Annotated in this window: 122 protein-coding genes, 1 tRNA gene and 2 riboswitches (2 of these 125 cut by a window edge); of the genes, 68 read left to right on the forward strand and 55 right to left on the reverse strand. The window is 66.4% G+C overall.

Annotation, left to right across the window (positions count from 1 at the left end):
* Positions 1 to 660 carry the 3' portion of a histidine--tRNA ligase gene (locus FM104_RS06230; RefSeq protein ID WP_218778562.1) on the forward strand. It extends 606 nt beyond the left edge of the window, so only the last 660 of its 1266 coding nucleotides appear in the window; its start codon lies off the left edge, out of view; its stop codon occupies positions 658 to 660.
* Positions 661 to 810: 150 nt separating this feature from the next.
* Here FM104_RS06230 and FM104_RS06235 read toward each other — a convergent pair whose 3' ends face one another.
* Positions 811 to 2046 (reverse strand): APC family permease, encoded by a 1236-nt coding sequence (locus tag FM104_RS06235; RefSeq protein WP_087130586.1) that lies wholly within the window; start codon positions 2044 to 2046, stop codon positions 811 to 813.
* Positions 2047 to 2196: 150 nt separating this feature from the next.
* Here FM104_RS06235 and FM104_RS06240 point away from each other — a divergent pair, with 150 nt between their 5' ends.
* From FM104_RS06240 to FM104_RS06280, 9 genes are all read left to right on the forward strand, one after another.
* On the forward strand, positions 2197 to 2550 hold the full coding sequence (locus tag FM104_RS06240) for a GntR family transcriptional regulator (RefSeq protein WP_087130587.1): 354 nt from the start codon (positions 2197 to 2199) through the stop codon (positions 2548 to 2550).
* The gene (locus tag FM104_RS06245; protein ID WP_087130588.1) at positions 2543 to 3598 is read left to right on the forward strand and encodes a DUF1648 domain-containing protein; all 1056 of its coding nucleotides are present in this window, start codon (positions 2543 to 2545) and stop codon (positions 3596 to 3598) included. Before FM104_RS06240 ends, FM104_RS06245 begins: the two co-directional genes overlap by 8 nt.
* Entirely contained in the window at positions 3598 to 4533 is a 936-nt protein-coding gene (locus FM104_RS06250) for a CPBP family intramembrane glutamic endopeptidase (RefSeq protein WP_087130589.1), read from the forward strand. The genes FM104_RS06245 and FM104_RS06250 overlap by 1 nt, the downstream gene beginning before the upstream one ends.
* Positions 4534 to 4564: 31 nt before the next feature.
* Complete coding sequence (locus FM104_RS06255) at positions 4565 to 5227, forward strand: O-methyltransferase (RefSeq protein ID WP_087130590.1); 663 nt, start codon at positions 4565 to 4567, stop codon at positions 5225 to 5227.
* 212 nt (positions 5228 to 5439) lie between these two features.
* Positions 5440 to 6720 (forward strand): phosphopyruvate hydratase, encoded by a 1281-nt coding sequence (eno, locus tag FM104_RS06260; RefSeq protein ID WP_087130591.1) that lies wholly within the window; start codon positions 5440 to 5442, stop codon positions 6718 to 6720.
* 39 nt (positions 6721 to 6759) lie between these two features.
* A complete protein-coding gene (locus FM104_RS06265) occupies positions 6760 to 7281 on the forward strand; it encodes an FtsB family cell division protein (protein WP_087130592.1) in 522 nt (173 codons plus the stop codon).
* 55 nt (positions 7282 to 7336) lie between these two features.
* Positions 7337 to 7870, forward strand: a complete 534-nt coding sequence (locus FM104_RS06270; protein WP_087130593.1) for a DUF501 domain-containing protein — start codon at positions 7337 to 7339, stop codon at positions 7868 to 7870.
* Positions 7867 to 9252 (forward strand): S8 family serine peptidase, encoded by a 1386-nt coding sequence (locus tag FM104_RS06275; RefSeq protein ID WP_256971542.1) that lies wholly within the window; start codon positions 7867 to 7869, stop codon positions 9250 to 9252. The genes FM104_RS06270 and FM104_RS06275 overlap by 4 nt, the downstream gene beginning before the upstream one ends.
* A gap of 20 nt (positions 9253 to 9272) precedes the next feature.
* The gene (locus FM104_RS06280) at positions 9273 to 10838 is read left to right on the forward strand and encodes an NAD(P)/FAD-dependent oxidoreductase (protein WP_087130594.1); all 1566 of its coding nucleotides are present in this window, start codon (positions 9273 to 9275) and stop codon (positions 10836 to 10838) included.
* A gap of 68 nt (positions 10839 to 10906) precedes the next feature.
* On the opposite strand, the gene FM104_RS06285 is transcribed toward FM104_RS06280, so the two are convergent.
* A tRNA-Leu gene (locus FM104_RS06285) sits at positions 10907 to 10979 on the reverse strand.
* An 88-nt stretch (positions 10980 to 11067) separates the two neighbouring features.
* Here FM104_RS06285 and FM104_RS06290 point away from each other — a divergent pair.
* From FM104_RS06290 to FM104_RS06300, 3 genes are all read left to right on the forward strand, one after another.
* The gene (locus FM104_RS06290) at positions 11068 to 12309 is read left to right on the forward strand and encodes an alanine racemase (RefSeq protein ID WP_087130595.1); all 1242 of its coding nucleotides are present in this window, start codon (positions 11068 to 11070) and stop codon (positions 12307 to 12309) included.
* A complete protein-coding gene (locus FM104_RS06295; RefSeq protein ID WP_087130596.1) occupies positions 12306 to 13619 on the forward strand; it encodes a D-arabinono-1,4-lactone oxidase in 1314 nt (437 codons plus the stop codon). Before FM104_RS06290 ends, FM104_RS06295 begins: the two co-directional genes overlap by 4 nt.
* A gap of 74 nt (positions 13620 to 13693) precedes the next feature.
* Entirely contained in the window at positions 13694 to 14260 is a 567-nt protein-coding gene (locus FM104_RS06300; RefSeq protein ID WP_087130597.1) for a LemA family protein, read from the forward strand.
* 42 nt (positions 14261 to 14302) lie between these two features.
* Here FM104_RS06300 and FM104_RS06305 read toward each other — a convergent pair whose 3' ends face one another.
* Positions 14303 to 15586: a winged helix-turn-helix domain-containing protein gene (locus tag FM104_RS06305; protein ID WP_087130598.1), complete on the reverse strand. Its 1284-nt coding sequence runs from the start codon at positions 15584 to 15586 to the stop codon at positions 14303 to 14305.
* A gap of 68 nt (positions 15587 to 15654) precedes the next feature.
* On the opposite strand from FM104_RS06305, the gene FM104_RS06310 reads away from it, so the two are divergent.
* Together FM104_RS06310 and ilvA are read left to right on the forward strand one after the other, a co-directional pair.
* On the forward strand, positions 15655 to 16851 hold the full coding sequence (locus tag FM104_RS06310; RefSeq protein WP_179206697.1) for an AI-2E family transporter: 1197 nt from the start codon (positions 15655 to 15657) through the stop codon (positions 16849 to 16851).
* Positions 16848 to 18077: a threonine ammonia-lyase gene (gene ilvA, locus FM104_RS06315; protein WP_087130600.1), complete on the forward strand. Its 1230-nt coding sequence runs from the start codon at positions 16848 to 16850 to the stop codon at positions 18075 to 18077. The genes FM104_RS06310 and ilvA overlap by 4 nt, the downstream gene beginning before the upstream one ends.
* Positions 18078 to 18176: 99 nt before the next feature.
* On the opposite strand, the gene greA is transcribed toward ilvA, so the two are convergent.
* Positions 18177 to 18665: a transcription elongation factor GreA gene (greA, locus tag FM104_RS06320; protein ID WP_087130601.1), complete on the reverse strand. Its 489-nt coding sequence runs from the start codon at positions 18663 to 18665 to the stop codon at positions 18177 to 18179.
* 125 nt (positions 18666 to 18790) lie between these two features.
* The gene (locus FM104_RS06325) at positions 18791 to 19177 is read right to left on the reverse strand and encodes a DUF4307 domain-containing protein (protein ID WP_087130602.1); all 387 of its coding nucleotides are present in this window, start codon (positions 19175 to 19177) and stop codon (positions 18791 to 18793) included.
* A gap of 74 nt (positions 19178 to 19251) precedes the next feature.
* On the opposite strand from FM104_RS06325, the gene FM104_RS06330 reads away from it, so the two are divergent.
* On the forward strand, positions 19252 to 19518 hold the full coding sequence (locus FM104_RS06330) for a hypothetical protein (RefSeq protein ID WP_087130603.1): 267 nt from the start codon (positions 19252 to 19254) through the stop codon (positions 19516 to 19518).
* A gap of 27 nt (positions 19519 to 19545) precedes the next feature.
* Here the strand turns inward: FM104_RS06330 and trhA are convergent, their stop codons facing one another.
* Positions 19546 to 20259, reverse strand: a complete 714-nt coding sequence (gene trhA, locus FM104_RS06335; protein WP_087131149.1) for a PAQR family membrane homeostasis protein TrhA — start codon at positions 20257 to 20259, stop codon at positions 19546 to 19548.
* 110 nt (positions 20260 to 20369) lie between these two features.
* Between trhA and FM104_RS06340 the strand changes: the two genes are divergently transcribed.
* Entirely contained in the window at positions 20370 to 21152 is a 783-nt protein-coding gene (locus tag FM104_RS06340) for an isoprenyl transferase (protein WP_087130604.1), read from the forward strand.
* A 244-nt stretch (positions 21153 to 21396) separates the two neighbouring features.
* On the forward strand, positions 21397 to 22704 hold the full coding sequence (locus tag FM104_RS06345; protein WP_087131150.1) for a PhoH family protein: 1308 nt from the start codon (positions 21397 to 21399) through the stop codon (positions 22702 to 22704).
* 358 nt (positions 22705 to 23062) lie between these two features.
* On the opposite strand, the gene FM104_RS06350 is transcribed toward FM104_RS06345, so the two are convergent.
* From FM104_RS06350 to xseA, 8 genes are all read right to left on the reverse strand, one after another.
* Positions 23063 to 23758 carry a hypothetical protein gene (locus FM104_RS06350; RefSeq protein ID WP_087130605.1) on the reverse strand — a complete coding sequence of 232 codons (696 nt, stop codon included), beginning with the start codon at positions 23756 to 23758 and terminating at the stop codon, positions 23063 to 23065.
* A gap of 125 nt (positions 23759 to 23883) precedes the next feature.
* Positions 23884 to 24432: a hypothetical protein gene (locus FM104_RS06355; RefSeq protein WP_087130606.1), complete on the reverse strand. Its 549-nt coding sequence runs from the start codon at positions 24430 to 24432 to the stop codon at positions 23884 to 23886.
* A gap of 61 nt (positions 24433 to 24493) precedes the next feature.
* Complete coding sequence (locus FM104_RS06360) at positions 24494 to 25333, reverse strand: endonuclease domain-containing protein (protein ID WP_087130607.1); 840 nt, start codon at positions 25331 to 25333, stop codon at positions 24494 to 24496.
* Between the two features lie 240 nt (positions 25334 to 25573).
* Positions 25574 to 26968 carry a class II fumarate hydratase gene (locus FM104_RS06365; protein ID WP_087130608.1) on the reverse strand — a complete coding sequence of 465 codons (1395 nt, stop codon included), beginning with the start codon at positions 26966 to 26968 and terminating at the stop codon, positions 25574 to 25576.
* Positions 26959 to 27624 (reverse strand): carbonic anhydrase, encoded by a 666-nt coding sequence (locus FM104_RS06370; protein WP_087130609.1) that lies wholly within the window; start codon positions 27622 to 27624, stop codon positions 26959 to 26961. The genes FM104_RS06365 and FM104_RS06370 overlap by 10 nt, the downstream gene beginning before the upstream one ends.
* On the reverse strand, positions 27621 to 28262 hold the full coding sequence (locus FM104_RS06375; protein WP_087130610.1) for a DUF4245 family protein: 642 nt from the start codon (positions 28260 to 28262) through the stop codon (positions 27621 to 27623). The genes FM104_RS06370 and FM104_RS06375 overlap by 4 nt, the downstream gene beginning before the upstream one ends.
* On the reverse strand, positions 28259 to 28498 hold the full coding sequence (locus tag FM104_RS06380; RefSeq protein WP_087130611.1) for an exodeoxyribonuclease VII small subunit: 240 nt from the start codon (positions 28496 to 28498) through the stop codon (positions 28259 to 28261). Before FM104_RS06380 ends, FM104_RS06375 begins: the two co-directional genes overlap by 4 nt.
* A 1-nt stretch (position 28499) precedes the next feature.
* A complete protein-coding gene (gene xseA, locus FM104_RS06385) occupies positions 28500 to 29777 on the reverse strand; it encodes an exodeoxyribonuclease VII large subunit (protein ID WP_087130612.1) in 1278 nt (425 codons plus the stop codon).
* A gap of 63 nt (positions 29778 to 29840) precedes the next feature.
* Here xseA and FM104_RS06390 point away from each other — a divergent pair, with 63 nt between their 5' ends.
* The 3 genes from FM104_RS06390 to FM104_RS06400 are packed head-to-tail and all read left to right on the forward strand — an operon-like array spanning position 29841 to position 32803.
* On the forward strand, positions 29841 to 30917 hold the full coding sequence (locus FM104_RS06390) for a 4-hydroxy-3-methylbut-2-enyl diphosphate reductase (RefSeq protein WP_179206698.1): 1077 nt from the start codon (positions 29841 to 29843) through the stop codon (positions 30915 to 30917).
* Between the two features lie 59 nt (positions 30918 to 30976).
* Complete coding sequence (locus FM104_RS06395; RefSeq protein ID WP_087130613.1) at positions 30977 to 31540, forward strand: DUF6264 family protein; 564 nt, start codon at positions 30977 to 30979, stop codon at positions 31538 to 31540.
* Between the two features lie 9 nt (positions 31541 to 31549).
* Positions 31550 to 32803 carry a hypothetical protein gene (locus FM104_RS06400; RefSeq protein WP_087130614.1) on the forward strand — a complete coding sequence of 418 codons (1254 nt, stop codon included), beginning with the start codon at positions 31550 to 31552 and terminating at the stop codon, positions 32801 to 32803.
* Positions 32804 to 32881: 78 nt separating this feature from the next.
* Here the strand turns inward: FM104_RS06400 and ehuA are convergent, their stop codons facing one another.
* The 4 genes from ehuA to ehuB are packed head-to-tail and all read right to left on the reverse strand — an operon-like array spanning position 32882 to position 35968.
* The gene (gene ehuA, locus FM104_RS06405; RefSeq protein WP_087131155.1) at positions 32882 to 33664 is read right to left on the reverse strand and encodes an ectoine/hydroxyectoine ABC transporter ATP-binding protein EhuA; all 783 of its coding nucleotides are present in this window, start codon (positions 33662 to 33664) and stop codon (positions 32882 to 32884) included.
* Between the two features lie 16 nt (positions 33665 to 33680).
* Entirely contained in the window at positions 33681 to 34343 is a 663-nt protein-coding gene (gene ehuD / locus FM104_RS06410; protein ID WP_087130615.1) for an ectoine/hydroxyectoine ABC transporter permease subunit EhuD, read from the reverse strand.
* A complete protein-coding gene (gene ehuC / locus FM104_RS06415) occupies positions 34336 to 35064 on the reverse strand; it encodes an ectoine/hydroxyectoine ABC transporter permease subunit EhuC (RefSeq protein WP_087130616.1) in 729 nt (242 codons plus the stop codon). Before ehuC ends, ehuD begins: the two co-directional genes overlap by 8 nt.
* Before the next feature lie 13 nt (positions 35065 to 35077).
* Complete coding sequence (ehuB, locus tag FM104_RS06420) at positions 35078 to 35968, reverse strand: ectoine/hydroxyectoine ABC transporter substrate-binding protein EhuB (protein WP_087130617.1); 891 nt, start codon at positions 35966 to 35968, stop codon at positions 35078 to 35080.
* A 203-nt stretch (positions 35969 to 36171) separates the two neighbouring features.
* Here ehuB and FM104_RS06425 point away from each other — a divergent pair, with 203 nt between their 5' ends.
* The gene (locus tag FM104_RS06425; protein WP_087130618.1) at positions 36172 to 36942 is read left to right on the forward strand and encodes a GntR family transcriptional regulator; all 771 of its coding nucleotides are present in this window, start codon (positions 36172 to 36174) and stop codon (positions 36940 to 36942) included.
* A gap of 87 nt (positions 36943 to 37029) precedes the next feature.
* On the opposite strand, the gene fbaA is transcribed toward FM104_RS06425, so the two are convergent.
* A complete protein-coding gene (gene fbaA, locus FM104_RS06430; protein ID WP_087130619.1) occupies positions 37030 to 38058 on the reverse strand; it encodes a class II fructose-bisphosphate aldolase in 1029 nt (342 codons plus the stop codon).
* 182 nt (positions 38059 to 38240) lie between these two features.
* On the opposite strand from fbaA, the gene glpX reads away from it, so the two are divergent.
* Together glpX and FM104_RS06440 are read left to right on the forward strand one after the other, a co-directional pair.
* Positions 38241 to 39227, forward strand: coding sequence for a class II fructose-bisphosphatase (glpX, locus tag FM104_RS06435; protein WP_087130620.1), 987 nt, complete (start codon positions 38241 to 38243; stop codon positions 39225 to 39227).
* 118 nt (positions 39228 to 39345) lie between these two features.
* The gene (locus tag FM104_RS06440) at positions 39346 to 39627 is read left to right on the forward strand and encodes a hypothetical protein (RefSeq protein ID WP_179206699.1); all 282 of its coding nucleotides are present in this window, start codon (positions 39346 to 39348) and stop codon (positions 39625 to 39627) included.
* A gap of 38 nt (positions 39628 to 39665) precedes the next feature.
* Here FM104_RS06440 and FM104_RS06445 read toward each other — a convergent pair whose 3' ends face one another.
* Genes FM104_RS06445 through FM104_RS06470 form a run of 6 tightly spaced genes read right to left on the reverse strand, consistent with a single transcriptional unit; the run spans position 39666 to position 43863 of the window.
* Positions 39666 to 40049 (reverse strand): ankyrin repeat domain-containing protein, encoded by a 384-nt coding sequence (locus FM104_RS06445; protein ID WP_087130621.1) that lies wholly within the window; start codon positions 40047 to 40049, stop codon positions 39666 to 39668.
* Positions 40050 to 40076: 27 nt separating this feature from the next.
* Positions 40077 to 40670, reverse strand: coding sequence for a 3'-5' exonuclease (locus FM104_RS06450; protein WP_087130622.1), 594 nt, complete (start codon positions 40668 to 40670; stop codon positions 40077 to 40079).
* Positions 40671 to 40725: 55 nt separating this feature from the next.
* A complete protein-coding gene (locus FM104_RS06455; RefSeq protein WP_143738266.1) occupies positions 40726 to 41277 on the reverse strand; it encodes a hypothetical protein in 552 nt (183 codons plus the stop codon).
* Positions 41274 to 43046 (reverse strand): alpha/beta hydrolase, encoded by a 1773-nt coding sequence (locus tag FM104_RS06460; RefSeq protein WP_087130624.1) that lies wholly within the window; start codon positions 43044 to 43046, stop codon positions 41274 to 41276. The genes FM104_RS06455 and FM104_RS06460 overlap by 4 nt, the downstream gene beginning before the upstream one ends.
* A complete protein-coding gene (locus tag FM104_RS06465) occupies positions 43043 to 43345 on the reverse strand; it encodes a hypothetical protein (protein ID WP_087130625.1) in 303 nt (100 codons plus the stop codon). The genes FM104_RS06460 and FM104_RS06465 overlap by 4 nt, the downstream gene beginning before the upstream one ends.
* Positions 43342 to 43863: a hypothetical protein gene (locus tag FM104_RS06470; protein ID WP_087130626.1), complete on the reverse strand. Its 522-nt coding sequence runs from the start codon at positions 43861 to 43863 to the stop codon at positions 43342 to 43344. The genes FM104_RS06465 and FM104_RS06470 overlap by 4 nt, the downstream gene beginning before the upstream one ends.
* A gap of 150 nt (positions 43864 to 44013) precedes the next feature.
* Between FM104_RS06470 and ychF the strand changes: the two genes are divergently transcribed.
* The 7 genes from ychF (at position 44014) to FM104_RS06505 (ending at position 47492) form a co-directional block, all read left to right on the forward strand.
* Complete coding sequence (ychF, locus tag FM104_RS06475) at positions 44014 to 45087, forward strand: redox-regulated ATPase YchF (RefSeq protein WP_087130627.1); 1074 nt, start codon at positions 44014 to 44016, stop codon at positions 45085 to 45087.
* A gap of 33 nt (positions 45088 to 45120) precedes the next feature.
* On the forward strand, positions 45121 to 45402 hold the full coding sequence (locus FM104_RS06480) for a type II toxin-antitoxin system RelE/ParE family toxin (protein WP_087130628.1): 282 nt from the start codon (positions 45121 to 45123) through the stop codon (positions 45400 to 45402).
* A complete protein-coding gene (locus FM104_RS06485) occupies positions 45377 to 45697 on the forward strand; it encodes a HigA family addiction module antitoxin (RefSeq protein ID WP_087130629.1) in 321 nt (106 codons plus the stop codon). The genes FM104_RS06480 and FM104_RS06485 overlap by 26 nt, the downstream gene beginning before the upstream one ends.
* A gap of 110 nt (positions 45698 to 45807) precedes the next feature.
* Positions 45808 to 46239: a kinase gene (locus FM104_RS06490; RefSeq protein ID WP_087130630.1), complete on the forward strand. Its 432-nt coding sequence runs from the start codon at positions 45808 to 45810 to the stop codon at positions 46237 to 46239.
* Positions 46240 to 46373: 134 nt separating this feature from the next.
* Positions 46374 to 46655 (forward strand): type II toxin-antitoxin system RelE/ParE family toxin, encoded by a 282-nt coding sequence (locus FM104_RS06495; RefSeq protein WP_087130628.1) that lies wholly within the window; start codon positions 46374 to 46376, stop codon positions 46653 to 46655.
* A complete protein-coding gene (locus FM104_RS06500) occupies positions 46630 to 46950 on the forward strand; it encodes a HigA family addiction module antitoxin (protein ID WP_087130629.1) in 321 nt (106 codons plus the stop codon). The genes FM104_RS06495 and FM104_RS06500 overlap by 26 nt, the downstream gene beginning before the upstream one ends.
* Before the next feature lie 110 nt (positions 46951 to 47060).
* Positions 47061 to 47492, forward strand: a complete 432-nt coding sequence (locus FM104_RS06505) for a kinase (RefSeq protein WP_087130630.1) — start codon at positions 47061 to 47063, stop codon at positions 47490 to 47492.
* 281 nt (positions 47493 to 47773) lie between these two features.
* Here the strand turns inward: FM104_RS06505 and FM104_RS06515 are convergent, their stop codons facing one another.
* Positions 47774 to 48271, reverse strand: coding sequence for a tetratricopeptide repeat protein (locus tag FM104_RS06515; RefSeq protein ID WP_087130631.1), 498 nt, complete (start codon positions 48269 to 48271; stop codon positions 47774 to 47776).
* 92 nt (positions 48272 to 48363) lie between these two features.
* Between FM104_RS06515 and FM104_RS06520 the strand changes: the two genes are divergently transcribed.
* Positions 48364 to 48912: a HEAT repeat domain-containing protein gene (locus FM104_RS06520; RefSeq protein WP_256971543.1), complete on the forward strand. Its 549-nt coding sequence runs from the start codon at positions 48364 to 48366 to the stop codon at positions 48910 to 48912.
* Between the two features lie 7 nt (positions 48913 to 48919).
* Here the strand turns inward: FM104_RS06520 and FM104_RS06525 are convergent, their stop codons facing one another.
* Positions 48920 to 49264: a hypothetical protein gene (locus tag FM104_RS06525; RefSeq protein ID WP_143738268.1), complete on the reverse strand. Its 345-nt coding sequence runs from the start codon at positions 49262 to 49264 to the stop codon at positions 48920 to 48922.
* Positions 49265 to 49378: 114 nt separating this feature from the next.
* Here FM104_RS06525 and FM104_RS06530 point away from each other — a divergent pair, with 114 nt between their 5' ends.
* Complete coding sequence (locus tag FM104_RS06530) at positions 49379 to 49825, forward strand: hypothetical protein (RefSeq protein ID WP_087130634.1); 447 nt, start codon at positions 49379 to 49381, stop codon at positions 49823 to 49825.
* 9 nt (positions 49826 to 49834) lie between these two features.
* Here FM104_RS06530 and FM104_RS06535 read toward each other — a convergent pair whose 3' ends face one another.
* From FM104_RS06535 to FM104_RS06545, 3 genes are all read right to left on the reverse strand, one after another.
* Entirely contained in the window at positions 49835 to 51013 is a 1179-nt protein-coding gene (locus FM104_RS06535) for a N(5)-(carboxyethyl)ornithine synthase (protein ID WP_179206700.1), read from the reverse strand.
* Between the two features lie 138 nt (positions 51014 to 51151).
* Positions 51152 to 51595 carry an alternative ribosome rescue aminoacyl-tRNA hydrolase ArfB gene (arfB, locus tag FM104_RS06540; protein ID WP_087130636.1) on the reverse strand — a complete coding sequence of 148 codons (444 nt, stop codon included), beginning with the start codon at positions 51593 to 51595 and terminating at the stop codon, positions 51152 to 51154.
* A 50-nt stretch (positions 51596 to 51645) separates the two neighbouring features.
* Positions 51646 to 52965, reverse strand: a complete 1320-nt coding sequence (locus FM104_RS06545; RefSeq protein ID WP_087130637.1) for a DUF2254 domain-containing protein — start codon at positions 52963 to 52965, stop codon at positions 51646 to 51648.
* A 106-nt stretch (positions 52966 to 53071) separates the two neighbouring features.
* Between FM104_RS06545 and cmtR the strand changes: the two genes are divergently transcribed.
* From cmtR to FM104_RS06565, 4 genes are all read left to right on the forward strand, one after another.
* The gene (gene cmtR, locus FM104_RS06550; RefSeq protein ID WP_087130638.1) at positions 53072 to 53431 is read left to right on the forward strand and encodes a Cd(II)/Pb(II)-sensing metalloregulatory transcriptional regulator CmtR; all 360 of its coding nucleotides are present in this window, start codon (positions 53072 to 53074) and stop codon (positions 53429 to 53431) included.
* Positions 53404 to 54114: a cation transporter gene (locus tag FM104_RS06555; protein ID WP_179206701.1), complete on the forward strand. Its 711-nt coding sequence runs from the start codon at positions 53404 to 53406 to the stop codon at positions 54112 to 54114. Before cmtR ends, FM104_RS06555 begins: the two co-directional genes overlap by 28 nt.
* A 66-nt stretch (positions 54115 to 54180) precedes the next feature.
* On the forward strand, positions 54181 to 54780 hold the full coding sequence (locus FM104_RS06560) for an alpha/beta fold hydrolase (RefSeq protein WP_256971545.1): 600 nt from the start codon (positions 54181 to 54183) through the stop codon (positions 54778 to 54780).
* A 23-nt stretch (positions 54781 to 54803) separates the two neighbouring features.
* On the forward strand, positions 54804 to 55892 hold the full coding sequence (locus tag FM104_RS06565; protein ID WP_256971546.1) for a tellurite resistance/C4-dicarboxylate transporter family protein: 1089 nt from the start codon (positions 54804 to 54806) through the stop codon (positions 55890 to 55892).
* A 7-nt stretch (positions 55893 to 55899) separates the two neighbouring features.
* Here FM104_RS06565 and FM104_RS06570 read toward each other — a convergent pair whose 3' ends face one another.
* The 4 genes from FM104_RS06570 to FM104_RS06585 all read right to left on the reverse strand — a co-directional run bounded on the left by FM104_RS06570 (position 55900) and on the right by FM104_RS06585 (position 58052).
* Positions 55900 to 56475 (reverse strand): 1-acyl-sn-glycerol-3-phosphate acyltransferase, encoded by a 576-nt coding sequence (locus FM104_RS06570; RefSeq protein WP_087130640.1) that lies wholly within the window; start codon positions 56473 to 56475, stop codon positions 55900 to 55902.
* 120 nt (positions 56476 to 56595) lie between these two features.
* Positions 56596 to 56886 (reverse strand): Fe-S cluster assembly protein HesB, encoded by a 291-nt coding sequence (locus FM104_RS06575; protein WP_087130641.1) that lies wholly within the window; start codon positions 56884 to 56886, stop codon positions 56596 to 56598.
* A 158-nt stretch (positions 56887 to 57044) separates the two neighbouring features.
* The gene (locus FM104_RS06580) at positions 57045 to 57479 is read right to left on the reverse strand and encodes a hypothetical protein (RefSeq protein WP_087130642.1); all 435 of its coding nucleotides are present in this window, start codon (positions 57477 to 57479) and stop codon (positions 57045 to 57047) included.
* 66 nt (positions 57480 to 57545) lie between these two features.
* Positions 57546 to 58052, reverse strand: coding sequence for a DUF6328 family protein (locus FM104_RS06585; protein WP_087130643.1), 507 nt, complete (start codon positions 58050 to 58052; stop codon positions 57546 to 57548).
* Positions 58053 to 58126: 74 nt separating this feature from the next.
* Between FM104_RS06585 and FM104_RS16475 the strand changes: the two genes are divergently transcribed.
* Positions 58127 to 58285, forward strand: coding sequence for a hypothetical protein (locus FM104_RS16475; RefSeq protein WP_179206702.1), 159 nt, complete (start codon positions 58127 to 58129; stop codon positions 58283 to 58285).
* A 5-nt stretch (positions 58286 to 58290) separates the two neighbouring features.
* On the opposite strand, the gene FM104_RS06590 is transcribed toward FM104_RS16475, so the two are convergent.
* Positions 58291 to 59763 carry a DHA2 family efflux MFS transporter permease subunit gene (locus FM104_RS06590; protein WP_087130644.1) on the reverse strand — a complete coding sequence of 491 codons (1473 nt, stop codon included), beginning with the start codon at positions 59761 to 59763 and terminating at the stop codon, positions 58291 to 58293.
* Between the two features lie 202 nt (positions 59764 to 59965).
* On the opposite strand from FM104_RS06590, the gene FM104_RS06595 reads away from it, so the two are divergent.
* The gene (locus tag FM104_RS06595; protein WP_087130645.1) at positions 59966 to 61855 is read left to right on the forward strand and encodes an ABC transporter ATP-binding protein; all 1890 of its coding nucleotides are present in this window, start codon (positions 59966 to 59968) and stop codon (positions 61853 to 61855) included.
* Between the two features lie 13 nt (positions 61856 to 61868).
* On the opposite strand, the gene FM104_RS06600 is transcribed toward FM104_RS06595, so the two are convergent.
* The 5 genes from FM104_RS06600 to FM104_RS06620 all read right to left on the reverse strand — a co-directional run bounded on the left by FM104_RS06600 (position 61869) and on the right by FM104_RS06620 (position 67587).
* Positions 61869 to 63026: a cysteine desulfurase family protein gene (locus FM104_RS06600; RefSeq protein ID WP_087130646.1), complete on the reverse strand. Its 1158-nt coding sequence runs from the start codon at positions 63024 to 63026 to the stop codon at positions 61869 to 61871.
* Position 63027: 1 nt separating this feature from the next.
* Positions 63028 to 63879 (reverse strand): carboxylating nicotinate-nucleotide diphosphorylase, encoded by an 852-nt coding sequence (gene nadC, locus FM104_RS06605; protein ID WP_087130647.1) that lies wholly within the window; start codon positions 63877 to 63879, stop codon positions 63028 to 63030.
* The gene (gene nadB, locus FM104_RS06610; RefSeq protein WP_087131166.1) at positions 63876 to 65375 is read right to left on the reverse strand and encodes an L-aspartate oxidase; all 1500 of its coding nucleotides are present in this window, start codon (positions 65373 to 65375) and stop codon (positions 63876 to 63878) included. Before nadB ends, nadC begins: the two co-directional genes overlap by 4 nt.
* Positions 65376 to 65386: 11 nt before the next feature.
* The gene (gene nadA, locus FM104_RS06615) at positions 65387 to 66703 is read right to left on the reverse strand and encodes a quinolinate synthase NadA (RefSeq protein ID WP_087130648.1); all 1317 of its coding nucleotides are present in this window, start codon (positions 66701 to 66703) and stop codon (positions 65387 to 65389) included.
* Between the two features lie 218 nt (positions 66704 to 66921).
* A complete protein-coding gene (locus FM104_RS06620; protein WP_256971547.1) occupies positions 66922 to 67587 on the reverse strand; it encodes an NUDIX hydrolase in 666 nt (221 codons plus the stop codon).
* A 73-nt stretch (positions 67588 to 67660) separates the two neighbouring features.
* A riboswitch (glycine riboswitch) is annotated at positions 67661 to 67754 on the forward strand.
* Between the two features lies 1 nt (position 67755).
* Positions 67756 to 67863: riboswitch (glycine riboswitch) on the forward strand.
* Between the two features lie 52 nt (positions 67864 to 67915).
* Here FM104_RS06620 and gcvT point away from each other — a divergent pair.
* The 8 genes from gcvT to FM104_RS06660 all read left to right on the forward strand — a co-directional run bounded on the left by gcvT (position 67916) and on the right by FM104_RS06660 (position 78283).
* The gene (gene gcvT, locus FM104_RS06625) at positions 67916 to 69088 is read left to right on the forward strand and encodes a glycine cleavage system aminomethyltransferase GcvT (protein ID WP_256971548.1); all 1173 of its coding nucleotides are present in this window, start codon (positions 67916 to 67918) and stop codon (positions 69086 to 69088) included.
* Entirely contained in the window at positions 69085 to 69462 is a 378-nt protein-coding gene (gene gcvH, locus FM104_RS06630) for a glycine cleavage system protein GcvH (RefSeq protein ID WP_087130651.1), read from the forward strand. The genes gcvT and gcvH overlap by 4 nt, the downstream gene beginning before the upstream one ends.
* A gap of 56 nt (positions 69463 to 69518) precedes the next feature.
* Positions 69519 to 72368, forward strand: a complete 2850-nt coding sequence (gene gcvP, locus FM104_RS06635; protein ID WP_373407841.1) for an aminomethyl-transferring glycine dehydrogenase — start codon at positions 69519 to 69521, stop codon at positions 72366 to 72368.
* Between the two features lie 157 nt (positions 72369 to 72525).
* Entirely contained in the window at positions 72526 to 74151 is a 1626-nt protein-coding gene (locus FM104_RS06640) for a peptide ABC transporter substrate-binding protein (protein ID WP_087130653.1), read from the forward strand.
* A 77-nt stretch (positions 74152 to 74228) separates the two neighbouring features.
* On the forward strand, positions 74229 to 75161 hold the full coding sequence (locus FM104_RS06645) for an ABC transporter permease (RefSeq protein ID WP_087130654.1): 933 nt from the start codon (positions 74229 to 74231) through the stop codon (positions 75159 to 75161).
* Positions 75148 to 76092, forward strand: a complete 945-nt coding sequence (locus FM104_RS06650) for an ABC transporter permease (RefSeq protein ID WP_087130655.1) — start codon at positions 75148 to 75150, stop codon at positions 76090 to 76092. The genes FM104_RS06645 and FM104_RS06650 overlap by 14 nt, the downstream gene beginning before the upstream one ends.
* Positions 76089 to 77738, forward strand: a complete 1650-nt coding sequence (locus FM104_RS06655; RefSeq protein ID WP_087130656.1) for an ABC transporter ATP-binding protein — start codon at positions 76089 to 76091, stop codon at positions 77736 to 77738. Before FM104_RS06650 ends, FM104_RS06655 begins: the two co-directional genes overlap by 4 nt.
* A complete protein-coding gene (locus tag FM104_RS06660; protein WP_087130657.1) occupies positions 77738 to 78283 on the forward strand; it encodes a PH domain-containing protein in 546 nt (181 codons plus the stop codon). Before FM104_RS06655 ends, FM104_RS06660 begins: the two co-directional genes overlap by 1 nt.
* A gap of 43 nt (positions 78284 to 78326) precedes the next feature.
* Here the strand turns inward: FM104_RS06660 and FM104_RS06665 are convergent, their stop codons facing one another.
* Positions 78327 to 79127, reverse strand: a complete 801-nt coding sequence (locus FM104_RS06665) for a CPBP family intramembrane glutamic endopeptidase (RefSeq protein ID WP_087130658.1) — start codon at positions 79125 to 79127, stop codon at positions 78327 to 78329.
* A gap of 149 nt (positions 79128 to 79276) precedes the next feature.
* On the opposite strand from FM104_RS06665, the gene typA reads away from it, so the two are divergent.
* Entirely contained in the window at positions 79277 to 81187 is a 1911-nt protein-coding gene (typA, locus tag FM104_RS06670; protein ID WP_087130659.1) for a translational GTPase TypA, read from the forward strand.
* A gap of 266 nt (positions 81188 to 81453) precedes the next feature.
* Positions 81454 to 82323 (forward strand): hypothetical protein, encoded by an 870-nt coding sequence (locus FM104_RS06675; RefSeq protein ID WP_087130660.1) that lies wholly within the window; start codon positions 81454 to 81456, stop codon positions 82321 to 82323.
* A gap of 36 nt (positions 82324 to 82359) precedes the next feature.
* On the opposite strand, the gene FM104_RS06680 is transcribed toward FM104_RS06675, so the two are convergent.
* Positions 82360 to 82905, reverse strand: coding sequence for a helix-turn-helix domain-containing protein (locus FM104_RS06680; RefSeq protein ID WP_087130661.1), 546 nt, complete (start codon positions 82903 to 82905; stop codon positions 82360 to 82362).
* Between the two features lie 66 nt (positions 82906 to 82971).
* On the opposite strand from FM104_RS06680, the gene FM104_RS06685 reads away from it, so the two are divergent.
* The 7 genes from FM104_RS06685 to FM104_RS06715 all read left to right on the forward strand — a co-directional run bounded on the left by FM104_RS06685 (position 82972) and on the right by FM104_RS06715 (position 87915).
* Complete coding sequence (locus FM104_RS06685; protein WP_087130662.1) at positions 82972 to 83736, forward strand: AzlC family ABC transporter permease; 765 nt, start codon at positions 82972 to 82974, stop codon at positions 83734 to 83736.
* Positions 83733 to 84047, forward strand: a complete 315-nt coding sequence (locus tag FM104_RS06690; protein WP_087130663.1) for an AzlD domain-containing protein — start codon at positions 83733 to 83735, stop codon at positions 84045 to 84047. The genes FM104_RS06685 and FM104_RS06690 overlap by 4 nt, the downstream gene beginning before the upstream one ends.
* Before the next feature lie 56 nt (positions 84048 to 84103).
* Positions 84104 to 84520, forward strand: coding sequence for a histidinol dehydrogenase (locus tag FM104_RS06695; RefSeq protein ID WP_179206703.1), 417 nt, complete (start codon positions 84104 to 84106; stop codon positions 84518 to 84520).
* Positions 84521 to 84524: 4 nt separating this feature from the next.
* Entirely contained in the window at positions 84525 to 84845 is a 321-nt protein-coding gene (gene fdxA, locus FM104_RS06700; protein WP_087130664.1) for a ferredoxin, read from the forward strand.
* Positions 84846 to 85970, forward strand: coding sequence for a succinyldiaminopimelate transaminase (gene dapC, locus FM104_RS06705; protein WP_087130665.1), 1125 nt, complete (start codon positions 84846 to 84848; stop codon positions 85968 to 85970).
* A 150-nt stretch (positions 85971 to 86120) separates the two neighbouring features.
* The gene (locus FM104_RS06710) at positions 86121 to 87410 is read left to right on the forward strand and encodes a citrate synthase (protein WP_087130666.1); all 1290 of its coding nucleotides are present in this window, start codon (positions 86121 to 86123) and stop codon (positions 87408 to 87410) included.
* A 7-nt stretch (positions 87411 to 87417) separates the two neighbouring features.
* Complete coding sequence (locus FM104_RS06715) at positions 87418 to 87915, forward strand: SRPBCC family protein (RefSeq protein ID WP_087130667.1); 498 nt, start codon at positions 87418 to 87420, stop codon at positions 87913 to 87915.
* A gap of 34 nt (positions 87916 to 87949) precedes the next feature.
* Here the strand turns inward: FM104_RS06715 and FM104_RS06720 are convergent, their stop codons facing one another.
* Together FM104_RS06720 and dapD are read right to left on the reverse strand one after the other, a co-directional pair.
* Positions 87950 to 89437: a DEAD/DEAH box helicase gene (locus tag FM104_RS06720; protein WP_087130668.1), complete on the reverse strand. Its 1488-nt coding sequence runs from the start codon at positions 89435 to 89437 to the stop codon at positions 87950 to 87952.
* Positions 89438 to 89670: 233 nt separating this feature from the next.
* The gene (gene dapD, locus FM104_RS06725; RefSeq protein ID WP_087130669.1) at positions 89671 to 90627 is read right to left on the reverse strand and encodes a 2,3,4,5-tetrahydropyridine-2,6-dicarboxylate N-succinyltransferase; all 957 of its coding nucleotides are present in this window, start codon (positions 90625 to 90627) and stop codon (positions 89671 to 89673) included.
* A 65-nt stretch (positions 90628 to 90692) separates the two neighbouring features.
* On the opposite strand from dapD, the gene dapE reads away from it, so the two are divergent.
* The 3 genes from dapE (at position 90693) to FM104_RS06740 (ending at position 93249) form a co-directional block, all read left to right on the forward strand.
* Positions 90693 to 91766 carry a succinyl-diaminopimelate desuccinylase gene (dapE, locus tag FM104_RS06730; protein WP_087130670.1) on the forward strand — a complete coding sequence of 358 codons (1074 nt, stop codon included), beginning with the start codon at positions 90693 to 90695 and terminating at the stop codon, positions 91764 to 91766.
* A complete protein-coding gene (locus tag FM104_RS06735) occupies positions 91748 to 92962 on the forward strand; it encodes a hypothetical protein (protein ID WP_256971549.1) in 1215 nt (404 codons plus the stop codon). Before dapE ends, FM104_RS06735 begins: the two co-directional genes overlap by 19 nt.
* A 113-nt stretch (positions 92963 to 93075) precedes the next feature.
* Positions 93076 to 93249, forward strand: a complete 174-nt coding sequence (locus tag FM104_RS06740; RefSeq protein ID WP_087130671.1) for a DUF3117 domain-containing protein — start codon at positions 93076 to 93078, stop codon at positions 93247 to 93249.
* Positions 93250 to 93327: 78 nt separating this feature from the next.
* On the opposite strand, the gene FM104_RS06745 is transcribed toward FM104_RS06740, so the two are convergent.
* Positions 93328 to 93960, reverse strand: coding sequence for an O-methyltransferase (locus tag FM104_RS06745; RefSeq protein WP_087130672.1), 633 nt, complete (start codon positions 93958 to 93960; stop codon positions 93328 to 93330).
* An 85-nt stretch (positions 93961 to 94045) separates the two neighbouring features.
* Between FM104_RS06745 and FM104_RS06750 the strand changes: the two genes are divergently transcribed.
* Entirely contained in the window at positions 94046 to 94429 is a 384-nt protein-coding gene (locus FM104_RS06750; RefSeq protein WP_087130673.1) for a twin-arginine translocase TatA/TatE family subunit, read from the forward strand.
* A gap of 69 nt (positions 94430 to 94498) precedes the next feature.
* Here FM104_RS06750 and FM104_RS06755 read toward each other — a convergent pair whose 3' ends face one another.
* Genes FM104_RS06755 through FM104_RS06765 form a run of 3 tightly spaced genes read right to left on the reverse strand, consistent with a single transcriptional unit; the run spans position 94499 to position 97384 of the window.
* Positions 94499 to 95620: an Mrp/NBP35 family ATP-binding protein gene (locus FM104_RS06755; RefSeq protein ID WP_087131171.1), complete on the reverse strand. Its 1122-nt coding sequence runs from the start codon at positions 95618 to 95620 to the stop codon at positions 94499 to 94501.
* The gene (locus tag FM104_RS06760) at positions 95607 to 96125 is read right to left on the reverse strand and encodes a DUF1003 domain-containing protein (RefSeq protein WP_087130674.1); all 519 of its coding nucleotides are present in this window, start codon (positions 96123 to 96125) and stop codon (positions 95607 to 95609) included. The genes FM104_RS06755 and FM104_RS06760 overlap by 14 nt, the downstream gene beginning before the upstream one ends.
* A complete protein-coding gene (locus FM104_RS06765) occupies positions 96125 to 97384 on the reverse strand; it encodes a magnesium transporter MgtE N-terminal domain-containing protein (RefSeq protein ID WP_087130675.1) in 1260 nt (419 codons plus the stop codon). Before FM104_RS06765 ends, FM104_RS06760 begins: the two co-directional genes overlap by 1 nt.
* 77 nt (positions 97385 to 97461) lie before the next feature.
* Here FM104_RS06765 and FM104_RS06770 point away from each other — a divergent pair, with 77 nt between their 5' ends.
* The 3 genes from FM104_RS06770 to FM104_RS06780 are packed head-to-tail and all read left to right on the forward strand — an operon-like array spanning position 97462 to position 99316.
* Entirely contained in the window at positions 97462 to 98229 is a 768-nt protein-coding gene (locus FM104_RS06770) for a general stress protein (RefSeq protein ID WP_087130676.1), read from the forward strand.
* Positions 98226 to 98639 (forward strand): hypothetical protein, encoded by a 414-nt coding sequence (locus tag FM104_RS06775; RefSeq protein ID WP_087130677.1) that lies wholly within the window; start codon positions 98226 to 98228, stop codon positions 98637 to 98639. The genes FM104_RS06770 and FM104_RS06775 overlap by 4 nt, the downstream gene beginning before the upstream one ends.
* Positions 98636 to 99316 (forward strand): alpha/beta hydrolase family protein, encoded by a 681-nt coding sequence (locus FM104_RS06780; RefSeq protein ID WP_179206704.1) that lies wholly within the window; start codon positions 98636 to 98638, stop codon positions 99314 to 99316. The genes FM104_RS06775 and FM104_RS06780 overlap by 4 nt, the downstream gene beginning before the upstream one ends.
* 134 nt (positions 99317 to 99450) lie before the next feature.
* Here the strand turns inward: FM104_RS06780 and FM104_RS06785 are convergent, their stop codons facing one another.
* On the reverse strand, positions 99451 to 100932 hold the full coding sequence (locus FM104_RS06785) for an HNH endonuclease signature motif containing protein (RefSeq protein WP_087130678.1): 1482 nt from the start codon (positions 100930 to 100932) through the stop codon (positions 99451 to 99453).
* Positions 100933 to 101059: 127 nt separating this feature from the next.
* Between FM104_RS06785 and FM104_RS06790 the strand changes: the two genes are divergently transcribed.
* Complete coding sequence (locus tag FM104_RS06790; RefSeq protein ID WP_087130679.1) at positions 101060 to 101656, forward strand: HAD family hydrolase; 597 nt, start codon at positions 101060 to 101062, stop codon at positions 101654 to 101656.
* A 51-nt stretch (positions 101657 to 101707) separates the two neighbouring features.
* Positions 101708 to 102511, forward strand: a complete 804-nt coding sequence (locus FM104_RS06795; protein WP_087130680.1) for a MerR family transcriptional regulator — start codon at positions 101708 to 101710, stop codon at positions 102509 to 102511.
* A 63-nt stretch (positions 102512 to 102574) separates the two neighbouring features.
* On the opposite strand, the gene FM104_RS16480 is transcribed toward FM104_RS06795, so the two are convergent.
* From FM104_RS16480 to FM104_RS06805, 3 genes are all read right to left on the reverse strand, one after another.
* Entirely contained in the window at positions 102575 to 102736 is a 162-nt protein-coding gene (locus tag FM104_RS16480; RefSeq protein ID WP_179206705.1) for a hypothetical protein, read from the reverse strand.
* A gap of 1 nt (position 102737) precedes the next feature.
* Positions 102738 to 104156: an aminopeptidase P family protein gene (locus FM104_RS06800; RefSeq protein WP_087130681.1), complete on the reverse strand. Its 1419-nt coding sequence runs from the start codon at positions 104154 to 104156 to the stop codon at positions 102738 to 102740.
* 132 nt (positions 104157 to 104288) lie between these two features.
* A complete protein-coding gene (locus tag FM104_RS06805) occupies positions 104289 to 105314 on the reverse strand; it encodes an endonuclease/exonuclease/phosphatase family protein (RefSeq protein WP_087130682.1) in 1026 nt (341 codons plus the stop codon).
* Between the two features lie 71 nt (positions 105315 to 105385).
* On the opposite strand from FM104_RS06805, the gene FM104_RS06810 reads away from it, so the two are divergent.
* On the forward strand, positions 105386 to 106288 hold the full coding sequence (locus FM104_RS06810; RefSeq protein WP_087130683.1) for a PHP domain-containing protein: 903 nt from the start codon (positions 105386 to 105388) through the stop codon (positions 106286 to 106288).
* 79 nt (positions 106289 to 106367) lie between these two features.
* On the opposite strand, the gene FM104_RS06815 is transcribed toward FM104_RS06810, so the two are convergent.
* Positions 106368 to 107888, reverse strand: coding sequence for a DEAD/DEAH box helicase (locus FM104_RS06815; RefSeq protein ID WP_087130684.1), 1521 nt, complete (start codon positions 107886 to 107888; stop codon positions 106368 to 106370).
* A 179-nt stretch (positions 107889 to 108067) separates the two neighbouring features.
* Between FM104_RS06815 and FM104_RS06820 the strand changes: the two genes are divergently transcribed.
* Entirely contained in the window at positions 108068 to 108778 is a 711-nt protein-coding gene (locus FM104_RS06820) for a ferritin-like fold-containing protein (protein ID WP_087130685.1), read from the forward strand.
* A 31-nt stretch (positions 108779 to 108809) separates the two neighbouring features.
* On the opposite strand, the gene FM104_RS06825 is transcribed toward FM104_RS06820, so the two are convergent.
* Together FM104_RS06825 and FM104_RS06830 are read right to left on the reverse strand one after the other, a co-directional pair.
* Positions 108810 to 109097, reverse strand: coding sequence for a hypothetical protein (locus tag FM104_RS06825; RefSeq protein ID WP_087130686.1), 288 nt, complete (start codon positions 109095 to 109097; stop codon positions 108810 to 108812).
* A 1-nt stretch (position 109098) separates the two neighbouring features.
* A complete protein-coding gene (locus FM104_RS06830; RefSeq protein WP_087130687.1) occupies positions 109099 to 109323 on the reverse strand; it encodes a DUF3107 domain-containing protein in 225 nt (74 codons plus the stop codon).
* Positions 109324 to 109481: 158 nt separating this feature from the next.
* Between FM104_RS06830 and FM104_RS06835 the strand changes: the two genes are divergently transcribed.
* Positions 109482 to 110428: the 5' end (the start) of an ATP-dependent DNA helicase gene (locus FM104_RS06835; RefSeq protein ID WP_179206706.1), read on the forward strand. It continues 2362 nt past the right edge of the window; 947 of the gene's 3309 nt are visible here — the first part of the coding sequence; it begins with the start codon at positions 109482 to 109484; its stop codon lies off the right edge, out of view.

The following is a 110428-nucleotide window of genomic DNA, read 5'->3' on the forward strand; positions in this document are numbered from 1 at the left end:
GGCGTCGCGGCCGAACTGCGCGGGCGCGGCGTCACACCCGGTGCGGTTGATGCATTCGACGCGTTCTTGAAGCGCCCGCAGACCCGTGAGTACAATCCGTACGGTGAGCGCCAGATCCGCAAGGCGCTGCCGGAGGGCGCACCCGAGGAACTGATCGCCCACCTCGTCGGGCTGGGAGACGCGGTCGCTGCGGCGAGGCCTGATGCGGGCGAACCGCCCCTGGTCTACGACCCCTTCCTCGTGCGCGGCATGGGGTATTACACCGGCACGATCTTCGAACTCGCACACCCCTCGGTGGACTATTCCCTCGGCGGCGGTGGCCGTTACGACGGCATGATCGGACGCTTCCTCGGTCAAGAGGTGGCGGCGGTCGGCTTCTCGATCGGCTTCGAGCGCATCGTGGACCTGGTGACAGCTGTCGAGGTCGAGGCCGCCCAGGCGGTCGTGCTCGTGCACGATGCCGATGTGCCGACGACGGAACTGCTGGCGCACAAGACCGCGCTGCTGCGATCGGGCGATGCCGCACGCGTGCGCCTGGAGCGTCGCCCGAAGAATCTCAAGGCGCTCCTGGAGCGCTCGGCGGCAGACGGATACACGGCGTTCGCTGCTGTGCGCGCCGGCGACGCCGTCGGCGAGCTGCAGATCAAGCCGCTGGGCTGAATTCCGCAGCGTGGAGGGTGCGCAGCATCCGCCGAGATCAGGCGATTCGCCGAGATCAGGCGATTTCCTGAGAAATCGTCCTGATCTCAGCAGATCTCCTGATTCCGGAACCACGGCGGGAGCGGATGCTGCCAGCCGCGCCGCGCGATGTCAGCCGCGCCGCGTGGTTACCCGCAGGCGCAGCATCCGGTAGCCGACGCCGACGAGCACGACGATCAGCCCGACGGCCGACGCGATCACGGGCAGCGTGTTCACCAGGATGAGGCACCCCAGCGCGCCGATGACCTGCAGCGCACGGGGATAACGCCGCGCTGACCCGTGCTGCCGGTAAGCGGCGGCATTCGCGATCAGGTAGTACAGCAGCACGCCGAAGGACGAGAATCCGATCGCACCCCGTAGATCGGCGATCAGCACCACGCCGATCACGATCAGGCCGACCAGGATCTCGGCCCGTCGGGGAACCTGCCAGCGCGAGTCGACGGCCGACAGGAAGCGCGGCACATCGCTCTCCCGCGCCATCGCCAGGGTCGTGCGGCCAATCCCGGTGAGCAGGGCGAGCAGTGCTCCGAGGGATGCCGCGGCAGCCGCGATCCGCACGATCGGCTCGAACCCGGTCCATCCCGCGACGGAGACCACGTCTGCTAGGGGGTGTGCGCTGGTGGCCGCGCCCGCACCGAGGGTGAGGGTGACGGCGAGTGCGACGAGGACGTATACGACCACCGCCCCCGAGAGCGCGATCACGATCGCACGCGGGATGTTGCGCGCCGGAGCGATGACCTCCTCGCCCATCGTGGCGATGCGGGCGTACCCGGCGAACGCGAAGAACAGCAGCCCGGCCCCCTGCAGCACGCCGTACGCGGTCGCGTCCGGAAGCGGAGCCGGAGAGGCCGCGGATGCTGCCGAGAAGCCGGCCACCATCACGATCGCGAGTCCGAGCAGAGAGATCATCACGAGCAGACGAGTGACCTGGGCTGTGCGCGTCACGCCGAAGCAGTTGATGGCGACGAGAGCTGCCACCGCCAGCACGGCGACGGGCGTGCGCCACTGCTCGGGGGCGGCGTACGCCGCGAAGGTCATCGCCATGGCGGCACAGCTGGCGATCTTGCCGATCACGAAGCACCAGCCGGCGATGAAACCCGACCAGGGGCCGATCTCAGCGCGCGCGTAGGAGTAAGTGCCGCCGGCGACGGGGTGCACGGCTGCCAGCTGGGCCGATGATGTGGCATTGCAGAACGCCACGACTGCGGCGATACCCAGTGCGATCAGAAACCCGGACCCTGCGACGTCGAGCGCTGGGGCCCATACGGCGAACACGCCCGCGCCGATCATGGAGCCGAGTCCGATCGCGACAGCGTCGGCCAAGGTCAGGCGGCGGGCCAGGGGCATTCATCCATCGTCGCACTTGAGGGTGAACGGCGGGTGGCCGGCTCGTCAGTGCCGGTGGGTGCAGCATCCGCTCCGAGGGGCAGGGCGCCTCTGTGAAGCCTCTTTACCTGATTGTTCTAGTTGGCATAGAGTAAACGAACGGAGGTGCTCATGCTGATTCGTATCGATCCAGAAAGCCCGAGGCCGCTGTTCGAGCAGATCGCGGCGTCGGTGCGTGGCGAGGTCCTCGCCGGGCGTCTGCGCCCCGGCGACCGCCTGCCAGCGGCCCGTGAGGTGGCGGGGGGCGTCGACGTGAACGTGCACACGGTGCTGCGCGCCTATCAGGAGCTCCGCGACGAGGGCCTGATCGACCTGCGCCGCGGGCGTGGCGCATTAGTGTCAGCATCCGCCGCGCCTCTCGCGGAACTCGCGGGCGACGTCGCCGACCTTGTGCACCGTGCGGCCGCGCTCGGCATCTCGCAGACCACACTGGCCTCCATCGTGAAGGAGACGAACTATGACTGATGACGTTCGGCGATCCCGCACAGCATTCTTCTGGGTGGGAGTGTTCATCCCCGCCGCAATTCTGCTCGTCACCGTCGCCGTGATCGCAGCCTGGCTGCCCGAACTGCCTGACCCCATCGCCACGCACTGGGGCTCATCAGGCGTCGACGGCTTCGGGCCGAAATGGGCAACGATCGCACTGCCGCTGGGCGTCGGCGGGGGCACCGTCACCCTCCTGGCGCTGATCGGGGCCCTCGGGTACCGGATGCCGCAGAGCAGCACGAAGCAGCCGGTTCAGGCATGGGGACCGACCTCCCGGTTCTTGGGCGGGATGAGCCTCGGGCTCGCCCTGTTCATCTCGTACCTCGAGCTCGTCACCACCGGTCTGCAGCGCGGTCTCGCCGACGCGGCGCAGGCGCCCGACATCGGATGGTGGATGCCGACCGGGTTCGCCCTGCTCATTACGGGCACGGCGCTCGGTTGGTTCCTGCAACCTCGCTCGCCGGAGCGCGTCGGCGTTGCCGAAGCGTCGGTCGCGAGCATCACGTTCAATCGCGTGGAGCGTGCCGCCTGGTTCGGCACCGCGAAGATGGCGAGAGGCGCGGTTGTCGTCCTGGTCGGCGCGACGCTGCTGATGCTCGTGCTTTCCGTGGTGGTCTTCGCGCAGGATGCGGGCGGAGGCTGGATCCTGCTGGGTACGACCGTGCTGCTGCTCGTGCTGATCGCCACCATGCTTGTCTTCCGGGTTCGCGCGAACGCCGCCGGTCTCCGGGTGCGCTCGCTCCTCGGGTGGCCGAACACCGGCATCCCGCTCGACCGCATCGAGAAGATCGAGGTCGTCCAGATCGCCCCGATGGCCGAGTTCGGCGGATGGGGGTGGCGGATCAGCCCCGACGGGCGTCGCGGTGTCGTGCTGCGCGCCGGTGAGGCGCTGCAGGTGACAGACAGCAGGGGCAAGGTGTTCGTGGTCACGGTAGACGACGCCGTCGAGGCGGCATCCGTGCTCGAGAGCCTGCGCCAGCGGGCCCAGGTACGACCACGACGAGAAGCTGACACGGAGGAACAATAATGACTCGCATCCGACCGCTCGTGACGATTTCTTTCCTCGTGCTGGCATACGGGCTGGCGTGGCTGGTCGCGCTGCCGCTCTGGCTGGGTGACGGCCTCGCTGAGCCGATCGCGGGTGTGCTGCTACCGGTGATGATGTACGCGCCCGCGGTGGCTGTGGTCATCGTGCTGCTCGTGCTGCGTCCGATCCCGAAGGGGCAGCGGCTGAGGTTTCTCGGCATCTGGCCGCTGCGCCCTGCGAAGCGCGTCGTCTGGATGAGCGTGCTCGGTCTCTTCGGGCCGGTCGTCATCATCGTGCTGGCGCTGCTGGTGGCTGTTGGCTTCGGATGGTTGACTGCCGACTTCGTCGGGCTGTCCGGCTTCCAGGAGCTGCTCAGAGCTCAGACGCCCGATACGTCGACCCCGATTCCGCCGGTGTGGCTTCTCGCCGCGGCGCAGCTGATAGCCATCCCCTTCGCCGCCGCCACGATCAACGCGGTCGCCGCCTTCGGTGAAGAGCTGGGGTGGCGCGGATTCCTGGTGCCCGCGCTGCGGCGCTGGGGCACCTGGCCGGCGCTGCTCATCAGTGGCGCACTGTGGGGGCTGTGGCACACGCCGGTCATCCTGCTCGGCTACAACTTCGGACGCACCGACGTCTTCGGGGTGCTCCTGATGACCGCGGGATGCATCGTCTGGGGCGTCCTGCTCGGGTGGCTGCGCCTGCGCAGCGCGTCACTGTGGCCGGCGGTCTTCGCCCATGGTGCGATGAACGCGGCTATGGGTCTGCCAGTGATCTTCATCGCAGCCGGCACCACATTCGAACCAGCGCTCGCCTCTGGTCTGGGAGCATCCGGGTGGATCGCTGGCACGGCAGTGATCGGGGTGCTGCTGCTGGCGGGGCAGTTCCGGCGACAGCCTCAGTTGGCCGCAGCCCGACCGGACCGGGGGAGGGCTTGACCGGTCGCAACCGGCGGGGTTGGCTGAGGGCATGGCCGAATCCACCCCGCAGAACTGGCGCGCCACCGACGACTATCTCGCAGAGACGCTCGTCGGGCATGACGCGGCTCTCGAAGCGGCGCTCGCGGCGCAGCGCGCGGCCGGGCTGCCGGAGATCGAGGTCGCCCCGGTTGCAGGCAAGCTGCTGAATCTGCTGGTGCGCATCAGCGGCGCGCGCCGCGTGCTCGAGATCGGCACTCTCGGCGGCTACTCCACGATCTGGATGGCTCAAGCGGTCGGCGAGACCGGGCGGGTCATCACCGTCGAGGCGGATGCCGATAATGCGGCGGTAGCGCGCACCAGCATCGATGCCGCCGGCGTGGGTGATCGCGTCGAGATCCGCGTCGGGCGCGCGGCCGATGTGCTGCCGACGCTGGTCGGCGGGTTCGACCTCGTCTTCATCGACGCCGATAAGGAATCCAACACGATCTACCTTGATTGGGCGGCGAGACTCGGGCATCCGGGCACCATCGTGGTCGTCGACAACGTCGGCCGCAGCGGAGACATCGTCGACGCGAGCAGCTCCGATCCGATGGTCGTCGGCACTCGCGAGGCGCTGCGGATGCTGGGAGAAGACCCGCGCTTCGATGCGACCGCGCTGCAGACGGTCGGCGCCAAGGGATGGGACGGCTTCGCCCTCGCGGTCGTCGTCTGACCCGCGAGCGCCGGACCTCCGCACGGATGCAGGGAGAAAACACGCTTGCAGGGTGATTCCAACGGCGTGTCTCCCTCCATCCGTACTAACTCCCTGCATCCGTGCGCGGGGGAACGACGCGGATCGGCGGGCCGAAATGCAGCCGCGCTAGACTGAGCCGCGGATCGACGTCGCTCCACGAACCCTTTCCCCTCCGACAAAGGAGCACACCTGTGGCACTTATCGAGGCAGTAGGCGCACGCGAGATTCTCGACTCGCGTGGAAACCCGACCGTCGAAGTGGAGGTCCTGCTCGATGACGGCATCGTGCAGCGCGCCGCCGTTCCGTCTGGTGCATCCACCGGCGCCTTCGAGGCATACGAACTGCGCGATGGCGACAAGAGCCGCTACGGCGGCAAGGGCGTCCTGAAGGCCGTCGAGGCCGTGCTCGACGAACTGGGACCTGCCATCGAGGGTGTCGAGGCGAGTGAGCAGCGCATCGTCGACGAGATCCTGAACGAGGTCGACGGCACCGACAACAAGAAGCGCGTCGGCGCGAACGCCATCCTCGGCGTCAGCCTCGCCGTCGCCAAGGCCGCGGCTGACTCGGCCGACCTGCCGCTGTACCGCTACCTGGGCGGCCCGAACGCTCACCTGCTGCCCGTTCCGCTGTTCAACGTCATCAACGGCGGCGAGCACGCCGACAACGGCATCGACATGCAGGAGTTCTTCCTCGCCCCGATCGGCGCCGAGACCTACTCCGAGTCGCTGCGATGGGGCGTCGAGACCTACCACGTGCTGCGCAGCGAGCTCAAGGCCGCCGGCTACGCGACCGGGCTCGGCGACGAGGGCGGCTTCGCCCCTGACCTGCCCAGCAACCGTGAGGGCCTCGACTTCCTCATCAAGGCGATCGAGAAAGCCGGCTTCACCCCGGGCAAGGACATCGCCCTGGGCCTGGACGTCGCGGCGACCGAGTTCTTCAAGGACGGCGTCTACCGTCTCGACAACAAGGACTGGTCTGGCCCCGAGCTGATCGAGTACTACGTCGGCCTCGTGAACGACTTCCCGATCGTGACGATCGAAGACGCACTCGACGAAGACGACTGGGACAACTGGAAGCTGCTCACCGACGCTCTCGGCAGCAAGGTGCAGCTCGTCGGCGACGACCTGTTCGTCACGAACCCCGAGCGCCTGGCCAAGGGCATCGATCTCGGCATCGCGAACTCGCTGCTGGTCAAGGTCAACCAGATCGGCACGCTCACCGAGACCTTCGACGCAGTAAGCCTCGCCCAGCGCTCCGGCTACACGGCCATGCTCTCGCACCGCTCGGGTGAGACCGAAGACACCACGATCGCCGACCTCGCCGTTGCCACCAACGCCGGTCAGATCAAGACGGGTGCGCCTGCTCGCAGCGAGCGCGTCGCGAAGTACAATCAGCTTCTGCGCATCGAAGAAGACCTGGGCGATGCAGCGGTGTTCGCCGGTGCTTCGGCGTTCCCGCGCTTCCAGGGCTGATCGGAAGCTCTGAACTGAGAGATACGAAGGAGGGGGAGCATGGCGAGAAGACCGGCTCCCCCTTCGTCGTCCCCGCAGCCCGTCACACAGGTGCCGCGCAAGCGCGATGGCCGCTCTGCACGCGCTGTCGATGTGCGGGAATGGGCCAGCGGCATCCGACTGTCCGGATTCGCCGCGATCATGCTGTCCCTCGTCGTGCTGGGCACCTGGGTGCTGGTGCCGTCGATCGGCACGTACCTCGAGCAGCGTCAGAGGATCGCCGCTCTCGAGCAGTCGGTGCAGCTCACCAAAGAGCAGATCGCCGACCTCGAGCGGGAGCGAACCCGGTGGGATGATCCGGTGTACGTCACCACTCAGGCGCGCGAACGTCTGTACTACGTCAAACCAGGTGACGTGCCCTACCTGATCGATTTCGACCTCGATCCCGCTGACCTTCCTCCGGAGCAGCAGGAGGTCAGCGACCAGATCGAAGAGCGTCCCGCTGATTGGATGCCGCAGCTGCTGCGCAGCATCACGTCCGCCGGCCTCGCGAAGAGCGCCGTCGAAGCACCTGCGAAGTGAGACGACCCGCATCGCGCTGAGTCATCCCACAGGTCGACTCCCGTACGCTGGTGAGGTGACGACCCCGCCCTACGAGACGCCGACCGCAGCCGAGATCGATGTCGTCTCGCGTCAACTGGGGCGCACCGCTCGGGGGGTTGTCGGCATCGCCGCTCGGTGCGTCTGCGGCAACCCGACCGTGGTCGCCACGGCGCCCCGACTGGACGACGGCACGCCGTTCCCCACGTTCTACTACCTCACGCATCCTGCCGCGACAGCGGCCATGTCGACGCTCGAGGCCACCCAGGTGATGCCCGAACTCGCACACCTGCTTGAAGAGGATGCCGACGTCGCCGCCGCCTACCAGCGCGCGCACGCGGCCTATCTCGCCGACCGCGCGCAGTTCGGCGACGTGCCGGAGATCGACGGCATCTCGGCCGGCGGAATGCCCACACGCGTGAAGTGCCTGCACGCTCTGGCCGGGCATGCCCTGGCGGCGGGCCCTGGCGTGAACCCGATCGGCGACGCCGCGCTGGCGCGCTCCAGCTGGTCGCCCGAGCGGTGCGCGTGCACCGATCCGGGGGCGGCCCGTGGGAGCACGGCGGAATGACGAGATTGCGGATGCTGTCGGGCATTGCCGTGCTCACGGCGATGGCGGCGTCCGCGATCCTCGGTGCCGCACCTGCCGTGGCTGTGACCCCGGCGACAGCGTTCGCTGACACCGTCCCCCAGTCGAATGCAGCGACCGAGGCCGAGACACCTGAGCCGACTCCGCTGCCGATCCCTGACGACCCGAGCGACCCGGTTCGCGCCAAGGAGTACTGGCTCGACGGCGCGAAGATCCGCGACGCCTGGCGCGTCACGCGCGGCAAGGGCGTGACGATCGCAGTGCTCGACACCGGGATCGGCGAGGCCGGCGGGGTGTTCGGAAACGCGGTCAAGGACGGCAAGGACATGTCCGGGGTGGGTACGGCGGACGGCCGGACGCCGGTGGGGGTCATCAACCGCGGGCACGGCACGCTCGTCGCCTCGGTCGCCGCGGCGCCCGGCAAGCCCGACGGCACCGGGATGATCGGGGTCGCGCCGCGGGCCAACCTGCTGTCGATCTCGCTCGGTTTTCCGGGTACGTCGTCGACCGTGCCGTTCAGCGAGCAGGTCGCGGAGGGCATGAAGTGGGCCGTCGACAACGGCGCCGATGTGATCAACCTCTCGTTCACGACGAACACCCTTGACTGGGACCCCAGTTGGGACAAAGCCTTCCTGTACGCCTTCGAGCATGATGTCGTCGTGATCGTCGCTGCCGGAAACCGCGACAGCGGAACCTCGATCATCGGCGCGCCCGCCACGATCCCCGGCGTGCTCACCGTCGGCGGCGTGGATCAGACCGGGATGGCCAGCCGCGGCGCGTCGACGCAGGGCATCACGATCGGCATCATGGCTCCCAGCGAGTCGCTGGTCGGCATCGCCGCCGACGGGCAGATCGTCGGCTGGGACGGCACGAGCGGTGCGGCTCCGATCGTCGCCGGCGCAGCCGCGCTGGTGCGCGCAGCGCATCCCGACCTGGATGCTGCGAATGTCATCAACCGGCTGATCAAGACCGCCGTGCCGGTTCCCGAGATGGGTGAGACGCCGGATCCGCTGTACGGATACGGGCTGCTCGACGTGAACGCGGCAGTGACCGCATCCGTCCCGAAGGTCGACGCCAACCCGATGGGGGATCTGAAGGAGTGGGCGCGGGTGTACCGCAGAGCGGATGCTCCGGAGGAGGCCGAGCCGCAGCCGACCGCCTCACCGGACGCCGTGCCGCCGCTGCCCCCGGCCGAGCCGCCGACCGAGGCCGGTTCGCCCCTGCTTCCGACCGCCGAATCGCTGCGGTACGGTACCCTGCCGCTCCTGGCACTCACAGTGCCTGGTATCCTGGTAGCGCTTGGCGTCACTGCAGCTGCCCGGCGCATCCGAATGGAGCGCGGTCGACGCACTCCCACCCCCTGACGACGAGGAGTTGTCCCCCTGTGCCTCAGAACAGCACTGCACCCCGCATTCTGATTGTCGGTGGAGGCTACGCAGGTTTCTACACCGCATGGAAGCTCGAGAAGCACCTTCGCAAGGGTGAAGCTGATGTGACGATGGTGGATCCGCTGCCGTACATGACCTACCAGCCGTTCTTGCCGGAGGTGGCTGCCGGTTCGATCGAGGCGCGCCATGCCGTGGTCGCGCACCGCCGCCACCTCAAGCGCACGAACGTCGTCACCGCGAAGATCACCGGCATCGATCACGCCAACAAGGTCGCGACGATCGCTCCGCCCGTGGGCGAGCCGTATGAGTTTGCATACGACCAGATCGTCGTCACCGCCGGTGCCGTGTCGCGCACCTTCCCGATCCCTGGCATCGCCGACAACGCGATCGGCCTGAAGACCATCGAAGAGGCCGTCGCGGTCCGCGACAAGCTGCTGTCGAACTTCGACAAGGCAGCCGCCCTCCCGGCCGGTCCTGAGCGCGACCGCCTGCTGACCGTCGTCGTCGTCGGCGGTGGCTTCGCCGGCATCGAGGTGTTCGCCGAACTGCGATCGATGGCGTCAGCGATGATCTCCAAATACCCGCAGCTGTCTTTCGAAGACACGCATTTCCACCTGATCGAGGCGATGGGGCGCATCATGCCCGAGGTGTCGCTGAAGACCAGCGAATGGGTGCTCAAAGACCTCGCGAAGCGCGGCGCCTACGTCCACCTCGACACGCAGGTCACCGGCGCGCTCGACGGAAACGTCGAGGTCTCCACCGGCGAGGTCTTCCCGACCGACCTGATCGTGTGGACTGCGGGCGTCATGGCCAACCCGACCGTCGTGCGCGGCGGTGACCTGCCGGTCGAAGAGCGCGGTCGCATCCAGACCCGCGCCGATCTGCGCGTGGGCACCGCTGAGGCTCCCGTCGAGGGCGCCTGGGCCGCAGGCGACGTCTCGGCTGTTCCCGACCTGACCGGCGGCGGTGTCGGCGGCTACTGCGTGCCGAATGCTCAGCACGCCGTGCGCCAGGCCAAGCTGCTCGCGAAGAACCTCGTCGCCGTGCTGCGTGGCGAGGGCACGAAGGACTACTTCCACAAGAACCTCGGCGCCGTCGCGGGCCTCGGACTCTACGATGGTGTCTTCCAGTCCGGCAATATCGCGCTGAAGGGCTTCGTCGCCTGGGTCGCTCACCGCGGCTACCACGGTCTGGCGATGCCGACGTGGGAGCGCAAGTGGCGCGTGCTCTGGGGCTGGTGGAACAACCTGTGGCTGGGCCGCGACATCGTGAACCTGGAGACGGTGCAGAACCCGCGCTACGTGTTCGAGGAGTTCGCTGCCCGTCCGCGTCCAGCGGCCGCGGCGCCCGCCGCACCTGCCAAGGCAGAGTCCGACGCGAAGCCAGAGTCCGACGCGAAGGCAGCACCCGCGAAGACGGCACCTGCGAAGAAGGCTTCGGGCGCGAAGTCCGAGTCCGCAACGGCGGACAAGGCTCCGACCGCGCCCGCAAAGAAGACCCCAGCGAAGAAGGCTCCGGCCGCGAAGAAGCCGGCTGCCGAGAAGGCCAAGTCGCAGGCATAGCCGTTGACCATCGGAAGGGCCCGTTCGAGAGCGATCTCGAACGGGCCCTCTCCGTATTCGGAAGTGGGTGCCCCCACTGGGACTCGAACCCAGACTGAAGCGATTTTAAGTCGCCTGCCTCTGCCATTGGGCTATGAGGGCGTGCACAGTCAGCCTAGCGGCGGCATCTGCGGTGCGACTGCGTCTCACGCGGGATGACTCCAAGTCCGTACCGTCGTAAGGTGGGGGAGTGCTCGACCTCACTGCTGAATTGAGTCCGACGACCGTGCAACACGACGCCTCCGCGCGCGACCCGGGGCGATACTGGCGTTCGCTCACGGAAGCGACCGCGCATCTGCCGGCACCCGTGGCAGTGATCGAGCAGGGCGCATTGCGGCACAACGCGATGGATCTGCTGGTGCGCTCTGGCGGCATCCCGATTCGCGTCGCGACGAAATCGGTGCGCGTACGCGGGGTGTTGGATGCTGTGCTCGCGATTCCCGGCTATCGGGGCATCTTGGCCTTCACCCTCGCCGAGGCTCTCTGGCTGGCAGAGGATCATGACGACATCGTGCTCGGCTATCCCACCGTAGATCGCGCGGGACTTGCCACGCTGCTGGCAGACGAGAAGCTCGCCTCGCGCATCACGCTGATGGTCGATGACCTCGCTCACCTCGACTTCATCGACTCGGTCGCGGCGCCCGGATCCCGACCCGAGGTGCGTGTCGCGATCGATGTGGACGCGTCGCTGCGATCACCGGTGCTGGGACACATCGGCGTACGTCGCTCGTCGCTCTACTCGGCCGCCGATGTCGCCGGGTTTGCGAGAAAGGTTGTCCGCCGCGCTGGCTTCCTCCTGGTCGGGCTGCAGATGTACGAGGCGCAGATCGCCGGGCAGGGAGACGCTGCTGGCGCGGACGCGCCGGTGATCCGGGTCGTACAGGCCCGGTCACGCGATGAGCTGCGTCGACGCCGGGCAGAGATCGCGGATGCCATGTTGAACATCGCTCCGCTGGAGTTCCTCAACGGCGGCGGCACGGGCTCCCTCGAATTCACCGGCAGTGACGAATCACTCACCGAGGCGACCGCCGGCAGCGGGCTTCTTGCGGGGCATCTGTTCGATGGGTACCGTGCATTCTCGCCAGCGCCGGCCACCGCCTTCGCCTTCGATGTGGTGCGCAAGCCCACCCCGGACATCGCTACGGTGCTGGGCGGTGGCTGGATCGCATCCGGCCCCGCCGTGGCCTCCCGCCAGCCGGTGCCTGTCTGGCCCCCGCGTCTGCAGACGATGCCGCGCGAAGCGGCCGGCGAGGTGCAGACGCCACTGCGGGGCGACGCCGCACGAGACCTGCAGATCGGCGATCGGGTCTGGTTCCGTCATGCCAAGAGCGGCGAGCCCGCCGAACGGATCGACAGCTATCACCTCGTCGCCGACGGCGTTGTGGTCGGCGAGTTGCCGACGTACCGCGGTGAAGGGAAGTCGTTCCTATGACACGACCGGGTGGAACATGGCAGAACTGGGGAAGATCAGCGTCGGTGCGCCCGGTTCGCGTCGAGCGGCCACGATCTCCGGAGGGCGTGCAGCGTGCCGTTCTCGCGGCGTCCTCGCAGGGGCTCCCCGTGAAGGCCGTGGGTGCTGGGCACAGCTTCACCGGCATCGCAGTCGCGCCCGGCGTTCTGCTCGAACTCGATGACCTGCAGGGACTCGTCACCGCGGATGCCGCGACCGGTCGGGTCACATTTCTGGCGGGCACGAGGCTGCACCGCATTCCGGCACTGCTGCGCCCCTACGGCCTCGCGATGGAGAACCTCGGCGATATCGACCGGCAGTCGATCTCCGGGGCCATCTCCACGGGTACGCACGGCACCGGCACCGGCTTCGGTGGCATTGCCGCCCAGGTGTGCGGACTCACGATGGTCACTGCGTCGGGCGAGTTCCTGCGCATCGACGAGACGCACAACGCCGAACTGCTGCCGGGCGCTGTCATCGGCCTCGGTGCTCTCGGCATCGTCGTCGAGGTGACGGTGCAGTGCGTGCCCGCGTTCATCCTGCATGCGGTCGATGAACCCGTGCCGTTGGACGAGGTGCTCGCCGACGCGCAGGGGCGGGCGGCAGCATCCGATCACTTCGAGTTCTACTGGTTTCCGCACACCGACGTGGCTCTCACCAAGCGGCAGACCCGTCTGCCCGAGTCCGCGCCGCGGAAACCGCTGCCGCCGGTCGGCAAGTGGATCGACGAGACGCTGCTCGCCAACGGCGTCTATCGTGTCGTGTGCGCGGCATCGCAGGCGATCCCGGCGATCACGCCGCCATTCAACAGGCTCGCTGTTCGACTCACCGGAGACCGCGAGTACACCGACCGCTCGCACGCGGTGCTGACACAGCGACGAACAGTGCGCTTCCGCGAGATGGAGTACGCCATCCCGGCCGAGAACCTCGTATCCGCTTTTCGCGAGCTGCAGCAACTCATCACCACGCGGCGCTGGCGCATCGAATTTCCTGTTGAGGTGCGTTTCACCGCGGCAGACGACCTCTGGCTGTCGACCGCGTCGGGTCGCCGCACCGCCTACATCGCGGTGCACCGCTACTGGCGAGTCGACCCGCGCGAGTACTTCGAGGCCGTCGAGAAGATCATGCTCGACCATGGCGGTCGTCCGCACTGGGGCAAGCTGCATACGCTGGGTGCCGATCAGCTGCGCGATCGCTATCCGCGTTTTGACGACTTCGTCGCGCTGCGCGACCGTCTGGACCCGGATCGGATGTTCGGCAATCGCTATCTGGAGCGCGTCCTGGGGGCGTGAATCTGGGGTTGTCGTGCAGGCGATGCGCAGAGAGCCCGGCATAGGATGTACTTCGGTTCAAAAGGGGGCTTCGCATGGAATGGCTTTGGCCAGTACTGATCGTCGTCGGCGTGCTCGTGCTCGTCGGCATCTACCTGTGGTCGACGTACAACTCGCTCGTGCAGCTGAAGATCCGCGTCGACGAAGCGTGGAGCGGCATCACGGTGCAGCTGAAGCGGCGTGCGGACCTCATCCCCAATCTGATCGAGACGGTGCGCGGTTACGCCGCTCATGAGAAGGCCGTCTTCGAAGGCGTCACGCGCGCTCGCGCTGAGACCGTCTCCGCCACCGGCCCCGCCGAAGCTGGCGTCGCAGAAGGCCACATGCAACAGGCGCTGCGCAGCCTGTTCGCCGTCGCCGAGGCATACCCGCAGCTCCAGGCCAGCCAGAACTACCTGCAGCTGCAGCACTCGCTGGTCGACACCGAAGACAAGATTCAGGCAGCACGGCGCTTCTACAACGGCGGCGTGCGTGAGCTGAACACCAAGATCAAGGTCTTCCCGAACAACCTGTTCGCCCGAGGACTCGGGTTCACCGAGCGGGAGTTCTTCGAGGTCGCCGACGACGGTGCGATTTCGGAACCGCCTCGCGTTCAGTTCTGATTGCTCGTCGCTGACGCCCCCGCCCCGATTTCTCCTGCGCGTTCAGGAGGTCGGATCGGGGGCGTCTTCGCGTGGATGCTGGTGACGATCCACCTGGGTATCACGCCCGTGCACGGCGCGCGCGATAACCTCCGCGGCGTCTCCCCACCCGGACACGCTGATGCGCTCCAGCCCTTGCCACAGCGCCGCTTTGACCAGCTCCTCGGCGATGGGAACAGCGTCGGATGCCGGCTTCGCCTGCGGCTCCCACCAGGCGGACTGCACCCGCAGCGTGGACAGCGCTCGATCGGCCTTCAGATCGATTCTGGCGGCGATCCGGTCGCCCACGAGCACCGGCAGCGAGTAGTACCCGTATCGACGCTTCGCCGCCGGTACGTAGATCTCGATCCGGTAATCGAGATCGAACACGCGCAGCGCGCGTTCACGGAACCAGACGACGGGGTCGAACGGCGTCAGCAGTGCTGATCGTTCGACGCGGTGGGGAACAACGGCGTCGGAATGACGCCAGGCGGCGAGTGGACGCCCACCGCGCTCCCAGCCGCGGACGGTCACCGGCGCCAGCTCTCCCGCATCGACAAGATCGGCGACCGCGGCCCGGACAGCGGTCTGATCGCGCAGCCGGTAGTAGTCGTTGAAGTCGGCGATGGTGGCGACGCCATAGGATCGCGCTGCGCGGCGCACCAGCTCACGGATCGCTTCGTCGCGTTCGACGGGGGCGTCGAGCACCTCGGCGGGAATCACGTCTTCAGCCAGGCCATACCGGCGTTCGAATCCTGCGCGGCCAGCGATCGCGACTTCCCCGCAGCGCCAAAGATGCTCCAGTGCGACTTTCGTGTCATCCCAGTCCCACCACGGCCCGCGCTCGCGCGCACGGTCATCGCGCAGATCGGCCGGGCGCAGCGGACCGCGGTCACGCAGGGCGTCGCGCACCCAATCGAGTGTGCGCGCATGAGTGTGCCCCCAGCTGTCAGGGGCGGAGGTGCGCTGGCGCCAGGCATCCATTCGGAATCGCCAGAGCGACCAATCCGCCACCGGCATGAACGCTGCCTCGTGCGCAAGGTATTCGACGTAGTGGGCCGTGCGTGAGACGAACGTGCGATCGAGCAGCCCGGGGTCGTAGGCGCCGAGCCGCGAGAACATCGGCATGTAGTGCGATCGGGCGAACACGTTCACCGAGTCGATCTGCAGAACACCGAGACGGTCCATCGCGCGATGCAGATGGCGCGGGGCCACGGCGTCCGGCATCCGCCGTGTGAAACCCTGCGCTGCCAAGGTCATCCGTCGCGCTTCGCCTGCGCTCAGCGTTGATGATTCCAAGCCGGTCATTCGCCCAGAATATCGACCGCCTCCGACACGCAGCGGGAGAGATCGGCCCGGGTACGTAGAATTGAATGATGAGCGACAACCCCAAGCCGAGGTTCCGCAATCCCTTCCGCTACGACACGCCCTCTGCCGACCGCACTGTGAGCAGCGCGACGGATAGAGAAGTGCCGGTCCCGCTCAAGGTCACCGCCGCCTACGGATGGCGTCTGCTCGTCATCGCCGCGGTGATCGCTCTGTTCATCTGGCTGGTGATGCTGCTCAAGCTCCTGGTCATCCCGCTGCTGGTCGGCATCCTGGTCACGGCGCTGCTGTGGCCCGGCTTCCAGCTCATGCTGCGCAGTCGCTTTCCGCGCTGGCTGGCGATCACTGTCGCGCTAGCGGTGGCGATCGGTATCGTCACCGGGCTGATGTGGCTCGTCGTCTGGCAGGTTCGGCTCGAGCTCCCCGACGTGCAGGGCAAGACCCAGCAGGCGTTCGAGCAGTTCCGCACCTTCCTGCTGGAAGGGCCGCTGCACCTCACTGCTGCCCAGATCGACGTGTACATCAAGCAGGGGCTCGATCTGCTCTCCGAGCAGGCCTCACTGCTGTGGAACGCCGCCGGCGCCGTCACCGGTACCGCCGCGCACATCCTTACCGGCGCGCTGCTCTCACTGTTCATCTTGATCTGTCTGCTGGCAGACGGTGCGGGGATCTGGCGCTGGACGCTGAAGATGTTCCCGCGAAAGGCGCGCCCGGCGGTGGATGCTGCGGCGAGCAACGGCTGGGCGACCGTCGTCAACTACGCGCGAACCCAGCTGTTCGTCGCGGCGATCGATGCGGTCGGCATCGGCGTCGGCGCTGCGCTGCTGGGGGTTCCGCTGGCTATTCCGGTGGCGGTGCTGGTGTTTCTCGGCTCGTTCATCCCGATCGTCGGTGCGGTGCTCACTGGCGCCGTCGCGGTATTCCTCGCGCTGGTCTACAACGGCCCGTGGATAGCGCTGGCGATGCTCGGCGTCGTTCTCCTGGTGCAGCAGGTCGAGGGGCACATCCTGCAGCCGATCATGATGGGCTCGGCTGTGAAGGTGCACCCGCTCGCGGTAGTGCTGGTCGTAGCCGGTGGCGCCATGATCGCCGGCATCCCGGGCGCGCTGTTCGCCGTGCCATTGGCGGCATTCATCAACGTGGCGGCGGTGACGATCAGCACCGGCGCGTGGCGCACCGGTGCTGAACCGCGCGCTGATCTGATCTGGAGCACAGTGCCGCGCGAGCGGCCGAGGAGGAACCGATGACCGCAGTCCCCAGCCTGGCCGAGTTCACCGCAGCCGCGGAGAGCCTTGCAGGGGTGATCTCGCACACGCCGACCCTCCTCACACGCGCTGTGAGCGAGGCTCTCGGGTCGCCGGTGCTCCTGAAGATGGAGAACCTGCAGCGCACCGGATCGTTCAAGATCCGCGGTGCGACGTACCGCCTCGCGCAGCTGACCGCTGAAGAGCGCTCCCGCGGTGTCGTTGCTGCATCCGCAGGCAACCACGCGCAGGGTGTGGCGCTGGCCGCACAAGCGTTCGGCATCCCCGCGACGATCTTCATGCCGCTCGGAGTGCCCGTTCCCAAGCTGCTCGCCACGCGGGGATACGGGGCCGAGGTTGTGCTGGAGGGCGATACGGTCGCCACGCCGCTGCGCCTCGCTGCCGAGTTCGCCGAACGCACCGGTGCGGTGCTGATCCATCCCTTCGACCACCGTGACATCGTGATCGGTCAGGGCACGCTCGGACTCGAGGTCTTCCAAGACGTTCCCGACGTCGACACGATCATCGTGGGCATTGGTGGCGGTGGACTCATCGCCGGTGTGGCCGCGGCGGTGAAGGCAGCGGCGGCGGCCGCCGGAAGGTCGGTGCGCATCATCGGTGTGCAGGCGGAGAATGCCGCAGCGATGCTGCCCTCGCTCGCCGCAGGGCATCCGGTTGAGATCCAGACGCAGCCGACGATCGCCGACGGCATCCTGGTGGCGCAGCCTGGTGCAGTGCCGTTCGAGATCATCCAAGACCTGGTCGATGAGGTCGTCACGGTCTCTGATGACGACATCGCCCGCGCGCTGCTGGTCCTGCTCGAGCAGGCCAAGGTCGTCGTCGAGCCCGCCGGTGCCGTCGGCGTCGCCGCGATTCTCGCGGGCAAAGTGCACGGGACGGGCAAGACCGTATCGATCCTCTCCGGCGGCAACATCGACCCGCTGCTGCTGCAGCGGGTGATGTCGCACGGGCTCGCGGCCGCCGGCCGCTACGTGACCGTGCGCATTCCGTTGCCGGATCGCCCCGGACAGCTGGCACGCGTGTCCGAACTGCTCGCGCAGGTCGGCGCCAATGTCATGGAGGTGCTGCACACCCGCCACGGGCAGGGCCTGCAGATCAGCGAGGTGGTTCTGCAGATGAGCATCGAGACGCGGGGCACCGAGCACACCGGACTCACGCTCGACACGCTGCGTGCGGCAGGGTTCGAGCCCGTCGTCATCGCGGACTGATCCGAGTCAGCGGGCTGCCTCGGTGCCGAGAGAGCCCGGGAGACAGAACGGCGGGATGCCGGTCGAATCGACCTGGCATCCCGCCGTTTCTGCGTCTGATCAGCCGGCGTACGTCTCGACGCCGGTGACCTCGACGGTGATCGCACGCCCATTGGGAGCCTCGTAGCTGGCCTTCGCGCCGACCTTCAGGCCCATAATGGCCTGGCCGAGCGGGCTCGCTTCGCTGTAGACATCGATATCGCCGTTGGCAGCGATCTCGCGGCTGCCGAGCAGGAAGACCTCTTCATCGCCGGCGACCAGCGCGGTGACGACGGTGCCGGGTTCGACGATGCCGCGGCTCGTGGGCGCTTCGCCGACCTTGGCGGTCTTCAGCAGCTGCTGGAGCGTGCGGATGCGTGCCTCCTGCTTGCCCTGCTCGTCTTTGGCTGCGTGATAGCCGCCGTTCTCTTTGAGATCGCCTTCTTCGCGGGCCGCCTCGATGCGCTGTGCGATCTCGTCACGGCCGAAGGTCGAGAGGTGCTCGAGCTCTTCGACGAGTCGATCGTAGGCCTCCTGTGTGAGGAAAGGTACCTGAGCGTCTGTAGACACAGCGTGCTCCTTCGTGCGGGCCCGTTCAGGGGCTGGAGGAATCCCGGCTCATCAGCCGAGACCGAGTGGGGATATGCCAAGACGCCCCGGCACAGGCCGGGGCGTCGGTCATCTTGGGGATGAGTCTAAGCGACCCAGCAGGTCTTCACCAAACCGGTTGTCGCCTCGGCGACGGTGGGGATGCGCACGTGAACGCCCTTGGTGTGGTGCTCGGCGCCGGCGATGTCGACGATCTTCCAGCCGACCACGCCGAACTCCACATCGAGCGCTTCGACCGCACAGGTGACGTCGGCGCCGATCGGTGCGGTGAACTGGAATTGCACATCGACGCTGTGCGCGTCGACGACCTCGAAGCCGAGATCATCAGCATCCACCGCGCTCATCTGTGTCGCGACGGTCATCCACCCGAACGCGATGATGACCGCGACGGCGAGGGTGCCCCCGATGATCCACGGCAGCCGTCGACGACCGGTGCGACCGTAGCGCTCGTCAAGCTCGTGTGCGGTGGTCACAGGTCTCCCGGTTCTCTGTCGGCGGATAGGCTGGTACTCCCAGGTTATGCGACCTGCGGAGGAAAGGCGGACTCATGCTCCTGTTCGGCGACACGACCCCGATGCCGACACCGTCGATGACAGTCCATCCCGACTCCGTCACGCCCGGATTCGCCGGCTTCGCGATCGTCGTTCTGATCGTCATCGCCGTCATCCTGCTCATCTGGGACATGAACCGTCGCATCCGTCGCGTCCGATACCGCGAGGAAGTGCGTGAGGAGCTGGATGCCGAGCAGGCAGCAACTGAGCAGTCCAGCGCCGACGCAGCCGAGTCCGACGAGGTCGGTGACGGCCGCGACTGACGGTCGAGCCTTCTAGCCTCGGTGCGATCAGCCGGGCAGCCCGAGCGAGGGCGAGAACGGCGCCAGCGAGATCAGCAGGCAAGCGGTCCAATGGCACAGGAACGCGAGCACCGTGCAGACGTGGAAGATCTCGTGGAAGCCGAAGTGGCCCGGCCACGGGTTGGGCTTCTTCATCGCGTAGACGATCGCACCGCCGGTGTAGAGCAGGCCGCCCACACACACCAGCACCATCATCGCGACGTTGGCCGTCGCCAGATCGACCATGTACATCACGGCGGCCCAGCCGAGCACCAGGTAGAGCGCGACATACAGCCAGCGTGGCGCGTTGATCCAGAAAACGCGGAACAGGATGCCCAGGAGTGCTCCGGTCCACACGAGGGTCAGCAGCAGCACCCCCTTCTCGGGCACGAGCGCGAGGGTCGCCAGCGGCGTGTAGGTACCGGCGATCAACAGCAGGATGTTCGCGTGATCGATGCGCTTGAGGACCATCTTGGTTTTCGGGCCCCAGTTGAACCGGTGGTAGAGCGCGGAGTTGCCAAACAGCAGCAGTGAGGACACCATGAAGACGGTTGCGGCCCATTTCGCGGGAGCGCCCTCGGCAAGGACGATGAGCACTATGCCGGCGACGATGGCGATCGGGAAGGTTGCCGCGTGCACCCATCCGCGCCAAGTCGGTTTGATCTCGACCGAAGCGTCCTTCTCAGCGGTATCCAGAAGGGGAAGCTGGGGGACATCGGGCATGTCTGCGGCTGGCGTGCTCACGTGCCCACTCTAAGCGCCGGTGCATTCCCCCAGCGGTACATATGCTGTGCAGTCAGGTGCCATCCGACTCGGGGCAGTAGCGTAGGCATGTGACTGCACGAGAGAGCTCGGGGCGGGGGCCCCTCTATCGGCTCTATGGCAATCGACTTCGTCGTCGAATCGATCCCGCATCCGTTCCCCATCATGTCGCGATGATGATCGACGGGAACCGACGCTGGGCGCGACAGCTCGGCTATGAGTCCGCTGCCGAAGGCCACCGAGCTGGCGCAGCCAAGATGCGCGAGTTCTTGGAATGGTGCGATGACCTCGGCGTTCAGGTCGTCTCGCTGTACCTCCTCTCGGCAGACAACCTGCAGAAGCGCGACTCGAAAGAGATCGGCGATCTCATCGAGATCATCGCCGAACTCGCCGACAGCCTGTCGCAGCACGGCAGCTGGCGGGTGCAGCAGGTGGGACGCTCCGATCTGCTGCCTCCTGAATTGTCACGGGTGCTCGACGACGCACAGCGCCGCACGAAGGACCGCACCGGTCTGCACGTCAACCTCGCCGTCGGATACGGCGGACGCAACGAGATCGTGGATGCTGTGCGCAGCATCATCGGAAAGCACAACGCTTCGGGTGGCACGCTCGAAGATCTGGCCGTTCAGCTCACTCCGGAGATGATCGGCGAGCATCTGTACACCGGTGGTCAGCCCGATCCCGATCTCGTGATCCGCACGAGCGGTGAACAGCGACTCAGCGACTTCCTGCTGTGGCAGAGCGCGCACAGCGAGTTCTATTTCGTCGAGGCGCTGGGGCCGGATCTGCGTGAAGTGGACTTCCTGCGGGCGATCCGCGACTTCGCCGATCGGGACCGCCGGTACGGGCGCTGACCGGCATCCGCCGTTCACGTCCCCTTCACGAAATGGTCGCGTGTCGATCGCGATTCTTTCGGACCCGCGACGTACCTTCGAGGCATCGGGCACCGCGTCCGATCGAGTCGGCCTTCAGGTTCGCGACTCGTGGCCCTGGCCGATTCGCTGCAGAACCGGGATCATGCCCGGGTAGGAGTGGATCGTGACCACACGTACAGCGCAGCAGCAGCCCACCCGCCGGGCCGCCACCACCACCGGAGCCGTGTCGCAGGATGACACGGCTCTTCGCACATATGTGCTCGACACATCGGTGCTGTTGAGCGACCCGCAGGCGCTCTTCCGGTTCGCGGAGCATTCGATCGTGCTTCCGGTCGTGGTGATCTCCGAGCTGGAGAGCAAACGGAACGATCCCGAACTCGGCTACTTCGCCCGGCGTGCACTTCGCCACCTCGACGAGCTTCGCGTCGAGCACGGGCGCCTCGACTTCCCGGTCGAGGTCGGCGAAGGCGGCACGCTGCGTGTCGAACTCGGCAGCGTTGACGTCTCGATCCTGCCGGCCGGCATCCGTCTCGGCGACAACGACACCCGCATTCTCGCCACGGCGGCGCAGCTCGCGAACGACGGGCAGAACGTCACGATCGTGTCGAAGGATCTGCCGATGCGCGTCAAGGCGGCATCCCTGGGACTTGCTGCCGAGGAATACCTGGCTGAACAGGCGGTCGACTCGGGGTGGACGGGCATCACGACGCTCGATCTGTCCGGCGACGAGATGAGTGACCTCTACGAGAGCGAGGTCGGGCTCAGCGAAGACGTGCGCGGTGTGCCGGTGAACACGGGGCTGATCATCCATTCCGAGCGGGGGTCCGCGCTCGGCAAGGTCGTCGGAGACGGCGAGTTTCGGCTTGTGCGCGGCGACCGTGAGGTCTTCGGGATGCACGGCCGTTCGGCGGAGCAGCGCATCGCGATCGATCTGCTGCTGGACTCGGAAGTCGGCATCGTGTCGCTCGGCGGGCGGGCCGGAACCGGAAAGTCAGCGCTGGCGCTGTGCGCGGGGCTGGAGTCGGTGCTGGAGCGGCAGCAGCAGAAGAAGATCATCGTCTTCCGCCCGCTGTTCGCGGTCGGCGGCCAGGAGCTCGGCTACCTGCCGGGTGACCAGGGCGAGAAGATGGGTCCGTGGGGCCAGGCGGTTTTCGACACGCTCGGCTCGGTTGTCTCCGGCAACGTCCTCGAGGAGGTCGTCGAGCGCGGGATGCTGGAGGTGCTGCCACTCACGCACATCCGCGGACGTTCGCTGCACGACGCGTTCGTCATCGTCGATGAGGCGCAGTCGCTGGAGCGCAACGTGCTGCTCACAGTGCTGAGCCGGATCGGTCAGAATTCGCGGGTGATCCTCACCCACGATGTCGGCCAACGTGACAACCTGCGGGTCGGTCGCCACGATGGCATCGCCAGCGTGATCGAAACGCTCAAGGGTCACGATCTGTTTGCGCACGTGACGCTGCAGCGCTCGGAGCGCTCGGCGATCGCGGCGCTGGTGACCGAGCTGCTGGAGGGTGGAGAACTCAGCTGACGGCGCTGATCGCCGCGGCCTGGCCTGCCCCGGGGCGGCCCGGCTCGTACAGTTTGGGGGCCGGTGAGACAGTTGTCGGACGGGATGCGACGATCGGTCCGACATCTGGCGGGTCGGCCCCCAAAGTGTGCGCCTGGAGTGCGCCTCGCCGGGTCGTCCGGGCCTCACCTTGCCGTGTGGACCGCATCCGGGCGCGTCGCGTCAGCGACGGCGGGGGACGGCTCGGCTCGTACAGTTCGGGGGGCGGTAGGACGGTTGTCGGACGGGATGCCGGCATCGGTCCGACATCTGGCGTGTCGGCCCCCAAAGTGTGTGCCTGGAGTGCGCGCTAAAGGCTCCGGCCTTGCGGGCGCGCGGGTCAGCAACCGGGGGCGGTGGGCTGTTCGGTGCAGGTGTGAGCAACGAGTGCGGTGTGCGCTTCGTAGATGCGGATGGATTGCGCAGCGCCGGGAATGTCGAGCTGCCCGGTGACGGGGTACCAGCCTGGCCCGAGGTTGATTTCGGCCGTGTACGCGATGTCGACGCGTGCGTCGTAGGTGCCGCGCTCGGCGTACGTATGGCTCGTGTCTGTGGGGGTGAACTGGGCCTGGTGCAGGTCGTCCCAGGTGCGCCCGCCGGTGTCGGATGCTGTCGACTCGCCGTCGCCGTAGTGGAACGTGTACGTGGCGGGTGTGAAGCGCACTTCGAGTGGAGAGCCGAAAAGCGTCCCTGCGCGGGTGTGGACGCTGGCGGTGGTGACGAAGTTCGTGGGGAGGCCAGCGACGCCGAGATTGTCTGGTTCGCCGGCGAGGACGCCAGGTGTGGGCGCGAAGCTGGCGAGATCGGTGAGAGTGATTTCGGGGATCTCCTCGGCCGCCTCTTCGTCTTCGGCGTCGTCAGAAACCTCGTAAAGGCATTCCAGGTAGCTCGCCCACGACACGCACCGGTTGTCGAACGGCTTCGTCGGCGGGGGAGGCTGCGGAACATTCACCACCGGATTCGTGCCGGGGGCATAACCACTGTTGCCGCCGTTGGTGCCGCTCGCACCGGGAATGGTTTTTGTGCCTTCGACCACGACCGATGAGCCATTAGAACAGACGCCCCACGCGCTAGCCGCCCCGCAATTGGTCTGTGGCGGGGATGAATCTGTTGGGGATAGCAACGGAACACCGAGGAGAATCATGCTGCAGGCCAATGAGATCAATCCGTGTCGCATGCGTACTCCGGTGATTCGTCGCTACTCGCAATCGCAAGGCCGGTGGTCGTGGGCGCAGGCGCGAACATCACCTCAACCGGCTGCAATTCGGGACGGTCGATAGGCACTACAGAGGCACCATCTGATCCAACAAGATCGACATCTGAGACGTCGATGCATAGTCGCGCTACGACTGAGCCCGTTGCTGCGGTGTAATCAGCAGGTGTGAAAGCGACATGCGAGGTGCTACCGGTGATGGTCAGTCCTTGAGCACTCAGCTCGCTTAGTGTCTTTCTCTCGCTAGCTTCTGCATCTCCGGTAAGCCAGGCGAAAACGGGGGAGAACGTTGTAGCGTCCTCAAGATCGACGTCACTGATCGCCGTCGTATAAGCCCGATACGTCTCTTCCGCGACGGCGAACGCCTCCTCTTCCGAGGTGAAGAGGGCCGTCTTCGTCGGGGTGGGCTCGGGCTCCGGAGTGCAAGCCGACAGCATCCCGAGCATGAGGCCGGCAGCGGCGATTGCGGCGCCGGTGCGCGCTCTTGCGGTCATCATCGTCACTCCGACACGCTAACCCGAGCTCGCGACAGCTCGCTGAAGTTATCCACAGGCCCGTTCATCCCCGTTCCCGCATCCGCTCCAGCGCGCCGGCAACCGCCTGCTGAACGGACTCCCAATCATGGACGACCTGGGCGTAATCGAAGCGGAGCGTCTCATATCCGAGGGCTGACGCGGCCGCATCGCGGCGCAGATCCTTGTGTCGATTGACAGCCCCGTCGTGGTTCTGCTTGCCATCCACTTCGAAGATGAGCCAAGCGCCGATGACGAAGTCGACTCTGCCCACGCCGTCGATATCGACCTGACAGCGCAGCTGCATGCCGAGCAGGTGAAGCCGCAACCGCAGCAACGACTCGATCCCACTGTCGGCATCCGAGCGTGCGAAATCGACCAGCCACCGCGCACCCGCAGGCAGTGCGTCCCTGATGCGCAGCCGCGCTGCGGCAGACAGCATCCGCAAACGCCACGCCGACTCGAAGGACGCGAAGAACGACTCATCGCCCTCGCATCGATGCAGGTGGATCAGTGCTGTCTCGACGCCGACGAGTCCGATGCCGAAGGAGCCGCGAAAATAGTGGCTGACGCAGCGGCATCCCGTTCCGTGTTCGTGCACGCGTCCACGGCGCCCCACCCAGACATGGGGCGGACCCTCAGATGCGAGCACCCAGACGCCATGGCGGCGCAGAGCCGCGGAGCAGGTCAGGGCCCCGCCGTGCTCGGCGGCGGCGCGCTCAGCACTGGGCAGGCCGGGTGCCGCGAAAAGGCCTGGTCTCAACCGCTCGATATGGCCGTCGCGCACGGACTGAGCGATTCGTGTGCGGCTGACGCCGTAGGCCTGCAACTGTACGCCCCGCGCGAGACCGCCCAGCCGCAAGAGGAGGATTTGTGGATCGAACATCGTCCCAGCATCCGCGTATTCCGGCATCCGGCCCTGCGGATTCCCACGCCGTGTGCACAACCGGTCAGCGTCGTCTACCTGTGCAGGGCGAACTGCCCGCGACATTTCGGGGGCACAAACGACAAATGTCGGACCGAATCAGTGAAACGGTCCGACATCTGGCGTGTCGGCCCCCAAAGTGTAAAGGGGGCGGGGCAAGCAAAGGGGGCAGGCAAGCGTGTGCCCGCCCCGCCGCGCCTATCAGCCGGCGTGCGTCATCGAGAGCAGGTCGAGCTTCGCGTCGAGCACCTCTTCGGTGATCTCGCCGCGCTCGACGTAGCCGAGTGCGATGACCGCGTCGCGCACCGTGATGCCCTCGGCGACAGCGTGCTTGGCGATCTTCGCAGCCGCTTCGTACCCGATGACCTTGTTCAGCGGCGTGACGATCGAGGGGCTCATGCCGGCGAAGGCCGCGGCCCGCTCGACGTTGGCCTCGAGGCCGTCGACGGTCTTATCCGCGAGTACGCGCACCGCGTTGGAGAGCAGGCGAATCGACTCGAGCACAGCCGTGCCCATCACGGGGATCGCGACGTTCAGCTCGAAAGCTCCGGATGCGCCGCCCCAGGCCACGGTTGCGTCATTGCCGATCACGCGTGCGCACACCATCAGCACGGCCTCAGGAACGACCGGGTTGACCTTGCCGGGCATGATCGACGAGCCGGGCTGCAGGTCGGGGATGTGCAACTCGCCCAGGCCGGTGTTCGGGCCAGAGCCCATCCAGCGCAGGTCGTTGTTGATCTTCGTCAGTGAGACGGCGATCGTCCGCAGCGCGCCAGACGCCTCGACCAGGCCATCGCGGTTGGCCTGCGCCTCGAAGTGGTCCTTCGCCTCGGTGATCGGCAGCTCGGTCTCGGCGGCGAGCAGCTCGATGACCTTCTGCGGGAAGCCCAGCGGCGTGTTGATGCCGGTGCCGACGGCCGTGCCGCCCAGGGGCACCTCTGCGACACGGGGGAGGACGGACTGCACGCGCTCGATACCCAGGCGCATCTGGCGTGCGTAGCCGCCGAACTCCTGGCCGAGGGTCACCGGGGTGGCATCCATCAGGTGGGTGCGGCCCGCCTTCACGGCATCCTTCCAGAGCTCCGCCTTCGCCTCGAGAGCGACGGCGAGGTGATCGAGCGAGGGGATGAGCGTGTCGATCAGCGCCTGCGTGACGGCGATGTGCACCGAGGTCGGGAAGACATCGTTCGACGACTGCGACGCGTTGACGTGGTCGTTCGGGTGCACCTCAGAGCCGAGGATGCCGGTGGCGAGAGTCGCCAGGACCTCGTTCATGTTCATGTTCGACGAGGTGCCCGAGCCGGTCTGGTACGTGTCGACCGGGAACTCTCCGTCGTGCTTGCCGGAGGCGACCTCGTCGGCAGCAGCGGCGATCGCATCGGCGATGGCGCCATCGAGCGTGCCGAGGCTCTTGTTCGCGAGCGCGGCGGCCTTCTTGATGCGAGCAAGGGCGGCGATCTGCGTCGACTCCAGCCCACTGCCCGAGATCGGGAAGTTCTCTACGGCGCGCTGCGTCTGCGCTCCGTAGAGAGCGTTGACGGGCACGCGCACCTCGCCCATCGTGTCGTGTTCGATGCGGAATTCAGTCACAGTGATCCCTCCAGGTTCTCGGGGACATCATCGATCCCCACGGTGATGACGGGCACGGCCGTGCCCTCGGCAAGTCGATAGTTGGCACCCACGATGCCCAGGCGCCCCTCGGCGACGGCGTTGCTGATCATCTCGGATGAGTGCAGCAGCTCCGCAACGGTGTTGCGCAGGTGCTCGCGGCCGACGAGCTCTGCGTCGATGTCTTCCGGAGTCGTGCCTTCGGTCTCGGCGAAGACCTTGCGCGCAGCCGGCACGATCGGCGCGATCAGCTTCCAGATGCCCGCAGGCAGCGGCGCTGCATCGATCGCGGTGCCATCGATGGCTGCGCGCACGGCGCCGCAGGAGTCGTGCGCGAGCACGACGATGAGCGGAACGCTCAGAATCCCGACCGCGTACTCCAGGCTCGCGACGATGGACTCGCCGATGACCTGCCCGGCGTTGCGGACGACGAACAGATCTCCCAGACCCTTGTCGAAGATGATCTCGGCAGCGAGGCGCGAGTCAGAGCATCCGAACAGCGTCGCCATCGGTGCTTGACCGTCGGCGAGCTGGTTGCGCAATGCGACATCCTGGTGCGGATGCCGCGGTTCGCCGGCCACGAATCGGCGGTTGCCGTCGAGCATCTCGTGCCAGGCTGCGGTAGGGGTGAGGGTTGCGGTCATTCGGCGTCCTCCACGTCGTTGATCTGTCCGGACAGGGATTCAGCAAGTTCTCTCGTCGACTCGGCGGATCGCGAGCCGTACAGCAGCACGTAGTCGGATCCTGCTTGGGTTCCGAGTGCATACGAGACGTTGGCGGTGCCGCGGTCGCCGAGGTCGAAGACGTCCCACGCGCGGCCATCGATCGTCTCAGTGCCGGTCGGTGCCAGGCCGCCGAGCATGAACGGCGCCCACGAGACGTCGGCGTCGAACGCCTGCGCCACCCGGATGAAGCCGCGCTCGCGCTCAGCGGACGGGGCAAGGGTGATGTTCCAGACTGTGGGTGCGCCGCCTTCGAGACCCGCGGCGTTCACGCGCCAGAAGTCGTCGAGATCGGGCACGACCACGGGCCGCTGCGACGATGACTCGACATCGGCGGCGATCTTCGCCACGTCGATGGCGGGCTGCTCGGTCGGCTCACCGCGAGGTACCGCGAAGACGATGATCGCGACGACCGCGACCGTGGCGATCAGCGCCGCGATGAGGTTGCGGAACGTCTGGCTCGACCGATAGATCCGGCTCGATTCCGCCTTGCGGGCGGCGGTCTCCTGCGTGGTTTCGGGGCGACCGAGTCCGGCGACGACGCGCGGCTGCTTGCTCACTCGTCGTCTCCCTCGGATGCTGCGTCGCGCGCGGCATCCAGACGGCGCTTCGCGCCCAGGAGCCACTCCTCGCAGCGGGCGGCGAGCGCTTCGCCTCGTTCCCACAGGGCGAGGGAGTGCTCGAGCGTCGGTGAACCCTGTTCGAGTTCGGCGACAACGCGCACGAGCTCATCGCGCGCGGCCTCGAACGACAGCGATTCGACAGAGGAGTCGTTGGGCGCAGTCACGCCCTCCATCCTATCCGGCTTCGACGACCTCACCTTCAGAGCGTGCGCGGACAGAGCCGCGGTCGACGGTGACGGTGAGTGCCGCGCCGCTCGGGGCGTCAGCGGCGTCGTTCAGAATGCGTCCGTCGTCGAGCTGGACGATCGCGTAGCCGCGCGCCAGGGTGGATGCCGGTGATAGCGCGCGCAGTGATGCGCGCAGCTCAGCGGTGGCGCGATGCGCGGCATCCAGCTGTCGGGTCACCGTGTCGCGCCCTCGGGACGCGAGCAGCCACACCTCCTGTGCGCGGTCGTCGATGATCGGATCGGGGGAGCGCAGCACCGGTCGCGAGCGCAACTGCTCCAACTGTGCAATGTCGTGCGAGATGCGCTGCGTCAACCGCCCGGTCACGCGCGCCCGCAGCTGCGCGATCAACGCGCGCTGCTCGCCGACGTCGGGCACGACGCGCTTGGCGGCATCGGTGGGCGTCGACGCGCGCAGGTCGGCGACGTCATCGAGGAGCGGGTGGTCGTTCTCGTGCCCGATCGCGCTGACGACGGGGGTGGATGCTGCCGCAACCGCACGCACGAGCCGCTCGTCGCTGAACCCGAGCAGGGTCTGCGGGTCGCCGCCACCGCGCGCGATGATGATCACATCGACCTCAGGGTCGGCATCCAGCCGCTGCAGGGCCGCGAGCACCTCGGAAACGCTCCGCTCGCCCTGCACGGCGACATGCTCGGTGCGAAAGCGCACCTGCGGCCAGCGCAGCTCGGCGTTGCGCAGCACGTCTTTCTCGGCATCCGATCGCTCGCCGGTGATGAGGCCGATGCGGTGCGGCAGAAAGGGCAGTGCCTTCTTGCGGCTGGGGTCGAAAAGCCCCTCCTGGCGCAGCTGCGCGCGCAGCTTCTCGAGACGCTCGAGCTGGTCGCCGAGTCCGACGTGCTTCATCGCAGACACGATGAAACTGAAGTCGCCGCCCTTGACGAAGTAGTCGGCCTTCACCGCCGCGACGACATGATCGCCGATCGCGAGGTCGCCGGGGATGCGGGGCCGCACGCTCGACCACACCCGGATCGAGATCTGCGCGTCGGAGCGGACGTCTTTCAGACGCGCGAAGACATTGCTTCCGCGGACGTTCCATGACGTGATCTCGCCCTCGACCCAGACCGTGTTCCACCGTGCGATGAAATCGCGGATCGTGCCGTTGAGCCGGGCAACCGAGGTCGGGGCATCCGCGCTCGAGTCCCGGGGAGCGACGGAATCGGCCGGCGGCGGCTCACCAGGAATCGCGGCTGCTTCGAAGACGGTCATGTCTCCATTGTCACGGATTCCGGCTCCCGGCCCCTGACCAGGCAGTCTCGGTAGACTGTGAGCGTGAGTTCAACTGCTATCTCGCTTCCCGTTCCGCACGTTCCGCGTCGGCTTCGCGCTGCCGAACGCCCCCGCCTCGAGAACCGTCCCGTCGATGGTGTGAAGCGGGTGCTGCTGGCAGCCCCCCGAGGCTACTGCGCCGGAGTCGACCGCGCTGTCGTGGCCGTCGAGAAGGCGCTCGAGCGCTACGGCGCCCCGGTGTACGTGCGCAAGCAGATCGTGCACAACATCCACGTCGTCACCGAACTCGAGCAGAAGGGTGCGATCTTCGTCGAAGAGATCGACGAGGTGCCCGAGGGCGCGAACGTCGTCTTCAGCGCGCACGGTGTATCGCCTGCCGTTGTGCAGGAGGCATCGGACCGCAGCCTGCACGCGATCGACGCGACCTGCCCGCTGGTGACGAAGGTGCACCGTGAAGCCGTGCGCTTCGCGCGTGACGATTTCGAGATCCTGCTGATCGGTCATGAAGGACACGAAGAGGTCGAAGGCACTGCCGGTCATGCCCCCGAGCGGGTCACCATCGTGAACTCGCCCGACGAGGCCGACACCGTCGTGGTGAAGGACCCATCGAAGGTCGTGTGGCTGTCGCAGACCACCCTCTCGGTCGACGAGACCATGGAGACCGTCAACCGCCTGCGGGCACGTTTTCCCGACCTGCAGAACCCGCCGTCGGACGACATCTGCTACGCGACCCAGAACCGTCAGGTTGCGATCAAGAAGGTCGCCGCGGGCGCCGATCTGGTGATCGTGGTCGGCTCGTCGAACTCGTCGAACAGTGTGCGCCTCGTCGAGGTCGCCCTCGAGTACGGCGCGAAAGCCGCCTACCGGGTCGACTATGCAGATGAGGTCAAGCAGGAGTGGCTCGACGGAGTGAACACGGTCGGGGTCACCAGCGGCGCGTCGGTGCCGGAAGTGCTGGTGGAAGAAGTGCTCGAGGCCCTCAGTGAGGCCGGGTACGCCGACATCGAAGAGGTGCGCACCGCCGAAGAAGACCTGATGTTCTCACTGCCGAAGGAGCTGCGTCAGGATCTCTCCGGCAAGCGCGACGAGCGCGGGCCCGGTGGACGCATCTCGCGCTGACGCCTCGCGAACGCCGGGGCTCACGGCGGCGACCAAGACAGGACGGGTAGCGTGAACGCATGAGCGTTGACCGGCCGCAGTACGGCGAATATGCGACACCCGAAGAGCAGCGGGCTCGAGCGGGGCTGCCGCCGTTGTCGGCGGAGCCGGTGGTGGCTGAGGCGATAGCATCCGCTCCTCCCGTCACGCGATCGGTCACCGCGGGTCCGGATGCTGCCGCGCGGCCGTCTGCGACGGCACCGTCTGCCGCGCCCCGGATCGGTCGTCTCATCACCTTCGCGCTGCTGGGTGTCGGTTTCGTCAACGTGCTCACGTCGATCGGCGGGTTCCTCGATCTGTCGACGACGCTCAACACGACTCTGAAGATGCTCGGGATCGACGGGCAGTTCACGAACTTCGGCGCAGCCAAGGTCTGGGGTGTCATCGCGGCGATCGTCATGATCGTCGGGTACGCCGCGACGGTCTGGCTGTCTTTCCGTCAGGTCAAGCGGAACCGGGCAGCATGGTGGATTCCGCTGGTCGGATTCATCGTCACGATGCTGCTCGTCTCGATCTGCACGTCTGTGCCGATGTTCGGCGATCCCGCCTTCACGCAGGGGATACTCACACCGCCTGCCGGGTAGCCTCGAAGGGTGTCAGCAGAGCAAATAGCGTTCCAGATCACCTACGCCTCCGTCGATTCCGGGGATGGCGAAGATCCGACCGCTGCCGCCCGCCGCATCTTGCGTTCTGAGCGCGTTCTGGCGGCACTTCGCGAGTTCTCCGGTGAAGAAGCCGTCTTGCTGATCCCGGTGACGGAGAGCGGTCACGTCGTCGCCCTCGATGAGGCAGGCCTGCTGCGATTCGACCTCAGCGTCCAGCGTCTGCGCGAACTCTTCAGCGACGATGGGCTCAGCCTGCACCTGGGCTTCGGCGGCGACGCACTGGATGCTGTCGATGCCGAGCTGGACGACGAGTTCGGGGCGGCTTTCGAGCAGCTCGATGATCTCGACGAGTCAGCCAGCGATCTGGCGGGTTTCGGGATGCTCGAGGGCGAAGAACTCGACGCAGACCTGTTCGCGGAGGAGACCGTGCGGGTCGCCGAGTTCTCGCGTCGCGGGCCCTGGGCAGCGCGGGTGACAGCGCAGATCCTCGGTACCGATGTCGACTACCTCGAGGCCGGCTCGTGGTCGCTGTACCGCTACGACACCGATCGGCCGCACATGGCGATCTCGGGCAGCCGCGCCGATGGGCCGATCATCGAGGTGAACGTGCCGACTGCGGGCGACGCGTGGGTAGAGGTCACCTCGGCCGGGCACACGGCGATGTTTTGGCCGAACTCCGAAAGGTGCACCACGCCGGTGCTCGACATCGAGGAGATCGAGACGCCCGAGAGCGCTGAGCTGTACCGGCGGATGCTGGCCGAAGCCGACGGCACTCGCGATGAACTGAATGACCTGGGCATGGGCATCACGGTCGATGCGGATGCCGTGCAGCGCGCCTGCATGCCCGAGGCTGTCGGTGGCGTTGCCGGCGAGACGGCGCGCCTGCACGCCTTCGTCGCGGCATTCGGCGTGCCTGCGGCTCTCATCGAGGCGGCCCTCGATGACGGAGCCGAGGGCAGACGCTTCGCGGCGCGAGGATGGATGCCGATGATCGGCAGCATGCTCATGGGCGGCATCGCCGAGACCACACCGCTCACGCGCCGCAGCAGTCCGCTGGCACGCATCAGCAGTCTGCTGCGCAAGCGACCCGTGCTGCATGCCGCGCTCAGCGTCGGCGAGCTCTCTGCCGGCGTTGCGCTGAGCCGAAGCCGCTCGCGCGCAGGACGTGGGGTGGGCGCTCTGCTCGTCATCGACGCGGTCGTCGACCTGACGGTCCTGGCGGTGCGCATCCTGCGACGCTGAGCGGTCGCCGCATCCCCGCGCAAAACCACCAAACGGGGCAGCTCCCGGCGGAGCTGCCCCGTTTCTGTGTGCGTGAATTCAGAGCACCGCGGCGAGGAAGTCCTTCGTACGCTGCTCCTGCGGCGTCGAGAAGATCTGCTCGGGCGAGCCTTCTTCGACGATGCGACCGCCGTCGAACATCAGCACCCGGTTGGAGACATCGCGAGCGAACTGCATCTCGTGGGTGACGATCAGCATCGTCACGTCGGTGTCGCGGGCGATGTCACGCAGGATGCTGAGGACTTCGCCGACGACCTCAGGGTCGAGCGCACTGGTGACCTCGTCGAGCAGCAGGATCTCCGGCTCCATGGCAAGCGCACGGGCGATGGCCACACGCTGCTGCTGTCCACCCGAGAGTTGCGTGGGGTGGGCGTCTGCCTTGTCGGGGAGTCCGACCATCTCGAGTAGCTCGTGGGCACGGGTGATCGCCTTCGCACGAGGAGTCTTCAGCACGTGCACCGGCGCCTCGATGATGTTCTCCAGCACCGTCATGTTCGGAAACAGGTTGAACTGCTGGAAGACCATGCCGATGCGTTTGCGCATCTCGTTCTTGTGCTTCTCTTTGAGTTCCACTCGCTTGCCGCCGCGCTCGACGTGCGTCAGCGGCTGACCATCGACGAGGATGTACCCGCCGTTGGCTTCTTCGAGCGTCATGACGAGGCGCAGGATGGTGGTCTTTCCGGAGCCACTCGGGCCGATCAGCGTGACCCGGTCGCCCTTGCGGACGGTGAAATCCAGGTCGTGGAGCACGACGTGGTCACCGAAGCGCTTTTCGACTTTGTCGAAGCGAATAGCGGGCACAACGCCGTCATCGAGGGTGATGGCACCCGTGTGTGTGTCAGGTTGCGTAGACAAGACGCTTCTCCAATCGGGCGATGAGCAGGGAGGTCGGGTAGCTGGCGATCAGGAACAGTGCTCCCGCCATGATGACGGGTTCGAGGAATCGGAAGTGCGATCCGCCGTATTGCTGGGCAGCGGCGACCATGTCGATCACCGTGATGACCACGAGGAACGGCGTCTCCTTGAACATCGAGATGACATAGTTCCCGAGTGCCGGGATGGTCGACCGAAGCGCCTGCGGAATGATGACGGCGCTCCAGGTGCGCCCCGGCGACATCGAGAGAGCGGTCGTCGCCTCCCACTGTCCGCGGGGGACCGCTTCGATTCCGGCGCGGTAGACCTCGGCCATGTAGGTCGCGTAGTGGATGCCGAAGATGACGATGCCCAATGTGATCGGCGGCACCGCGGTCAGCGCGTAGTACGCGAAGAGCAGCTGCACGATCAGCGGCGTCATCCGGATGAAGTTCATCACGAACGTCACGATGGCGACCACGGGTCGTGGTGCCACCTGACGAACCACGGCGATGACCAGTCCGAGCACAGCGGCGATCGCGCTGCCGACCAGCGTCACGAACAGTGTGACGGTCAGGAACTGCCACAGCATGTCCGGGAGTGCGGCGAACGCATGATCCCAGTTCCAGAGCTGTCCGTCGTCATTCATTGGACGCCCCCTGTGTTTCTGCGACGGGCGCCGCGACGGCTTCACGCAGACGGGTTCCCTGTCCGAGCTTGTGCTTCGCGCGGGTTTCGAGCATGTTCATGGCGATGGTGAGGGCGTAGGCGATCACGAAGTAGAGCACCAGGCCGAGCGAATAGGCGAAGAACACATCGGTGTCGATGCGCAGCTTGTTCAGCTGCGCGGTGAGGTCGACGATAGTGATCAGGTAGACGACCGCCGTGCCCTTCAGCAACTGGATCAGCAGGTTGGCGAGCGAGGGGATCATCAGCGCCCACGCCTGCGGGAAGATGATCCGCATCATGCGGTGCGCGCTCGACATGCTCAGAGCGGTGGTCGCCTCCCACTGACCGCGCGATACCGAGTTGATCGATCCGCGCACGACCTCCGCGCCGTAGGCGCCGTAGTTGAAGCCGAGTCCGAGTATTCCGACCAGCAACGGCGGCAGCTCGAGGTTGAACGGCGGCAATGGCAGCACGAAGAAGAGGAAGAACAGCTGCACGAGCAACGAGGTGCCTCGGAAGATCTCGATGACGAACCGTGCGAAACCGCGCACGAGGACGTTCTCGAGCCGGGCCAGCAGCCCGAAGCTGACAGCAACAGCGAACGCCAGCAGGGCGCCGCCCACAGTGAGCACGAGGGTGATGTACAACCCATCGAGTATCTGGGGCAGCGCCCGCTGGAGCGCCTCGAAATTTTCGATCACGAGAGAGTGTGTGTCAGCCGAGGTCGCCGGCGCACAGCTGCTCGGTGGTCAGGTCTGCCGGCGGCAGGTTCTCAGCGGTGAAGCCGAACGGCTCGACGAGGTCGAGGTAGTTCTGCTCCTCGCCGGTGATCTTCGCGAGCTCCTTGTTGTAAGCCTCAAGAAGGTCGGTGTCCTTCTTGCGGAACACCGTTGCGCCAGCGCCGATCTGCTCGACACCATCGATCGTCTGCACGAACGCCTCGGTGGTCTCGAGGTCGTCCATGTCCTTCGTCATCCAGTTCAGCGAGACGGCGGTCAGGGTGAACGCATCGGCACGACCGTTCTGCACTGCTTCCAGACCGCTGGTCGCGCTGTCGACGTTGATGACGTTGGTGTAGCCGAGGTCCTTGGCGTAGCCCTCTTCGATGGCTCCGGACTGCACTGCGAGCTTGACATCGCCGTTCTCGACGACCGAGTCGAGGTCGGTGAGGCCCTGCGGGTTGCCCGCGGGGACGACCAGGGTCGTGGTGTACATGATCTCGGGATCGCTGAACGCGGCTTCGGCGCAGCGGTCGGGAAGGATCGACATGCCCGCGCTGACGGCGTCCCAGCGGCCGGCGTTGAGGCCGGGGATCAGGGAGTCCCAAGCGACTTCCTTGACCTCGATGTCGTCGATGCCCAGCTCCTTGAAGATGTGCTCGTGCATCGCGATGGTGGCGCCGGTGGGCTCGCCGCTCTCGTCGACCCAGGAGTACGGACGCTCGGAGGCGATAGCCAGAGTGATCTTGCCGGAGTCCTGCGCCTTCTCAAGCGTGGTCATGGCGTCGTCGTCGTTGTCTCCGGACCCGCCGGAGGCGCACCCGGCGAGGGCCAGTGTGAGTACCCCCAACGTCGCGAGTGCGGTTCTTGCGGTGCGCTTGCTCATGCTGCTCCTCTTTATCGCTGTGATCGCCACTCGGTGAGCGGTGACAGGAAATTACGATACGGAACCTGTCGATCTAAGTACAATTAGACGTGCAGATTGTCGACAATGATACAAATCTGTTGTCTTGCGTCGCAACGCAGAAATCGCGCACAGCACGCGAGAATGGATGCGATGCGCCACGCTCTGGTGATGAGGAGACCTGAATGCCCCGTGACATGCCCCGTTCCGTCGGACGGGCATCCGTGCTGCGTGTGCCGCGAATGTCGACCGTCGATCTGATCGCGATCGAACTGCGCAAGGCGATCTTCTCGGGGGCTCTGCCCGTGGGTTCTCCGCTCGGTGAGGTCGAGATCGCCACCCAGCTGGGAGTGAGTCGCAGCCCGCTGCGAGAGGCCGCGCAGCGGTTGGTGCAGGACGGCATCCTCATTGCTATTCCGGGCCGAGGCATGAGTGTCGCGGTTATCGAGGGCGACCAGGTCGACGACGTCTACGTGATGCGCCTCGCCGTTGAGTCTCAGGCCGTGCGCCGGATCACCCGCGCGAATGATTCGCGGGCGATGGCGCGCATCACTCGCGCTTTTGAGGAGTTCTCGACAGCGAGCGCGGGGGATGACGCGCGCGCGATGGGCGACGCCGACCTGGAGTTCCACCAGGTGCTGGTCGACGCGGCCGGTAGTGAGCGGCTCACGCGCGGCATGGCGACGCTGGTCATGCAGACGCGCATCGCGAGCTTCAGCGTGCCGGAGGGATACTCGGTGCGGCGTTCAATCTCGCCCACTTACGAACGTCTGCTCGCCGCGCTCGCCGCAGGAGATGCAGACGCCGCGGTCATCGCGCTGGAGGAGCAGTTCGAGGATGCTGTCTCACGCCTGCGGGGAGATGACGTCACCGTGGAGACCGTCGATGTCGACGTGGATGCCGAGGAGCAGGTGTTCCGGCCCATCGACGCGACAGCGATCCACGAGGGGCGCTGACATTACACGAAGAAAGATGCCCCTTCCCGGATGAACGGGAAGGGGCATCTTCATTTCGGGGCTCGGTGGCCCATCTCGAGACTGTTGTCAGCTCTTGGACTGGCCGTACGAACCGAGCTGGCGGGTCGACTCGACCACGCGGGCGGCCATGGCCGTCTCGGCGATCTTGCCCCAGGCGCGCGGGTCGTACTGCTTCTTGTTGCCGACCTCGCCATCGACCTTCAGCACGCTGTCGTAGTTCTTGAACATGTAGTCCGCGATCGCACGCGTGTACGCGTACTGCGTGTCGGTGTCGATGTTCATCTTGATGACGCCGTTGGCAACCGCGGTGGCGATCTCAGCATCCGACGATCCGGATCCGCCGTGGAAGACGAGGTCGAGCGGCAGCGCGCCGGTGTTGTACTTGGCCGCGACCTCGGCCTGGATCTCGCCGAGAAGCTCGGGACGCAGCTTCACGCCACCCGGCTTGTACACGCCGTGCACGTTGCCGAAGGTGAGGGCTGCGATGTAGCGGCCCTGCTCGCCCAGACCCAGCGCCTGCACGGCCTGGTCGACATCGGCGAACGTGGTGTAGAGCGCGTCGTTCGAGCCCTCGTGCTGCACGCCGTCTTCTTCGCCGCCGACGACGCCGATCTCGACCTCGAGGATCGCGTTGATCGCCTTCATGCGCGGCAGCAGTTCCTTCGCGATCTCGATGTTCTCGGCAAGGGGCACAGCCGAGCCGTCCCACATGTGCGACTGGAAGATCGGGTTGCGGCCCGCCTTGACCTCTTCTTCAGAGGCGGCGATGAGCGGCTCGACGAAGCCGGCCAGTGCATCCTTGGGGCAGTGGTCGGTGTGCAGAGCAACGGTGACGGGGTAGTTCTTGGCGACCTCGGTCGCGTAGCGCGCGAAAGCGAGGGCGCCGGTCGCGCGGGCCTTGACGGTGTGGCCCGCGAAGTAGTCGGCGCCGCCGGTCGTGACCTGGATGATGCCGTCGGAGCCGGCTTCGGTCAGCCCCTGCAGAACGGAGTTGATGGTCTGCGAGCTCGAGACGTTGAACGCGGGATACGCGAAACCACCGGCCTTCGCGCGGTCGAGCATCTCTGCGTACTGATCCGGAGTGGCGACGGGCATGAAATCTCCTGCGTTTAGGGTGCGGGGGTCACCTTCACTTTAGTCGCGCGGAAGAAGGATTTTCGCGGACGTTACCTCGGCTGGCCGTTCGTTCTTGAGATCTTGGTAAGAACCCGCTTTTCTTCATTGCAATCTTGGGAAAAGTAGCCGATTCCGTTGCATCCGATCGTTATGCTAACCGCATGGTGAGCCTCACAGCCGATCTCAGTCCGCTTCGTCCCGACCGCAACCTCGCAATGGAACTCGTGCGTGCCACGGAGGCCGCCGCGATCCGGGCCGTGCCCTTCGTCGGACGAGGTGACAAAGAGGCGGCCGACGGCGCAGCCGTCGACGCGATGAGAGCGTTTCTCGGCACGGTCAATTTCCAGGGTCGCGTGGTCATCGGCGAGGGCGAGAAGGACAACGCCCCGATGCTCTTCAACGGTGAGGATGTCGGAACGGGCCGCGGCCCCGAGTGCGATATCGCCGTGGACCCCATCGACGGCACGTCTCTCACCGCGTCCGGCCGCCAGAACGCGCTGTCGGTTCTCGCCGTCTCCGACCGGGGATCGATGCTCGACGCCTCCAGCGTCTTCTATATGGACAAGCTCGTCACCGGCCCCGCAGGTGTAGGCGTCGTCGACATTCGCCTGCCCATCGGCGAGAACATCCGTCGACTCGCAAAGGCGCTCGAGAAGCCGGTCGACGAACTCGTCGTCTCGGTGCTGAACCGCCCCCGTCACGAGAAGCTCATCGAAGAGATCCGCGAGGCAGGTGCCGGCACCCGCCTGATGAGCGATGGCGACGTCGCCGGTGGCATCAATGCGGCCCGGCACGCCGCGCGCACCGACATGTGCGTGGGCATCGGCGGCAGCCCCGAGGGCATCGTCACCGCATGTGCGATCAAAGCGCTCGGCGGACACATTCAGGGTATCCTCTGGCCCCGTGATGATGAAGAGCGCCAGCGCGGCATCGACGCCGGCCTCGACATCGACAAGGTCTACGAGGCAGACGACCTCGTCAAGGGCAACAACACCATCTTCGTCGCCACTGGCGTCACCGATGGACAACTGATCAAGGGCGTGCGGCGCGAAGGCGGCTATCTGTTCACTGAGAGTGTTGTGCTGCGCAGCGCGTCGGGAACGCTTCGTCGCATCGCCTCAGAGCACCTCGTCTCGAAGTGGCTTTGACCGGCTGAAACCCGGCATCCGCCGCGCTCACTACCGGCATTCCCAGGCGACCCTGGCACAATGTGAAGGGAGCCGGTGCTTTTCGTGTGCCGGCAGGCCAGGAACAGGAGAGCTCGCGATGTCATCGAACGAGCAGTCTGAGAAGCCGCGCCGCGCTCAGCATGTCACCACCAAGACCGGACGTATTCTGCGTGTGACAGATGCGCAGATCGCCGCAGCCGCAGCACCGACGGCGACAGCGGTGCAGGCCGACTTCGACCCGGCACGCCGCACGGACGTGCTGTTCCGCGTCCGCCGCGATGAAGGGCACGAGCTCAGCTCCTGGTGGATGATCGGCGCCTTCCTCGTCACCTCCGGCGTCGTCATCGCCCTGCTCTCGTGGGTGCCGGGCGGCGCCTGAACCCGATCAGGCCTGAACCCGATCAGGCCTGAGCCTCGTCAGTACGAGTCGAGAACTGCACGCATCTCGGTCAGCTGGAACTGATCAGCGACCTCGCGGGCAGTGTGCGCACCCGCATCCTGATCCGCACCGGCGGCGAGCAGCATCCGCAACAGCGGCTCGTTCCGTCGGAACACGGCGCACGATACCGCTGTCTGCCCGTTCGCGTTGACCGCATCTTTGTCCGCACCGCGGGCGATCAAGTCGGCCACGACGTCGGTCTGCTCGGCGTACGCCGCGATGATCAGCAGCGTGTCGCCACGAGGATTTCGCACGTCGACCGGCACTCCGGCGTCGAGCATCTCGCCCAGCGGCCCGAGGCGCCCCTGGCGCGCAAGATCGAAGGTTCCCGCGATGACCTCGTTGCTGAGTCCGTCTGTCATCTCACCATTGTGCGCGACACAGCGCGTTCACGCGACAGCGCGCTCGCGCTGCACCGGGCGCGGAGCCGTGAGGCGGATGCTGAGCGCGGCACCGAGTTCATCGATGTCGTCGGTGTCGGCGCGGCGCGCGGCGTCGATGATGATCTGTGCACAGGCACGGGCATCGGCGAGAGCATCGTGGTGCGGGAAGTCGCCGAAGCCCGCTGCTTCGGCAGCCTTCGGAAGTCGGTACGACTCGAGGTCGTACGTCTTGCGTGCGACCGCGAGCGAGCACAGCGAGCGGTAGGGCGGCGCTTCGATTCCGGTCACCTCGCACGCGCGGCTCAACACTTTCAGGTCGAACCCCGCGTTGTGCGCCACCAGTACGTCGGCACCGGCGAAGGCGCACAGCCGATCGATCTGGTCCACCCACGTCGCGGCATCCGCCACCTGATGGGCATGAATGCCGTGGATCTTGATGTTCCACTCGTTGAACTCATCGTGGCCTGCCGGCGGACGGATGAGCCAGCCGGTCTGAGCCACCACCTCTCCGGCGCGTACTCGGACGAGTCCGACGGAGCAGGCCGAGGCGGGGCTGGAATTCGCCGTCTCGAAGTCGATTGCGGTGAAGTCCAATGGCACGTATCCACTCTCACTCCGGAGACTTTCGAATCGGGCGAGGCTCGCCGCGAAGCGATCAGCCTCGCGGCCGAATCTCTTTGGAGAGGTCTTGGAAGTCGACGAACGACATGTCATCGGGGATCTTCACGCACGCATCTTTAGCGGTGATCTCGAACGTCATGCGATCTTCATCCTGAAGCTCGCCCGCGTAGGTGAATCCGCCGGTCTTCACGTCGACCGTGATGTCGCCTCGAGTGAACCGTCCCATGGGCGCTTTCTCATCACCGTCGAGAACGTCGGGCGTCTGCGTCCACCCGGTCGCTTCGAGCTGCTTCGCCACGGCGGCGAAGCTCTCGGCCTGCTGCTCGCCCACGGTGACGCCCATCCCGGCCTGGTATGAGACACCGGGAAGAGGGGCGCCTTGGCATCCGTCGACAACTCCCATGGCGGTGGCACCGGACAGTCCCGCGTCGTCCAGCGCCTCGAACAGGTCTTGCACGGTCGAGTCGATCGTCTCGACCTTCTTCTCGAGCACGGCTCGAGGGTTCGAGGGCGATGCCGTGGGCGAACAGGCAGCCAGCAGCAGAGCGAGGAGTCCCACGATGCCCATCATGACGGCTTTTCTCATCCGGGTCCCCTTCCGGTGTCCGAGCGGCCAGGCTCATTCGCTGTCGGAGTTCTGTCCGCCTCTGGGTCGATCGGACCGCTCCACCACGGATCGTAGCTCTGCTCGGCTGTGATGACGTTCTCGCCGTTCCCGCCCACGATCAGGCCGAGGTTGTAGAGCGACTCGCTGTCGCGGTCGTAGTACCGGACGTGATCGTCGAAGTTGCGGACGTGCGAGGCGCGTTCGGTCGACTCAGCCTCGAATCGATGCGCCCCGAAGTCCTCCGAAGAAGGGTCGACGCCCAAGCCGAGACCGAACAACTGGCCCTTGCGCAGCCACCCCTGCTCACCGAGGGCAGCGACGAGATCTCGGCTGTTGCGCCCGTCGTAGACGTGGTCGGCGCCGACACTGAAATCGGAGGCGTGACCTGCAGGTCCGGTGCCGGGGCTGCCGATGAGGGCCACGTCGTCGACTGCCAGGTCGTGGTTCGTCGCCGCATACGACGTCGCCGTCGAGCCATAGCTGTGCCCGATCGCAGTCATGTGAGCGGGGTTATCGGCGCGGGAAGCCCGCAGACCGTCGACCGCCGTCGCCAGTCGCTCGCCACCATCGGCCGCGCGTGCCTCGGAAGGCACCTCGCCCCATTCGAGCAGATCGCCGGCCGGCGTGTCGTAGCCCAGCCAGAACATGGTCGCCACGCTCGAGCCGTCGCCGTTGTAGCGCGCGCTCTCGTACAGATGGGCCGCGTCTTTGACTCCGTTCGGCGCGCCGTCCATCTGCGTTTTGATTCCCGGTACCGACACGGACACGTCGTCGGCGGTGTCGAGGTCGCCGACGGAGATCGCGACCCGGCCATCGCCTGCGAAGGCATCCGGATCGTACAGCCAGAGCTGCCCGCCCGGCTGATCTTCGGTGCCAGGCACGGTGTAGCCGTCGGCGTATTTCAGCGCCTTCTGCGTGGCTTCGGCGTTCTTGAGCCGCTGCGTCTCGTCTGCGGTCAAGGTGCCGTCGGCCTGCTTCTGATGCAGCTCGGCGAGGTCGGACTCGAGCAGCGTTCGGTTCGCGCGGTCGCGGGCGGATGCCGGGAGGCCGTCAGCGCTGCCGATCGTCTCTGGGCACGCGGCGATCACCGCGTTCTGCTCGGTCTCGGTGAGCCCGTTCCACCATTTCGACATGGCCGAGGGGCCCGCCGTGACAGGAGGCTTGCCGCTGATGGCGGCCAGCGCGAGAGCGCCGATGCCACCGGCCGCGGACTGAGCTTCGGCCACGGTGTCGGCGCCGGTGAACAGCCGCACGAGGTAGTCCTCGTTGTCGGTGGTGCGTTCCTGTAGGCCAGTGATGTCATCGACGATCCCTGTGCGCTGAGAAGCGAGGCGGCGCGCGCGCTCTTGCAAGACCGGTACATCGGTCTCGGTGCTCTCGGCGACGTCGGCCATCAGAGCGGCACGGTCTCGATCGTAGGCCGTGACTTGCCCGACGATCGTGGTGTGCTCGCTCTGCAGCTCACGCAGCTGTTCGGCGAAGACGTCTACCCCGCGTGCGACGCGCTTGAGCGTTTCGCCCATCGGCTCGTGAGCCTTCGCGAACTTTTGCGCGTGGGCGGCGTAGGCGGCTGACGCCTCGCCCTGCCACAAGGGTGTGGGGGTGGAGAGCCGATCTGCTTCGTCGGCGAATTCGGCGATGCTCGCGGATCCTTGCAGCAGCGTGCTGGCCAAAGTCTCTGCGGAGGCGGGTTCGCCATCCGGACGTTCCGGGTAGCCGATGGACGCGGGGATCTGGATAGTGGTCATTGAGCATCCGATCCGAGCGCGTTCATCCTGCGCGCGATCTCGGCATCGAAGCTCTGATACGAGGTGCCGGTAGATGTGAGCTCGTCAGCGTAGACATCGGCGGCGACGGATGCTTTACGAGCGGACTGCTCCCACATGTCGAGGAATATCTGCGCGGCGCCGACCGCACGAGACGGAAGTCCGCCGGTCGTCGCCTCGCCAAGGGTCTCCGTGGCGCCGCGCATCTGCGAAGCCTGTGTGCGCCAGCGCGCGATCAGGCGGTTGGTGCTGGCCGGGTCGTAGGTCACTCCGTGGCTCATGCCGCCTCGATCAATTCGTAGGCGGTCTGGCTTCCCACCGGGAGCCCGGTGGAGTTCAGACGCAGGAACAGGTTCCTGTTCTTCGCTGCATAGCCGAACAGCAGCTGTTCGTCGCCGAGTGTGCTGGGCCGGTCGGCCATGACCCGAGGCATCCCGGTCGGCGGAAGGAACACCCTCCAGCCCTGGGAAGTCAACACGTCTGCGGCGGAGCGCAGATGCGCCAGTGCAATTGCTTCGTCAGCGTCGCCGAGGGTGAGGGTGACGCTGTGGCAGACGGAGTCGCTGGTCGGACCGGGGATCCAGCGGGCGACGCTCGACGGCATCCCATGCCCCACAAGGCGCGCCCAAGTGTCGTCGACCACCGAGAGATGCTCGTGCGCGAACGGTTCGGGCGCGTCGCGATCCTGACCGGAATCCGCGGGCGTGGTCTGGTCCGGTGGCAGCAGCACGATGTCGAGATCGGGATGCCGGCGGTGCACGACGGACCAGAACGGATCCGCGTCGATCTGATCGGACATGCGCGCTCCTCTGCTCGGTGTGTCCCATGTTAGGGCGGGGCATCGCGGATGCCGAGGGGACAACTGCCCATCCACAGCACGCCGAGCGTCGTCGGCGGCAGCAGGCATGCCGGAGAACGCTCGAGGAGAGCGCCGGTAGACTGGACTCCCGTGGCCCTAACTATCGGAATCGTCGGCCTGCCAAATGTCGGCAAGTCCACCCTTTTCAACGCTCTGACCAAGAACGACGTGCTCGCGGCGAACTATCCGTTCGCGACGATCGAGCCGAACATCGGCGTGGTCAGCCTCCCCGACTCGCGACTGGGCGTGCTCGCCGGTATCTTCGGCAGCGAGCGACTTCTGCCGGCAACCGTGTCGTTCGTCGACATCGCGGGAATCGTGCGCGGCGCGAGCGAGGGTGAGGGGCTGGGGAACCAGTTCCTTGCGAATATCCGTGAAGCGGATGCGATCGCGCAGGTCGTCCGTGGTTTCGTCGACGAGGATGTCGTGCACGTCGACGGCGTCATCGATCCGAAGAACGACATGGAGACGATCAACGCTGAGCTCATGCTCGCCGATCTTCAGACCATCGAGAAGGCGCTGCCGCGCTTCGAGAAGGAAGTGAAGCGCAAGACCATCGACGGCGCGGTTCTCGAAGCGGCGAATGCGGCGAAGGATGCTCTCGAGCGCGGCCAGCTGCTCTCGACGTCCGGCGTTGATCTGACGCCGATCCGCGAGCTCGGACTGCTGACGGCGAAGCCGTACATCTACGTCTTCAACGTGGACGAGTCGGTGCTGACGGATGCTGCGCGCAAGGCCGAACTCGAGGCGCTGGTTGCCCCGGCCAAGGCCGTCTTCCTCGACGCGAAGATCGAGTCGGAGCTGATCGACCTCGACCCAGAAGACGCTCAGGAGCTGCTTGAGGCAACAGGGCAGTCCGAGTCGGGTCTGGATCAGCTGGCACGGATCGGCTTCGCGACGCTGGGCCTGCAGACGTACCTCACCGCCGGGCCCAAAGAGTCGCGCGCCTGGACGATCCCGCAGGGCGCGAAGGCGCCGCAGGCGGCCGGAGTCATCCACACCGACTTCGAGAAGGGCTTCATCAAGGCCGAGGTCATCTCGTTCGAAGACCTCGTCGCTACCGGGTCTGTCGCCGAGGCTCGCGCCAAGGGCAAGGCCCGGCTGGAGGGCAAGGACTACGTCATGCAGGACGGCGACGTGGTGGAGTTCCGGTTTAACGTCTAGCGTTAATGACGGAATCCGTTATACACTGGTCTCGTGATCAGATCGTTCGGCAGCAAGGATACCGAGCGCATTTGGCATGAGCAGTACGTCAAGGGCGTCGACCGGTCGGTGCAGCGGGCGACCATGCGGAAGCTCGAGTTGATCCATGCGGCGAAGGATGTCGAGGACCTCCGGGTCCCGCCGGGCAACCGCCTGGAGCGTCTGGTCGGCGACCGACGCGGGCAGCACAGCATCCGCGTCAATGCGCAATGGCGTCTCTGCTTCGTCTGGAGAGAGGGAGGTGCGGACAATGTCGAACTTGTCGACTACCACTGAGCGCGACCTGATCGAGCCGATCCACCCGGGAGAGATCCTGATGGAGGATTTCATTAAGGGCTTCGGTATCACGCAGAACAAGCTTGCCGTGTCCATCGGTGTGCCGCCGCGCCGGATCAACGAGATCGTGCACGGCAAGCGGGGGATCACGGCGGACACGGCGATCCGTCTGGCGCGCTACTTCGGAACGTCCGAGGAGCTCTGGATGAATCTGCAGTCGAACTACGAGCTACGACTCGAGCGTCGAGCGCTGCGCGACAAAGTCGCTGCGATCACGCCGCTGAAGGTCGCATGACCTCTGGGGTGACCGGCTCGGAGAGTTCTCGTCTGATCATCATCCGCGGGAACTCGGGCAGCGGGAAGTCGCATTTGGCGCAGGCGATCTGAGCTGCGCGACCGCGCGGCGTGGCGATCATCGGCCATGACGTGCTTCGGCGAGAGATCCTCCATGTTCGCGACCATCCGGGTGCGTTGAGCGTGCCGTACATCGATCTGTCGGCGCGGTTCGCGCTCGACAACGGTCTCGACGTCGTGATCGAAGGCATCCTGCATTCCGAGAGTTATGGCGAAATGCTCGCTCAGCTGCGAGAAGATCATGCTGGTCTGACTCGCTGCTACTGCTATGAACTCGACCTCGACGAGACGCTCGAACAGCATCGAACGAAGGCATTGGCCGCGGAGGTGTCGGAGACCGATGTCGCGTCCTGGTACCGCAGTGCCGACCGGATCACCGCCCTGGATGAGTCAGTATTCGATGCCACGGTGAGCGCTGCTGACGCTCTGCAGCAGGTCCTCGCGGACGCGGGGTGGAGCGAGACGCTCGACATCGGTTCATGACGAACACTTGTGATGACTTTCCCGACAAGGTGCGGTCGAGTCGAACTCCATCTGAGGTTGCTCTGTACCGGAACTCGGTGGAGTTCCGGTTTAACGTCTAGCGTTAATGACGGAATCCGTTATACACTGGTCTCGTGATCAGATCGTTCGGCAGCAAGGATACCGAGCGCATTTGGCATGAGCAGTACGTCAAGGGCGTCGACCGGTCGGTGCAGCGGGCGACCATGCGGAAGCTCGAGTTGATCCATGCGGCGAAGGATGTCGAGGACCTCCGGGTCCCGCCGGGCAACCGCCTGGAGCGTCTGGTCGGCGACCGACGCGGGCAGCACAGCATCCGCGTCAATGCGCAATGGCGTCTCTGCTTCGTCTGGAGAGAGGGAGGTGCGGACAATGTCGAACTTGTCGACTACCACTGAGCGCGACCTGATCGAGCCGATCCACCCGGGAGAGATCCTGATGGAGGATTTCATTAAGGGCTTCGGTATCACGCAGAACAAGCTTGCCGTGTCCATCGGTGTGCCGCCGCGCCGGATCAACGAGATCGTGCACGGCAAGCGGGGGATCACGGCGGACACGGCGATCCGTCTGGCGCGCTACTTCGGAACGTCCGAGGAGCTCTGGATGAATCTGCAGTCGAACTACGAGCTACGACTCGAGCGTCGAGCGCTGCGCGACAAAGTCGCTGCGATCACGCCGCTGAAGGTCGCATGACCTCTGGGGTGACCGGCTCGGAGAGTTCTCGTCTGATCATCATCCGCGGGAACTCGGGCAGCGGGAAGTCGCATTTGGCGCAGGCGATCTGAGCTGCGCGACCGCGCGGCGTGGCGATCATCGGCCATGACGTGCTTCGGCGAGAGATCCTCCATGTTCGCGACCATCCGGGTGCGTTGAGCGTGCCGTACATCGATCTGTCGGCGCGGTTCGCGCTCGACAACGGTCTCGACGTCGTGATCGAAGGCATCCTGCATTCCGAGAGTTATGGCGAAATGCTCGCTCAGCTGCGAGAAGATCATGCTGGTCTGACTCGCTGCTACTGCTATGAACTCGACCTCGACGAGACGCTCGAACAGCATCGAACGAAGGCATTGGCCGCGGAGGTGTCGGAGACCGATGTCGCGTCCTGGTACCGCAGTGCCGACCGGATCACCGCCCTGGATGAGTCAGTATTCGATGCCACGGTGAGCGCTGCTGACGCTCTGCAGCAGGTCCTCGCGGACGCGGGGTGGAGCGAGACGCTCGACATCGGTTCATGACGAACACTTGTGATGACTTTCCCGACAAGGTGCGGTCGAGTCGAACTCCATCTGAGGTTGCTCTGTACCGGAACTCGGTGGAGTTCAGGTTTAACGTCTAGCGACGAGGCGCGGGCATTCGTCGCGGCGCGAGAGGATGCTGATCACATCGCCGTCGAAGTGCTGCCGCTCGCCAACTATCTACCCAGCGCGCAAGAACATCAGCATCGGCTCGATCGCTTCCCCGAGGACTCGTGCCATCTGCCGGCAGAGCTGCTGACCAAGTACCAGGGATCAAACCCTCAAGGTCGAGGCGTCTCAGTGAGGGCCGCGGCATAGTTGCGCATTGAACGCTGGTAGCGGGGCAGGGCTTCTGCCTGCGCTTCGATGGCTACTCGCAGCGCTTCGTCCTTGCGGCCAGCGCTGTGGAGCGCCAAGGCCAAGACGATGCGCGGTGCAGTGCCGGTGGAGTCATGTGTTGGCGTAGAACGCAGGACGGCGATCGCCTCATCAAGGCGGCCTAGATTCCGCAGAGTGGATCCGTACTGGACGGCGAGTTGCGCGTGCCGGGCATCATCAAGGCCCAGTTCGAGAGCGCGCTCGTACTCGGCACCGGCTTGCGCTTCGAACCCCATAGAGTCGTACATTCCAGCGAGTTCGAAAGCTGCTCTGCCATCGTCAGCTGGGCAGTCCGCGGCCAAGTCGTGCATCGCAGCGACGCCCTCCTCGCGATCGAGCGAGTCCGCACGTGCCCAGAGCTCGCTGATCGACGCTTCCCACTGGTCAATCGATTGGCTCATGGTCCCATCGTGTCATGCAGGGCGAGTCGCCTTGGCCAGATCTCCAGGTGCACGAGGGCCGACACCCGCCGGGAGAGCCTAGGGTGGAAATCGTGCCCCGAGAATCAGCAGAGTCCCCGTCAGTCCCCGTTGACCTTCCCCCGAAAAAGCGGCTGGCGGCTGCTGTCGAGAGATACGGGGAGCCGAGTGTCGTCGAACGATCGCTCTCGCTGCTCGCTGGCAACAACGAGGGCGAAGACTTTCTGCTCTACGTCGGGGGCGATCATGCCCAGGGCATTCTCGACGGCGCCCCCGTCCTGTACTGGCCCGAGCTCTGGGGTGCGCGGGCGCTTCTCTACGTCTGGAACGACTCTGCTGCTCCTGCCATCATCGACGCGATGAACAACCCCGCGTGGCGGGTGCGCGAGATGAGCGCACGAGTTGTCGCCGCCCGTGAACTGTCCGCAGCATCCGAGCTCTCAGCACTGCTGACCGACAAGGTTCCCCGCGTGCGAGTCGCCGCGGCGAAGGCTCTGGCGGCCGTGGGCACGTTGGAAGATATGGACGGCATCCGCATCCTGCTCAAGGATCCCGAGATCGACGTGCGTCGCGGAGCTCAGCAGGCGCTTGACGCATTGCGGAAGCGGTTCCCAAAGAGCTGACTGCCCTTCACCCGCTCGCGGCGTCGCCTGCTTGCGGAGACGGATCCTTCGGCTCTGATTTGTGGAGCCACGATCCTCGTTTAGGGCGGTTCATCCACGCCTCGACAGCCTCGGGCGTGAGGTCGTCACGATCCCACAGGTAGCCGCTGACATTGCCGATCGGTTCAGGGAACACATCCCCGGTCTGCGAGGCCTCATCGGCCAGGCGCCGTCGAAGGGTTTGACGCAGACTGACCGGCGTCACCCCGAGCAACTCGGCGACTTCGTCGATCGTGGCGTAGCGGGCAGCGAAGCGCGCATCATCAGTGGCGCTGCGCAAGGCGCGTGGGCGCTTGGCGTCGTTTTCAGGCACGGCGTCACTGTAACAGGGCACATGAAGCGATCGTGTGACGCCGATGAATCCCCGGAAGCAGCGCGCACGGCTCTCAGGACGCACGCGGGCCGCTGACCTACGGTTGGAGCCAACATGTGGAAACAAAAGCGCTCGCAAGCATGCATCTCAGTCGTCGCTGCGGTGATCGTGGCCTCGGGAGCGCTATCCGGCTGCTCGGCATCAGACTCATTCGAGGGCGAACTCAAAGACCTGGTTTGGAACGGTCGCACTTTCGAGTTGCCAGCCGATGTGGCCGGACGCTCGTGGCAAGAGCTACTCATCCTGTGCCCGTACGACGGCCCGCCGGAGGATGTCCACGCAGCCTTCATCGATGCCGCGACGCGAGTCGACTTCGAGACCGCCGATCACTCGCAATGGCTGCTCTTCCGAAAGGACGCTCATGTGACGACCGTCGCCATTTTGCGAACCGAATTCGAGTTCTGCTCGACTCCTCAGCGCACGGGCAGCACGTACGCTCCGGCGCAACGCTGGCAACCCAACCCCAGCGATGGAGCCGTCACCGTCACGCCGGTGCGGTGACCGCACGCCTCAAGACGTGGACAGTCGTGCGTGCGGGTACTCTGCGGAACGGCTCTGAAAAGTCAGGATGCTGGGGTTCTTGATCACTCCGTGATCGATCTCGATCGCCCGCGAGATGGTGAGATTCTTCGCCCACGCAGACGGACCCTCCATCACCGCGCGCAGGAACGGCATGATGGCCTCGCTGATCTCCCAGGTGGCCGAGTTCCACAGGAATGAAGGGCTGTGATCGACGCCGTAGTAGTTCACACCCTGTCCGACGGTGAACATCGGGTCGTTGAATTCTGTAGGTTTCGCCCACTCAAAACCCATACCCTCATCGCATGAGACATCGATGATCAGGCTGCCGGCAGCGAACTCTTTCAGATCTTCGGTGCGCAGGTAGGTCATGGGCGCGAGCGGGTCCTGCAGCGTGCAGTTGACCACGATGTCGTGCGACGCGAGGAAAGTCGGCAGTCGGACTTGTCCGTCGTCGGTGAGGACCGAGCTGAGATATGCGGGGCCGTCATCGGTCTGCAGCCGAGTGATGTGCGCGCTGTGGATCGGCGAGCCGACGGCCGAGGCGTCTCGCTGCGTGAGCACCTGGATGTCATGAATCCCGTGCGCGCTGAGAGCCGTGACGGCGCCGCGCGCCGTCGCCCCGAAACCGATCACGACCGCACTGAGTCGCGGACCGTAGTCGCCCGTCGACCCTACGAGGCTCAATGCGTGCAGCACGGAGCAGTATCCGGCGAGTTCGTTGTTCTTGTGGAGGACGTGGAGGCTGAAATCCCCCTTGCGTGTCCAGTGGTTCATCGCTTCGAAAGCGATGAGGGTGAGCCGCCGATCGATGGCGGTCTGGGTCATCTGCGCATCTTGCACGCAGTGGGGCCATCCCCACAGGACGCGGCCCTCAGGGATTGCGGCCACTTCGGCCGCTTGCGGCTTGGGCAGCAACAGAACATCGGCGGACTCGATCACCTCAGCCCGTTCAGCCACTCGCCCGACGCGTGACTCGACGTATCCGGGCTCCAGCTGGAACTCAGCCGCGTAACCGCGCTCGACGATCATTCGCGCTCGCAGGTCAGGGTCGATCCGGTCGAGGTGGTGAGGATGCAGTGGCAACCGGCGCTCGTTCTCCATCGTGGACCCGGCGAGCAGCCCCAGAGTGAGGAGCTCATCCTTTCCGTCGGGGCGTCTCGCTGGCATGACGTGATAAGCAGCGGGTGGTTCAGCGGTGCCGGACATCCGGACTCCCATCCTCGGGGAACCAACGTCAGCTCCTTTGCGTACTGTACGCCGCGCGCTGGCTCAATGCGCCGGCTGATGCGACCGCACCACCATGAATCAGTCCGAATCGCCCGGGCGCTGACGGGCAGCCTTGGTTTCTGAGCGCTGGCGTTTCCCTTCGAGTCGTCGCCGCTGAGAGCCTCTCGTCGGCCGCGTCGCGCGACGGATGACCTTCGGCATGATCGCCTCGCGGAGCATCGCGGCCAGTCGCTCCCTCGCTGCGAGCCGATTCTGGCGCTGTGATCGGTGCTCGCTGGCGCTGATGATGAGCTCCGTGCCCGCAAGTTTCGGAGCCAGCTGCTCCAGCACGCGCCGGCGCTGCGGCTCGCTGAGCGCACTCGTGGTCGCCAGGTCGATGCTCAGCTGCACACGGGAGTCCGTGGTGTTGACACCCTGCCCTCCCGGCCCTGACGACCGCGAGAACTGCTCGACGAGCTCGCTGGCGGGCACGATGAGACCATGGGGTGCTCCAGGCCCCGGCATCACACGCAAGTCATCCACGCTCTCAGTCTGCCGCAGCTGACAGAGAGACGCCTCGTGCGCGCACAGCTCTATTCGGGCGTCTTGCCGGCAAAGATCTTGTTGATCTCGCGCCGTTTTTTGGCGATGCGCTTGCGGTGAGCAGGACGGCAGTTCTCTGACAGGTCGTCCAACACATCGCCGATGCGCGCCCGCACTGCCGGTGCGTCGCGGCCGTAATAGGCGATCTCATCGAAAGCGAGGTCGAGCAGAACGCCTACCCCGAATGGCTGGTAGATCACGCGAATGTTCTCATCATCGTCGCGCAGCGCCGATGCGGGTTCCGTGCGGAGCACCGCCGCGCGCGCCATCCGATGCACCTCGTTCAGGGCTTGCACGGCCGTGGTCGGATCGTTCACACCCGGTGAGAGCGCCCGCAGAGCGATGTCCACGATCTGCTGACAGGAGAACGAAGGATCCTGACGCGCACTGGGCTCAGCCTCCAACCAGAAGCAGTTGGCGACTCGCTTGGCGATCGCGCGCTCGCGCTCTTCGGGTCCGTCGTTCGAGTCATCATCCTGCAACGGGTTGATCCACATCTCCGCAAGCAGCTGGCCTTCGGCATGAAAGCGGCCGATCGGCTGGGTGATCTCGATCACAGCATCCGCTGATTCGGCCAGCGCGACCAGGTGAGAGAAATTGATCTGCGAGGTGCACCCGTGGCGGTCTTCCGCGTAGACAGCGATCCGGCGCGGTCTCGACGGACGCTGCCAACTCTGCGAATCCAGATCTCGTTCGTCCTCCGAGTAGAGATCGATGATGCGGCCCACGCCGTGGTCGCCGATGTCGGCGAGCACCTTGCTGACCTGGATCGAGTTCGTGATGTGGTGGATGAAGAACAGCAGAACCAGAACGCTGGCGAGAACGAAGACGAACGCCAGCGACACGGCAGTCTGGGGGACAGGCGAGTCGGAGTCTGGCCGACCCACCGACCGCATCACCGTCAACGCGAAGACGAAGGTTCCCGTGAACACGCCGAAGGTGAACTGCGCCACTCTGCTGTCGAGAAAGCTTCCGATGACGCGCGGCGTGAACTGGCTGCTCGACAGCTGCAGCACGACCATCGTGATCGAGAACACCAGGCCGGTGACAGAGATCGTCGCCGCAGCGATCGCCCCGAGGATCGTGCGAGCGCCATCGTCGCCGCCCTGAAAGAGGAAGGGAACGTGTTCGGCGATCAGCGCATCGAATATCGGAACCACGATCCCCAGGCAGAAGGCACCGATGATCGACGCGAGAGGCAGCGCCCAGAAGGGACTCCACAACCGCGACCACCAGCTCTGCGGGGGCACCGACAGTGCGCCCCGGTTCGTCGAACCCTTCGTGCGCGACGGCGATCCAGAAACTGACATATCCCCATCTTGGGTCTGCCAGGGGTGCGTGCGCCGCTCAGACACACCGCACCGGCGATTGTGCGTTGAGTGGCAAACAGGTCAGCATCCGCTGTATAGTCATCACATGCTGACCATTTCTTCGCGCGTCGACGTCATGAACCGGCTAGGCCGCGCCATGGCTGATCCGACGCGCTCCCGCATCCTGCTGACGCTGCTGAACGGTCCCGGCTATCCGGCCCGGCTTGCGTTCGATCTCGGATTGACGCGCACGAACGTCTCCAATCATCTGGCCTGTCTGCGCGGATGCGGAATCGTCGTCGCCGAGCCGGAGGGAAGACAGACCAGATATGAGATCGCGGATCCGCACCTCACGGTCGCGCTGACCGCGCTGGTCGACGCGACACTCGCCGTGGACGAGAACGCTTCCTGTGTCGATCCGACATGCACAGTCGCCGGATGCTGCGACCCGGAGGCTCTGGCGTGACCGCCGTAGCCGTTCTCACACCGACGCGTACCGCGGTGCTTCGACGGAGGATCAGGATCGTCGTTGCGATCACGATCACCTGGAATGTCATCGAGGCCGCGATTGCGCTGATCGCGGGGAACATCGCATCCTCGGCAGCCCTGATCGGCTTCGGCCTCGATTCCATCGTCGAGGTCCTCTCTGCCGCGGCGGTCGCTTGGCAGTTCGCCTCGCCGACACCCGAGAAGCGCGAGAAGGTCGCGCTGCGCATCATCGCCGTGTCGTTCTTCGGCCTCGCCGCATACGTGTCCGTCGACGCCGTGCTATCGCTGACGGGGCTGCACGACCCCGAGCATTCGCCTGTGGGAATCGCGATCGCGACACTGAGTCTGATCGTGATGCCCTTCCTGAGCTGGTTCGAACGGCGCACTGGCCGCGAACTCGGCTCAGCGTCAGCGATCGCCGACTCGAAGCAGACCCTCATCTGCGCATATCTGAGCGCTGCTCTGCTGGCCGGCCTGCTGCTGAACAGCCTGCTGGGCTGGGCGTGGGCAGACTCCGTGGCGGCTCTGGTGATCGCTGTCGTCGCCGTGCGCGAGGGTATCGAGGCGTGGAAGGGCGACGCCTGCTGTGCCACGCCCGTGACCATGCTGACCGGTGAACGCGACGCCGAGGGATGCCAAGACGACTGCTGCGCGCACTGATCCCACGGCGCGGGACTTGTCTGCCTGAGACTGCATGAATACGGTTGATCTGACAACCGAAGAATCATGACCGATACAGGAGCGCACCCGATCGTGACCCAGCTGAGCATCTTCGAGCCCGAGGGCCGTGCCGTGCCATACGTCGACGAGGGCGAGGGGCCCGTCTCGCTCGTGCTGATCACCGACCGCGACCTGAAGGCCGATGGCCTCGGCGTCATCTCGCACTACCTGGCTGAGGAAGCCGGCTTCCACGTCGTGCGCATCGGCTCTCGCGCAGCATCCGACGCAGCACTCAGCAACAGCGAGCGCGCCGCAGACGCCATGGCAGTGATCGACCACCTCGGCCTCGCCGACACCTGGATCGGCGGTCACGGCTTCGGCGGCACCGTTGCTCGCGTGTTTGCGGCCGAGCACATCGACCGGGTCAACGGACTCCTGCTGCTCGGCGTCGAGAACGCGCAGATTGCTCTCGCGCCCGCCATCCCCGTGCTCATCATCCAGGCCGAGCACGACGACGTCACCCCCGCGGCCAATGCGGAGCAGCTGCAGGCGACCGCACCCGAGCGTGCGAGCATCACCCGCATCTCCGGCGCCGATCACCTCTTCCCTGCGACGCACCCCATCGACACCGCCGTGGTGATCGAGGAATACCTCGACTGGGACTGATCCGCACGAGAGAGGCGAATGCTGTGGAACATGCAGAATTCGTGCCGCATGACCGCACATCGCACGCACGCCACCCGATAGCGCATCTCGCCCCCGGCTACTTCGCCGCGGTCATGGGCACCGGAATCGTCTCGATCGGCCTGCACGACGTGGGCGCTCTTGCGTTCTCGCAGGTGATGATGTGGATCGCCGCGGTGCTCTATGTCGTGCTGTGGGTGCTCTACATCTGGCGTGCAATCGCCTTCAGTCATGAAGTTCTCGCCGATCTGCGCAATCCGGAGATCGCTTTCGCCTACTTCACGGTGGTCGCGGCTACCGATGTGCTCGGCGTGCGACTCGCTCAAGACGGCATGATGGCCGTCGCGATCCCGCTGTTCCTGCTGGCGGGCGCGCTCTGGTTCGTCTTCGGCTATCTGCTGCCGTGGCAGGTGCTCATGACCCGTGACGGCAAGCAGATCCTCGCCCGCGTGAACGGCACCTGGTTCATCTGGGCCGTGGCGAGTCAGTCGCTGGCCATCGGCATGTCGCAGCTGCGCCCGCAGGTGGACACGTCCGTCGCGCAATGGGTGGGTCTGCTCGCCGTGCTCGCCTGGTCAGTCGGGGTCATCCTGTACGCGGCCATGGCGATGCTCGTGCTGCTGCGGGTCGTGCACTTCGGCGTCACCCCGCAGCAGTTCGACCCCGCCTACTGGGTCGCGATGGGTGCACTTGCGATCGCGGTCGTCGCCGGAGCGAACATCGTGCAGATGGAGCGCACGCCGCTCGTCGACGCTGTGCGCCCGCTGATCGCGGCGACGGTGGTGATCTTCTGGGTGTTCTGCCTCTGGCTCATCCCGTTGCTGGTGGGTGCCGGCTTCTGGCGGCACGCCGTGCACCGCGTGCCGCTGCGCTACGTGGCCACGCTGTGGTCGATGGTGTTTCCGATCGGCATGTTCGCCGTGGCCTCGATCTCGCTCGGCACCGCCGATGAACTGCCCGCCGCAGGTGCGGTCGGCCGCGTCGCACTCGTGGTCGCGGTGATCGTCTGGGCGGTGGTCTTCGTCGGGATGCTGCACCGCGTGACTTTGTCGCTGTGGAGCGCCAAGCCTCGCCCCGCGAGGAACGGCGCCTGAGCAGACGTCAGGCCTGCTCCGCCTCATCTCGCAGACGCGGTTCGATGCGGTTCTGCGGACGCAGGCCCGACTTGTCGCCGTAGAAGTCACGGATGCGATTCATATCGGCGGAGATATCGCCGGTGAGTACCAGCGTGGGGCCGAGGCCCGTGGTCATCGTCGTGCGATCGACGTAGCCGAGCGTCACCGGCATCCCGGTCTCGCGAGCGATGCGATAAAAACCCGACTTCCAGTGCGTGTGCCCCCGCCGTGTGCCGTCGGGGGTGACGACGAGCCCGAACACCTCTCCGGCCTTCACCTGGGTGACCACGTCTGTGACGACGCGCGTGGGATCAGCGCGATCGACGGGGATTCCTCCCATCGACCGCATGATCGGTCCGCGCCAACCCGCGAACAGGCTGCTCTTGCCCAGCCAGCGCACATCGATGCCCAGGCGCCAGGAGATCGCGAGCATGAGCACGAAATCCCAGTTCGATGTGTGCGGGGCGCCGATCAGAACTGTCGGCTCTGAGGGGGCGGGCTCGGTCTTCAGCGTCCAGCGGCTGCACTTCCAGAACAGGCGGGACACGAGGCGGCGAAGCATCCCTCCACGCTAGGGCAGTCGGCATGCGTTGCGCGGTATACGGCGCCGGATGCTGAAGACGTCTCAGGACGCAGAAGAGCCGCCGTCACGAATGACGGCGGCTCTTCTCGTGCACATGGGTCAGACGGGCTGCGGGAGGAGTGTGAACGACACAGCTCCCTGCTCGTCGACTGTGGCATCGAGCACCTTGCTGTCCAGCGCCTCGGCAACGGCCTGCTCGAGGAAGACGCGGATCGCCTCATCGCCGATGACCTCGTCACCTGGCTCGGGAGTCGATGCGATCGTCACCGCGAAGCGCGGCTCTTCTTCGGTACCCGACGAATGGATGCGCAGTCCGGCATCCGGCGTCGTGCTCTGCTGCGCGACGATGGTCGCGGCAATCGTGTTGGCATTCTCGGTGAGGGTGAGCATCCAGCTTTCCTTCCGGTTGCGAACACCGCACCATTCGGAGCGGTGTCCCGGCCACGATTCCTCACCCGCGCGATGCATTCAACCTGGGGACCCTGACTCTGAGGGGTTTCACATGTTCTGGCCGTGCAGCGCTCCTGCGAAGGGTGCCGGGTGGATGCTCAGCCAGCAGCCTTGCGAATGTGCTCGGCAATCTTCTTCTCGGTCTGCGGCGTCAGCGCGAGCAGAGCAAAGGAGGTCACCCAGAGGTCGCCGTCGTCAAGCTGCGCCGCCTCTTCGAATCCGATCGTCGCGTAGCGGCTGGTGAACTTCGACGCGGCCTTGAAGAAGACGACGATTTTGCCCTCTGCCGTGGCGTAGGCGGGAAAGCCGTACCAGGTTTTCGGGACCAGGTGAGGCGCGACCTCCGTGACGATCCGGTCGATTCCCTCGGCGAGCACGCGGTCGTCATCCGGCATCGCGTCGATCGCCTCGCGCACTGCTTTTTCGCCAGCAGCGCGGCTCTTGCCCGCCTTCTCCTGCGCACGCACCTCTGCGGCACGCTGCTTGACAGCGTCGCGTTCGTCTTTCGACAGTCCAGCGGTTTTCTCAGCCATGGCGGGCCTTTCATCGGGTGCATTGTGCGGTCATCGCGCAGTGAAAGCCACGCTACGCGTCAGCGGTCACTTGCGGGTCTCGAATCCGGGTGGATCGAGCGATCGGCGCCGCAACATCATCGGGATCGCGATCCAGAGCACCACGATCGCAATCACTCCGCCAGCGCCGGCAACGAGCGCGGCGGTGCGGCCGATGGCGATATCCATGATCAGCACGGTCACGCCGACCGTCACCGCACCGATCACGACCAGGTTCGCCTGCATCACCCGGTGCGCGACTCGCACGAGCAGTGGCTTGCGACGCTGCCTGAACAGCAGACGATGCATGCCCACCGGAGCGAGCGCGAGTATCGTCGCGGTCGCAGCGAGCAGCACGAGCGTGACATAGAGGCCGCGCTGCAGGTCATCCAGCTTCGGGAACAACGGCTGAAATGCGACGGCCAGCAGGAACCCGGTGAGGATCTGAGTGCCGGTCTGCATGACGCGCAGCTCTTGCATGAGTTCGTCCCAGTTGCGATCCGCCCGTTCGTTGCTGGTCTCGTCGCGGCCGCTGTCCGACGTGTCAGTGGTCATGCGCGGGACTTTACACCGTGCCGCCGCCGATGCCGGCCGGAGCCGGGTCGCGCGTGGACGCGTAGCATCGAGGGATGAACGATTCGCAGAAGTCGCACGGCACGGAACCGCTCGCGGCGTTCCCCGGGCTTCAGATCCTCGGTGAGGAAAGCGACGCCGGGGCGTGCACCGACGGAATCTGCACACTGCCCGGTTCTTCGGCTCACGCTCCGGCGGTAGAGAAGACCGACTGAACCGCTCAGTGCGCGGCGTGTGCCGGCGCTTCGTCGTCGGTGTCCTCCGGCTTGCGGATGAGGAAGGCGCCGACGATCGTGACGGTCGCGATGATCGCTCCGATGGTGAGTGACACACGCGTCGCCGAAGCGACTGCTGCCGGGACCTCGGTGCCGCCGCCTGCCGCGGATACCGTGGTGAAGACTGCCATCATGACGGCGATGCCGGCCGCTCCCGCAACCTGCTGGATCGTGCCGATGACCGCGCTGCCGTAAGAGTAGAACTTCGGCTTCAGCGATGCCAGCGCCGCAGTGAACAGTGGAGTGAACGACAGCGCGAGACCGACCGACAGGAACGTCTGCGCGACCAGCACCAGCCACACCGAGCTGTCGACGGTGAGCGTCGTGAACATCCAGAGCATCGATGCTGCCAGGATCGATCCGGGAACGAGAAGGATTCGAGTGCCGCGGTTGTCGTAGATTCGACCGATCACGGGACCCAGAAGCCCCATCGCGAGGGCGCCCGGGAGTACGACCAGCCCAGCATCCGCCGCCTTGAGCTCAAGCCCATCCTGCAGGAACAGCGGGATGATCGTGATGCTGCCGAAGAACGCGAGTGACAGCAGGAACATCTGGGCCATCGCGAGCGAGAAGTCCTTCGAGAGGAAGATGCGCAGATCCAGCAGCGCATCATCCTCGCGCTGCAGCACGAGCTGTCTCCAGACGAACAGCGCGAGAGCGACGACGCCGACGACGAGCGCGATCGTCAACGGAACGGCGCTCGCGCCGCTGCCGAGACTGCCGATCTGGCTGAGTCCGTAGACGAGACCGCCGAAGCCGAATGCCGACAGAATGATCGAGAGCACATCGAGGGGAGCTTGCATGGTCTCGCCGACGTTGGTCAGAAAACGCCAGCCGATGAGCATGGCGACGAGTGCGATCGGCAGGACGACGACGAAGATCGCACGCCAGCCGAAGTGATCGAGCAGGAAGCCCGACATCGTCGGACCGAGCGCCGGGGCCAGCGAGATCACGACGCTGACGCGACCCATCATGCGGCCGCGGGAAGCCGCCGGCACGAGGTTCATGATCGTCGTCATCAGCAGCGGCATCATGATCGCCGTGCCGGATGCCTGCACGACCCGTGCGACCAGCAGCATCGGGAACCCGATCGAGGCAATGGCGAGCAGGGTGCCGGCAGAGAACAGTGAAAGAGCGGTGAGGAACATCTGCCGCGTGGTGAAGCGGCGCAGCAGGAAACCGGTCGTCGGAATGACCACGGCCATCGTGAGCATGAACGCGCTGGTGACCCACTGCGCGGCGAGCGGCGTGATCTGCAGATCGGAGATGAGATGCGGGATCGCCATGCCCATGGTCGTCTCGTTGAGGATGGCGACGAAGGCGGCGATCAGCAGCACCCAGATGACCGCCATGTCCTTGCGGGGGATGGCACCCGAGCTCTTGGATATTGCGGTGGACCCGGTGTGAACGGCAGACATGGGTCTCCTCGAAGAAACTGCGTTGTGAGAACGGGGCGCCGACGGCGGTCGGGTTGCCTACATGACCTGCGACAGGCAGAACGGCCAGCCTCCCAGCTTAACCCCGTTGCAGTCGCTCGTATTCCCGTTCGCACACGAATTCTTTCGCCGCATCCCGCGCGCTGCGACGACGGTCACCGCGCACTAGCCTGTGGGAATGAGCATGGGTGGCCCGCGCGGCGGGGGAGTCCCGGGATTCCGCGGTGTCGACGAGCGCGCGCAGCGGCAGCGCAACGCTGAAGCGCCGAAGATCGCGGGCCTCGGGAAGCGAGTGGTCTCGCTGTTCACCCCGTACCGGGTGCGCTTGAGCATCACCGCGCTGCTGGTCGTCGTCGGGGCAGGTGTCGCTGTGATCCCGCCGTTGCTGGTGCAGAGGGTGTTCGATGATGCGCTGTTCCCGGCTGGTTCCGCGAGCCCGGAGATGCCTTTGCTCATCCTGCTCGTGAGCATTATGGTCGGGCTCTTCCTGCTGTCGGCGGTCTTGGGCGTGGCGCAGACCTGGCTCACGTCGACGGTCGGCAACGAGGTCACCGGTGATCTGCGGGTGCGGCTGTTCGACCACCTGCAGTCGATGGAACTGGGCTTCTTCACGCGGACCAAGACGGGTGTCATCCAATCGCGCCTGCAGAACGACGTCGGGGGTGTAGCGGGAGTGCTGACCAACACGGTCACCAGCATCCTCGGCAATACCGTCACCGTGATCGCCTCGCTGGTGGCGATGATCCTCATCGATTGGCGACTCACGCTCATCGCCATCGCGCTCATGCCGTTTCTCGTCGTCGTGCAGCGCCGCGTCGGCCAGGTGCGTGCGCGCATCGCCGCCGAGACGCAGGAGTCGCTTTCCGAGCTCACGAGCATCACGCAGGAGACGTTGAGCGTCTCCGGCATCCTGCTGTCGAAATCGTTCAACCGCCAGCGCGCGGAGTCTGTGCGGTACCGGAGCGAGAACGGCAACCAGGTGCGGTTGCAGATCAAGCGCGCCATGAGCGGCCAGGGGTTCTTCGCCGTCGTGCAGGTGCTGATGTCGAGCGTGCCCGCGGTCATCTACCTGGTCGCCGGATTCTTTCTCAGCGGCGGTGCTCCCGACATCACAGCGGGCGCCATCGTCGCCTTCACCACCGTGCAAGCCCGTCTGCTCATGCCGCTCATGGGGCTCATGCGCGTGGCGCTGGACGTGCAGACATCCGCGGCGCTGTTCGCGCGCATCTTCGAGTACCTCGACATGGTTCCGCAGATCAGCGATGCGCCCGATGCGATCGATGCGTCGGACGCCCCAGGCCCTCGTGGCCGGATCGAGTTCGAGAACGTCGTCTTCCGATACCCGGATGCCGGACCCGATGCGCGACCCACCCTTGACGGCATCTCTTTCACGGCAGACCCCGGGAGCCACGTCGCGTTCGTCGGGCCGTCGGGGGCAGGCAAGACGACAGTGCTGTATCTCGCCCCGCGGTTCTACGAGGCGGTCGCCGGGGTGGTGCGCTTCGCCGGCGAAGACGTGAAGAAGCTGCGACACGAGTCGATCATCGACGAGATCGGCATCGTGTCGCAGGAGACCTATCTCTTCCACGCGACCATCGGCGAGAATCTGCGCTACGCGAAACCGGATGCCACGGACGAAGAGCTCGAGCGCGCGTGCCGCGCCGCGAACATCCACCACGTCATCGCTGGTTTCGAGCACGGCTACGACACCGTGGTGGGGGAGCGCGGCTACCGGCTCTCGGGCGGCGAGAAGCAGCGCATCGCGATCGCCCGGGTGCTGTTGAAGGACCCACCTGTGCTGCTGCTCGATGAGGCGACCTCGGCACTGGACACGGTCTCGGAGCGGGTGCTGCAGGAGGCCCTGGATGCTGCTTCGAGGGGCCGCACGACTCTGACGATCGCGCACCGCCTGTCGACGATCGCGTCGGCCGACGTGATTCATGTCATCGAGCACGGACGCATCGTGGAGTCCGGGGCGCATGCCGAGCTGATCGCGAGAAACGGCCTCTATGCAGAACTCGCGGCGCAGCAGATCGCCGCATCACGCATCGGCGTCGACGCCTCTGATCTCTGATTCATGCAGGTTCTCAGGCGACCGCCGTGACGGAGGCGGCGACAAGGGATGCCAGCTGCGCGGGCGACTCCGCAGGCAGCGGCGTGCGTCCGAACGTGAAGCGCACAGCTGTCTGCGCGGTGGCGGCGGGAACACCCAGGGCCAGCAGCACGGGGGACGGTTCATCGCTGCCGGCCGCGCACGCGGAGCCGCTCGATGAGATGACACCACGGCGTTCGAGCTCGAGCAGCACTGCTTCGCCGCTGACGGCTGCGAAAGTGAAGCTGGCGAGGTTCGGCAGCCGATGGTCGGGAGAGCCGGTCAGCGCAGCACCGGGGACAGTCGCGAGCACAGTGCCGATGAACTCCTGCGTCGCGGCGGCGATGGCATCCGCATACTGTTGACGCTCCGCCTCGGCGAGGTCCAGCGCGGTCGCCAGCGCTACTGCCCCTGCGACGTTCTCGGTGCCGCTGCGGCGACCGCGCTCCTGCCCGCCGCCGTGCAGCAGCGGCTCCACCGGCACGCGTGAACGCACGCCGAGTGCGCCGATGCCCTTGGGGGTGCCGAGCTTGTGGCCGGCGATCGAGATCGCATCGGCCCCGAGCTCGCGCAGGTCGAGCCAACCCGCCGACTGGACCGCATCCACATGCACCGGTACGCGGTGCGCGCGTGCGGCGGCGATGAGCGCCGCGGCATCCTGCACGGTGCCCACCTCGTTGTTCGCGTGGCTGAAGCTCACCAGCGCGGGGGAGGAGCTCGCGGTATCCCTGCGCTCCAGGGCCGCGACCAGATCGCCAGCGGCGACCACTCCGCACGCGTCCACCGGCAGCTTCGTGACGTGCACTCCATGCAGGCGGCGCAGGTAGTCCACGGATTCCAGGATCGACTCGTGCTCGATCGGCGTGGTGATCACGTGACGGCGTGCGCTGTCGACCTGGAGTGCTCCGAGCATGATGCCCTTCACGGCGAGATTGTTCGACTCGGTGCCGCCGGAGGTGAAGATCACGTCGCCCGCGCGCATGCCCAGCGAGGCGGCGACGCGGGTGCGTGCCCATTCCAACGCCTCGGCGGCAGCTTCGCCGACCGTGTGATGGCTGGAGGGATTGCCGTACACGCCGGTGAGATAGGGCTGCATCGCCGCGAGCACCTCCGGGCGCACCGGAGACGTGGCAGCGTGGTCGAGATAGAGCACGTCAGCGGATCCGCAGGTCGAGGCCCAGATCCAGTGCGCGGGCGGAATGCGTGAGCGCGCCGACCGAGATGACCTGCACGCCAGTCTCGGCGATCGCGCGCACAGTGTCGAGGTTCACTCCACCCGAAGCTTCGGCCGTTGCACGACCGGCGATGAGTCCCACGCCCTCGCGCAGCTGCTCGGGTGAGAAGTTGTCGAGCAGCACCGTGTCGGCGCCGCCGTCGAGCACAGCTGCGATCTGGTCGAGCCGGTCGACCTCGACGATCACGTGCGTCGTATGCGGAAGCCGGCTGAGAGCGTCTCGAAGGGCGACGGCCAAGTCCTGCCCGCTTTGACGAAGCACGGCAAGGTGATTGTCCTTGGCCATCACGGCATCCGACAGCGACCGCCGATGGTTGCTTCCGCCGCCCGACACGACGGCATGCCGCTCGAACTCCCGCAGCCCCGGTGTCGTCTTGCGGGTATCGGCGATGCGCACGTCCGTGCCGGCGACCGCATCGACGTAGGCCGCGGTGAGGGTCGCGATCCCGGTCATGCGCTGGGTGAAGTTCAGCGCGACGCGCTCGGCGGTGAGGATGCTGCGCGCATTGCCGACCACCGAGGCCAGCACGTCGCCCGTGCTGAACCGGTCGCCGTCGGCGAAATGCAGGTCGACCCGCACGGCGGGATCGGTGAGCGCGAAGGCGCCGGCGAAGACATCACCACCGCTGAAGACGCCGTTCTCGCGCGCGACGAGATCGGCGGTGGCCTCAGCATCCGCTGGCAGCAGTGCGGTGCTGGTGATATCACCCCACGGTGCGTCTTCCTCGAGGGCGGCGGCGACAGCGCGGTGCAGTGTGGCGGGTGTGATCATGAGACTCCGATCAGGGCGGGCGAGTCGGCGGTCGCGCGAAAATGCGCACCGAGTGAGTCGGTGCGGCGCAGAGCAGCGGATGCCATGGCATGCGCGACCGCAAGCAGATTGGCGTCTTCTTGAGCGGTGACGGGGTCGGCAGCCGAGTGCGACGATCCCTGCCACTCTTCCAACGTCGCGACTGCCTCTTCGAGCCCCGCGGTTTCGCGACGCAGCCCCACCCGCTCCCACATCAGCTGCTGCAGCGCTCGCCGCGAAAACGGCGGCACGTCCACGTTCCGGTCGCAATTCGTCCCGCATCCCGACGCGTCGGGCGGGACGGATCGCGACCGGAACGGCGAGGCAGTGGCCACTGCGAGCGATTCAGCCGCGCCGGCACCGAAGACAGCACCCTCCAGCAGCGAGTTCGAGGCGAGGCGATTGGCGCCGTGCACCCCGGTGCGGGCAGTCTCGCCGACGGCCCACAGGCCCGGCAGCGAGGTGCGGCCATCGATGTCAGTGACCACCCCGCCCATCAGGTAGTGCGCGGCGGGCGTGATCGGCACCGGCACGTGGGACCAATCGATTCCGCGGCGACGCAGCTCGGCGTCAATGGTCGGAAACCGCTGCGCCAGAGCCGAGCCGCCCAGAGCGGTCGCATCCAGCAGCACCGGCATTCCGTGCTCCTGCGCGCGCTGTGCGACAGCGCGGGCGACGACGTCACGCGGTGCGAGTTCGGCATCCGGATGCTCATCGAGCATGAACCGCCGACCGTCGGCATCCACCAGCACGGCGCCCGCACCGCGTACTGCCTCGGAGATCAGGAACGGTTCGTCTCCGGCCAGCACCGTCGGGTGGAACTGCACGAATTCCAGATCGTCGACGAGCGCGCCGGCGCGCAGCGCCATCGCGATGCCATCGCCGGTGATCTCTGCGGGATTCGTCGTATGCGAGAACAGCTGCCCGGCGCCGCCAGTGGCGAGCACGACGGCATCCGCGCGATGTTCGGTACCGTCCAGCGAGCGGATGCCGCACACCCGACCGTTCTCGATGATCAGATCGGTCGCGAACGCGCCTTCTCGCACGCGCGCCGTCGTGGCGCGCAACCGGGTGATCAGCGCCTGCGAGATAGCCGCCCCGGTGGCATCGCCGCCGGCGTGCGCGATGCGCGGCAGACTGTGCGCCGCCTCGAGACCGAGGGCGAGTGCGCCGTCATGCGTGCGGTCGAAAGGCGTACCGCTGTCGACGAGCGCTGCGATTGCGGCAGTGGCTCCGTCTACGAGCGCTGCGATCGCCCTGGCATCGCCATGGCCGTTGCCGGCATGCATCGTGTCGAGTGCGTGCAGTGCGGCCGAGTCGCCCGGTCCGTACGCCCCGGCGATTCCGCCCTGCGCGTGCGCCGTGCAGCCATCGCCCAGCACGCCTTTGACGAGCACCTCGACGTCGTGCCCGATCGCGTGTGCGCGCATCGCCGTGACGAGTCCGGCGATGCCGGCTCCGCCGACGAGGACCTTCATCGGGGCCGGGTTCATCGGGGCTTGGCCGCCAGCATCCGCTCGAGAGCGACGCGTGCGGGCTTCGCCACGTCGTCCGACACCTGGATCCGGTTCTGCACCTTTCCGGCGACGAGCTCTTCCAGCACCCAGGCCAGATACCCGGGGTGGATGCGGTACATCGTCGAGCATGGGCAGACCACTGGGTCGAGGCAGAAGATCTTGTGCTGCGGATGCTGCGCAGCCAGGCGCCGCACCAGGTTGATCTCGGTGCCGATCGCGAACGTGGTCGGTTCGGTGGCCTCGGCGATGGCACGGCGGATGTATTCGGTGGAGCCCGACTCGTCAGCGGCATCCACCACTTCCATCGGGCACTCGGGGTGCACGATCACGCGTACCCCGGGGTGCTCGCTGCGCGCTTGTTCGATCTGGTCGACGGTGAAGCGCCGGTGCACCGAGCAGAACCCGTGCCAGAGGATGACGCGACTGTCCTGCAGCTCGTCGGCGCTGGAGCCGCCCAGCGGCCGGCGCGGATTCCACATCGGCATCTGCGACAGCGGCACACCCATCGCCTTGGCAGTGTTGCGACCGAGGTGCTGATCGGGGAAGAACAGCACACGGTGACCACGGGCAAAGGCCCACTCCAGCACGGTGAGCGCATTCGACGAGGTGCAGACGATGCCGCCGTGCCGGCCGACGAAGCCCTTGATCGCCGCGGAGGAGTTCATGTAGGTGACGGGGATGACTGGTACCAGGCCATCAGCATCCGGCTGGTCGAGCGGCCCGAGCACGTCGGCGAGCCGCTCCCAGCAGTCCTCGACCTGATCGATGTCAGCCATATCAGCCATCGAGCATCCGGCCGCGAGATTCGGCAGAATCACCGACTGCTCGGGCTGGGAGAGAAGATCGGCCGTCTCGGCCATGAAGTGCACGCCGCAGAAGATGATGGCCTCGGCATGCGGATGCTCGAGGGCAGCATTCGCCAGTTGGAAGGAATCGCCCACGTAGTCGGCGTGCCGCACCACTTCTTCACGCTGGTAGAAGTGTCCGAGCACGACGGCACGGTCGCCGAGGGTCTGCTTCGCCGCGACGATGCGCGCCTCGAGGTCTTCTTCAGAGGCTTCGCGGTACGCAGCAGGAAGCTCGCCCTGACGCGGGGCTCCGGTGGGAATGACATCGCCCATCGAGGAGCCCGGGCCGTAGCCGGGGCGCGTATCGAAATCCCACGGACCAGCGGCGAGGTCGGTTGAGCAGGTCGACTCGGTCGAAGCGCCGGTCACGATCGCCTGAATCGCGTGATCGACCGAGGCGTCGACCGAGGTGTGGATGAGGGGGAGAGTGGACGTTGGCATTGCAGCCGCCTTCTGGTCACTTCGACACTTACTGTGCGTGGTGCCAGATTATGTCACTGTGACCAGAACTGCAATCTGCTGTCCGGCATCCGCTCTCCCTCAGCACGGATGCAGGGAGTCTGAACGCTTGACGAGAGGTTTCGCGGCGTGTCGCCCTGCATCCGTACTTTCTCCCTGCATCCGTGCGGGGGAGAAAGGGTTAGGGCGGAGCCGGCGGCTCAGTCGCTCGCCAAGTACCGGTACAGACGGGCCGGGCGGTGCTTGCCGGTGCGGAACGACTCCGTCGGGATGAGTTCGTCTGAGCCCTCCAGCAGGCGACGGAAGTTCGAGGGATCCAAGCGCCTGCCGAGCACAGCCTCGTAGACCTCGCGCAGCTCGGTCAGCGTGAACTCATCCGGCAGCAGACCCGCGGCGATCCGGCTGTAACCGACCTTGTTCCGCAGACGCCACAGCGCGTAGTCGGCGATGCGATGGTGATCGAAGGCGAGCGCTGGCAGCTCATCCACATCGAACCACTCCACGTTCTCCGGGGCGCCGGATGCCGCGCGCTGCGCATCGACGAGGTCCGAGCGCAGCAGCGCCCAGTAGACGATGGCGATGGCACGAGTGGGGGCCCGGTCGACATCGCCGAAGGTGTAGAGCTGTTCGAGATAGGCAGGCTTCAGCGCCGTGGTTTCTGCGAGAGTGCGGGATGCCGCAGCATCCAGATTCTCGGTCGGGTCGAGCCAACCGCCCGGCAGCGCCCACGAACCCTGATGTGGAGCACGCGTGCGACGCACCAGCGACAGCATCAGCCGATCGCCGTCCGGTGCTGTGCGCAGCGAGAAGATGACTGTCGAAACGGCGACCCGGATGGCGTCGAGCTCGGGATGGTCTCCTGTCACATCCCCGAGCATATGCGGTCGGCATTCCGGCTGTCCGGCGGCTATCATGTAGGCATAACTGAACACAGGCCGTACGACCTGTGCGGGAGAGCCCGGTGAATGCGACCGGGCACCGAAGGAGCAAGCCTCCCCGCCAATCTCTCAGGTATCCATACCGCTCCGGTCCGGCCGCTCTGAAAAGCGATGCTTCCGCATCCGCCGACGGTGAAAGCTCTTTTCGATGGCTCCGTGAGTCCGCCGAAGAGCGAAACTCTCAGGCCCGATGACAGAGGGGGAGTTCCGAAGACGACACAGGTGTCGTTTGCCCGATCCTGACCGGGAGAACTCCGTGACCGAACCCCGTTACACCCCGCTCCGCGAGCGCCATGAGGCACTCGGGGCATCCTTCACCGATTTCGGCGGCTGGCAGATGCCGGTGCGTTACACCTCCGACCTCGCCGAGCACCACGCCGTGCGTGCAGCCGCTGGCCTGTTCGACATCTCGCATATGGCGGAGTTCCTCGTCGACGGGCCCAAGGCCGCCGAGTACCTCGATTACGCGTTGGCAGGCCGCCTGTCGACCATGGCGATCGGCAAAGCGAAGTATTCGCTGCTGCTCGCCGAAGACGGCGGCATCATCGACGACGTCATCGTCTACCGACTAGGGGACGACCGCTTTCTCATCATCTCCAACGCCGGGAACCGGGATGCTGTCGCCGAGGCGCTGGCTACGCGGATCCGCCCCGTCGTGTTCGCCGCGACTGCCGATGTCCTGGGCGACGACGGCTCGTTCGGATTCATCAGTGGATCGCACGCAGTCGCTGTCGAAGACGTCTCAGACGCATACGGTCTGATCGCCGTGCAGGGCCCAGCCGCTGAGATGATCCTCGCGGCGACGGACGGCATCGAAGAGATCAGCACTCCCTGGTCCGAGCAGAAGTACTACTCGTGGGCGAGCGCCACCTACAACGGCAAGCCGCTGCTGCTCGCCCGCACCGGCTACACCGGTGAAGACGGCTTCGAACTGCTCGTGAGCGCGGCGGACACCGCTGCGCTGTGGGACGACCTGCTCGCTGCGGGAGAGCCGCACGGCTTGGTTCCTGCCGGCCTCGCCGCCCGCGACACCCTGCGCCTGGAAGCAGGAATGCCGCTGTACGGCCACGAACTCTCGCGCGACATCAAGCCCGCGCAGGCCGGATTCGGCCGCGTGGTCGCTGCCGACAAGGAGCGCTTCGTCGGCAAAGACGCGGTGGCGGCAGCATCCGATTCCCGGGTCCTCGTCGGTCTCACCGCCGAAGGCCGTCGTGCCGGCCGTGCCGGATACCCTGTCGTCGCAGAAGACGGCACCGTGCTCGGCGAGATCACCAGCGGTGCTCTCAGCCCGACTCTCGGCCATCCCATCGCGATGGCCTTCATCGACCCCGCCTCATCCGAAGCGGGTACCGAGCTTTTCCTTGATGTGCGGGGCACCAAGATCCCCGCAACCGTGACCGCACTGCCTTTCTACCGGAGGAAGAAATGACCGATCTCAGCACCCTCAAGTACAGCGAAGAGCACGAGTGGATCGCGTCCGACGGCGCGACCGTGACCATCGGGATCACCGACTTCGCAGCGAACGCCCTCGGCGACATCGTCTTCGTCGAGCTGCCCGAAGTCGGCACCGAGCTCAGCCGCGGTGACGTGTTCGGCGAGGCCGAGTCGACCAAGTCGGTCTCAGAGCTGTACTCACCCGTCGCGGGAACCGTTACCGAGATCAACGAGGCCGTCGTCGATGACCCGGCTCTGCTGAACGCCTCGCCGTTCGAGGATGCGTGGCTGATCAAGGTCGAGGTCGCCGACGGCGCGCTCGACGGACTGCTCGACCGCGACGGCTACGTCGCCATCACGGAAGGCTGAGAGTGACCGCTTTCGCCGACCGTCATATCGGAATCACTGCCGACGCCGAACAGCGGATGCTGGATGCGCTCGGTCTGACACACTCACCTGACCAGCCGATCGAAGGGGCCGAAGACCGCGTAGACCCGCTTGAGCAGCTGATGCGCCAAGCGGTGCCGGACTCGATCTTCACCGAATCGGGCGAATCGGGCATCCCGCTTGCGGCTTCGGAGGCCGAGACGCTCGCTGAACTGCGCGAGCTGGCTTCGCGCAACACCGTCAACCGGGCCATGATCGGCCTCGGCTACTACGGCACCTTCACCCCGAGCGTGATCCAGCGCAACGTCCTCGAGAACCCGTCGTGGTACACCGCTTACACGCCCTACCAGCCCGAGATCTCGCAGGGGCGTCTGGAAGCGCTGATCAACTTCCAGACGATGGTCTCCGACCTCACAGGTCTGTCGACCGCGAACTCGTCGATGCTCGATGAATCGACGGCCGTCGCCGAAGCGATGCTGCTCGCCCGTCGCGCCTCGAAGGCGAAGAACAACGTCTTCGTCGTCGACGCTGATGCGCTGCCGCAGACGAAGGCACTGCTTGCCACCCGTGCGGATGCCGTCGGCATCGAGCTCATCGAGCGCGACCTCGCCGCGGGAGAAGAACTGCCGGCCGAACTGTTCGGTGTCTTCGTGCAGTACCCCGCCGCATCCGGTCGCATCTGGGACCCGAGCGCCGTGATCGACGCGGCTCATGTCGCCAACGGCATCGCCATCGTCGCCGCCGACCTGCTCGCTCTCACGCTGCTGCGCTCGCCAGGTTCGCTCGGCGCCGACGTGGCGGTGGGCACCACACAGCGCTTCGGCGTGCCGATGGGCTTCGGCGGCCCCCACGCGGGGTACATGGCGGTGCGCGCAGGACTCGAGCGCCAGTTGCCTGGTCGCCTTGTCGGCGTCTCGCAGGATGCCAGTGGCTACCCCGCGTATCGCCTTGCGCTGCAGACCCGCGAGCAGCACATACGCCGCGAGAAAGCCACGTCGAACATCTGTACCGCGCAGGTGCTGCTTGCCGTGATGGCGTCGATGTACGCCGTCTATCACGGGCCGGATGGGCTGCGTGCGATCGCGGCGGAGGTCGCCGGCAAGGCGGCGCTGCTGCGCGACTGGCTCGCTGATGCCGGAGCATCCGTCGTGCACGAGGACTTCTTCGACACCCTGAACGTCCGTGTCGAAGGCGAAGCCGCTGCGATCGTCGAACGCGCGCATGGCGCCGGCATCCTGCTGCGGCTGGTCGACGCCGACACCGTCGGCATCGCGGTCGACGAGACAACCACCTTCACCGATCTGCATCGCACCGCGCTGCTCTTCGGCGGCAAGGAGGAGCGCGTCTTCGGCTTCTTCGGTGCGGGTTCGACCGGCGCGCTGCCGGAGAGCCTGCTGCGCGAGGACGAGTACCTCACTCACCCGGTCTTCCACTCGCACCGCTCCGAGACGGCGATGATGCGCTATCTCAAGCAGCTGGCCGACCGCGACTACGCGCTCGACCGCGGCATGATCCCGCTGGGCTCGTGCACCATGAAGCTGAACGCCGCGACCGAGATGGCCTCGATCACCTGGCCGGAGTTCGCGCAGCTGCATCCGTTCGCCCCGCGCGAGGACGTCGAGGGGTCGCTGGCAATGATCGACCAGCTCGAGGCCTGGCTCGCCGAGGTGACCGGCTACGACGCGGTTTCGCTGCAGCCGAACGCCGGCTCGCAGGGCGAGCTCGCCGGTCTGCTCGCGATACGCGGCTATCACCTCGCGAACGGCGATGATCAGCGCACCGTGTGCCTGATTCCGTCGTCTGCGCACGGCACGAACGCGGCATCTGCGGTGCTCGCGGGCATGAAGGTCGTTGTCGTCGCGTGTGACGAGCTCGGCAACGTCGACCTCGATGACCTGCGCGCGAAGATCGAAGTGCATGCTGATGCGCTGTCTGCGCTGATGATCACGTACCCGTCGACCCACGGCGTCTACGAGGAGCAGGTCGTCGAGATCAACGCCGCGGTGCACGCAGCCGGCGGTCAGGTCTATGTCGATGGCGCCAACCTCAATGCGCTGCTCGGATATGCCCGTTTTGGTGATCTCGGGGGCGACGTCTCGCATCTCAACCTGCACAAGACGTTCTCGATCCCGCACGGCGGTGGCGGCCCCGGTGTCGGGCCGGTCGCGGCGAAGGCTCACCTCGCACCGTTCCTCCCGGGCCACCCGCTGGCGCAGAAGGACGACCACGCGGGCGGCTACGTGTTCGAGGGCGGCGCCGTCTCCGGCGCGCCGTACGGCTCCGCCGGCGTCCTGCCGATCTCATGGTCGTATATCCGGATGATGGGCGCGGAAGGCTTGCGTCAGGCCACGGCCGCGGCCGTGCTGTCGGCGAACTACGTCGCAGCGCGCCTGGGCGACCACTACCCGGTGCTGTACACCGGTGAGCAGGGTCGCGTCGCGCACGAGTGCATCCTCGACCTGCGTCCGCTCAAGGAGGCAACCGGCATCACTGTCGACGACGTCGCCAAGCGACTCATCGACTACGGCTTCCATGCGCCGACCATGTCTTTCCCGGTTGCGGGCACGCTGATGGTCGAGCCGACGGAGTCCGAGGACCTCGAGGAGGTCGATCGGTTCATCGATGCGATGATCAGGATCAAAGCCGAGGCGGATGCTGTGGCAGCGGGCATGTGGCCGTCTGATGACAACCCCCTGGTGAACGCTCCGCACACTGCGGCCAGCCTCATCTCGGGGGAGTGGGATCACTCGTACACCCGTGAAGATGCCGCGTACCCCGTGCGCGAGCTGATCATGACGAAGTACTGGCCGCCGGTGCGCCGGATCGACCAGGCCTATGGCGACCGGAACCTCGTGTGCGCCTGCCCGCCGATCGAGGCGTTCGCCTAGATTCGGCTGTCCACGCGGCCGGGCACTGCTCGAAGGTCTCTGCTCAGTAACGGTTGATTAACAGACCTGTCGTTCAGTGCCCTGGCCGTCTAGCCTCAATACATCACGGTATGTTCGGGGATGAACGTACCTGCCCCCCGTCCACAGGAGGACACGAATGAAGCGAAACAAGATCACCCTAGCCGGGGTGGGTCTGCTCACTGCCGGTGCGCTGGCACTGGCTGGTTGCGCGAGCAATAACGACAAGCCCGACAGCGGAAACAGTGGAGACGGTGACGCCGCAGCGATCATCACCGCCAACGGCTCTGAGCCGCAGAACCCGCTGATCCCCACCAACACCAACGAGACCGGTGGCGGAAAAATCCTCGACGCGATGTTCGCAGGGCTCATCGGGTACGCCGCAGACGGCTCTGTGTTCAACGACGTCGCCGACGACATCTCGGTCGACGACCCGCAGCACCTCACGGTGAAGATCCGCGAGGGTCTGAAGTTCACCGACGGTGAAGAGGTCACTGCTGACAACTTCATCAAGGCGTGGAACTACGGCGCGCTGGCCTCGAACGAGCAGCTCTCCAGCTACTTCTTCGAAGACATCGAGGGCTTCAGCTACGACGAGGACTCCGAGCTCACCGGCCTTGAGCAGGTCGACGACTACACGTTCACGATCGCGCTCAACAAGCCCGCGTCTGACTTCGCGCAGCGCCTGGGCTACTCGGCTTACTACCCGCTGCCTGACGTCGCATTCGACGACATCAAGGCATTCGGTGAGAACCCGATCGGCAACGGCCCGTACATGCTCGACGGCGAAGGCGCTTGGCAGCACGATGTGGGCATCGACCTCGTCGTCAACCCTGACTACGATGGCCCGCGCAAGCCCGCCAACGGCGGCCTGAGCATCAAGTTCTACGCTTCGCAGGATTCCGCTTACCAGGATCTGCTCGGCGACCAGCTTGACGTTCTCGACGCGATTCCTGACTCGGCATTCGGAAACTTCGAGTCCGACCTGGGCGACCGTGCGGTCAACCAGCCGGCGGCCATCTTCCAGTCGTTCACCATCCCGGAGCGCCTCGAGCACTTCGGCGGCGAAGAGGGCAACCTGCGTCGTCAGGCGCTCTCGATGGCGATCAACCGCAAGGAGATCACTGACGTGATCTTCCAGGGCACCCGCACCCCGGCCAGCGACTTCACCTCGCCGGTCATCGATGGCTGGACCGACTCGCTCGAGGGCAGTGAAGTGCTCGACTTCAACGAGTCCAAGGCCAAGGAGCTGTGGGCCGAGGCCGACAAGATCAGCCCGTGGAGCGGCGAGTTCCAGATCGCGTACAACGCCGACGGAGGCCACCAGGCCTGGGTCGACGCCACTGTGAACTCGATCAAGAACACGCTCGGCATCGAGGCATCGGGTGCTCCGTACCCGACCTTCGCGGAACTGCGCGGCAAGGTCACCGACCGCACCATCACGACGGCGTTCCGCACTGGATGGCAGGCCGACTACCCCGGTCTGTACAACTTCCTCGGACCGCTCTATGCGACCAACGCGGGCTCGAACGATGGCGACTACTCCAGCGCCGACTTCGACAAGCTGCTCTCGGAGGGCATCTCCGCGACGGACGCTGGCGAGGCGAACAAGCTGTTCCAGGAGGCGCAGGAAGTTCTGCTGAAGGACCTGCCGGCCCTTCCGCTGTGGTACTCCAACGTCGTCGGCGGATTCGGCAAGGATGTCGACAACGTCGAGTTCGGCTGGAACTCCGTGCCGCTGTACACGCAGATCACGAAGAACTAACCCTCGGCAGACGATGAGGCGGTGGTGCCACACCACCGCCTCATCGTCTGTGCTTCCTACCCGAATGGAGGTCGAGGGTGGCTCTTTACATCCTCAAACGGATCCTGCAGGCCGTTCCCGTGTTCTTCGGCGCCACCCTGCTGATCTACTTCATGGTCTTCGCCATGCCGGGCGATCCGATCGCCGCGCTGTTCGGCGACCGCCAGCCCAACCCCGCGCTTCTCGAGCGACTGCGTGCGCAGTACCACCTCGATCAGCCCTTTATCGTGCAGTACTTCTACTACATCGCCGGCATCTTCCGGTTCGATTTCGGCGTGAGCTTCTCCGGCCAGCAGGTGACTGACATCCTGGCGCGAACGTTCCCCGTCACGCTGCGCCTGGCCGTCATGGCGGTCGGCATTGCCTTTGTGCTGGCGATCGTTATCGGACTCTTCTCGGCGCTCGGCAAGGGCGGCATCTTCGACAACTCGATGCTGGTCGTCGCGCTCGTCTTCATCGCCGTGCCGATCTTCGTTCTGGCCTTCCTCGCCCAGTACTTCCTCGCCGTGAAACTCGGGTGGTTCAGACCCACTGTGGGCGGCAACAACGACTGGGGCGATCTCTGGTTACCGGCGATAGTGCTCGGCGTGAGCGTGTATGCCACCAGCATGCGGCTGACCCGGGCGTCGACGATCGAGACGCTGGGCCAGGACTGGGTGCGAACCGCGTATGGCAAGGGTTTGTCGCGCAACCGCGTCATCCCCGTGCACGTGCTCCGCAACTCGCTCATCCCGATGGTCACCGACCTGGGAACCGTCTTCGGAGTGCTCATGGTGGGCGCGACAGTGACCGAGGGCATCTTCAACGTGCCGGGCGTCGGCAACACGCTGTACCAGGCGATCATCCGCGGCGAGAATCCGACGGTGGTCTCGTTTGTCACTGTGTTCGTCGTCGTCTATGTGCTCATCAACATCGTCGTGGATCTGATCTACGGCCTGCTCGACCCGAGGATTCGTTATGTCTCGTCCTGACGCACGCGCGGAGCACTTCGTCGCTCCCGTCGATACGACATCGATCCCGGTCGACGTCGTCCGCATTGACGCGAAACCCAGCAACCTCTGGCTGGATGCCTGGCGCGATCTGCGCACGAGGCCCCTCTTCTGGGTCTCGGCGGCATTTGTGCTGCTGGTGATCGTTGTCGCGGTGTTTCCTTCATTGTTCACGAATGTCGCACCGAACAACGGCTGCACTCTCTCGAAGAGCAATGGTGGTCCGCAAGCGGGCCATCCGCTGGGTTTAACTCGCCAGGGTTGCGACGTGTACTCCCGAATCATCTGGGGCGCACGAACCTCGGTCGTCGTCGGGCTGCTCGCCACCATCATCAGTACCGTCATCGGCATGATCATGGGCGCTTACGCGGGCTTCTACGGTGGTTGGCTCGACTCGCTGCTCTCGCGCATCGGCGACATCTTCTTCACCATCCCGTACATCATCGCGGCCATCGTCGTGATGTCGGTGCTGCCGAACCGCAACGAATTCGTGCTGGCCTTCGCCATCGGCGGGTTCGCCTGGGCGTCTACAGCACGCATCATGCGCGCCGAGGTGTTGCGGGTCAAACAGTCCGATTTCGTCATGGGGGCCGAGGCCGTCGGCCTGTCGCGCTTCCGCACTCTGCTGTCGCACGTACTGCCGAACTCGATGGCGCCGGTCATTGTTGTGGCGACACTCGCTCTCGCGGGCGCGATCGTCGCGGAGTCGGTTCTCTCGTTCCTCGGGGTCGGTCTCGGCGGCAGCACGATGTCGTGGGGCCTGGACATCAGCCAGGCGCAGACGAACATTCGCACCGCGCCGATGGCCCTGTTCTGGCCGTCGCTGGCGCTGACGTTGACGGTGCTGGCTTTCATCACACTCGGCGAGCTGCTGCGCGACGCCGTCGACCCGAAGGCGAGGGCCAAGCGATGAGCGAACCTCTTCTCAGCGTGCGCGACCTCAAGGTCGCGTTCCGCAGTGGAAAGCAGTCGCGCGAAGTGCTGCACGGCGTGACGTTCGATATCTTTCCGGGTGAGACTCTTGCGATCGTCGGCGAGTCAGGCTCCGGAAAGTCGACCACGGCGGCGGCCATCATCCGCCTGCTCCCCGGCACCGGTGAGGTGACCGATGGGCAGATCACGCTTGACGGCAAAGACCTCACGCGCGCGAGCCGTCGTGACATGGAGCGCATTCGCGGCAGTGAGATCGGCTATGTGCCGCAGGACCCGATGTCGAACCTGAACCCGGTGTGGTCGATCGGCTTCCAGGTCAAGGAGGCGGTTCGTGCGAACGGGTTGGCCCAGGGCCGCCGGGCTGTGAACGATCGTGCCATCGAGGTGCTGCAGCAGGCGGGCCTCGCCGACGCCGCACGGCGGATGCATCAGTTCCCCCACCAGTTCTCGGGCGGTATGCGCCAGCGTGCCCTGATCGGCATCGGCCTGGCGGCCGATCCGAAACTGCTCATCGCAGACGAGCCCACCAGCGCGCTCGATGTGACAGTGCAGCGAGTGATCCTTGACCATCTCGCCTCGCTCACCAGCGAGCGGGGGACCTCGGTGCTGCTCATCACCCACGACCTCGGCCTCGCAGCCGAGCGTGCCGACCGCATCCTTGTGATGAACCAGGGCGAGATCGTCGAAGCCGGTCCGAGTGCGGAGATTCTCGCGAATCCGCAGCATCCGTACACGCAGCGGCTGGTCGCTGCGGCACCCAGCCTCGCGTCGAAGCGCATCGGAGCGGGGCATGAATCGGCAGTTCCGCTTGCCGAGACCGGAACCGCGGCGGTGGTCGAGGTGCGTGATCTCGTCAAGGAATACTCGATCCGCTCGGGCGGTCTGCGCCAGGAGCGCTTCCGCGCCGTCGATGGCGTCTCGTTCTCGATTCCGCGCGGGAAGACGCTCGCGCTGGTCGGGGAGTCGGGCTCCGGGAAGTCAACCGTCGCGAAGATGCTGCTGCAGCTGGAGAAGCCGACCGACGGTGAGATCCTGATCGATGGCGCCGCTACCAGTACGAAGTCGCGCGCCGAGATCTTCCAGCTGCGTCGACGCATGCAGCCGGTTTTCCAGGATCCGTACGGTTCGCTGGATCCGTTGCGCAGCATCGGCAGCCTCATCACCGAGCCATTGCAGGTGCATGGCATCGGCACGAAGGATGAGCAGCATCAGCGAGCGTTGGATCTGCTGGAGCAGGTGGCGCTGCCGCGAGAGTTGGCGGGACGCTACCCGAATGAGCTCTCGGGCGGGCAGCGGCAGCGCGTCGCGATCGCCCGCGCTCTGGCGCTGAAACCCGACATCGTCGTGCTCGATGAGGCCGTGTCGGCGCTCGACGTGCTGGTGCAGGATCAGATTCTGCACCTGCTCGCCGACTTGCAGCGCGAGTTGGGGCTGACGTACCTCTTCATCACGCACGACCTCGCTGTCGTCCGTGTGGCGGCCGACCTGGTCTGCGTCATGGAGCAGGGCCGCATCGTTGAGCAGGGGACGGTCGACGACATCTTCGGCAATCCGCGTGAGGAATACACCCGACGGCTGCTTGACGCCATTCCCGGCGCATCGCTGCCGCTCGGCGGCGTGAGCTGATGGCGGGGCGGCGCGCACCGCGCGCCTTCCCCGCCACGGGCTCGCTTGTACTGCTGATCTTTTGCGCCGTCGTGGCGCTCGCGCTGCTGGTGGATGCCGCTGTGCGGTCGGGAACAGGCAATGCGCTGCTGCTCGCGCCGTGGCCGCTTCTCGTGCTGTGGGCGGTCTATGTCGCCGGGTGGGGCTCTGATGTGCGGGCGGACGAGAGCGGCGTGCAGGTGCAGAATCTGCTGCGCCGCATCTGGATGCCGTGGTCGCGCGTCAGCAAGGTGACCATGCGCTGGCAGTTGGAGATCACTCTCGACGACGGCCACGTCGTGCGCTGCTTCGGCGGCCCTGCACGCTCTCGTCCCCGTCGGCTCGCGCCGGGTCGGGTGAAAGAAGAAGTCACCGAATCCGACGACGGCATCGCCGCGCTGCGCAAGAAGCGCGCGGAGGCGCAGCAGACCGACGCGGGCGTGGAGCGCTCCTGGGACTGGACGGCCATCGGCGTCTTGGCCGCGCTGCTCATCTGGGCAGCCGCCGCCGTCGCGCTGACCCGCTAATCCCTGACCGTTTCCATGCGCGAGCACGGCGGGTGGGAGAAAGCTAGCCGGGCAGGCCGAACAGGGCAGGCCAGGTGGCCGCGGCCCACGGGTAGCCGACGAAGGCGGCCGCGTCGATCAGGAAGTGCGCGACCAGGAACGGCAACAGCCGCCCCTTCCTCGCAAAGAGCCAGCCGAACAGCATCCCCATCGCGAAGTTGCCGACGAAGGCACCGGGCCCCTGGTACAGGTGGTAGCTCGCCCGCAGCAGGCTCGTGCCGATGATGATCGGCCAGGTGCCCCAGCCCAGCTGGCGCAGCCGTGTGAAGAGGTAGCCCAGCACGATGAATTCCTCTTGGATCGACGCGCGGGCCGCCGAGAGCAGCAGGATCGGCACTGTCCACCAGTGCGCGTCGAGCCCCGCCGGGTTCACCGCCACGAACCAGCCCAGGGCGCGACCCAGCAGGTACAGGCCGATGCCGGGGATGCCGATCACGAGCACCAGCAGCGTGCCCCCCCCGATATCGCGAGCGGGCTTGTCTCCGGTGAGCCCCAGGGCGCCCAGATGCGGCCGTCGCGACTGCCAGAGCAGAAAGCAGACCAGCAGCACCGGCACCACGCTGAACCCGATGGACAGCACCTGGTAGATCAGGTCGAAGATCTCGCGATCGCTGCGTGAAGGATTGAGCGTGGTCGTCTGGTCGGCCAGGGGAGTGGAGTCAGTCAGGCGGTACGCCAGTTGCACGATCGCATAGATCGCCGACTGGCCGAGCCCGAGTGCGAGCACGATCGCGATCTCCCACCAGAGGCGCCCGCGGCCGCCGTCACGCTGTGCGTGCTGCGGAGCCGAGGATGCCGTGGTCACCTCCCGATGCTATCGCCGGGAGCGGATTTCGGATGCTGAACAGGGGGTCAGGCGCTGATCAGCGCGCGTACGTTATCCTGGAACGTCGGCCCTTCGCTGAGTTCGGGGACCGCACTTTCTGCTTCCCACACCTTCTGAGGATCCCTTTCATGGCGCACGCCCTCCGTTCTGATCTCCGAAACGTCGCTATCGTCGCGCACGTCGACCACGGCAAGACGACCCTCGTCGACGCCATGCTCCGCCAGACGGGCTCCTTCGGCGAGCACGCGCACGTCGATGAGCGCGCCATGGATTCGGGTGATCTCGAGCGTGAGAAGGGCATCACGATCCTCGCGAAGAACACCGCGATCACGTACAACGGCCTCCACACCGAGACCCCGGTGACGATCAACGTGATCGACACCCCCGGTCACGCCGACTTCGGTGGTGAGGTCGAGCGCGGCCTGTCGATGGTCGACGGTGTGGTGCTGCTCGTCGATTCGTCCGAGGGCCCGCTGCCGCAGACCCGCTTCGTGCTGCGCAAGGCGCTCGAGGCGAAACTTCCCGTCATTCTGCTGGTCAACAAGACCGACCGCCCCGACGCGCGCATCGCCGAGGTCGAGGCCGAAGCGCAGGACCTGCTGCTTGGCCTGGCATCCGACCTCGTCGACGACGTGCCCGACCTCGACGTCGACGCGCTCCTCGACGTGCCGGTCGTCTACGCGTCCGGCCGCGCCGGAGCCGCATCGCGCAACCGCCCAGCCAACGGCGAGCTTCCTGACAACGACGACCTCGAGCCGCTGTTCGAAGCGATCCTCGAGCACGTCCCGGCGCCCGCCTACGACGATGAGGCACCGCTGCAGGCCTGGGTCACGAACCTCGACTCCAGCCCGTTCCTGGGCCGTCTTGCCCTGCTGCGCGTGTTCAACGGCACGCTGAAGAAGGGGCAGACGGTCGCCTGGGTGCGCGCCGATGGCACCACCAGCAACGCGCGCATCACCGAGCTGATGCTGACCCGTGCGCTCGAGCGGTACCCGGCCGAATCTGCCGGCCCCGGCGACATCGTCGCCATCGCCGGCTTCGAAGACATCACCATCGGCGAGACCATCGCCGATCCGAATGATGTGCGCCCACTCCCGCAGATCCACATCGACGATCCCGCGATCTCGATGACCATCGGCACGAACACCTCGCCGCTGGTCGGCAAGGTGCGCGGTCATAAGCTGACGGCCCGCATGGTGAAGGATCGTCTCGATCGCGAGCTGATCGGAAACGTGTCGCTCAAGGTCGTCGACGTCGGACGCCCGGATGCGTGGGAGGTGCAGGGCCGCGGTGAGCTGGCACTGGCCATCCTCGTCGAGAACATGCGCCGTGAAGGCTTCGAGCTGACCGTCGGCAAGCCCCAGGTGGTCACGAAGAAGGTCGACGGCAAGGTGCTCGAGCCCTTCGAGCACCTCACCATCGACGCGCCCGAGGAGTACCTCGGCGCAATCACGCAGCTCCTGGCCACCCGCAAGGGCCGCATGGAGGGCATGACCAACCACGGCACCGGCTGGGTGCGCATGGAGTTCGTCGTCCCGGCGCGCGGTCTCATCGGCTTCCGCACCGAGTTCATGACCACGACCCGCGGCACCGGCATCGCCAACAGCATCTCGCACGGTTACGAGTCCTGGGCCGGGCACATCAGCACGCGCCAGAACGGCTCCATCATCGCGGATCGCTCGGGTGTCGTGACCCCGTTCGCGATGATCGCGCTGCAGGAGCGCATGTCGTTCTTCGTCAAGCCGACGCAGGAAGTGTACGAGGGCATGGTCATCGGCGAGAACTCCCGCGCGGATGACATGGACGTGAACATCACCAAGGAGAAGAAGCTCACGAACATGCGTGCGGCGAGCTCGGACTCCTTCGAGTCGATGACGCCGCCGCGCGAGCTGTCGCTGGAGGAGAGCCTCGAGTTCGCCCGCGACGACGAATGCGTTGAGGTCACCCCCGAGGTCGTCCGCATCCGCAAGGTGATTCTCGACCAGACCATCCGTGGTCGCGAGACCTCGCGCCAGAAGCGTCAGGACGCCAACGTCTGACCCCTGCTCTGCATCCGAAGGCCCCGGTTTCGACTGGGGCCTTCGGCGTTTCCGACGCTCCGCAGGAGCGCAAGATAACGAACCCATAACACATTCGAGGGCGTGGTTCGTGTGTGCATTCCCGGGAAAAAGTCAAGGAATATCAAGCTCGACCAGGGTTTCTGTCCAGGTCACCCAGACAGAATCGTTTTTCGTGCCCGGGAAACAGCTCCCGATGAGTAACCCCGCGACGGGGCCGGGCCGACGACGACCCGAAAGTCGACTTCATGCTTCATGCCCAGAACACCCGTTCTTCTCGGCGGCTGGCGGCCGCCGCGAGTGCGCACAAGACCATTCGCAAACCCTTCCTCGGACTTGCCATCGGCGCGGTCCTCGTCGCGGTGGCGGCGACCGGAGCGGTCTACGCGCCGGCAGCGCTCGGCGCGATCCCATCGGATGCCGCGATCGCGAAGGCATCGGATGTCGTGCAGGATGGCAAAGTCGCCCTCACCAACGCGACGGCGCTGAACAACGTCGTCGCAGCGTCTGATGTGCAGCCCGACAGTGTGACGGCGGTCGTCGATTTCACGGAGCTGAAGGCCGATGTGAAGGCGCTGGCCGCGAAAGACGACTTGTCGGCCGGTGAGCTGGCAGAGCTCACCGACGATGTGGTGAAGGGGTCGGCGGCTGTTCAGGGCAAGACTGCGGCGCTGCGCAATGCCCTCACCGCTGCCAAGGAGGCGAAGGCTGCCGAAGACGCGCGCCTGAAGGCAGAGGCGGAACGGATCGCCGCGGCGAAGGCTGCCGAAGAGAAGCGCCGAGCGGCCGCAGCCCTGGCCGCCGCGAACACTCCCGACGGCGCGAAGGCAACCGCACGCCGGCTGGCTTCAGAGCGATACGGCTGGGGAGACGGTGAGTTCTCCTGCCTCGCCTCGCTGTGGACGAAGGAATCCGGCTGGAACTATCAGGCGTACAACAGCGGTGGCGGCGCCACCGGCATCCCGCAGGCGCTGCCGGGCAGCAAGATGGCGACCGCCGGCAGCGACTGGCAGACCAACGCAACCACCCAGATCAGCTGGGGCCTCGACTACATCAAGCGGGCGTACGGCTCTCCCTGTGCCGCATGGGGGCACTCGCAAGCGGTCAACTGGTACTGATCCGGCGCGGAGGGCGCGGAGGGCGTCCGCGAGGCGTCAGCGCAGTTCGGTGACCATCACTGCGCTGGTGCGGGCGGCCTTCGCCTCGAAGATGTGGGGAGCATCACCCTGATACGAGATGTAGTCGCCCGGATGCAGCAGCTCGGGCGACTCCGCCGGGCCGATCAGCGCTTCGCCGCTGACGAGCACGACGTGTTCAGTGGTGCCGGCGTGGTGGGGGAGTGATCGGCGAGGCTCACCCGGTTCTGCCTGGATCAGGTAGATATCGCGGCGTACACCGGGGGCTGCGGCCGATAGCAGGGTGGCCAGGTACGGCGAGGCGGCCGACGGCACGCCGGCATGGTCGCCGAGCCGGATCAATCGCGGCGCTGAGACGCGTTCTTCGACAAGGGTTGCAAAGGGGATGCCGAGCGCGTCGCCGAGCGCCCAGAGGGTTTCGACGCTGGGGTTGCCCGAGCCGTTCTCCAGCTGAGAGATCGTGGCCTTCGAGATGCTGGCACGCCGCGCCAACTCGGATACTGAGATGCCAGCGCTCTCGCGCTCGTGGCGCAGTGATCGGGCGATGCGTTCACGCAATTCCATACTGTTCAGTATTGCAAACGATCGTTCGATTTGACGAGCCCTCGCCTTGCGTTCAGAATGATCAGCATGCGTTCAGTGAATCGAACAGTCGCCCCTGTTGCGGGTGACGAGCGCTCACGCGCAGTGCGCCGCGAGGTCTGGCGAGAGGGGCTCGGGGTAGCGATCGCCACGAGCGCGTACGGCATCTCGTTCGGAGCGCTCGCGGTGGCATCCGGTCTCGACGTCTGGCAGACCTGCGTGCTGAGCCTGGTCATGTTCACCGGCGGGTCGCAGTTCGCGTTCATCGGCGTCTTCGGTGCAGGGGGCATGGCCGCGCTGCCCTCGGCGATCGCTTCCGCAGTGCTGCTCGGGGTGCGCAATGTCGCCTACGGCATGCGCATGTCGTCGATCATCGGCGACGGCTTCTGGCGTCGGGCGGCAGCGGCGCAGGTGACGATCGATGAGTCGACAGCTGTCGCCATCTCGCAGAGCACGACACCGCTGCGTCGACTGGGATTCTGGATCACCGGCATCGGCGTCTTCGTGGGATGGAACCTCACCACGCTCGCCGGTGCGCTCCTGGGCGATGTGCTGGGCGACCCGAAGGCGTGGGGGCTGGATGCTGCCGCCGCAGCGGCCTTCCTCGCACTGCTCTGGCCCCGGCTCAAACAGCGCCAGGCGGTTGCGGTGGGCGTCGCGGCCGCCGTCCTCGCGGCTGCTCTCACACCGTTCAGCATGCCCGGGCTGCCCGTGCTCGTCGCGGCCCTCGTCGCGATCATCGTCGGCTGGTTCAACTGGCTGGGTCGCGACGAAGCATCGGTGCCGCAGACGCCATCGGGGGCGATCTCATGAGCGTCTGGAGCGCGGTGCTGCTGGCCGCCTGTATCTGCGTTGCGCTGAAGGCATTCGGCTACCTCATTCCCGCACGTCTGCTCGAAGCGCCGCGCCCGGCGCGGATCTCCGACCTGCTCACCGTCGCCCTGCTCGGCGCACTCGTCGCCGTGCAGACGCTCGGGGCGGGGCAGGCGGTGATCGTGGATGCTCGGGTGCCGGCCGTGCTCGTGGCCGCGGGGCTGCTGTGGATGCGGCAGTCGTTCCTCGTCGTGGTTGTGGCGGCAGCGGCCGTCGCGGCACTGCTGCGGTTCGCTGGCTGGGCTGCCTGATTCATCGAGGCTGCGCGCGACCGCGCGAGCCGGGGCGCCCGCACTAGGCTGAGTCCGTGCGCAGAGTGCTTACCCGTGGTCTTTCGTGGCTGGCCGCCGCCCTGGTCGGTGCGGTGTACGGCGTCGCGGCGACCATCGCGCACAGCTTCGTGCTGGGCTGGTTTCCGCTCGGGCTCATCGTCGGGGCCATCGCCTGCGCAGCGCTGCTCATCGCTCTGCGTTCGCTGACGGGCGACCGGTGGGCCGTTCTCGCCGCAGGCATCGGCATGATGGCGCTCATCTTCGTCATCTCGCAGCGGGGACCAGGCGGATCGGTGATCGTCCCTGACACGCTGCTGGGGAACATCTGGATGTATGCGGCGGCGGGCATCGTCGTGCTCGTGGTCGCCTGGCCCGACCTGTCGCACCTGCGGAACATCTCCGCGAAACCGGCCGCCACGCGAAGCCCACAGGTCGGACCCGACGTAGACTGAAGGCGTGACGTATGTGATCGCCCTTCCCTGCGTCGACGTCAAGGATCGCGCCTGCGTCGATGAGTGCCCCGTTGACTGCATCTACGAGGGGGACCGGATGCTGTACATCCACCCCGACGAATGCGTGGACTGCGGTGCCTGCGAACCCGTGTGCCCGGTCGAGGCGATCTACTACGAAGATGATCTGCCCGAAGAGTGGGCGGACTACTACAAGGCGAACGTCGAGTTCTTCAACGAGATCGGCTCTCCCGGTGGCGCAGCCAAAACCGGTGTGCTCCCCTTCGACCACCCGGTCGTCTCCGTGCTTCCTCCTCAGGGGGAGTGAGTGGGGGTTCGCGATCTCGCGGAATACCCGTGGGATGCAGTCGAGCCCTATCGCGAGCGCGCTGCGCAGCATCCGAACGGCATCGTCGACCTCTCGATCGGTTCTCCCATCGATTCCACCCCTGAGCTGATCAGGGCCGCTCTCACCGAAGCGACCGACGCGCATGGGTACCCGCAGACGACCGGCACGCCCGCAGTGCGCGAGGCGATCGTCGAATGGTATTCCCGGCGCCGCGGCGTGTCAGACCTGCGGATCGACAACGTGCTGCCGACGATCGGCTCGAAGGAGCTGGTCGCGCTGCTGCCGACGCTGCTCGGACTCGGCAAAGGCGACATCGTCGTGCACCCGCGCATCGCCTACCCGACCTACGCGGTCGGCGCTGTCGTCGCCGGAGCGACGCCGGTCGCTGTCGATGACCCGGCGGAGTGGCCCGAGGGCGCGAAGCTGATCTGGGTCAACACTCCGGGCAATCCTGACGGTCGCACCTGGACGGTTGCAGAGCTCGCGGCAGCGGTTCGTCGCGCCCGCGAACTGGGCGCCGTGCTGGCCAGCGACGAATGCTACGCCGAACTCGGCTGGAGCGGCGCCTGGGCGACGGACCCGATTCCGTCTGTGCTCGATCCGCGCGTCACCGGTGGCACCCGGGCGGGGCTCCTCAGCGTCTACTCGCTGAGCAAGCAGTCGAACCTCGCCGGTTACCGCGCGGCCTTCGTCGCGGGCTGCGCGCGCATCGTCGAAGACCTGCTGACCGCCCGCAAGCACCTCGGTCTCATGCCACCCGCCCCGGTGCAGCATGCGATGGCGATCGCGCTCGGTGACGACGCGCACGTCGCCGAGCAGAAAGAGCGGTACCGGCAGAGGCGGGACGCGCTCATCCCCGCGCTGCAGGATGCCGGATTCCGCATCGACGGCTCAGAGGCCGGACTGTACCTGTGGGTGACAGAAGATCGTGACGCGTGGGACAGCATGGGGCGGCTCGCCGATCTCGGCATCCTCGCCGGTCCCGGCCACTTCTACGGAGAGAGCTCTCCGCACCACGTGCGGCTCTCGCTCACTGCTCCGCTGGAGCGGATTCACGCGGCGGCCACCCGCCTCGCAACTTCGGCGCCCACCCCTGGACTGTGAACATCTCTCGCCGATCGGTCGATCTCTTGGCGGATGTCACAGTAGGCCGAGCGCGCGGCTAGGCTGTAAAGGCGATGGGGCCGGGTTATGCCGGCAGGCGCTCGACGCCGGACATCGCCCACGACGACATAGACGCAGCAGGAGGTTGGCGTGAGCGCAGCTCAGCCCGAGAAGGCGACTCTTTCCATCGGAGATACGACGGCGGAGTTCCCCCTCCTGCGCTCGACCGGCGGTGTCGACAGCATCGATTTCTCGACGCTGACCCGTCAGACCGGCTACACCGGTCTCGACTACGGATTCGTGAACACGGCATCCACCAAGTCTGCCGTCACCTACATCGACGGCGACAAGGGCATCCTGCGCTACCGCGGCTATCCGATCGAGCAGATCGCGAAGAACTGCACCTACCTCGAAGTCGCCTGGCTGCTGATCTACGGCGAGCTGCCCAGCGCTGACGAACTCGCCGACTTCGACGAGCGCGTGCGCCGGCACACCCTGCTGCACGAAGACCTCAAGCACTTCTTCTCGGCGCTCCCGCACACGGCGCACCCGATGTCTGTGCTGTCGTCGGCTGTCGCCGCACTGTCGACGTACTACGAGGGCCAGACCGATCCCGCGAACCCCGAGCACGTCGAGCTCAACATGGTGCGCATGCTCGCGAAGCTGCCGGTCATCGCCGCCTATGCGCACAAGAAGAGCGTCGGCCAGGCGTTCCTCTACCCCGACAACTCGCTGAGCTTCGTCGACAACTTCCTCAAGCTGAACTTCGGCGTGCACAGCGAGCCGTACGAGGTCAACCCCGTGATGTCCAAGGCGCTCGAGCTGCTGCTGATCTTGCACGAGGATCACGAGCAGAACGCATCGACCTCGACCGTGCGGCTGGTCGGCTCGACGGGCGCGAACCAGTTCGCCTCGATCTCCGCCGGCATCCAGGCGCTCTCCGGGCCGCTGCACGGCGGTGCGAACGAGGCCGTGCTGACCATGCTCGGGCAGATCCGCGAGTCGGGTCAGAGTGTGCAGCGCTTCGTCGAGCGGGTGAAGAACAAGGAAGAGGGCGTCAAGCTCATGGGCTTCGGCCACCGGGTCTACAAGAACTACGACCCGCGCGCCAAGCTCGTCAAGGAAGCAGCCGACGAGGTGCTTCGTGAACTCGGCGTCACCGACCCGCTGCTCGACCTCGCAAAGGAACTCGAAGAGATTGCCCTCGCGGACGACTACTTCAAGGAGCGCCGGCTGTACCCGAACGTCGACTTCTACACGGGCGTCATCTACAAGGCGATGGGCTTCCCGACGCGCATGTTCACCGTGCTGTTCGCGATCGGGCGCCTGCCGGGCTGGCTCGCGCAGTGGCGCGAATTGAATCTTGACCCGCAGACGAAGATCGGGCGCCCGCAGCAGTTGTACACCGGCTCGCCCGAGCGCCAGTTCCCGATCCGCTGAGTCGGCTGTGCCGCTCGTCAGCGCTCAGATCGTCGTCCCGGTGGATCCGGCGACGGCATTCGCCGTCTCGCAGACGACGGGGGTGCTGCGCAAGCGCTGGGATCCGTTCATCAGCGAACAGCGCCACCTCGACGGCAAGACGGTCGCGGCCAAAGGTGTGCGGACGTTCACGCGTCAGCGCCTCGGCTTCACGATGATCAGCCGCTACGCGTCATTCGCACCGCCGACGAGCGCGGGAATGATGATGGAGTCCGGGCCCTGGTTCTTCGAGAAGCTCGGCGGTGGCTGGCGCTTCACGCCGACCGATGACGGCACCTCGACGCTGGCCGTCTGGAAGTACAACTTCGCGTGCCGGCCAGCCTGGCTCGCGCCGATCGCCGAGTGGATCGGCGCCCGCGTGCTGGGCTATGAGATTCGCGCTCGCATTCGCGGCTTCGCAAAAGGATGCGCAGACCCGGTCGTGCTGGCCGCCGTCCGCGAACAGCAGACGGATGCCGGCAGCTGAGCGCTGCACGGCATCCGTCGGATGAGAGCTGAGGTCAGTGCCCCTGCGGGCGGCTGACGCGACGCGATCCCTGCGGACGGCTGTGCCCGGCGCCCTGCGCGGGACGCGACGACGAGCTGTAGACGCGATCTGAGTGCGCGGGACGCTCTCCGCGCTGTGCCTGGTCGCGCGAGCCCTGGCCCTGCGAGCCGCCAGTCGAGCGACGGCGTCCACCGGTTCCGGCGGCTGCCTGGTCGCGGGACTGGCCACCGCGGCGGCCGTTGCCGCCGCCCTGGCTGCTGCGTGAGCCGCTGCGTCCGGCCTTCGGCTTGCCCTGCACCTGCTGCGGCTGAACCGGAGCGGGGCGCACATGCGGAGCCTTCTCGCCGACGAGGCCGTGCACGGCCTCCGCAGTGGCGGGCTCCGGCAGCACGGCGATGGCGGCCTTGCGCAGCAAGTCCTTCACATCGCGGCGCTGCTCGGGAAGCATCACGGTCACGACGGTGCCTGCCGCGCCTGCGCGAGCGGTGCGACCGGAGCGGTGCAAGTATGCCTTGTGCTCGACGGGCGGGTCGACGTGCACGACGAGCTCCACCTCGTCGACGTGCACGCCACGGGCTGCGACATCGGTTGCGACGAGGACGCGCACGCCGCCGTTGGCCGGATCGGCGCTGAACGCGGCGAGGTTGCGCTCACGCGCGTTCTGGCCGAGGTTGCCGTGCAGATCGACCGACGGGATGCCCGAGGCGGTGAGCTGCTTGGCGAGCTTCTTCGCTTGGTGCTTCGTGCGGGTGAAGAGGATGCGGCGGCCGAGGCCCGATGCGAGGTCTTCGATGAGGTGCTTCTTGGCGTCGGCATCGGCGGCGACGAGCACGCGGTGCGTCATCTCGCCGGTCGGCACACTCGACTCATCGACCTCATGGCTGATGGCGTTGTGCAGGAAGCGCTTGGCCAGCGAGTCGATGCCGCGATCCAGGGTGGCGCTGAAGAGCAGTCGCTGTCCGTTCGCCGGGGTTGCGTTCAGGATGCGGGTGACACCGGGCAAGAACCCGAGGTCGGCCATGTGATCGGCCTCATCGAGCACGGCGACTTCGACCGCGTTCAGCGAGACGACGCCCTGCTTCATGAGGTCTTCGAGGCGGCCGGGGCAGGCGACGACGATGTCGACACCGGAGCGGAGCGCCTGCTCCTGCGGGCGCTGGCTGACTCCGCCGAAGACGGTGGTGACGCGCATGCCGGCGGCGGCAGCGAGTGGAGAGATGGTTGCGGCGATCTGCGAGGCGAGTTCGCGGGTGGGGGCGAGCACGAGACCGCGTGGGCGGCTGGCCTGGGTCTTCTTGCCGGAGGCAGACAGGCGTGCAACGAGCGGAAGGGCGAAGGCGATGGTCTTGCCGCTGCCGGTGCGGCCGCGGCCGAGCACGTCGCGGCCGGCGAGGGAATCGGGGAGCGTGTCGCGCTGAATGGCGAACGCCTCGGTCTTGCCGTCGGCGGCGAGAACGGTGGCGAGGGCGGCGGGCACGCCGAGATCGAGGAAAGAAGGCATAGAAGTAGAAGAATCTCCGTGAAAGCGCAGGCAGAATCTGCTGCGGTAATGGGGCGACGGCGCGGGATCGCGCATCGTTTCGCCGCTCGAGATGCCGCGGCCGGATGCCGGTGCGGAAGTGTTTCGACGACGCAGACGTCTCGCAGAGCGAGGGGCGTCGGGTTCAACACTAACAGGAACGGCTGTGCACCGACTGTGCCGCGAGCCTGGAGGCAGTCCGACGGCAGTGCCGTTCAGGCGTGCAGGGTGTCGTTGAGCTGGACTCCGCGGCCCGCGCGCTGGAGCACCTCGACGGCGCCGGAGAGTGAATTCCTGCGGAACAGCAGACCGTTGCCACCGGAGAGCTCTGCTGCCTTGACCGTCGGCTGCGTCCCGGCGTTCGTGGGAGCAGCATCCACCAGCACCACCTTCGTGCCGGCAGTCAGGTAAAGCCCTGCCTCGACGATGCAGTCGTCGCCGAGCGAGATGCCGATTCCGGCGTTGGCGCCGAGCAGCGTGCGCGCACCGATCGTGATGCGTTGCGCACCGCCGCCCGAGAGGGTGCCCATGATCGACGCACCACCGCCGATGTCGCTGCCATCTCCGATGGTGACGCCCTGCGAGATGCGGCCCTCGACCATGGCGGCGCCGAGCGTGCCGGCATTGAAATTGACGAAGCCCTCGTGCATGACCACGGTTCCGGGGGAGAGGTGCGCACCCAGGCGCACGCGGGAGGCATCGGCGATGCGCACGCCCTTGGGCTGCACGTAGTCAGTGAGTCGCGGAAACTTGTCGATTCCCTGCACCTGGATGCCGTTGCGCTGCAGGTGCGGACGCAGCCGCGCAGCATCCGCTGGCAGCAGGGGACCGGCATTCGTCCACGCGACGGTCGGCAGGTGCGCGAAGATGCCGTCGAGGTTCAGATCGTTCGGTCGCACCAGGAGGTGCGACAGGGCATGCAGTCGCAGGTAGGCGTCTGCCGTGGATGCCGGCGGCGAATCGAGGTCGATGCTCAGCCGTACTGCTGCGACAGTGACGGCACGGCGCTCGTCTGCGCCGGTGTGCGCATTCCAGGCCTCCGCACGGTCAGCATCCGCTCCTTCGAGCTCTGCCGCGCCGAGGCCGAGTTCGGGAAACCAGGCGTCCAGCACGATGTCTTCCGCTGCGACCGTGGTCAGGCCGATTCCCCACACCGTGCGCGCGCTGTTCATCCGTCTAAGGTAGCGCCGTCCGACTCGCACACGATGCGCGATGTCGACGTCGCTAGGCTGGGGCCATGGTGCTCGATCTGACCGCATCCTCTGTCGACCTCACTCGCATGATCTGCGATATCGAGAGCGTCTCGGGTGGTGAAGCGCGCCTCGCCGACGAGATCGAGGCGGCGGTGAGCGGTCTCGATCACCTCGAGGTGATTCGCCACGGCAACACCGTCGTCGCTCGCACCGAGCTCGGCCGCCCACAGCGGGTGGTCATCGCCGGACACATCGATACCGTCCCGATCAACGGCAATGTGCCCACCCGCGACGTCGAAATAGACGGCACGGCCTTCCTCTGGGGCCGCGGCACGGTCGATATGAAAGCCGGCGTCGCCGTACAACTGAAACTCGCGGCAGAACTCACCGACCCCGCCGTCGACATCACTTGGATGTGGTACGACAACGAGGAGGTCGACGAGGCGCAGAACGGCCTGTTCCTTCTCGCGTCGGCGCGACCCGAGCTGTTCGCCGCCGACTTCGCGATTCTCGGCGAGCCGTCTGATGGGCGCGTCGAGGGCGGATGCAATGGCACCATGCGCGCGATCATCCGCACGCACGGCGTCAGGGCGCACAGCGCGCGCTCGTGGGTGGGGGAGAACGCGATTCACGGCGCGGCGCCCATCCTCGCTCGGCTCGCCGAGTACCGTGCCCGTGAAATCGAGGTCGAGGGACTCGGCTATCGCGAGGGGCTGAACGCGGTCAGCATCCGCGGCGGGGTCGCGGGCAACGTCATCCCCGACCTGTGCGAAGTCGAGGTCAACTACCGATTTGCTCCGAGCAAGAGCGTCGACGACGCCGAGGCGCACATCCGCGCGGCGTTCGCCGGGTTCGAGATCGAGATCACGGATGCGGCAGCCGGCGCGCGCCCGGGTCTCGACGCGCCCATCGCGCAGCGCTTCGTCGCTGCTGTCGGGGGAGAGGCGCACGCCAAGTACGGGTGGACCGATGTCGCGCGCTTCTCGGCGATGGGCGTTCCCGCCGTGAACTACGGGCCCGGAGACCCGCACCTCGCGCATCATGACGAGGAGCGAGTGCCGTTGTCGCAGATCAACGACGTCGAGCGCGGACTGCGGGCGTGGCTCACCGCCTCCTGACCGCTGGCATCCGTCACTGGGTGCAGCTGCCCGTCACCGGGCGGATCGCGGTCATCTACCTGCTCGCGCGGCTGGTCACGACGTCGTTCTTCGTGCTCGCGGCATCGCTTTCCACTCCATCGTCTCGCTTCGGCATGCAACCTGGCCTGGGCGACTACGTGCTCGGATGGGATGCGCAGTGGTACTGGTGGGTGGCCGAGAACGGCTACCCGAGCACACTGCCGACGATCGACACCGGGGCGGTGGCCGAGAACGCCTGGGCGTTCATGCCGGTGTATGCGTTCGTCGCGAAGGCGGCGGGGTTCAGCAACTGGGGGGCCGGCGCGCTGCTGATCTCGCTGGTGGCAGGATTTCTCGCCTGTCTGGCACTGCACCGTCTGCTGCGCGATCGGATCGGAGGCACGGCGGCGATGTGGGCGGTCGCGTTCTTCGCCTGCGGGCCGCTGGCCGCGTTGTTTCAGGTCGGATACGCCGAGGTGCTCTTCGTCCTGCTGCTGCTGGTAGCCCTCGACCTTGTCGCTCGGCATCGGTACGGCCTGCTGTATCTGGTGGTGCCGGTGATGGGTTTCACCCGCCCCGGCATCCTGGCATTCGCTCTGTTCCTCGGGCTCCACGGCATCATGCGCTGGAGGCGACGGCGCGACGACCCGCTGCCCACCCGGCATATCGTGCACATCGTCGCGCTGGGTGCGCTCACCACCGTCGTGGGCTTCTCGTGGCAGGTCATCGCCGCGGTGGTGACCGGAGAACCCGGAGCGTACCTGCAGACCGAGCTCGCGTGGCGCCGCAACTGGATCGACGACCCACCCGCTGATTTCCTGCCGTTCGACGGCTTCGTGCGGGGCGCGCAGTTCTGGGCGTCGCAATGGGGGCTTGCGGACTGGCTCGGCGTGGCTGCACTCGGTGTGCTGGTCGTCGGCGCGGCGCTGCTTCTGCTGCGCTCGCCGTCCGTGCGCAAGCTCGGGCCGGACGTGCGACTGTGGAGTGCGAGCTACCTGCTGTACCTGCTGGCGGTGTTCTTTCCGCAATCCAGCACGCTGCGACTGCTGATGCCGCTCACGCCTCTGTGGGGAGCGCTCGCGGTGCCCCGATCGCGGCTGTATCGGTGGGGGCTGCTGCTGGCATGCCTGATCGGGCAGTGGCTGTGGATCTATTCGATGTACGGCCTTGCCCAGACGTTCTGGCAGGTTCCGTAGCCGTTGCAGACCCGGTAACCGACGATTCACACCTCGATTGTGTCGTGGCGGCGCACCGAGGTCGGCGGCTACCGATAAACTCGACATATACCACCGAGGGAAAGGGAGCCACGATGGCAGCGATGAAGCCAAGGACGGGCGACGGGCCGATGGAGGCCGTGAAGGAAGGACGACTGATCATCGTGCGGGTTCCGCTCGAAGGCGGCGGACGCCTGGTCGTCTCCGTGAACGACGCTGAGGCGAAGGAGCTTCACGGCGTGCTCGACGCCGTTGTGAACCCGGCCTGAGACACTGACAGGAAGAAGGGCGATGGATCATTCCATCGCCCTTCTTCTACGTCTGGGGGACGTGTCCGCGCGTCGTCGTCACTCGGAGGTGCGGGCGAGTTGCAGCAGTCCCTCTCCGGTGGTCGACACGGCCGCCAGCACGGCTTGCGACTCCTGCGTCTCCTGCAGCAGTGAACGGTACGCGGTCGTGACCGCGTCTCGCTGAACGGGGTCGGCGACCTTTCCGCCGGCGAGCACGCGAGGAACGAGCACCAGTCCGCCGGGACGAGCCAGGCGCAGCCCGTGCTCGACATACTCGATGACGTTCTCCGGGTCGGCGTCGATGAGGACGATGTCGTACGACGCCTCATTCATCCGCGGCAGCACGTCGGCGGCGCGACCGGTGATGAACCGGGCCTTGGCGGCGGGAATCTTCGCCTCGGCGAAGGCCTGACGAGCCGCCCCGAGGTGCTCGGGCTCGTTGTCGATCGTGGTGAGGACCGCCTGCGGCGCGCCGCGCAGCAGCCACAGTCCGGAGACGCCGGCCCCGGTGCCGATCTCGACGATCGAGCGTGCGCCGGAAGAGGCTGCGAGCACCGCGCACTGTGCGCCGACCACCGCGCTGATGGGTGCGGCGCCGAGTTCTACCGCATGGGCGCGCGCGCGGGCGATCGCGGCGGGTTCCGCGATGGTCTCGCGAATGAATCGGGCGTTCGCGTCGTGCTCGCTCATGGGGATTCTCCTGAAAGGTGGGCTACTGACAGCGTAAGCGGCGCCGGTGTCTCACAACGGGAGGCGCGGCGGGTAGCCTGGGGGGATGGAACTGGGGTTGACCTTCGACAAGCTGCTGCTGATCGGCCTTGTCGCTGTGCTGATCATCGGCCCCGAGCGGCTGCCGAAGGCCGCCGAGGCGTTCTCGAAGTTCGTGCGTCGCGCTGGCGAGTATCTCCGCGAGACCAAGACCAAGATGCGCGATGAGCTCGGTCCGGAGATCGACGACGTCGACTGGCGCAAGCTCGACCCGCGCCAGTACGACCCGCGCCGAATCATCCGCGATGCGCTGTTCGAGGAGCCGGCCTTCGATGCGGCTCCCGCAGCCCCTGCAGTCGTGACCGATACGGTGTCTCAGGCGACCACGCCGATGGCGCGCACCGCGTTCACGCGGGCGGCTCCGCCGCCATACGACGTCGAAGCCACCTGAGCGGTCCCGGACTGAACGGCCCCGGAGCCGGGACTTCTAGACACCAGAGGTGGCTGCCGCGTCCGCTGATCAGGAGAGCCGCAGCGGAAGCGACCGGCCAGCGAGTCCCCGGCCGTGATGCGCGATGGTCCGCGCGAGATCGATGATCTCCTGTGCGGCAGCATCCGTCGGATCGCCGAGTACCACCGGCACGCCGCTGTCTCCGCCTTGCCGCAGCGCAGTACTGAGCGGGACGGATGCCAGCAGCGGCACGTCGAACCCGTCGGTGCTGAGCGCACGCGCGACTTCGGCCCCGCCGCCGGCGCCGAACAGGTCGAGGAGGGCGCCATCAGGGAGAGCGTAGGCGGTCATGTTCTCGATGACGCCGATCACCCGCTGCCCGGTCTGACGGGCGACGAGTCCGCTGCGGATTGCGACATCCGCCGCCGCCGGTTGCGGTGTGGTGACGACCAGAACCTCGGCGTGAGGCAGGATCTGACCGATCGAGATGGCGATGTCGCCGGTGCCCGGTGGCATGTCGATGAGCAACACGTCGAGGTCGCCGAAGAACACGTCGGTGAGGAATTGCTGCACGGTGCGGTGCAGCATCGGTCCGCGCCATGCGACGACGGCCTCGCCTTCGCGCAGGAACATTCCGATCGAGACGGTCTTCACGTCGTGGGCGACCGGCGGCAGCATGAGGTCGTCGATGCGGGTCGGCTGGGTGCCGGGAGCGATGCCGAGCAGGCCGGGGATCGAGAAGCCGTGCACGTCGGCGTCGACTAGGCCCACGCGCAGCCCCTGCTGGGCGAGGGCGACGGCCAGGTTTGCGGTGACGGTCGACTTGCCGACGCCGCCCTTGCCGCTGGAGACGAGGATGACGCGGGTGAGCGAATCCGGACCGAACGGCATCTGTCGGGCCGGGCGTCCATCCCGCAGTTTCTCGGTTAGGGCACGGCGCTCATCCGGTGTCATCACGCCGACATCGACGACCACGTCGGAAATGCCGGAGACGGATGCTGCCGCATCACGCACCGCCTGTTCGATGTGCTGCGCGGCGGGGCATCCGACGATCGTCAGCACGATCGCGACGTGCGCGGTCGCACCATCGACGGTGATCTCGCGGAGCATGTCGAGGTCGCCGATCGGGCGCCGGAGTTCAGGATCGGGCACCGCGGCGACGGCCGTGCGCACCTGGTCAGCGAGAGTCATCGGATCGGCTCCCATCGTCGTCGTTCAAGTCGGCAAGCAGCGCTTTCAGCTCTTGACGCAGTACGTCACGGGTGACCGCTTGCGAAGTGCGCTCTTCCAGGGCCAGACGCAGTGCGACGATCTCGCGGGCGAGGTACTCGGTGTCGGCGAGGTTGCGTTCGGCGCGCTGACGGTCCTGCTCGATCTGCACGCGGTCGCGGTCGTCCTGACGGTTCTGCGCGAGCAGGATGAGGGGCGCAGCGTACGATGCCTGCAGCGACAGCATGAGTGTCAGGGCGGTGAATCCCAGCGCCGCGTCGTCGAAGCGCACTTCGCGTGGCATCAGCGTGTTCCACCCCAGCCAGGCCACGCAGAACACGGTCAGGATCGCGAGGAACGCAGGGGTGCCCATCGCGCGGGCGACCCATTCGGTGAAGCGGCCGAAGCGGTCGCGTGATGGCGATGGCCTGCGGCTGACAGCGCTGCGGCTGCCGGGAGTGTCGAGTCGAGCTGCGCGGGCGAACATCACGCACCTCCTGCGATGGTCTCGTCGGCGTCGTTGGTGCGCCAGTCGTCGGGCAGAAGATAGTCGAGCACATCGTCCACGCTGATCGCCCCGACCAGACGATGCGCGGCATCGACGACCGGGAGCGAGACGAGGTCGTAGCTGGCGAGGGTGCGTGCGGCCTCGGCGGCCGACGCGGTCACCGAAACCGGCTCGAGACTGTCATCGAGGATCGCGCCGAGGCGCTCGTGCGGGGGATAGCGCAGCATCCGTTGGAAGTGCACGACGCCGAGCAGTCTGCCGGTCGGCGTCTCGAACGGCGGCAGGGTGACGAACACCGCTGCCGCGAGTGCCGGATGCAGCTCATGGCGGCGGATCACGGCGAGCGCCTCGGCGACGGTGGCATCGGCCGACAGGATGATCGGCTCGGAGGTCATCAGGCCGCCGGCGGTGTCGGCGCCGTAGCGCAGCAGCATCCGGACGTCTTCGGCTTCTTCCGGCTCCATCAGCTCGAGCAGCTGCTCGAGCCGCTGCGGTGGAAGCTGCGCGAGCAGGTCTGCTGCGTCGTCTGGCTCCATCTGGTCGAGCACATCGGCGGCGCGCTCATCGCCGAGACGATCGAGAATGTGCATCTGCTCGTCTTCTGGCATCTCCTCCAGCGCGTCGGCGAGGCGCTCATCGGGCAGCTCTTCGGCGACTTCGATCATGCGCTGATGCGGCAGGTCGAGCATGGTGGTGGCGAGGTCGGCGGCGTGGAGTTCGGAGTACGTGGCGATGAGACGCTCTGCGGACTGCGCCTCACCCGGCATCCGGAGTTCTGCCACTTCGCTCCACGCGGCGAACGTCGTGGGCCCTTTCGCGAAGGGGGAGGCACCGGTCTTCGGCTTGCGCAGGAACAGCTGGGTGACCGACCATTCGCCATGGCGGTCCTGTTCGATGGCGGCGTCTTCGACGACGGCATCGCCACTGCCGTCGACGAAGTTGACCCGGCGTCCGAGGAACTCGGCGAGCACGCGGACCTCGCCAGCGCGTGGCTGGAATCGCCGCACGTTGATCAGACCGGTGGTGATCACCTGGCCGGGGCGTATGGAGGTGACCCGGCCGATCGATAAGAAGACGTGGCGGCGGCCGGGAATCTCGACGACCAGTCCGATCACTCGGGGGGCCGCGCTTTTTCGATAGACGATGACGACGTCTCGGACTTTTCCGAGCCGGTCGCCTGCGGGGTCGAAGACGGCGCAGCCTGCCAATCGCGCGACGAAAACCCGTTGTGTGGTCACGCTTCCAGCGTAGTGCGCGCCGTGCTTTGTGCCTCAGTCTGGTGTCTCTTCTGCATTGGCGATGGGACAATGGCGGGATGAGCATGTTGAACCGTCAGGCGAACGGCAAAGACGTCGGCGAGATGATCGCGTCGACCCGCGACTACGAGGCTGCGCAGAAGACCGTCTCGAAGCTGATCGCCGGCGAGGTCCCCGCGCGCGACATCGCCATCGTCGGCCAGAGCGTGCGCACGGTGGAGCGGGTGACAGGCAAGCTCGGTTACGCCGCTGCGGCTCGTTCCGGCGCGATCAACGGCGTGCTGATCGGGCTGGTGCTGTCAGCGATCATGCTGTTCGGCAACCCGGATGCGCCGATCTCACTGTTCCTCGGGTTCCTCTTCGTCGGAGTGGCGCTGGGCATGATCATGAGTCTGGTCACCTACGCGATCGTGCGTCGGCGGCGGGATTTCGCGAGTGTGACGCAGATGATCGCCGATCACTATGAGGTGCGCGTGCAAGCTGCATCGCTGGCGAAGGCTCGACAGGTCGTGGGCGGCGCTGAGCGCCCCGCCTCGACGCGGCCTCCGGTGGATATGAGCGAGCCGCCGCGGTACGGCGAGCGACTGCCCGCACCGGGTACGGCGACGCCGGTACCTGCTGCTGGTGCGGGGGCTCCGGAACCGGACGCGACCCCCGGCGCCGATGATCTTGCGGCGACCGCCGACCCGGATGCCGTGAGAGCGGATGCTGCCGGCGCGGCGGGTCCCGATGGTGCTGATGGTGCTGATGGTGCTGCCGATGCCGATGGCTCTGGCGTCGATGGTGATGCAGACGACTCGGGTGAGACCTCGACGCAAGACCGATGAGCACTGGCGGTGACACGCAGCAGGCGACCGGTGCATCAGCATGGGCGCTCGGGCTGCTGGTGCTGCTGCCGATTCCGCTGATGGGTCCGCTGGCTGCCGGCGGGGCGATGATCGCCGCATATGGCACGCTGTCTCGGCAGGGCCGGCTGGCGAAGGCGAATGCCGCCTCCGCGCGGCGCTGGGGGCGGTTCTTCCTCGTCTCGTCGACCGCGCTGCTGGTGCTGCAGCTGGCATTGACGCTGCCGCGGTGGTGGAGCGGTCCGGTGACAACCGGATTCTTCCCGATCGGCATTCCGATCGTGCTCTACGCGCTGGTGTGTGTCGTGCATCTGGTCGTGGTGACCGTGGGCACGGTGCAGGCGCGTCGCGGTGAACTGGTTCGAGGGCCATTCTCGCGAGCTGCGTCGTGACGGCGACAGTGGCGCTGCCAACGGGGCGCGTGTCGGTGACGACCGCATGGGAAGCACCGGCGGGCGAGTCGCGCGGAGTCGTCGCGATCGCGCACGGCGCGGGGGCGGGGATGGATCATCCGTTCCTCATCGGATTCGCAGCCGCTCTGCGGCAGGCCGGGTTCACAACGGTGCGGTTCAACTTTCCCTACGTCGAGGCGGGGCGGCGGATGCCCGGGCCCGCGGCGCACGCGATTCTGACGTGGCGTGCCGTCGTGGAGTCGATCCGTGCCGAGGTGCCGGAGGCTCGCATCTGGGCGTGCGGCAAGTCCTACGGTGGCCGAATGGCGTCGATGGCCGTCGCCGAGGGGCTCGAAGTCGATGGCCTGGTGTATCTCGGCTATCCGCTGCATCCGCCCGGCAAGCCGGAGAAGTCCCGCGCGGATCACCTGCCCGCGGTGCGCGTGCCTCAGCTGTTCATCGAAGGGACGAATGATCCTTTCGTGCAACCACGAGAGCAATTGGAGGCCGCCGTGGCGTCGTGTCAGGACGCTCGGATCGTGTGGATCGAGGGCGGCGGGCACTCCTTCGAGGTGAAGGGGCAAAAGCGGCCAGCCGATGAGGTGGGCGCGTCCTTGGCGCCGCTGGTGGCGGGCTTCATCGCAGAGAGCGCGCCCGGCCGATCCGCGACCGGCTGATCCGTGCCCGGCTGACGCGCGACCGGGCCAGCAAACACGAAACCCGCTTCAGCGTATTTGCTCCGGTCCGGGAGCAAGGTCGAGTCAGCGTAGGCCCTTTCTGTGCGGAACGCTGTGCGATGGGCTGATTCAACTCAGGCGGCATCTTCGCGGAAGCGTTTGGGTGGTGGGTCGATGCCAGCCCAGGCGGCTGTCAGAGCCACACGGGGTCGCAGAGTGACGGGATGTTTGCCGCCGGGCGGATGCAGGTGGAAGTCATCTGAGCCGTGACGGGTGATGCGCCAACCGCCGTGGTGGAGCTGCATGTGATGGTGTCGGCAGAGCAGGATGCCGCGCTCGATGTCGGTGCGGCCATCGTCGGCAGCCCATTCGTCGATGTGGTGCGCCTCACAGTACGAGGCGGGGCGATCGCATCCCCGCCACCGGCAGCCACCATCCCTGATCGCGAGCGCGACCCGCTGCGCGGTGGTGAACAGCCGACTCTCCCGCCCCACATCGAGTGGGTTGCCGCGTACGTCGACGGTGACGTTCACCGTCCCGGACTCGCAGATCCGCTGATCTGCGCTCGCCAACGGCACAGAGAAGCCGTAATCTTCGGTGCGTGCGCTCACGGGCACACCGCTGCCGTCATGCACTTTGACGACTCGCACCCCGGGCTGTCGCCCGCCGAAGACGTCCTTGGCGTCGGCGAGGGCACCGGCCCGCAGCAGGTCGATCAGCAGGTCGTACGACAGCTGATCGTTGGTGCGCTGATCGGCGGTCAGATCCTCTGCGCGTTTCGCCTCGGCGGAGTCGACGAAGCGGGGTCCGCCGCGGCGGGGGCGCAGGGCCGCGTCGCGTATGGCGCGCATCCACGCAGCGCCGTCGTCCTCGAACTCGATCCGCCCGCACTCTCGCCCATCCGCATCGACCCAGGTGCGGAACGAGCGGCGATTGTAGCGCTCGGTGAAGCGGCGCTCTGCGCCTTCCGGATCGAGCTGATCACGGATCGCCCGCGCCTGGATGCGCAGCTCTTCCACAGTCCGCTCACGTGCTTCCGCCGCCAGCTGCTCGGCGGCAGCGCTCCACACGTCGTGGGTGTGGTCGGTGTCGTCGATCGGGTGGCCAAGGCCGCCTTGGATGGCATCCTGCTGCGACACGGAGATCTGCCCCGACAGCATGGCGGTCGCCAGCGGCGTGTGCCACGGAACCCGCGCCCGCGATGTGCCAGCGGAAGGCGTGCCGACGGAGGGGCTGCTCGCACCGTCGTGCCCTCCCGCATCCTCCGCGGCCTCGGAGTCGAGAATTGACAGTCCTATCCGCACCTGACGCTGCGCATCCGCGTGCGTCAGTCCGGTGATGTCCTGCACCAGCGCTGCCGGAGTGCGGTGCCCACGCCCCGCAGCCAGCCCGTCACGGCCGGCTTGACGGGTCGATCGCGCCGCGGTGATTCCGGCGCCGACGATTCCCACCCGCTCCACGCACCGCACCAGCGCAGACACCGCAGTGACCGCCTCGACCAGCTTGTCGCCGCTGAAAGCCATCATCCGCGACGATAGGTCGTCAATCTCCACATCGTCGCCGAACAGGTCGCGCAGAGCAGAGATCCGGGCGTCGATATCGGTGAAGAGGGCCATACCTCCATCATGAAGACACCCACCGACATTCGAATGAAAATACGATGCAGGTTCACCCCTTGAGAGATCACAAACAGGTATCGAATGATCGGCTACCCGCCCTGATCCCGCATGTCACCATGGACTCATGATCCGAGCCGTCGTCTTCGACCTCGACGGAGTGCTGCGGCACTTCGACCCCGACCACGTCACGCAGATCGAGGCGCGCCATCGGCTGCCCACCGGCAGCATTCATGCGGCCGCGTTCGCAGAGCCGCTGCTCGCCGCCGTCACTGCTGGCCAGATCACGCGGGCAGAGTGGGTGCGACAGGTCGGCGAGCGGATCGGGCATTCGCAGGCAGCATCCGAATGGGGCGTGCATCCATCGACAGCCGATGATGAGATGCTCGCGCTCAGCGATGCGCTGCGTGCCTCCGGCATCCGCACCGCGATCCTCACCAACGGCACCGACACGATCACCACCGAACTGCGAGAGCTCGAAATCGACACTCGCGTCGACGCTGTCTTCAATTCGGCCGCGATCGGCATCGCCAAACCCGACGTGCGCGCCTTTCAGCACGTGCTCGACGCGCTGGCACTCGAACCGGAGGAGGTGTTCTTCACCGACGATTCGGCGAGCAAACTCGCCGGCGCCGAGGCTCTCGACATGACGGTGCACCACTTCACCGGAATCGACGGGTTGCGCGCCGCGTTGCGCACGGCGGGTGTTGTGGTGAGTCGATAGGCAGGACGAGATACTTGACTCTGACACTGTGGCAGGCAGGAGAACTGAGACATGTTATCCATCGGAGCCTTCGCGCAGATCGGGCAGGTGACCCACCGGATGCTGCGGCATTGGGACACCGCGGGTCTGCTCATTCCTGCTCACGTGGACGAGTTCAGCGGCTACCGCTCGTATGACCCATCGCAACTGGAGCGACTGCATCGGATCGTGGCGCTGCGTCAGCTCGGGTTCGGCCTCGAAGACGTCTCGTCGATCCTTGAGCAGGGAGTCGATGCTGATCGCATCGCCTCCCTGCTGCGTGTTCGACGCGCCGAGGTCGCACAGGAGCAACAGCTCGCCGCATCCAGACTCGTCGACGTGGAACGGCGGCTCCAGCTCATCGAAAGAGAGAATCACATGTCCCAGCTCGAGATCATCGAGAAGTCCCTGCCGGCTGTCCGCCTCGCGGCCCGTCGCACGGTCGTGGCGGATCAACCTGCCGTGGCAGCGGTCGTCGGGCCGGCCTTCGATGCCATAGCAGCGATCATCGGCGACGAGTCCGGCTCCCTGACGACGCCGATCGCGCAATACGAGATGATCGAAGACGGTCTGCAGATCGTCATCGGCTACGCATATGGCGGGCCGCCGCGGGATAGCTTCGAGATCATCGAACTGCCTGCGGCCGAGGATGCCGTGTGCGGCATCCATCTCGGCTCCATGGATCGAATCGGCGAAAGCTGGCAGGCTGTCCACAACGAGACTCTTGCCCGCGGACTGACACTCGACGGACCATGCCGGGAACTGTATGTGCGCGCCATCTCTGAAGATCAGTCCGACTGGGTGACCGAACTGCAGCAGCCAGTGAAGCGCGGCTGACCGGTCTGTCGTCGACGACGGATGCCGAGAGCCTGACCGGCCCTCGGCATCCGTGTGCAGTCGCTAAAGCGCGCCCTGGTCCCGCTGACGTGCTTCTGTCGCGGCAGACCGGGGCCGCGGGTTACGTCGGAACAAGAAGAACAGCCCGACGCCGATGCCCGCAATTACCAGCAATACGAGCAGCGCCAGAAGGATGAAGACGCCGATGGTGAGCAGCGAGAACATCTCAGCCCTGCAGACGCGCGATCCACGCCTCGACCTCGTCTGCGGTGCGCGGGATGTCGGCCGACAGGTTCACGGCACCGTCTTCGGTCATCAGGATGTCGTCCTCGATGCGCACACCGATTCCGCGCAGCTCTTCAGGGACCGTCAGGTCGTCGATCTGGAAGTACAGGCCAGGCTCGATCGTGAAGACCATGCCGGCTTCGAGGACGCCGTCGTAGTACATCTCGCGACGCGCCTGTGCGCAGTCATGCACGTCGATGCCGAGGTGGTGGCTCGTGCCGTGCACCATGTAGCGACGGTGCTGGCCACCGGCATCCGCGTCGAGAGCCTCTTCGGCGGTCACTGGCAGCACACCCCACTCGGCGGTGCGCCGCGCGATGACCTGCATGGCAGCCTCGTGCACGGCGCGGAACTTCACACCAGGCTTCGCGACGGCGAACGCCGCATCGGCGGCCTCGAGCACGGTCTCGTACACGCGGCGCTGCACTTCCGAGAATTTGCCGTTCACGGGCAGCGTGCGCGTGATGTCGGCGGTGTACAGGCTGTCGATCTCCGCACCGGCGTCGATCAGGATCAGGTCTCCGGGCACGACTGCGCCGTCGTTGCGGGTCCAGTGCAGGTAGCAGGCGTGGTGGCCGGATGCCGCAATGGTGTCGTAGCCCTCCCAGTGCCCATCGCTGCGGGCACGCTGGTGGAAGACACCCTCGACGATGCGCTCGCCGCGGGGGTGCGCGATCGCACGGTCGAAATCGCGGATGATGTCGTCGAATCCGGATGCAGTCACCGCCACCGCGGTGCGCATCTCCTCGACCTCGAACTCGTCCTTGACGAGGCGCAGCTCAGAGACGAAGCGGGTGAGCTCGTCGGACTCCTCGACGACGAGGTCGTCGTCGCCCGCGACGAACGTGTCGATGTGGGCCGTTGCGACATCGAGATCGGCGGCGACGCCGGCCAGCGAGGGTCGGGCGCCGATCCAGAATTCGCCGATCGTGGCATCCGAGTAGAACTCGCTCGTCGTGCGATCCGCGCGCTCGCGGAAGTACAGGGTGACGACGTGCCGGTCGTCCTTCGGCTCGAAGACGAGTACCGAGTCGGGCTCTGACTCGTTGGCCCACCCGGTCAGGTGCACGAACGCCGAGTGCGGCCGGAACGGGTAATCGGTGTCGTTGCTGCGCTGCTTGAACGATCCCGACGGCACGACGATGCGCTTGCCGGGGAAAGCCTCGGAGACCTTGTCACGGCGAGCTGCCGCATAGGGTGCCTGTGCCCGCGGAGCGGGCATCGACTCGGGGCGCTCCGCCCAACCGGTCGAGATGGTGTCGAGGAACCCCTGCGGGAAGGGCTGCTTGCGGTTGCTCTTCTCTTCCGCGACAGTCGTGTCCGGGGTCTCGACGACGACGTCGTGCTCTGCGTTGCTCATCTCTCTATCCTCTCATCGACGGGTGGTGCTGTGGCTGGGGCTCAAGAGCCCGAGCCGTGCTTCGCGGGTCGCACGTGGTCGCTTCGGCGTGGGCAGGGTCAGGAAGCTAGCGCAACCCGAGACGAGTCGCCGTCACGGGTGCGCCGGATCCAGCTGCGCGACGAGCGCACGGTGATCGCTGCCTCCGGCATCCTCGAGCACAACGGAACCCGTCGCCGTCCAGTTCTGGCTCGCCATGATGTGGTCGATGGGCGCGCCCATCAGCCGCGGCAGATTCGCCGGCCATGTGCCAACCATGCCGTTGCCCGTGGTGCGGGCGGCATCCACGCAGCGGCCCATGTCGCCGCCTTCGCTGCCGAAGGAGGCCATGTGGTCGAGCGTCGCGTTGAAGTCGCCCGCGAGGATGAAATCTCCCGCAGGGCACTGGTCAGCGATCCACGCGAGATCGGAGTTCCATTTGGCGATGGCATCCTGGCGCGGTGCGACCGCATGCACGGCCACGATCGTCGGCCCGGATCCGTCCACGGGCATCACGACGGCGCTGGGCACGGAGCCGGTGTTGCTCGATCCGTCGAGGGAAGAGTCGATCACGGAGTATTCGCCGAGCCGCGTCGAGACGAGGATGGTCGTCTGCCACGCCTGCGGGCCGTTGGGCACATCAGGTCGGATGTTCACGTGGTGCACCCACATCGGGCTTCCCGCCGCGCGCATCTTGATGGCGATCTGCTCGCCGACCTCTTCCGAGGTCTCGGGCAGTGTCACGACATCTATCTGCTGATCGGTGATCACCCCGGCGATCGTGTCAGCCGAGACCGCGGCTCCCTCGGTATTCCATGTCAGGACGCGGATGCTGGCATCCGCCTTCTGCGGCATGGTGTCAGCTCCGTAACCGCGCAGCATCCCGATCCCACCGACCGCGGCCGCGCCCAGCAGCGCGACGATGAGGATGGATGCCGCGAACCCGCGCATCCGCTTCGAGAACAGCAGCAGCGCAGCCAGCACGGCGATCGCCAAGAACGCAGCCACCAGTATCAGACGCGCTGACACGATCTGAGCGATCGGGTAGGTCGTCTCCAGGCGGAAGAACTGCGGCCACACCAGTACAGCCGTCGCAATCGCGAACAGCACTGTCACCAGAACCCCGACCAGACGCATCATCGGCACAAAGCCTAAGCGAATCGGCTGTGACGCCCCTGAGGCGATGCGACTGCGCGCGGTAGCCTCAGAACATGACCTCAGGCGCGCACTCCACCCCTTCCGGACGCTTCCGGGGGCCGAGCGATCTGCACCTGCACTCGAACCACTCCGACGGCACCGACTCTCCGGCTGGCGTGATGCGCGCTGCCCACGCGCACGGCATCCGCACCGCCGCTCTCACCGACCATGACCGCACCACCGGCTGGGGCGAGGCAGCCGACGCCGCCGCAGCCCTGGACATGACGTTCCTGGGCGGGATGGAGCTCTCGGCCCGGCATGAGTGGCGCAGCGTGCACATGCTCGGCTACCTGTTCGATCCGCAGAACCCGCAGCTCGTCGCTGAGACCGAGCGCATTCGTGCGGATCGGCTCGGTCGCGCGGAGCGCATCGTGCGCAGCATCTCACGCGACTACGACCTCAGGTGGGAAGACGTCTTGAAGGAGACCACGGCGGATGCCACGGTCGGCCGCCCGCACATCGCCGACGCTCTTGTCGCCCGGGGAATCGTCCGTGACCGGACGGAGGCGTTCGCCGGAATCCTGCATCCGCGCGAGGGCTACTACGAACCGCATTACGCACCGGACCCGCTCACGGCTGTCCGGCTGATCACCCAGGCCGGGGGAGTCGCGATCATCGCGCACCCCGTGACGTCGGGCCGGGATCGGATGCTGCCGCTCTCTTTCATCGAACGGCTGATCGCGGAGGGCCTCGCCGGATTCGAGGTCGATCACCGCGAGAACACCGAAGACGGCAAGCGGATGCTGCGCGAGATCGCCGCGCAGCACGATTTGATCATGACCGGTTCGAGCGACTACCACGGCACCGGAAAGCCGAACCGGCCGGGCGAGAACACGACGCCCGACGAAATGGTCGCCCGCATCGTCGAGCGTGCGACGGGTACGCCGCCGCGGTTCGCCGAGACCCGACGCGCATAGGACGCAGAAAGCTGCATCCGCCGCATCGATCGATGCCGCGGATGCAGCTTTCTGCAGCGCTCAGAACAAGCGCGAGATCTCAGGCGCCCGCGGGAGCCGCGCCACCGGAACGACGGCGACGGCGACGGCGCTGCGGAGCAGACTTGCCATCGCGGTGTTCGTTCGTGGCATCGCCATCGTGCGTGCCAGCGCCTTCTGCATCGCGGTCGGCGTCCGGGCCCGATCCGGATGCCGACTTCTGGGCGCCTTCGGCACCCTCAGCGAAGGTCGCGCCGACCTTGTCGCCCTCAGAGCCGCGACGGCGACGGCGACGACGGCGCGTGGTGCCTTCATCGGTGCCCTCAGCGGCGGCATCCGCTGCCTTCAGCGGCGCGCGCTGCTTGCGCTCGCCAGCAGGCTTCTCCGACTTCGGCGCGGTGACGAGCCGACCCTTCGTGCCCTCGGGGATGCCGAGCTCGGCGAACAGGTGCGGGCTCGACGAGTAGGTCTCGACGGGCTCGGGCTGGCCGAAATCAAGGGCACGGTTGATGAGGGCCCACTTGTGCAGGTCTTCCCAGTCGACGAAAGTGACCGCGATGCCCGTCTTGCCGGCGCGGCCTGTGCGGCCGACACGGTGCAGATAGGTCTTGTCATCGTCGGGGATCGTGTGGTTGATGACGTGCGTGACATCATCGACGTCGATACCGCGCGCCGCGACATCGGTGGCGACGAGCACATCGCGCTTGCCCGCCTTGAAGGCAGCCATCGAGCGCTCGCGCTGCTCCTGACCCATGTCGCCGTGCACCCCGCCCACGTTGAACCCGCGGTCACCGAGCTCATCCACCAGACGCTGCGCCGCCCGCTTGGTGCGGGTGAAGATCACGGTCTTGCCGCGGCCCTCGGACTGCAGGATGCGGGCGATGATCTCGTCCTTATCGAGCGAGTGCGCCCGGTAGACGAGGTGCTTGATGTTCGCCTGCATCAGACCCTCGTCGGGGTCGTTGGCGCGGATGTGGATCGGGTTCGACATGAAGCGGCGCGCCAGGGCGACGATCGGTCCGGGCATGGTGGCCGAGAACAGCTGAGTGTGCCGTACCGCGGGCACCCGCTGGAAGATCTTCTCGATGTCGGCCAGGAAGCCGAGGTCGAGCATCTTGTCGGCCTCATCGAGGACGACTTCGACCGCACCGGAGAGGTCGAGCAGGCGCTGACCGGCGAGGTCGATGAGGCGACCGGGCGTGCCGACGACGATCTGCGCGCCGGCTTTCAGCTGGTCGATCTGGCCCTCGTAGGCCTTTCCGCCGTAGATGGCCACGACGCTCGTGGCGCGGTTGCTGGTGAGCAGGTCCATGTCTTCGTACACCTGCACGGCGAGTTCACGCGTCGGCACCACGATCAGCGCCTTGACGCCGGGCTCGGGGTTCAGGCCGAGACGCTGGACGACGGGGATGCCGAAGCCGAAGGTCTTGCCTGTGCCCGTCTTGGCCTGGCCGATGATGTCCTGGCCAGGAAGGCCGAGGGGAATGGTCTGCTCCTGGATGGGGAACGCGTCGACGATGCCTTTGGCGGCGAGTGCGTCGACGATGTCCTGATCGATATTCAGATCAGCGAATGAAGTCACAGTATGTTTGCCTGTCCGGCGCGTGCGCGGCGGTGAGCCATGCGAGCGGCGCCTCGTAACGGATCCACGCCGTCTCACTGCTGCCACAGGCGCGGGGCCCTGCTCCAATGGCAGGACGGGACTAGCCTACCGGAGCGGCGCGATCCGGCACAGAGCGCAGCGCCGAGTAGTCTGGGCGGGTGGTCAACTGGTTCTGGAAGCGCAAGCCGCAGCGGCGCAGCCTCGCGCTGCGCAGCAGAGGCGACAGCGGCGACACGACACGCGTCGATTTCGCCGAGCTCGCCCCCGAGCTGCACCGATTTCTCGGGCAGGCCGCCTATCTGCAGCTCGGCTACTTCGAGACGCTGACCCGCGGCATCCGCGGAACGCTCGAGCTCTCGCGGAAGGAGGCGCTGTCACGCGCCGCCGGGGCGGCCCTCGACAAGCACCGCGGCATCGTCGCCGTCATCACCGAGCACGGTGACGACCCCACCGAGGTGATGCTGCCGTTCCGCGAGAACCTCGATGCCTTCCGTCGCAAGACGATCGGTGCACGCCCCGAGGAGACCCTGCTGGCCGTCTACCTGACCGCTGGGATGCTGGACGATTTCTACCTGGCGCTCGCATCGAGCTATGGCGAGATCGGCGAACGGGTGGCTGCGATCCTCCGCGAGGGTGACGGCGGCAGCGAGATCGTCTCGATCATCCAGGAGACGATCGAGAGCGACAACGAGTGGCGGTCGCTGCTGTCGATGTGGGGCCGTCGCCTGGTCGGCGACACGCTGCTGGTCTGCCGGGGTGCACTGCGTCCGGAGCGGCTCGACGCCGATGAGACTCGCATCGAGCCGGTCTACACCGAGCTGATGGGCGCGCACGCACGCCGCATGGACGCGATGGGGCTGGCTTCGTAGCATCCGCCCCGGCGCGGTCAGCGGGTTGCTGTCAGATGCCGAGTGCCTGTTTGGCCGCGGTGTCGTGGTGAATGCGCTGCGCGCTGATCGTGGCGGTGAAGATCGCCGAGACGACGAGCGCGCCGCCGATGCTGGCGACCCACAGCCACACGTTTCCCTCGCCCACGCCCGACCACTGCATGATCGTGTAGACCGCGGCCGCGACGGCCGTGGCGATCGCAGGGGTGACGGCGACGCCACGCAGCTCCCGGTGCGGCATCAGGTAGTGCAGTCCAACTCCGAGTGCGCAGGCCGAGATCAGCGCGAGCAGAATGTACATGTCAGGCGACGAAGCCGACCCGGCGTGATTCCTCGCTGCCAAGCTCGACGTACGCGAGGTTCGCGGTGGGGACGATGAATGATCCGCCCTTGGTGTCGGCGAAGGTGACGTGGGTCGCATTCTGCTCAAGAGCAGAGGTGACCTCGGCGCGCACCTCGTCGGCGCTGTTTGCGGTGTCGAAGCTCAGCTCACGGCCAGTGTTGACGATGCCAATGCGGATTTCCACGCGATCTCCTCAGTTCTGCGAACATCGGCAACTCTACCTGCTGACCTCGCCACCGAGCCGGACGCCCGGGCCGATTTCGCCCTGGGCGCACAGTTACCCGACAGGAGCGCGGTGGAAGGGCGACCGCGATGTCGGAGTGCGCCGCTAGCGTGGAGGGCATGACAGAGGATGCCGCTCAGCACGCCATCGTGCATGCCGACGTAACGGCCTGCGGGGTGATCATCGGCGCTCCGGGCACGGGCAAGACGACAGCGCTCGTCGACCGCGTGGTGCATCTGCTCGGCGATGGCACCCTGCGACCGGAAGAGGTTCTCGTGCTCACGGCGAGCCGCCAGGCCGCGACCGCTTTGCGCGATCGGATCGGAGTGCGCATCAGCCAGGCCACACCGGGGCCGCTGGCGCGGTCACTGGGATCGTTCGCTTTCCAGCTCGTCCGCGGGGCGATGGTCCGCGCGGGTGCTGAGCCGCCGGCACTCCTCACCGGCGCCGATCAAGATCGCATCATCGCCGAGCTCCTCGCCGGTGATGCCGAAGACGAGACGATCACCTGGCCCGAGATGCTCAGCGCATCTGTGCGGGCGTCGAAGGGCTTTCGCTCCGAGCTGCGTGCGTTCCTCGCCGAGTGCACCGAACTCGGCGTGACAGCCGAAGAGTTGCGCTCATCGGGCAGCGAGACATGGGCGGCGACCGCAGATTTCCTCGTCGAGTACCGCTCGGTGCTCAATGCGCTGCGCTTCGCGCATCGCGATGCCGCAGACCTCCTCGCCGAGGCGGGCGCGATTCTCCGCACTGCGGATGCCGCATCACTCGGTCCGCTCGCACCGCTGCGCGTCGTGCTCATCGACGACGCGCAGGAGTTCACGCGTGGTGGCGTCGCAGTGGTGCAGGCGCTGCGTGAGCGCGACATCGCCGTGCTCGCCTTCGGCGACCCTGACATCTCCTCCGGAGCCTTCCGCGGCGCGAGTCCAGAGCTGTTCGCCCAGCTCGTCGGAGCACTCGGCGACGTGCACGTGCTCGACGGCCCGCATCGTCAGGCGCCGGCACTCACCGCCCTCACCCGCACGCTCACTCAGGCGATCGGCGTCTCCGGACGCGTCGAGCATCG

Source organism: Microbacterium esteraromaticum (assembly GCF_900163815.1).
Lineage (GTDB): Bacteria > Actinomycetota > Actinomycetes > Actinomycetales > Microbacteriaceae > Microbacterium > Microbacterium esteraromaticum_B.

What these genes read in the sequence shown, in the direction of transcription:
- FM104_RS06380 (WP_087130611.1), bottom strand. Translation starts at nt 28,498, where the DNA reads ATGGAGGGCGTGACTGCGCCCAACGACTCCTCTGTCGAATCGCTGTCG.
- FM104_RS06800 (WP_087130681.1), bottom strand. Translation starts at nt 104,156, where the DNA reads ATGAGCAACGCAGAGCACGACGTCGTCGTCGAGACCCCGGACACGACT.
- FM104_RS06515 (WP_087130631.1), bottom strand. Translation starts at nt 48,271, where the DNA reads ATGAGCCAATCGATTGACCAGTGGGAAGCGTCGATCAGCGAGCTCTGG.
- FM104_RS06760 (WP_087130674.1), bottom strand. Translation starts at nt 96,125, where the DNA reads ATGTTCGCCCGCGCAGCTCGACTCGACACTCCCGGCAGCCGCAGCGCT.
- FM104_RS06750 (WP_087130673.1), top strand. Translation starts at nt 94,046, where the DNA reads ATGGAACTGGGGTTGACCTTCGACAAGCTGCTGCTGATCGGCCTTGTC.
- FM104_RS06485 (WP_087130629.1), top strand. Translation starts at nt 45,377, where the DNA reads ATGTCGAACTTGTCGACTACCACTGAGCGCGACCTGATCGAGCCGATC.
- FM104_RS06770 (WP_087130676.1), top strand. Translation starts at nt 97,462, where the DNA reads ATGAGCATGTTGAACCGTCAGGCGAACGGCAAAGACGTCGGCGAGATG.
- FM104_RS06395 (WP_087130613.1), top strand. Translation starts at nt 30,977, where the DNA reads ATGAGCGTTGACCGGCCGCAGTACGGCGAATATGCGACACCCGAAGAG.
- gcvH (WP_087130651.1), top strand. Translation starts at nt 69,085, where the DNA reads ATGACCGATCTCAGCACCCTCAAGTACAGCGAAGAGCACGAGTGGATC.
- xseA (WP_087130612.1), bottom strand. Translation starts at nt 29,777, where the DNA reads ATGACCGTCTTCGAAGCAGCCGCGATTCCTGGTGAGCCGCCGCCGGCC.
- dapE (WP_087130670.1), top strand. Translation starts at nt 90,693, where the DNA reads ATGGTGCTCGATCTGACCGCATCCTCTGTCGACCTCACTCGCATGATC.
- trhA (WP_087131149.1), bottom strand. Translation starts at nt 20,259, where the DNA reads ATGCCCGATGTCCCCCAGCTTCCCCTTCTGGATACCGCTGAGAAGGAC.
- ehuD (WP_087130615.1), bottom strand. Translation starts at nt 34,343, where the DNA reads ATGAATGACGACGGACAGCTCTGGAACTGGGATCATGCGTTCGCCGCA.
- FM104_RS06305 (WP_087130598.1), bottom strand. Translation starts at nt 15,586, where the DNA reads ATGACCGGCTTGGAATCATCAACGCTGAGCGCAGGCGAAGCGCGACGG.
- FM104_RS06810 (WP_087130683.1), top strand. Translation starts at nt 105,386, where the DNA reads ATGACCTCAGGCGCGCACTCCACCCCTTCCGGACGCTTCCGGGGGCCG.
- FM104_RS06235 (WP_087130586.1), bottom strand. Translation starts at nt 2,046, where the DNA reads ATGCCCCTGGCCCGCCGCCTGACCTTGGCCGACGCTGTCGCGATCGGA.
- FM104_RS06655 (WP_087130656.1), top strand. Translation starts at nt 76,089, where the DNA reads ATGAGCGAACCTCTTCTCAGCGTGCGCGACCTCAAGGTCGCGTTCCGC.
- FM104_RS06745 (WP_087130672.1), bottom strand. Translation starts at nt 93,960, where the DNA reads ATGAGCGAGCACGACGCGAACGCCCGATTCATTCGCGAGACCATCGCG.
- FM104_RS06720 (WP_087130668.1), bottom strand. Translation starts at nt 89,437, where the DNA reads ATGCCTTCTTTCCTCGATCTCGGCGTGCCCGCCGCCCTCGCCACCGTT.
- FM104_RS06535 (WP_179206700.1), bottom strand. Translation starts at nt 51,013, where the DNA reads ATGCCAGCGAGACGCCCCGACGGAAAGGATGAGCTCCTCACTCTGGGG.
- FM104_RS16475 (WP_179206702.1), top strand. Translation starts at nt 58,127, where the DNA reads ATGAACGATTCGCAGAAGTCGCACGGCACGGAACCGCTCGCGGCGTTC.
- FM104_RS06640 (WP_087130653.1), top strand. Translation starts at nt 72,526, where the DNA reads ATGAAGCGAAACAAGATCACCCTAGCCGGGGTGGGTCTGCTCACTGCC.
- FM104_RS06690 (WP_087130663.1), top strand. Translation starts at nt 83,733, where the DNA reads ATGAGCGTCTGGAGCGCGGTGCTGCTGGCCGCCTGTATCTGCGTTGCG.
- FM104_RS06250 (WP_087130589.1), top strand. Translation starts at nt 3,598, where the DNA reads ATGACTCGCATCCGACCGCTCGTGACGATTTCTTTCCTCGTGCTGGCA.
- FM104_RS06310 (WP_179206697.1), top strand. Translation starts at nt 15,655, where the DNA reads ATGAGCGACAACCCCAAGCCGAGGTTCCGCAATCCCTTCCGCTACGAC.
- cmtR (WP_087130638.1), top strand. Translation starts at nt 53,072, where the DNA reads ATGCTGACCATTTCTTCGCGCGTCGACGTCATGAACCGGCTAGGCCGC.
- FM104_RS06245 (WP_087130588.1), top strand. Translation starts at nt 2,543, where the DNA reads ATGACTGATGACGTTCGGCGATCCCGCACAGCATTCTTCTGGGTGGGA.
- FM104_RS06330 (WP_087130603.1), top strand. Translation starts at nt 19,252, where the DNA reads ATGCTCCTGTTCGGCGACACGACCCCGATGCCGACACCGTCGATGACA.
- FM104_RS06470 (WP_087130626.1), bottom strand. Translation starts at nt 43,863, where the DNA reads ATGTCCGATCAGATCGACGCGGATCCGTTCTGGTCCGTCGTGCACCGC.
- FM104_RS06585 (WP_087130643.1), bottom strand. Translation starts at nt 58,052, where the DNA reads ATGACCACTGACACGTCGGACAGCGGCCGCGACGAGACCAGCAACGAA.
- FM104_RS06445 (WP_087130621.1), bottom strand. Translation starts at nt 40,049, where the DNA reads ATGACAGACGGACTCAGCAACGAGGTCATCGCGGGAACCTTCGATCTT.
- gcvP (WP_373407841.1), top strand. Translation starts at nt 69,519, where the DNA reads ATGCTGGATGCGCTCGGTCTGACACACTCACCTGACCAGCCGATCGAA.
- FM104_RS06440 (WP_179206699.1), top strand. Translation starts at nt 39,346, where the DNA reads ATGTCATCGAACGAGCAGTCTGAGAAGCCGCGCCGCGCTCAGCATGTC.
- FM104_RS06650 (WP_087130655.1), top strand. Translation starts at nt 75,148, where the DNA reads ATGTCTCGTCCTGACGCACGCGCGGAGCACTTCGTCGCTCCCGTCGAT.
- FM104_RS06500 (WP_087130629.1), top strand. Translation starts at nt 46,630, where the DNA reads ATGTCGAACTTGTCGACTACCACTGAGCGCGACCTGATCGAGCCGATC.
- FM104_RS06795 (WP_087130680.1), top strand. Translation starts at nt 101,708, where the DNA reads ATGTTATCCATCGGAGCCTTCGCGCAGATCGGGCAGGTGACCCACCGG.
- FM104_RS06580 (WP_087130642.1), bottom strand. Translation starts at nt 57,479, where the DNA reads ATGGCTGAGAAAACCGCTGGACTGTCGAAAGACGAACGCGACGCTGTC.
- FM104_RS06595 (WP_087130645.1), top strand. Translation starts at nt 59,966, where the DNA reads ATGGGTGGCCCGCGCGGCGGGGGAGTCCCGGGATTCCGCGGTGTCGAC.
- nadC (WP_087130647.1), bottom strand. Translation starts at nt 63,879, where the DNA reads ATGATCACACCCGCCACACTGCACCGCGCTGTCGCCGCCGCCCTCGAG.
- FM104_RS06240 (WP_087130587.1), top strand. Translation starts at nt 2,197, where the DNA reads ATGCTGATTCGTATCGATCCAGAAAGCCCGAGGCCGCTGTTCGAGCAG.
- FM104_RS06465 (WP_087130625.1), bottom strand. Translation starts at nt 43,345, where the DNA reads ATGAGCCACGGAGTGACCTACGACCCGGCCAGCACCAACCGCCTGATC.
- typA (WP_087130659.1), top strand. Translation starts at nt 79,277, where the DNA reads ATGGCGCACGCCCTCCGTTCTGATCTCCGAAACGTCGCTATCGTCGCG.
- FM104_RS06560 (WP_256971545.1), top strand. Translation starts at nt 54,181, where the DNA reads ATGACCGATACAGGAGCGCACCCGATCGTGACCCAGCTGAGCATCTTC.
- FM104_RS06590 (WP_087130644.1), bottom strand. Translation starts at nt 59,763, where the DNA reads ATGTCTGCCGTTCACACCGGGTCCACCGCAATATCCAAGAGCTCGGGT.
- FM104_RS06455 (WP_143738266.1), bottom strand. Translation starts at nt 41,277, where the DNA reads ATGAGAAAAGCCGTCATGATGGGCATCGTGGGACTCCTCGCTCTGCTG.
- fbaA (WP_087130619.1), bottom strand. Translation starts at nt 38,058, where the DNA reads ATGCCCGTCGCCACTCCGGATCAGTACGCAGAGATGCTCGACCGCGCG.
- FM104_RS06355 (WP_087130606.1), bottom strand. Translation starts at nt 24,432, where the DNA reads ATGATGACCGCAAGAGCGCGCACCGGCGCCGCAATCGCCGCTGCCGGC.
- FM104_RS06790 (WP_087130679.1), top strand. Translation starts at nt 101,060, where the DNA reads ATGATCCGAGCCGTCGTCTTCGACCTCGACGGAGTGCTGCGGCACTTC.
- FM104_RS06805 (WP_087130682.1), bottom strand. Translation starts at nt 105,314, where the DNA reads ATGATGCGTCTGGTCGGGGTTCTGGTGACAGTGCTGTTCGCGATTGCG.
- dapD (WP_087130669.1), bottom strand. Translation starts at nt 90,627, where the DNA reads ATGAACAGCGCGCGCACGGTGTGGGGAATCGGCCTGACCACGGTCGCA.
- nadA (WP_087130648.1), bottom strand. Translation starts at nt 66,703, where the DNA reads ATGCCAACGTCCACTCTCCCCCTCATCCACACCTCGGTCGACGCCTCG.
- FM104_RS06675 (WP_087130660.1), top strand. Translation starts at nt 81,454, where the DNA reads ATGCTTCATGCCCAGAACACCCGTTCTTCTCGGCGGCTGGCGGCCGCC.
- FM104_RS06370 (WP_087130609.1), bottom strand. Translation starts at nt 27,624, where the DNA reads ATGACCGCAACCCTCACCCCTACCGCAGCCTGGCACGAGATGCTCGAC.
- FM104_RS06295 (WP_087130596.1), top strand. Translation starts at nt 12,306, where the DNA reads ATGACACGACCGGGTGGAACATGGCAGAACTGGGGAAGATCAGCGTCG.
- glpX (WP_087130620.1), top strand. Translation starts at nt 38,241, where the DNA reads ATGGTGAGCCTCACAGCCGATCTCAGTCCGCTTCGTCCCGACCGCAAC.
- FM104_RS06740 (WP_087130671.1), top strand. Translation starts at nt 93,076, where the DNA reads ATGGCAGCGATGAAGCCAAGGACGGGCGACGGGCCGATGGAGGCCGTG.
- FM104_RS06680 (WP_087130661.1), bottom strand. Translation starts at nt 82,905, where the DNA reads ATGGAATTGCGTGAACGCATCGCCCGATCACTGCGCCACGAGCGCGAG.
- FM104_RS06460 (WP_087130624.1), bottom strand. Translation starts at nt 43,046, where the DNA reads ATGACCACTATCCAGATCCCCGCGTCCATCGGCTACCCGGAACGTCCG.
- FM104_RS06775 (WP_087130677.1), top strand. Translation starts at nt 98,226, where the DNA reads ATGAGCACTGGCGGTGACACGCAGCAGGCGACCGGTGCATCAGCATGG.
- FM104_RS06755 (WP_087131171.1), bottom strand. Translation starts at nt 95,620, where the DNA reads ATGACTCTCGCTGACCAGGTGCGCACGGCCGTCGCCGCGGTGCCCGAT.
- ilvA (WP_087130600.1), top strand. Translation starts at nt 16,848, where the DNA reads ATGACCGCAGTCCCCAGCCTGGCCGAGTTCACCGCAGCCGCGGAGAGC.
- FM104_RS06555 (WP_179206701.1), top strand. Translation starts at nt 53,404, where the DNA reads ATGCTGCGACCCGGAGGCTCTGGCGTGACCGCCGTAGCCGTTCTCACA.
- FM104_RS06425 (WP_087130618.1), top strand. Translation starts at nt 36,172, where the DNA reads ATGCCCCGTGACATGCCCCGTTCCGTCGGACGGGCATCCGTGCTGCGT.
- FM104_RS06575 (WP_087130641.1), bottom strand. Translation starts at nt 56,886, where the DNA reads ATGCTCACCCTCACCGAGAATGCCAACACGATTGCCGCGACCATCGTC.
- FM104_RS06685 (WP_087130662.1), top strand. Translation starts at nt 82,972, where the DNA reads ATGCGTTCAGTGAATCGAACAGTCGCCCCTGTTGCGGGTGACGAGCGC.
- FM104_RS06265 (WP_087130592.1), top strand. Translation starts at nt 6,760, where the DNA reads ATGGCGAGAAGACCGGCTCCCCCTTCGTCGTCCCCGCAGCCCGTCACA.
- nadB (WP_087131166.1), bottom strand. Translation starts at nt 65,375, where the DNA reads ATGAAGGTCCTCGTCGGCGGAGCCGGCATCGCCGGACTCGTCACGGCG.
- ehuB (WP_087130617.1), bottom strand. Translation starts at nt 35,968, where the DNA reads ATGAGCAAGCGCACCGCAAGAACCGCACTCGCGACGTTGGGGGTACTC.
- FM104_RS06785 (WP_087130678.1), bottom strand. Translation starts at nt 100,932, where the DNA reads ATGGCCCTCTTCACCGATATCGACGCCCGGATCTCTGCTCTGCGCGAC.
- FM104_RS06570 (WP_087130640.1), bottom strand. Translation starts at nt 56,475, where the DNA reads ATGCTTCGCCGCCTCGTGTCCCGCCTGTTCTGGAAGTGCAGCCGCTGG.
- FM104_RS06660 (WP_087130657.1), top strand. Translation starts at nt 77,738, where the DNA reads ATGGCGGGGCGGCGCGCACCGCGCGCCTTCCCCGCCACGGGCTCGCTT.
- FM104_RS06255 (WP_087130590.1), top strand. Translation starts at nt 4,565, where the DNA reads ATGGCCGAATCCACCCCGCAGAACTGGCGCGCCACCGACGACTATCTC.
- FM104_RS06300 (WP_087130597.1), top strand. Translation starts at nt 13,694, where the DNA reads ATGGAATGGCTTTGGCCAGTACTGATCGTCGTCGGCGTGCTCGTGCTC.
- FM104_RS06360 (WP_087130607.1), bottom strand. Translation starts at nt 25,333, where the DNA reads ATGTTCGATCCACAAATCCTCCTCTTGCGGCTGGGCGGTCTCGCGCGG.
- FM104_RS16480 (WP_179206705.1), bottom strand. Translation starts at nt 102,736, where the DNA reads ATGTTCTCGCTGCTCACCATCGGCGTCTTCATCCTTCTGGCGCTGCTC.
- FM104_RS06275 (WP_256971542.1), top strand. Translation starts at nt 7,867, where the DNA reads ATGACGAGATTGCGGATGCTGTCGGGCATTGCCGTGCTCACGGCGATG.
- FM104_RS06825 (WP_087130686.1), bottom strand. Translation starts at nt 109,097, where the DNA reads ATGTACATTCTGCTCGCGCTGATCTCGGCCTGCGCACTCGGAGTTGGA.
- FM104_RS06530 (WP_087130634.1), top strand. Translation starts at nt 49,379, where the DNA reads ATGTGGAAACAAAAGCGCTCGCAAGCATGCATCTCAGTCGTCGCTGCG.
- FM104_RS06545 (WP_087130637.1), bottom strand. Translation starts at nt 52,965, where the DNA reads ATGTCAGTTTCTGGATCGCCGTCGCGCACGAAGGGTTCGACGAACCGG.